Source organism: Rhodococcus sp. ARC_M5 (assembly GCF_022810405.1).
GTDB classification, from domain to species: Bacteria; Actinomycetota; Actinomycetes; order Mycobacteriales; family Mycobacteriaceae; genus Rhodococcoides; species Rhodococcoides navarretei.
This window is the reverse complement of record NZ_JALGQE010000002.1, coordinates 113,491-226,387: the sequence shown is the minus strand read 5'-3', so window position 1 is coordinate 226,387 and position 112,897 is coordinate 113,491. Positions and strand designations below refer to the sequence as shown.

The window sequence follows — 112,897 nt, the reverse complement described above, 5'->3', positions numbered from 1 at the left end:
GGCTGCCGTGCAGCATCCGGTTCGGCGGGCGGATGGGCTCGCGCTCGCGGCGATGATGGGTCGCGTGACCGGGCAGCCGGCGGTGATGTGGGGTCCGACGATGGTGGGGTTCGGGACCTACCGGTACACCACGGGCAGTGGTCGGCGGGGCGAGTATTTCGTCGTCGGGTTCTCGCCGCGCAAGGCGAGTCTGTCGGTGTACGGGGCCACGTCCGCCCCGGAGTCGGAGTCCTTGCTCGAACAACTGGGAAAGCACAAGCGAGGAGCAGGTTGCCTGTACGTGAACACACTCGCCGATGTGGACATAGCGATTCTCGAACAATTGGTGGCTCACAACTACCGGTACATACTGGGTAACCTCGCGTCATGACCTTGATCGCGGTGGACCTCGTCACCGAGCAGAAGGACAAGGTGTGGGGCTTGTTCCCGACCACGACGTGGCCTGCTCGCGACACCTCGCACGAGAAGGCCCTGCGAGATGCCGTGCGCGGCGCGCTGGTCGACGGTAGGACGCCGTCGCCGCATTCGGCTGCGTTGATCTCGCTGATCTCGGCGGTGGACCTGACGCACAAGGTGATCGTGGACGCGGACAAGAAGTTGCTGAAACAGAGGGCGAAGCAGATCGCCGAGGGCGAGTGGGCAGGCGCGGCTGTGCGCAAGGCCGTCTCGGATGTGAACGCTGCGGTGATGGCCGCGGTGATGGTGCCCGTCATCGTGTCGACCACGAGTAGCTGAAGGCCGGAATATGAAAAGAAGCGTTGCAATTCTCTTGTTCGACGACGTCGAGGTGCTCGACGCGTGCGGTCCGTTCGAGGTGTTCTCGGTTGCCAATCGAGTGGCCGAACGTGCGGGGAGCGCAACACCTTTCGAGGTGACACTCGTCGGGATCGATGATCGAGCTGTCGCCGCGAGGGGCGGGATGAGGATCGGCGTCGACACCACGATCGACGATCCGAGGGGATACGACGTCGTCGTGGTTCCTGGCGGAGTGGTCGACGCGGTGTCGACGGACGACCGGGTGCTGCAGTGGTTGCAGCGACTTCGGCCCGGTGCCGAGTTGGTGGCGTCGGTATGCACCGGTGCGTTCGTGCTGGCGGCTGCGGGACTGCTCGACGAGCGGCCGGTCACCACACACTGGGAAGATCTGGAACTGCTGCGGAAGAACTGGCCTGCGCTGGTGGTGCACGAGGGTGTTCGGTACACCGACCACGGCGATCTGGCGACGTCCGCCGGGATCAGCGCCGGTCTGGATCTTGCCCTGCATCTGGTCGCACGGTGGACGGGCGCGGACCACGCTCTCGCCACCGCGGGCCAGATGGACTACGACTGGTCAGGCGCTGAGCACCCGTAGCACCAGCGCGACGACGGCGAAGACGGCCAGCCCTGCGGCCGGAGCGAAGTCCTTGTCCTTGATCCGCACGTGGGCGACGACTGCTCCGACGAAGTAGAGAACGACACCGACGGCGGCTGCGACGCCGATGGGCCAGAGGTAGAGACCCACCAGGAGACCGACGGCACCGAGTAGTTCCGCATATGCGAGCCAGGGAATCCTGTTTGCCGGCACGCCGACCTGCTCGAGCATGGGGACGACGGAGGGATTCTTCGTCAGTTTCCCGATGGCGGAGAACGTGAGTGCGACGGCGAGCACGACCGAGACGACGGCGGTTGCGATGAACATGAGCCCTGCTTTCATTTCTGAGGCCACTAGCAATTCAGAAGCAGCAAGGCGGACTGTAGCACCCTCGGTAAGGTGGAGCCATGGCAGTCAACGGAGAGCCTCACCCACCGCGTGCCTGCGACGGAGCGCTGGCCAAAGCCTTCGGCTTTCTCGGCAAGAGGTGGAACGGAATTCTTCTTGCGACGCTGATGAACGGACCGATGGGGTTCTCCGACCTGCGCCGTGCCGTCGGTGGCATCAGTGACTCGGTGCTGTCGGAACGTCTGGGAGAACTCGGGAAAGCAGGCCTGGTGGCGCGCACCGTCGGCGACGGGCCGCCGATCTCGGTGGAGTACAGCCTGACGCCGGCCGGTGAGGCGCTGCTGCCGTCACTGCGCGCGCTCACGGAATGGGCTTCGAACAACCTCTGACCCCCGCGAGAGATTCGCGAGGGCCAGAAGTGGTCGAGTCGGATCAGCTGGAGTGGTTGTTCTGGTTGTGTCCTTCGGCGGAGTCCGCGAACTCCTGAGTGTCGAAGACCTCGCCGCCCAAGGGATCGACCGGAGCATTGTCGCCGGAGTACTCCACTGCGCCCGTCTCCGGATGAATCTCGAGTTGCTCGGTGGGCACCTCGTGCACCGCGAGTACGACACTTCCGTCGGTGAGCGGGGGTGTAAGCCCCGACTTGGACGGTGTCAGACCGGAGAACGTCGACGAAATCCCGGCGGTTGCTCGCTTGCGCTCAGCCTGGGGCGTCGGTGCCTCGGGCTGGTCCTCCGTGACGTCCGGCGTCGCGGTCACTCGTAGATAACGCGGGGTCGTAGCGACGTCGTAGCGGAACGCCTTGAGCATCGACACACACGCCAGCACCAGCACGATCGAGAACGGCACCGCTGTCGCGATCGACATCGTCTGCAACGCAGTCAGAGAACTGGTTCCACCGACCAGGAGCAAGACGGCTGCCGCCACGCCCTGAAGAACGGCCCAGTAGACGCGCGTGATCTTCGGGGTTTCCAGCTCGCCGCCGGTTGCGAGGATGTCGATCACCAGCGATCCTGAGTCCGAGGACGTCACGAAGAAGAACACGATCACCGCGATGGCGATGACGCTGGTGAGGACGGCGATGGGCAGGCCATCGAGTACCTGGAACAGGCTGGTGTTGTTGTTCACCGCTCCTTCGGCGTCGAGCAGATCGCCGTCGTTGCGCTGACGCAGGATGCCGGTGTCGCCGAAGATGGTGAACCACAGCGATCCCACGATGGTCGGTGCCAGCAGCACGCCGAAGACGAATTCACGGATGGTGCGTCCACGCGAGATGCGTGCGATGAACATGCCGACGAACGGTGCCCAGCTCATCCACCAACCCCAGTAGAAGATGGTCCACCCGCCGGCCCATCCGTCGTCGGAGAAGGGGGAGGTGCGCAGGGACAGCTCGGGCAGGGCTTGAACGTAGCCGCCGAGGTTCTGAACCCAGGACTGCATCAGGAACAGCGTCGGACCGAGGAGCAGCACGAACAGCGCGAGCGAGGCCGCCAGTCCCATGTTGATGTTCGAGAGCCACTTGAGTCCCTTGGACACGCCACTGACCACGGAGAAGGTGGCGATGCCGGTGATCACTGCGATGAGCACGATCACGAACAGGTTGGTGGTCTCGACCCAGCCCAGGAACTCGAGACCCGCGGAGATCTGTTGGACGCCGAATCCGAGTGAGGTCGCAACACCGAACAGGGTGCCCACGATCGCGACGGTGTCGATGGTGTGACCGATCGGGCCCTCGATGCGCTTGCGGCCGAGCAACGGTTCGAGCAGCCAGCGGACGGTCAGCGGGCGCCCCTTGCGGTACGTCATGTACGCCATGCCGAGGCCGACTACGACGTAGATCGCCCAGGCGTGCAGGCCCCAATGGAACAGCGTGAGCTCCATGGCCTGACGCGCAGCCGGGTCGGTGCTGCCGGGGAGGCCACCGGCCTCGGGGGGCGTCACGTAGTGCGAGAGCGGCTCGGCAACACCGTAGAACACCAGGCCGATGCCCATGCCCGCGGAGAACAGCATGGCGAACCACGAGAGGACGCCGAACTCGGGCTTCTCGTCGTCGCGGCCGAGGCGGATGTTGCCGACTCGGCTCAATCCGCAGTACAGGGCGAACAGCACGAAACCGGTCGCGGCGAGGATGTACCACCAGCCGACGCCTGCCGTGATGGCCTTGTTGAGCTTGTCGAACGAATCTGCCGCCGTGCTCGCGTAGATTACGGAGAAGGCGATCATGACGAAGATGATGATCGATGCTGGGATGAAGACCGGCTTGAGCAGGCCTCCCCAGGCTTCCTTTATTGCTTTCACTTACTTGACTTCCTTACAACTCGAGTCACCGCAATCGGCTGACCACTATCGGTTTGCCGTTCTTCTTCTCTTGTTTCGGTCAAGTACCGGCTATCACCATAAACGACATCGGCGCTGGTGGCGAAACTCGTGAGGGCTGCCGAACTGGGAAACAGGCATGCGTGCGGTTTCCGTCGAGTCGCCCCGAGCAGCCGAACGGACTACAGTTCTGCCGATGCTGCGGACGTGTCCGGTTGTATCACCCCTTGCATTTCGCGGCGTGAACAATGCTGTGCAGCAGGTCATTCGGTGACCAGTCGATTGCAGTCGGGTTCGGAGTTCGCGGGTTTTCGGATTCAGCGACGTCTCGGGGTCGGCGGTATGAGCGAGGTGTACCTGGTTCTCGGGCGCGGCCACGATCGGCTAGAGGCTCTCAAGATTCTGGACCGGCACGCGTCGCGATCCCCGAGGCTGCGCAACAAGTTTCGGATGGAAGCGGCCGTCGCCGCACGGCTGGTGCACCCGAACATCGTGTCGGTGCACGAACATGGTGAGTTCGAGCACCGGCTGTGGATGTCCATGCACTACGTGGACGGCTACAGCGCCGCGCGGCTCGTTGCCCGCGGACAGATCGCACTCGACGTCTCCCGGGTGGCGCGCATCGTCGCCGAGGTGGCCAAGGGACTCGACTACGCCCACTCGCAGGGCGTCGTGCATCGGGACGTCAAGCCGGCGAACACTCTCATCTCCACCGAGCGATTCGACGGCTACGAGCAGGTGTTGTTGTCCGACTGGGGAATTGCACGCCTGCTGGGTGATTCGACTCCGCTCGCTGCGGGTGGGACGGTGATGGCATCCATCCCGTATGCGGCACCGGAGCTGCTCCGTGGGGGAGTGCCGAGTGCGCAGACCGACGTCTACGGACTGGGGGCGACGCTGGTCGAACTGGCGACCGGCCGGACGCCGTATCCACTGGCCACGCCGTTTGCCATCACTGCTGCACATCTCACTTCCGAGCCGCCGTCGGTGACGCGTCGTCGACGCTCGTTGCCGCGGGGGCTCGACGCGGTGGTCGCGAGGGCGTTGGCGAAGGATCCGTCGGATCGCTTCCGAACCTGCGCCGAGCTCAGCGACGCGGTGGCGGCGGCAGTGACAGCCGGAGTTCCGGAACCGCCGCCGCGACGGTCGCCGTTCACTCGCTCTCGTTGGCTGAAATCCACGTGACAGGGCCCGTGCCTGCGAGCCCCGCCACGCGAGATCGCTACTCCTCCGGTTCGGTCGGGCGATTGGCCACAACCGGGTATTGGCCGGTGTACCCGAGTCGTTCCTCGGCGACGGTGAGCACCTTGGTGCGCACCAGGAACCAGCCACCGATCAGTGCCGGGACGATGACGACCAGGGTGGCGATGGTCCACGAGCCGATCGGGGCGTCGAAGGCCATCAGCACCAGCACGCCGAACAGGAACACCAGCGTCGCGTAGCTGGTGTACGGCGCCCCGAAGAGGCGGAACTTGGGCCGCTCCACGATGCCCTTCTTCGACCAACGGAACAACTGGATCTGGCACAGCACGATGGTGGCCCAGCTGGCGATGATGCCCAGTGCGGACATGTTCAACACGATCTCGAACGCCTCGCCAGGGGCGATGGCGTTGAGCGCCACACCGAACAGTGTGATGAAACAGGTGAGCAGGATGCCGCCGAACGGAACTCCGCCCTTGGTCATCTTCTTGGTGAACTCCGGCGCACTGCCGTTCATCGCCATCGACCGCAGGATGCGGCCCGTCGAGTACAGCCCGGCATTGAGGCTGGACAGGGCCGCCGTGAGCACGACGATGTTCATGATGGTGCCCGCGCCGCCGAGGCCGATGCTCGAGAAGAACGTGACGAACGGCGAGGTGCCGGACTGGTACGCGGTGTACGGCATCAGTAGGGCCAGCAGCACCAGCGAACCGACGTAGAACAGTGCGATACGGGCGATGACCGAGTTGATCGCCCGCGGCATGATCTTCTCCGGGTTCTCGGTCTCGCCGGCGGCCGTACCGACCAATTCGACTGCAGCATAGGCGAACACGACGCCAGAGATGACGATGACCAGCGGCCACGCACCCGACGGGAACAGGCCGCCGTTGTCGGTGATGAGACTGATGCCCGGCATCTGGGTACCGACGGGGATGCGACCCGCGAGGAACACCACGCCCACGATCAGGAACGTCACCAACGCGATGACCTTGATGATTGCTGCCCAGAATTCCATCTCACCGAACCACTTGACCGAGACGAGGTTCAGACTCATGACGATGACCAGTGCGATCAAGGCGATGACCCACTGTGGAATCACCTCGAAGCTGCCCCAGTAATGCATGTACGTCGCGATGGCGGTGACGTCCACGATGGCCGTCATCGCCCAGTTCAGGAAGTACATCCAGCCCGCGACGAACGCTGCCTTCTCGCCGAAGAACTCGCGCGCGTACGAGACGAAGCTGCCCGAGGACGGGCGATGCAGCACCAGCTCGCCGAGTGCGCGCAGGATGAAGAAGACGAAGATGCCGCAGAGGGCATAGGCGAGGAAGAGGCCGGGCCCGGCGCTGGCGAGGCGTCCACCCGCGCCGAGGAACAGGCCGGTGCCGATCGCACCGCCGATCGCGATCATCTGCAACTGCCGAGGTTTGAGGCCCTTGTGATAACCCTCTTCCTCGTGGTCCATCGCCGAGTTGTCGTACGAGGTGTCGACCGTATCGGACATGTTTCGATCCTTGCTGTCGGATTTGTGGGGTTTCGTCCGAATTTTCTGACGTCGAAGCTGTTGTTGCTCAACGGTATTGGTGTCGAGGGTTCGATGCACTGCATTCGGATGTTAACAATGCGTACGGGTGTGAACAGTGCGTCACGAACGACGGCTCGACCGAGCATCCGCTCGCGACTTTCGCCGCGCGGTGGCGTCGGGCATGGGGGTGCGGCGGTTCGCCGATGGCGGACGACCTTGCACTCGCCATGGGCGAGTGCTAGAAATGCAGTTGGCACTCTCGACACGTGAGTGCCAGGTCGGGACACGGTGAGGCCGGGGAATCAACGACACCCCTGGTCGTCCGTCGCGGGCACCGAGCTCGGCCAGCAATGTGTCACCCCCAATCCGGAGGATCACTTCGCAATGGCCAAGATCATCGCGTTCGACGAAGAGGCACGCCGTGGCCTCGAGCGAGGCCTCAATGCCCTCGCCGACGCAGTAAAGGTGACGTTGGGCCCCAAGGGTCGCAACGTCGTACTCGAGAAGAAGTGGGGAGCTCCCACGATCACCAACGATGGTGTTTCCATCGCCAAGGAGATCGAGCTCGAAGATCCCTACGAGAAGATCGGTGCCGAGCTCGTCAAGGAGGTCGCCAAGAAGACCGACGACGTCGCAGGCGACGGCACCACCACCGCCACCGTTCTCGCTCAGGCACTCGTCCGTGAAGGCCTGCGCAACGTCGCAGCCGGCGCGAACCCGCTCGGCCTCAAGCGCGGCATCGAGAAGGCTGTTGCAGCCGTCACCGAGTCGCTGCTCGCGTCCGCCAAGGAGATCGACACCAAGGAGCAGATCGCTGCTACCGCTGGCATCTCCGCAGGCGACCCGTCCATCGGCGAGCTCATCGCCGAGGCAATGGACAAGGTCGGCAAGGAAGGCGTCATCACGGTCGAGGAGTCCAACACCTTCGGCCTGCAGCTCGAGCTCACCGAGGGCATGCGCTTCGACAAGGGCTACATCTCGGCGTACTTCGCCACCGATGCAGAGCGCCAGGAAGCCGTCCTCGAAGACGCGTACATCCTGCTCGTCAGCTCCAAGATCAGCACTGTCAAGGACCTGCTGCCGCTGCTGGAGAAGGTCATCCAGTCCGGTAAGCCGCTCGTCATCATCGCCGAGGACGTCGAGGGCGAAGCTCTCTCCACCCTCGTGGTGAACAAGATCCGTGGCACCTTCAAGTCCGTCGCCGTCAAGGCTCCCGGATTCGGTGACCGTCGCAAGGCGCAGCTCGCCGACATCGCCATCCTCACCGGTGGCGAGGTCATCAGCGAAGAGGTCGGCCTCTCCCTGGAGACCGCCGGACTCGAGCTGCTCGGTCAGGCACGCAAGGTCGTCATCACCAAGGACGAGACCACCATCGTCGAGGGCTCGGGAGATTCCGACGCCATCGCCGGTCGCGTCAACCAGATCCGCGCCGAGATCGAGAACTCCGATTCCGACTACGACCGCGAGAAGCTGCAGGAGCGCCTGGCCAAGCTGGCCGGCGGCGTTGCAGTCATCAAGGCCGGAGCCGCAACCGAGGTCGAGCTCAAGGAGCGCAAGCACCGCATCGAAGATGCCGTGCGTAACGCCAAGGCAGCCGTCGAAGAAGGCATCGTCGCCGGTGGCGGCGTGGCACTGCTCCAGGCAGCGCCCGCACTCGACAACCTCAAGCTCGACGGTGACGAGGCAACCGGCGTGAACATCGTTCGCGTCGCACTGTCCGCCCCGCTCAAGCAGATCGCATTCAACGCTGGCCTCGAGCCCGGCGTCGTTGCGGACAAGGTTGCCAACCTGCCCGCCGGTCACGGCCTCAACGCCGCGACCAACGAGTACGAGGACCTGCTCGCTGCAGGCATCAACGACCCGGTCAAGGTCACCCGCTCGGCACTGCAGAACGCAGCGTCCATCGCGGCTCTGTTCCTCACCACCGAGGCCGTCGTCGCCGACAAGCCCGAAAAGGCCGGAGCGCCCGCCGGCGATCCGACCGGTGGCATGGGCGGCATGGACTTCTGAGTCCAGCCCCACGCTGAAAAAGCCCGACTCCCTTTCGAGGGGTTCGGGCTTTTTCGTGTTCGAATCCGGTGCAGTGGGCCGCGCTGGGCGCGGTCAGCTGCACCCGATTCCGAAGCAGTCAGTCCCGGTGATTCGCGATGTTGATGACGTTGCCGTCGGGAGCGCGAACGAAGAAGCGGCGCACGCCCCACGGCTCGGTGGTCAACGGATACACGATCTCGTAGCCGAGCTTCTGCGCTTCGGCGTACGCGCCCTCGACATCGTCGGTGTGCACCGACATCACAGAATCCTCCGGTGCGCTCTCGTCGCGGGTGACCAGCTGAACGCTGACCGGGCGATCGGGCGACGTCAGCCGCGCAACCCACCCCATATCGAACTCCTCCGAACGCAGACCGAGAAACTCGGAGTAGTACGACTTGGCCGCGTCCACGTTCGGCACGCGCAGATTGGTGATGATGCTCGTCGTTCTCATCGAACTCCCTCCGAAACGTGGCCGGTCGACACGAACCGGACGGTTCGACGGTAGCTGCGGCGTCTGTGCTCCGCAGCTGTTTCCTATTGAGTGAGGCGTCGCGCAGTGGTTAGGGTCGGTCATGACTCGTATTCGCTCGTTGGCCGCCGCACTTGCCGTGACCGCGGCCCTAGCGGGATGTTCCACCTCTGGAAGCGCCACGCCCGCGTCCGCACCGACGACTACCGATGTCACAGTCACCGCTCAGCGCGCCGAGCCGACGAGTGCAACTCCGCCCATCAGCTCCGAATCCGCGGAGCCGTACGTCGTCGGCAGCACTCGGATCACCGGATCGACGGAGAATGCCACCTACGACGTCGCGATTCCGCAGCTCAGTGGCGGGGATCCCGCCGTGACGGCGGAGTTCAACGAGTCGATGCGCGCTGCGTTGCAAGATCAGATCGACGGCGACTACGGATACGACTTCGCTCTCAGCGACGGCTACTCGACGGGTGCGACCTACGTCGGCCGGCGCGTGATCAGTGCCGAACAGATCACGGATTGGATCGCAGTGCCGCCCGGAGCGCACGGTAATTCACTGCTTGCGACCGTCACGATCGACGCCGACACCGCGCAACCGATCTCTCTGGGCGATGCCTTCACCGACTTGGATTCCGGTCTGTCCAGGCTGTCCGAACGAGCAGCGGAGATTCTGCCGACCACCCGGGCAGGCGAGAGCTTCGAGCGCTCGGGCATCGAGCCGACGGTGGCCAACTTCGGCAACTGGACGGCATCACCGGAGGGGATGAACATTCACTTCGGTGACTACCAGGTTGGGGCCTATGGCCTCGGCCTCATCACGATCACAGTCCCATGGACCGACCTGTCCGATGTCCTCGCTCCCGGCATGCAGGACGTGCTGAGCAGCTGACCGTCGGCGCGGTCCGGCATCACAATGCGAGCATTGACTCATGATGATTCGCGCAGGGGTGCTGGATGTGGTGTTCGACCGCTTCGGTGATCCGTCCGGCCGCTCGGTGGTGCTGCTGCACGGGTTTCCTTACGACACCAGGTCCTACGATGACGTCGCCAGGCTGCTCGCCGAATCCGGTTACGACGTGGTGGTGCCGTACCTGCGCGGCTTCGGACCGACCCGCTTCGTCGACGCCGACACGATGCGCTCCGGTGAGCAGGCCGCGATCGGCCACGACCTCCGCGAGCTGATCATCGCGCTGGACCTGAACGAGCCCATCATCGCCGGCTACGACTGGGGTGGGCGAGCAGCGTGCGTCGTCGCCGCGCTGTGGCCGGAGCTGGTGTCGGGCCTGGTGAGCGTGTCCGGATATCTGGTCCAGGACATCGCTGCCGCTGTGTCCACGCCGGTGCCGCCGCACCTCGAGAAGCGGTACTGGTACCAGTACTACCTGCACTCCGAGCGAGGCCGGGCCGGGCTGGCGGCTTATCGCGCAGAGATCGCGCAGACGCTGTGGACGGACTGGTCGCCCACCTGGCGGTTCGGTGACTCCGAGTTCGCGGCCACCGCACCCTCGTTCGACAACCCCGACTTCGTGGACGTGTCCGTGCATTCCTACCGGCACCGATACGGTCTCGAGACCGGGGATCCGGCCTATGCAGCAACGCAGGAGTTGCTGACACAGCAGCCGAGGATCACGGTGCCCACGGTCGTGATCGATCCGACCGAGGACACCGTCGCCTCGCTGTACGGCCGCCCGGACCACGCGGCGCACTTCACCGCTCTGATCGACGTTCGTCAGGTCGATTGCGGCCACAACCCGCCTCAGGAGTTGCCGGGGCAATTCGCCGACGCGATCGTGACGCTGGGCCAGGTGGTCCGGGATCGCGAAAGGGACTAGTCGACCGCGAGCTCACCCAGTTCGTTCCAGTCGGTGCCGTCGACTTCCTGGCTGATGATCTTCGGCGTCTCCACCAGGTACGGCGGGAGATCCTTCTGGGCCTGCTTGAAGTGATCCGAATTCACATGTGCGGCACCGGCATCGGGATCCTCGAACGCCTCCACCAGGACGTATTCGGTGGGGTCGTCCAGGGTGCGCGACCAGAAGTACCAGAGGCATCCTTCTTCGGCCTGGCATGCTTCGGTGAAATCGCGCGAGATCTCGGGCCAGTTGTCGGCGTGCTCGGGCTTCACCTTGAACTTTGCGGTGATGAAGATCAACGTTGCTCCTCGTAGTTGGAATGGTGCTGGTGGGTACTACCCGATTTCACGGTACGAGAATCGCGCGGCCGCGCACCCGTCCGTTGTCGAGGTCGTCGATAGCGCTCTGAAAGTCGTCCAGTGCGTAGGTCTGCGTATGCAGGTTCACGGCACCGCGGGCAGCGAGCGACATCAGATCGCACAGGTCGTTGTAGGACCCGACGAGATTGCCGACGATGTTCTTCTCCGCCGACACCAGGTCGATGGTCGGCACGTCGACATTCTCGCCGTATCCGATGACGTGATAATCGCCGGCCCGTCGGGTCATCGCCAATCCTTCTGCGGTGGAACCGTTCTCGCCGACGAAGTCGAGTACCACCTCGGCACCGAATCCGCCGGTGAGTTCCATGACCTGATCGACCTGACTGCCGTCGGCGACCACCGCGTGATCGGCGCCCAGGGTGAGGGCAAGCTTCACGGCGTCGGCGTTGCGGTCGATGACGATGAGCTCCGCGGGCGACAGTGCCTCGAGCACCTGGATACCGATGTGGCCGAGGCCGCCTGCTCCGATGACGACGCACTTGTCTCTCGGCGTCAGGCGTCGGGCCGCTTTGGCTGCAGCGTGATACGCCGTCAAACCGGCGTCGGCCAGTGCGGCCACCGCGGATGGTTCGAGTGAGTCGTCGATCTTCACGACTGTCCTCGCGTTGGTCCGCAGATAGTCTGCGTATCCGCCGTTCGTGTCGATGCCGGGGAAATCGCTCGTCTCGCAGTGCACGTCGTCACCGGACCGGCAGGCTCGGCACAATCCACACGTCACGAGTGGATGCAGGATCACTTTATCGCCCTCGCGCACGTTGGTGACGGCCGATCCGACGGCGTGCACCCAGCCCGCGTTCTCGTGTCCGATGGTGTAAGGCAATGTGACGCCTGACTTTTCGGCCCACTGGCCTTCGAGGATGTGCAAATCGGTACGGCACACGCCTGCGCCGCCGATCTTGACGATGACGTCGAGTGGGCCCTGTACCTCCGGAATGGGAACCTCGGTCATCTCCAGCTTCTTGTGATAACCGACGACCTGGACGGCGCGCATCGAACTCATGAAACATGCTCCTGTGTAGTAAATGTGGCGAGGGGAATGAACGCACCTTCCTCGCGGGGGACTTGCTGCTCCTCCGAGCCCGGGTAGCGGGTCTGCAGCAATCCGCGGCAGAAGTGGGCGTTGCCGTCGATCGAGACGCGGGTGGCGCGGGCTCGCCGCATCACCATCGTCAGATCTCCGGTGTGCGGGCGGCCGGTGTGATCGACCAGAGCCGGAGCGGCCGGGTCGACCCTCAGCCCGAGTGCCTCACGGCGGCGAAGCAGGGCGTCGGACGTGCGGTCGTCGGGCAGATCTCCGAGAACCACTGCGGCCAAGTCGTTCTCCTTCGAGTCGGGATTGGCGCGCAACCATGCCATGAGCGACCGTTCCATCGCCGCCACATACGCCTTGCGGCGGAACGTCGCGCGTAATTCCTCGAGGTCCTCCTCGGCCTCGTGCCCGAAAGTGCCCCGGTATCCCGCGTCGGCGGCGAGGCCGGCATTGATTTTGTCCGAGTCGTGGTGATCGTCGAGTTCGACCAGTACCCGCTCGGTCCACGGCAACGCCGTCAGCACGTCCTTGGAGTCCCCTGCCATCAGATACGCGAAGTTCGGCGAGCAGAACGACGTGGGCAACCGCAGATGAACGTGCACTGTGCCGTCGTCGACCTCGAGGGATCGTACGAAGCCGAGATCGGTGATGGGCTCGTCCAATTCGGGATCCAGGACGACGCCGAGGGCGGCGTACGCCTCGTCCTTCCTGATAGTGGTAGCGGTCGTCATCTCAGACCGCCGCGAGGTCGGCGCGTTCGGGCTGACGCGGTCCGGTCTCGGTCTCGTCGGCGTCGGGCAGCTGCAGTTCTGTCGGCACCGGGATGTCGTACAGCTTGGCGGCGTTGAGTCCGAGCACCTTCTTCTTCTGCTCGAGCGTGATGGGTGCGTATTCGTCGAGGGACTCGTGGATCTGGAAGTCGACGAACCCTTCGACCAGCCACTTGGGTGTCCACAGCGCGTAGTCGGAAGAGAAGAAGATGCGGTCCTCGCCGAGCCAGTACAGCAGTTCACCCATGATCTGACCGAAGTACTTCGGGCGCGTGTGCATGAACGGAATGGCAACGGCGAGGCCGGCATACACGTTGGGCTCCTGGGTGGCGATCCAGCAGAAGTCCTCGAGTCGAGGCAAGCCGCAGTGTTCGACGACGAAGTTCAGATCGGTGAAGTCGGTGGCCACATGGTCGACGTCCGCAACGTCGAACGCATCGCGATCGAGCGGACGGATGGTGGGCCCCTTGTGCACGTGGATGTTCTTGATGCCGACTTCGCGGCACACCTCGAGGTAGCGCCGCGTCCAGTCGTCGTCGAGCTTGTAGCCGCGGGAATCGCCGTGCCACTCGGCGGTGTACAGCTTGACGCCCTTCAGCCCGAAGCGCTCCGCGTCCGCGCGCAGTTGGTCGAGGCCGCGTTCGCCGTTGCGCGGGTCGAAGTGGTGGTTGTAGGTCAGCTTGTCCGGGTGAGCTGCCGCGAGTGCAGAGGCCTCCTCGGTCTGGCCGAAGCCGGTCTTGTAGAACTCGCCGAGGTGGGCGGGCTGGAAAATGGCGTGATCGACGTATCCGATCTCGAACAGGTCGTGCATCAACCGCTCGCCGCCCTGGTAGAGGTACTCGTCGTACGTCCACAGCTCGCTCTCGGGCGAAAGGTTGCGGTGGTAGTCGTAGAAGCAGTCGATGAACTGCTTGCCGTGGATGTTGCGCTGGTTCTGCTCCCGCGCATCCCACAGAGCGACGTGGGCGTCGACGATGAAGAAATTCTCGCCGTTCTTGGTGTACATGCGGTGTGCCTCCCGAGTGGTGCCATACGTGACGTGCGTCACGTCGTTGTGGGAACGACGGTAGGTCCGCACGGAGCCGCCGTGTCGGCTTCGGCGTCTCAATTCGAGACGCTGCACCGGCAATGATGGCGACTCGCGAATGTAACCTGGATCACATGGCAGATACCGGGGGTCTCTCGCGGGCCCGACTCCATTCGGAGCCCCTCGCTGCCGTCTCGCATCGACTCCTCGCGTCGTGGCACCGTAGCCAGCGGTACGGGGTGTCGCTCGACGAGGTTGCTCCGGTGTTCTCGGGAACCCACGACGACGAGTCCCTGTTCTACCGATGCGGCCGCGAGGTACTGAACGGGTTGCGTGACACGTTGGCGAACGAACCGGTGTCGATGATGCTCACCGATGCCGATGGTCTCGTGTTGGACCGCGTCAGCGCCGATCGCGAACTGCTGGCTGCGCTCGACCGCGTGCATCTGGCACCCGGCTTCTCGTATGCGGAGGACCAGGCCGGTACCAACGGCCTCGCGCTGGCGCTGGCGGATCAGGTGCCCGCGGTGGTGAGGGCGGACGAACACTATTCGCTCTCGCTCGCCGGGTACACGTGCGCGGCGGCCCCGGTCCTCGATCCCCTCACCGGCCGAGTGGAGGGCTGCGTCAATCTGACCACCTGGTCGGAGTCGTCGTCGGATCTGCTTCTGGCCCTTGCACAGTCGGCTGCGGGGAACACCTCGGCGATGATGCTTGCGCGATCGCAGGGTCAGCATCCGCGGCCGGCCCCGCGCGGTGAGGTGTTCCGGGTCGAGACCGCGCACAGTGGGCCGGGATCGGGCATCCTCGACGATCTTTCCCCAGGTTGGCGTAGCGCACTCGGGTCTGCGGAAGCTGCTCTGGCCGAACATGGTTCGGTTCTCATGGTCGGTGAGCCAGGATCGGGCCGGGCCACCGTGCTCGCTCGCGCACTGCGCGCAGCACGCCCGCGCGGCCGCATCCTCAGTGCCGGAGCACCGGCCGCCTGGGACGTCGAGGCGTGGCTCGACCTCTGGACACCCGAGCTGCCGAAACCCGATACGGCAGTGATCATCCGGGATGTCGACAGGCTTCCCGCCCGTGCGGCCGATGCCCTCGCCGAACTGATCCGTCGCGCCGGCCACGGGGTACCCGTCACCGTCACGGCGTCGAACTACGACGACGTTCCGCCGGCACTCGCGGGACTGCTGCGCACCGTGGTCGAGGTACCACCGCTACGAAACAGGCCCGACGACATCGCCCCGCTCGCCCTGCATCTGGCCGGGCGGGTGCGCGGCCGACAGGTCACGCTCACCGCTGCTGCCGAGCGAGCGCTGCGGGAACATCCGTGGCCGGGCAACGTCGGCGAGTTGGCCACGGTGATGCACAAGGCGGCCGTCCGCGCCGACGTCATCGGAGTCCACCATCTGCCGCCCGAGGTGCTCTCGCGCACCAGTCATCGGCTCACCCGCATCGAGACCTTCGAGCGAGACGAGATGATCCGCGTGCTCTCCCGCCCCGGCATCACCATGAACGAGGCGGCCGAGGAACTCGGCATGAGCCGAGCGACGATCTACCGCAAGAGAGATCGATACGGCATCACGCTTCGTTCCTGAACAGCGACGTTCTTGATCGCATACCCTCGATCTCATGGCCAGTAGCTCACCATCGATCGAGATACCGGTGGGCGAGCGCAGCGTCCGCATCTCCAACCCCGACCGGGTCTACTTCCCCGAAAGCGGAGCCACCAAGCTGGATCTGGTGAACTACTACCTGAGCGTCGGCGACGGAATCGTGCGCGCACTGCGGGAACGTCCGTGCATGATGCACCGCTTTCCGAAGGGCCTCGCCGGTGACAAGGTGCACCAGAAGCGCGTGCCCAACGGCGCGCCGCCGTGGCTCGAGACCGTGCAGGTGACGTTTCCCCGCTACAACCGCACCGCGGACGAGCTGTGCGTGACGGAACTGGCGCACGTGGCCTGGGCGGTGCAGATGTCGACCGTCGAGTTTCATCCGTGGAACAGCCGCCGCGCCGACGTCGAGATGCCCGACGAGTGGCGCATCGACCTCGACCCGATGCCCGACTGCCCCTTCGACCGAGTACGACGCGTCGCCGGGGTGGTGCAGGAAGTCCTGGGAGATCTCGGTGCCGTCGGCTGGCCCAAGACATCGGGCGGTCATGGTCTGCACATCTACGTTCGGATCGACCCGGCCCACGGATTCAAGGACTTGCGAAGGGCTGCACTGGCTTTCGCGCGCGAAGTGGAGCGTCGCGCACCGGAGGACGTGACCACCACGTGGTGGCGCAAGGACCGCGATCCGTCGAAACTGTTCGTGGACTACAACCAGAATGCCCGTGATCACACGATCGCCAGCGCGTATTCGGTGCGGGGAAATCAGCAGGCGACGGTGTCGACGCCGATCTCGTGGGACGAGGTGGCGACCGTGGATCCGCGCGAGTTCACGATGTTCACGGTGCCGGCCAGATTCGCCGAGTTGGGCGATCTCCACGCCGGCATCGACGATGCAGTGTTCGCGATCGACGAGCTACTCGAGTGGGCGGAGCGCGACGAGCATGAGGGTTTGACGGAACCCGAGGAGTAGCCGAACTCGAAGTTGTGGACGGAAATCGGCGGAAATCCGTCCATAACTTCGAGTTCGGCTCAAAACGATCAGTCGGTGCCGGACTCGATGGCGGCGTGGTCGAGTGCCGAGGAATCCACCGAACTGCCGGGGCTGCTCGCGGCGATGGCGTCGGCTCCGCCTGCGGGCAGTTCGCCGATCAGGTCGCCCCAGGCCGTGAGCTGATTCTGGGCGGCGTACTGCTCGAGTTTGCTGCGTGAATCGGCGATGTCGAGATTGCGCATCGTCAACTGTCCGATGCGGTCGCCGGGGAAGAACGCCTGGCCCTGGCTGCGTTCCATCGACAGCTTCTCGGGGTGGTAGCTGAAGTTGCTGCCCTGGGTGTCGACGATCGTGAAGTCCTGGCCGCGGCGCAGACGCAGTGTCACGCTGCCGCTGACGACGTTGCCGACCCAGCGCTGCAGGCCCTCGCGCAGCATCAGTGCCTGCGGGTCGAACCAGCGTCCCTCGTACAGCAGGCGTCCGAGTCGACGGCCTTCGTTGTGGTACGACGCGACAGTGTCCTCGTTGTGGACGGCGTTGACGAGCCGCTCGTAGGTGATGTGCAGCAGCGCCATGCCCGGGGCCTCGTAGATGCCGCGGCTCTTGGCTTCGATGATGCGGTTCTCGATCTGGTCGCTCATGCCGAGGCCGTGGCGTCCGCCGATGGAGTTGGCCTCCATGACGAGGTCGACGGCGCTGTCGAAGGTCTTGCCGTTGATGCGGACCGGGCGGCCGCGCTCGAACTCGACGGTGACTTCCTCGGCGGCGATCTCCACCTCGGGGTCCCAGAAGCGGACGCCCATGATGGGGTTGACGATCTCGAGGGACGTGTCGAGGTATTCGAGGCTCTTGGCCTCGTGCGTGGCACCCCAGATGTTGGCGTCGGTGGAGTACGCCTTCTCGGCCGAGTCACGGTAGGGGAGGGTGCGTTGGGTGAGCCACTGCGACATCTCGTGGCGGCCGCCGAGCTCGGCGACGAACGCCTCGTCCAACCACGGCTTGTAGATCCGCAGCTCCGGATTGGCGAGCAGACCGTAGCGGTAGAACCGCTCGATGTCGTTGCCCTTGTAGGTCGAACCGTCGCCCCAGATCGAGACGCCGTCTTCCTGCATGGCGCGCACCAGCATCGTGCCGGTCACCGCACGACCGAGCGGAGTGGTGTTGAAGTACGTCTGCAGCGACGAGCGGATGTGGAACGCACCGCAGGTCAGTGCAGCCAAGCCCTCCTCGACGAGAGGTTCGCGGCAGTCGATGAGCCGCGCCTGCTCGGCTCCGTAGGCCAGGCCGCGCTCGGGCACATCGGACAGATCCGGCTCGTCGTACTGGCCGATGTCTGCGGTGTAGGCGTACGGAATCGCGCCGTGCTCGCGCATCCATGCCACGGCCACCGAGGTGTCGAGACCGCCGGAGAATGCAATGCCGATTCGTTCACCGACCGGGAGGGAGTTCAATACCTTCGTCACGGGGAGCAGCCTATCGGGGGTCGCTCCGCAGGCTCCACTCCCAGCCTAGTAGGGGTCGTTCCGCAGGCTCCACTCCCGGCCTAGTAGGGGTCGTTCCGCAGGCTCCACTCCCGGCCTAGTAGGGGTCGTTCCGCAGGCTCCACTCCCGGCCTAGTAGTACTACTGATCCGGCCGATCGGCGAGCGACTCCACGGCATAGCGGACGGCATCGAGGTGCGCGGTCATGGCGCGCGCTGCCGCGTCGTACTCGCCGGATCGGATGCCGTCGACGATCGCGTCGTGCTCGACGTTGGATTGCTCCTGCCGGTGCGCGACGAGGTTGAGGGTCTCCGATTGCCGCGTCAACGCGTCGCGGATGTCGACGATGATCGACTCGAACACGCGGTTCTTGCTCGCGCGCGCGATGGCGGTGTGGAACTGCGCGTCCAGCAGTACCCAGGCCTCGTGGTCGTCCTCCGAGCGCATCTCGTCGGCCAGGCCGGCGAGCACCGTCAGCTCCTCTTCGGTCCGGCGCTCCGCAGCCCAACCGGCCGCGGGGATCTCCACGTGCGGGCGGGCCTCCATCAATTCACGGGCGGCGTAGTTGCCGATGTCGAGGTCGCTCCCGACCCGATCGCGGACGACAAAAGTACCCAGCCCCGTTTTGGTTTCGGTCAGTCCGAGGGCGTGGCAGGAGCGCAGCGCCTCGCGGATGACCGACCGGCTGACGCTGTGCCGGGTGGCCAGCGCGGCCTCGGACGGCAACTTCTGCCCGACGGGGAGATCGCCCGACGCGATAGCCGCGCGAAGGTCCGCGAACACGGCCTCGGCTGCGCTCATCCGGGCATTCGTGGGCGCACTGACTGCCCAGCTGTCCGACAGGTTCATAGGGTGATCCTAGCGTGGGGTTGACCGACGAGGTGTTCTGCGCCACACTCTACCTGTCAGACAGCCGGACAGCTGGACACCCCCACCTAGGAGCGCACCGTGGTCGATACCCGCATCGAGAAGGATCTTCTCGGGGAACGTGACATCCCGTCGAGTGTGTATTGGGGGATCCACACCCTGCGCGCTCTCGAGAACTTCCCCATCACCGGGCGTCCGATCTCCACCAACGCGCACCTCGTTCGCGGACTCGCGGCCGTCAAGTGGGCAGCTGCGTCGGCCAATCAGGATCTCGGAATCCTCGACGCCACCCGCGGGGAAGCGATCCGCACGGCGTGCCAGGAAATTCTCGACGGCCAGTGGCACGAGGAGTTCGTCGTCGACGTCATTCAGGGCGGCGCTGGCACCTCGACCAACATGAACGCCAACGAGGTCATCGCGAACCGTGCTCTGGAAATCCTCGGGCACCCGCGCGGCGACTACAGCATGCTGCATCCCAACGAGCACGTGAACGCGTCGCAGTCCACCAACGACGTGTATCCGACGTCGGTGAACATCGCGACCATCTTCGCGGTCCACGAGCTCATCGCCTCGATGAAGGTGTTGCGAGATTCGTTCGGTCGCAAAGCAAGTGAGTTCGCCACAGTCGTCAAGATGGGTCGCACGCAGCTACAGGACGCGGTGCCGATGACCCTGGGCCAGGAGTTCGGCACCTACGCCATCATGATCGACGAGGACTGCTCGCGTCTCGAGGAAGCGGCGCTGCTGGTGCACGAGATCAACCTCGGAGCCACCGCGATCGGGACCGGTCTGAACGCACCCGCCGGATACACCGAATCGGCCGTCGCGCACCTGCGCACCATCACCGGTCTGCCGCTGGTGACCGCAACGGATCTGATCGAGGCAACCCAGGATGTGGGACAGTTCGTGCACCTGTCCGGTGTACTCAAGCGCGTCGCGGTGAAACTGTCGAAGATCTGCAACGACCTCCGGCTGCTGTCGTCCGGTCCGCGGGCAGGCTTCAACGAGATCAATCTGCCGCCGATGCAAGCGGGTTCGTCGATCATGCCCGGCAAGGTCAACCCCGTCATTCCCGAGGTACTCAATCAGGTTGCGTACGAGGTGATCGGCCACGACGTCACGATCACGATGGCGGCCGAGGCGGGGCAGTTGCAGCTCAACGCATTCGAGCCGATCATCGTCAAATCCCTGTCCGACGGCATGGCGCATCTGAGTGCCGCGTGCCGTACCGTCGCGCATCGTTGCGTGGACGGCATCACCGCCAATGTGGACCTATTGCGTGAGCGCGTCGAGAACTCCATCGGCCTGATCACCGCGCTGAGTCCGTATCTCGGATACGTGGAATCGACGGCCATTGCGCAGGAAGCGTTGGTCAGTGGCCGAAATGTGGTCGACCTCGTCCTCGAGAAGGGGCTGCTGGCCCGGGACGAGTTGGATCGACTCCTGAGTCCCGAGCACCTCGCGAACCTGCGTGTGGCCCCCGTCGAGCATGCAGATGCTCCCGAGACGTCGACGAGGTAATGCGATGAGCACCGAGAATCGGAGTGTCGATACCCGTAAGGCCTTCACCGAAGAGGACCCCGGCTATCGAAAAGAGCTGGCTCCTCGCCAGATTCAGATGATCGCCATCGGCGGTGCCATCGGCACCGGGCTGTTCATGGGTGCGGGCGGGCGACTGCGCGACGCCGGCCCGGCGCTGGTACTGGTGTACGCGCTGTGTGGATTCTTCGCCTTCCTGATCCTGCGCGCACTGGGCGAACTGGTGATGCACCGGCCGACCTCGGGATCGTTCGTCTCGTACTCACGCGAATTCTTCGGGGAGAAAGTCGCTTTCGCGGCCGGTTGGCTGTATTGGATGAACTGGGCGATGACGGCTGTCGTGGACGTCACGGCTGTGGCTCTGTACATGAACTTTTTCAAGAAGTACTGGGCCCCGCTGGGCAACGTCGACCAGTGGGTGTTCGCGCTAGCGGGCTTGGTGCTCGTTCTCGGGTTGAACCTGGTGTCGGTCAAGGTGTTCGGCGAGCTCGAGTTCTGGTTCGCGCTCATCAAAGTTGTTGCGCTGGTGACCTTTCTGGTGATCGGTACCTACTTCGTCATCTTCGGAACGCCTATCGACGGGCAGGAGCCGGGGCTGAGCGTGCTGACCGACAACGGGGGACTGATCCCCAACGGGCTGTTGCCTGCGATCGTGGTGATCCAGGGTGTGGTGTTCGCGTACGCCTCGATCGAGCTGGTCGGCACCGCTGCCGGGGAGACGCAGAACCCCGAGAAGGTGATCCCCAAGGCGATCAACACCGTCATCGTTCGCATCGTCGTGTTCTACGTCGGATCGGTGCTGCTGCTCTCGTTGCTGTTGCCGTACACCAGTTATCAGGCAGGCGAGAGTCCGTTCGTAACGTTCTTCGGTGCCATCGACGTCGAGGGGGCCGACGCGATCATGAACCTCGTCGTCCTCACGGCAGCGCTGTCCTCGCTCAACGCCGGGCTGTACTCCACCGGGCGCATTCTGCACTCGATGGCGGTCGCCGGCTCGGCACCGAAATTCGCGGCCCGGATGAACAAGTCGGGGGTGCCGTACGGCGGCATCGCGCTGACGTCGGTGGTGACGTTGCTCGGCGTCGTGCTCAACGCAGTGGTCCCGAGTCAGGCCTTCGAGATCGTGCTCAACCTCGCCGCGCTCGGCATCATCAGCGCGTGGGCCGTGATAGTCGCGTGTCAGCTCAAGTTCTGGTCGCTGTCCAAGACCGGCGCGGTCACCCGACCTGCGTTCAAGCTGTTCGGCGCCCCGTACACCGGGTACGCAACGCTAGGCTTCTTGGCGTGTGTACTCGTTTTGATGGCCTTCGACAAACCGGTGGGTACCTGGACGGTGGCGTCGATCCTGCTCATCGCACCGATGCTGATCGGCGGTTGGTACTTGTGTCGCAACAGAATTCGGGAGGTGGCGGCCGCCGATGAGTGACCATGTCGCGTTGTTGACCACCGGCGGCACGATTGCCAGTAGGCGCGACGAGCACGGTGTCTCTCGGCCGGTGGCCGGTCTCGGGATCGACGTCGACGGTGTCGAGGTGCGCGAGGTGATGTCGAAGGACAGCTCGGCGTTGGACTTCGCGGATCTCGACACCATCCGTACGGCGGTGGTCGACGCACTGGCCAACGACGGCTGCATCGGAGTGGTCGTGCTGCACGGGACGGACACCATGGAGGAGTCGGCGCTCTACGTCGATCTGTTCCACGGTGACGAGCGTCCGGTGGTGTTCACCGGGGCGCAGCGCACCGCCGACCATCCCGATCCGGACGGCCCGAGCAATATCGCCGCGGCAGTGGCGGCAGCGCGGTCCGAGCGCGGTGTGCTGATCGCCTTCGGCGGGCGGTTGCTGCCGGCTCGGGGGGCGATCAAGAAGCACACCACCGAGCTCGACGCGTTCCGATCCGCCGCGATGCCGCGACCGAAACCGTTGCGGTGGAAGCCCATTGCCGGGGTCCGCGTGGACATCGTCGCGCTGTATCCCGGTGCCGACGGCGTCCAGATAGATGCCTGCGTCGACGCCGGGGCGTCGGGCATCGTGCTCGAGGCGACGGGCTCGGGCAACACCAACGCCCGTGTCGTCCGCGCGGTGAGAGAGGCAGTGGCTGCTGGGGTGCACGCGGTCGTCACGACGCGGGTGCCGTTCGGTGAGACCTCGCCGAGCTACGGCGGCGGCGGAGGTGGGCACGATCTGGTCGATGCGGGCGCGGTGTTCTCCCGCGAACTGCGGGCGGGGCAGGCGCGAATCCAGTTGGCGGCGCTGATTGCATCGGAAACGACCGCGATGGTTGTCCACAATTTCTTCTCGTAAGCGGAAAACCGTCTGCGGAGGCAAATAGTGGACACTCAGCGCACTACAACTCCGACTCGCCCCAACTCTCGACGCGTAGTTCGTCGCCGACGGTCACCGTGCCGTTCTGCAGCACCGAGAATTTCGATCCGAATGCGACGCCCTTCTGCCGACCGCGGCGGTAGTCGCCGAGAGTGCGCAGCGGTTCGGGGCCGGTGCGGACGCCGGTGGTCTGGTCCACGGTGGTGACCGCGCAGCGGATGGCGAGTTTGGTGTACACCAATCGCATCCCGCCGATGGTCACGTCCCGCAGCTCGTCCTCGCGATGTGGCTCGTCCCAACCGTCGACGACGATGTTGGGCCGGAAGCGATCCATCGGCAAGGCAACGTCGAGTCTGGAATTGAGGCCGGCCAACGTGGCGGTCGAGAGGATGTGTACGGCGGCGCTGTCGGCGAATTGTGCTGACCCGGGCGAGATTCCATCGGTGATTCGGCCGTGGTCGCGTGGTGCGGCGACCAGCCTCGACGGTTCTCCGATCACCTCGGTGAGCAAGGTGGCGACCTCGTCGCCCTGATCGATTCCGCGCATCGGCGCGCGGAACATGGTGATGTCGCGCGCCGCGGAGTCGCGGTCGACGGGCACGGTCACCGAACCGGTCGACTCGTGGGTGAGAGTCAACGACCCGTCCGCCACCGAGCACCGGACGACCGCGAGCACGGGGTCGCTACGTTGACTGCGGAATGCGCCGTCGGAGTCGACGATCATGAATGCCCGATCGTGCTCGAGGCCGGTAGCGCTCACGTGAGCCGAATGCAGCGTCGAGCCGGCACATCCCTTGACGGGGTAGGTCACCAGAGACGACACGCGCACCCGTCGAGGATACTGGGATCCATGACTCGTGCTCTGTTGGTAGTGGATGTGCAGAACGATTTCACCGAGGGCGGCGCGCTGGCGGTGACCGGCGGCGCAGACGTCGCGCGCAGGATCAGTGCGTACCTCGCGCGCCACGGCGACGAGTACGACCTGGTGGTGTCCTCGCGGGATTGGCACGACGCCGAGGGCGACAACGGCGGGCACTTCGCCACCGACGAAGCCCCGGATTTCGTCACCACGTGGCCGGTGCATTGCGTCGCGGGCACGGTCGGTGCCGAGTATCACCCCGATTACGCGACCGGCTCCGTGGACGTGCACGTCTACAAGGGGCAGGGCAAGCCGTCGTACTCGGCGTTCGAGGGCGTCACCGAGGACGGGACACCCCTCGCCGCGATACTCACCGCCAACGAGGTCACCGACATCGACGTCGTCGGACTTGCGACCGACTATTGCGTGCTGGCTTCGGCGAAAGACGCGGTGGCCGAGAAGCTCGACGTCCGAGTACTCACCGACCTGGTCGCGGGAGTTGCGCCCGAGACCTCCGCCGCGGCCCTCGACGAGCTGCGGGCATCCGGCGCTTCGGTGGTCTAGGCCGACGCGACCACCGTCGTCAGCAGAACAGCCGCGTCGGTGGTGGCCCGCAGCGAGTGCGGTGCATCGGGAACCACCAGCAGATCGCCGGTCATCCCGCTCCACACATCGGTGCCTGCGACCAGCTCGACCCGGCCGGACAGGACGTGCACGGTGGCCTCGCCTGGATTGCTGTGCTCGGACAGTTCGGCACCGGCAGCGAGCGCGATGAGGGTCTGCCGCAGAGCATGCTCGTGGCCTCCGTACACCGCCGACGCCGCCCGACGCGACGACGCCGAGGTGGCCTTGGCCATCTGCTCGCGCGCGAGGGCGTCGAGCGAGATCTTCTTCACCCGGTCACCGTGACGGGAGACCATAGGTCCGGACCGAACACCTCGTAGGAGATGCGTTCCGAAGGCACGCCACGCTGGAGGGCCGCGAGGCGGACGGCGCGCAGGAACGGCAACGGTCCGCAGCTGAGCACGTGGGTGTCCGCGGTGAAGGCGAGCCGATCGAAATCCATCAATCCGGTGAACGACGTCGAATCGTCCGCGTCGACGGTCTCGTACCAGGCGTGATCGACGACGTAGTCGAGTGCTTCGGCCGCAGTGGCGATCGCCTCTCGCAATGCGTGGTCGGCGCGGCTACGGTCCGCGTGGGCCAGTATCAGCTTTCGGGCGGGCTGAGTTCGGGCGAGATGCTCGACGAGCGGCAGCACGGTGGTGATTCCGGCACCGGCCGTGGCGATCAGCAGCGGTCCGTCGCCGATGGGCACTCCGAAATCACCTGCAGGACTGCTCACTTCGAGAATGTCACCAACGGCGACAGCCTCCTGAAGGTGTGTCGAGACCTGCCCGGGCGGACCGTTGCGTACCTGCGCCACCGTGATCTGGAGGCGGGTGTCGGATGCGATGGACGAGACGCTGTACTGACGCGGCTGCCGAGTGCCGTCGGCGAGGTCGACGAACACCGTGACGTACTGGCCGGCCTCGAGCGAGGGAAGGGGAGCGCCGTCCGCGGGTTCGAGGACGAGCGAGACCGTGCCGGGGCTTTCCTGCGTGCGCCGCACGACGCGGTACGGGCGCAGCGGATTGTGCGGGTCGATGTCTGCCGCTGCGTAGAGTCGCGCTTCGGTGGCGATGAGCTGCGTGGCGAACAGCCAATAGACCTCGTCCCACGCGGCGGCGACGGCGGGAGTGACGGCAGCGCCGAGGATGTCGGCCACGGCACCGAGCAGGTGTCGGCCGACGAGGGTGTACTGCTCCGGGGTGATGCCGAGCGTGATGTGCTTGCCCGCGATGCGGCGCAACACCGGCTCGAACGACGGTGCGTCCGGGTCGATCAGTTGCACGGCGTAGCCGACCACCGATGCGGCCAAGGCCCGACTCTGCTCGCCGGTTTCCTGATTCGCGCGATTGAACAGACGCCACAGCTCGGGGCGTTCGCCGAGCATCGACTCGTAGAAGCGGGCACTGATCGTTTCGGAGTGTTCCGCCACCACGCCGGCAGTGGCGCGGACGACGGCCTCGGCGGCGGCAGACAGAGCGGGGTGGACGGCGGACGAGGGGCGGGGTGGTGCAGTCAGGGTCACGCCACCACCCTCGCCGCTGTGGTGCCGGGCCAGCAGCCCTTTACGTCCCCACCTCGGGGGACCTTCGTCCTTCGGTCAGCTGTCGATCGTCGTGGTGATGGACGTGACCGACGGTGCCGCCGGGGTGCTGCCGAAGCCGAACGTCACCGGGGGAGTGACCGGCGTGAGCGAGCCGAGGTCCTCGCCCTGCCAGGATGCCGAGACATCGGTGACGCGATGTTGGTGCCTGGCACCGTAGTACTCGCGTCGGTCGTTGCCCGCACTGCCGCGGGTGCGGACTCCGCGCAGCACGACTCGGGCGATGGGGTCGCTGATCGAGCAGAACCACGGAGCCGTCGACACCGCGTCGGGGACGAGACTCAACAGGCGGCCCAGCAGGGTGGGTCCGGCAACACGAATTCTCACCGTCAGATCACCGGCCTGCACCGAACGCCATCCGGCAGGAGTGGAGCCTGCGGAACGACCCAGGTTGTCCGGCTGCGCGGCGAAGGTCACCGGGACCAGCTCGGTGGAGTCGAACGTGTATGTGGCGGTGACGAATTCGCGTACGTCCTCGTTGGGGGCGATCAGTAGACGCCGCCCGTCGGCGAACTGGATCATGACATCGGTGAATTCTCCCAGTGGCGACCGCGTCCAATGTCCGACGACGATCCGCACTCCGGACGTTGTGCCTACCCCGTAGATCTCACCGTGAAACCGTGATCTGTTCATCATGCACCCTCACCTCGTCGGCACTGTGCGCTCCCAAACTGGGCGGTGCATAGTGGAGGTCATGGCGTCCTCGCAACCCACTGTATTCGTCCTGTTCGGCGCAACCGGAGACCTCGCCAAGCGAATGGTCCTGCCGTCGTTCTACCAACTTCACCTCGAAGGCCTGCTCCCCGAAAAATGGGTCCTGATCGGCAACGGTCGTAAGGACACTTCCGACGACGAGTTCCGAGACCACGTCCGCAGCGTGCTCGACGAGTTCGCCGAGAACGTGGCCGAGGCCGATTGGTCGACGTTTTCGGAGCGAATCCGCTTTGCGGGCAACGGCTTCACCGTCGACGATCCAGGCAAGCTGCCCGAGGTAGTCGCCGAGGTGAAGAAGGACATCGGCGACGACGCCCAGCTGGTGCACTACATCGCGCTTCCGCCGAGCACCTTCGTCGACTACACGAAGGCCCTGGGCGCACACGATCTTGCCGAGGGTTCCCGCGTGGTCTACGAGAAGCCCTTCGGCACCTCGCAGAGCAACTTCGAGGAACTCGACAAAGCCGTGCACGAGGTGGTCGACGAAGAGCAGGTCTATCGCATCGATCATTTCCTGGGCAAGGAGGCGACGCAGAACCTGCACGTGCTGCGCTTCGCGAACGGCATGATCAGCGGGATCTGGAATTCCGAGCACGTGGCCCAGGTGCAGATCGACGTGCCCGAGACGCTCGACATCGACGACCGTGCCGAGTTCTACGACGAGACCGGTGCCGTGCTGGACATGCTCGTCACCCACCTGTTCCAGGTGGCGGCCGAGGTTGCGATGGAGCCGCCCGCATCGCTGAAGGCCGAGGATCTGCAATCGGCGCGCGAGACGGTGATCGGACAGTTCCGGCCGCTGGACACCGACGAGGTGGTGCTCGGTCAGTACGACGGGTACCGCGATGTCGAGGGTGTCGACGAGAACTCGACGGTCGACACGTTCGTCGCAGCGAAGTTGTGGGTCGATACCGACCGCTGGCGTGGGGTTCCGTTCCTGTTGCGCACCGGAAAGATGCTGGGCGTCGGCCAGCAGCGCGTCTCGCTGGTGTTCCGCAAGCCCGCCGACAGTCCACTGTCGACGCTGCCCGAAGACGGTGCGGTGCTCTCGTTCGACCTGTCCGGTGACGGCAGCATCGACATCGCCATGACGGTCAAGGAGCCGGGTCCGGATTTCGACCTCTCCGTCGGACACCTGGCGCTACCGCTGCAGTCGGTGCCCGATTCCGAGCCGCTCAGCCCGTACGCGCGCTTGATTCTCGACGTGCTCAGCGGAGACCGTTCGCTGTTCACCCGGCCCGACGGCCTGGCCCACGTGTGGGACGTGGCCGCACCGCTCTTGAACGACCCGCCCGCGGTGAAGAACTATGCACCCGGTTCGATGGGCCCGGCCGAGGCCGACGAGCTCGCGGCACCGTGCGGGTGGTTGATCACCGGGAAGACACAGGGCTGATCGGGTGTCACGTTTCGGGGGATCAAACAGTCGTTGAGTTCTTTTTGTCCGAAATCGTGGACCGGATCGCGCCGAGACCGTTATCTTTCTGACACCTGAGATTTCACCCTAGTCAGGCCCCCTCGACGTTTGCCCGAAAGGCTTCTCCTATGTTTCTCGACCTGATCACCGGACTCCTTCCCATCCTCGGCGGCGGCGAGGACGGTGGTGTCACCGACATCATCACCGACGGCCTGCTCGACGGGTTGCTCGAAGGACTCCTCGGCGGCAGCACCGGCAGCTTCGGCTCCAGCTAGATTCGTACCGCGGAAGGCCTCGCTCCTCGTTCATCGAGGGTGCGAGGCCTTTTGTGTGCGGTGGGAGTCCGCGATCACGACGGAAGCGGCATCAACATCAACGCCGCGAGGTAGATCAGCACCACGGTGCCGCCGGTCAGGACCGTGCCGGCAACGGTCGCGAGTCGGACGATGTTGACGTCCCATCCGAAATACTCGGCAACGCCGCCGCATACACCTCCTATCATCTTCTGCGAACTCGACCGGGTGAATTCTCTGGGGGAACCGCTCTCGAATGTCATGCTGAAAAGTCTGCATCAGCAACGTCTTTGGGCGCATCGGGGATTTCACCCATATCGACCCCGACAAACGGACAGCCCGAAATCTGCGCTGGAACAAGATCGTCGACTTTTCCGAACGGACGCCTGGACCTACCGCTGCGGGGACCGATAACGTCGGACGTGTTCGGCGAGTGGCGCACAGCTCCCGAACATTCGAGCGACGTGCCCGGTCCGTCCCCCTTGCGGACCGGGCACCCTCGTCGTGCAGCCGGCGGCATCGGGTGTTCACCGAATCGCCACGGATCGGTCACCGATGAGCACTAACTTTCGGCAGATGACCGACAACGATCTCCGCAACGGCACGGCTGCGCGCACCGACCTGAGCAACTTGCTCGACATCACGACAGCCGTGAATCTTGCCGACACGTCGGGTTTCACCGTCGACGACTCCGATGGCGACGATCCGGTACTGCTGACTGTCCCCGACGGCCACGTCGTCGACACCTGGCGCGAGAACTACCCGTACGACGAGCGGATGACGCGTGCGGAGTACGACCTGGAGAAGCGTCTGCTGCAGATCGAACTCCTGAAGCTGCAGATGTGGACCAAGGAGACCGGTCGACGTCACGTCATCGTCTTCGAGGGCCGTGATGCTGCCGGTAAGGGCGGCACGATCAAGCGCTTCATGGAGCACTTGAACCCCCGCGGTGCCAGCGTCGTCGCCCTCGAGAAGCCGTCGGCGCGTGAGTCGACGGAATGGTATTTCCAGCGCTACATCGCCCATCTGCCTGCAGCCGGCGAGATAGTCATGTTCGACAGGTCCTGGTACAACCGGGCAGGTGTGGAGCGCGTCATGGGCTTCTGCACCGACGAGCAGCACGCCCAGTTCGTCCGGCAAGCACCGCTGTTCGAGCAGATGCTCGTGGACGAGGGCATCAGCTTGACCAAGTTCTGGTTCTCGGTGTCGCAGCACGAGCAGCGCACCCGCTTCGCCATCCGGCAGGTGGACCCGGTGCGGCAGTGGAAGCTCTCGCCGATGGACCTGGCGTCGCTGGACAAGTGGGACGCCTACACCGCGGCGAAGGAAGAGAACTTCCGCGCGACCGACACCGATGTCGCGCCGTGGACGGTCGTCAAGAGCAACGACAAGAAGCGGGCCCGAATCAACGCGATGCGCTTCGTGCTGAACAAGTTCGACTACGCGAACAAGGATCCCGAAATCGTCGGCGAAACCGACCCGTTGCTCGTAGGGCGCGCGAAAGACGTGATCGGCGAGTAGTTTTCGCCGTGAGTTCGGTGCAACCTCTTGCGAACGGTTGCGAGGGTACATCTTCGAGGTTTCGAGTTGGTACCTGGTGCTGCGCCGAAGACGCGCGTGCGGTAGGAACGAGGAAGGTCGTATTACCTACGGCCGTAAATTCACCCGAGCATCAGGAGATCCCATGGGTTCAGCAGCGCAGTTCATTTCCGACATTGCCAGCGGCGTCTACGACGGCATCGTCGACGCGATCGTCGATCAGATCGTCGGCGTGCTGACGTCGGGTAGCGCCGCTTAAGCAGTGGTGTTGTGTCGCGGTCGCCGTCGGGGGGCGGCCGCGACACCGACGACGTCGTGACTGTTTTGTGACAGCTCACCAAGATTTTCGACTTTTAGTCTCGATTGCGTGTACAGAACGTTGTCCGACCGGGTAGAAATCTCCTTGCAGAGGTAATCGAGTGACGACCGTCACTTTCGATCTGCGCACAATTCCCCTCGAACAAGGAGCATTTCGTATGTCTGCTGAACTCGGTGACCTCCTGACCATCCTCCTCCAGCTCTTCGCAGGCGGAAGTTCCGACGCTCCCGTGAGCTGAGCCGCTCCTCCTCTTTTGTAGATCGGCCGGTGCCCACCCTGTCACTCCCGATCCTCGGTGAGTACGGGTGTCGGCGAATACCCCTCTCGTCAAGGAGTTTTCATGGAATTGCTTGCCATCTTGTTGCAGTTGCTCGCTCTCGGTAGCTCGGAAGGCAGCGGCTCGGGCACCATCGAGATCCCCGGTTCGCCGGTCTGACCCACGACCTGAAGCCGGGCCCGACGCACCGTCGGGCCCGGCTTTCGTCGTTCGAAGTGTCATTCGTTCGACCTGAAAGTCCTCTACCGATGGATGATCCGCCTGCGATCGGGTAGACCTGAGCCTCATCGCCGATGCGCCCGGCATCGACGGGATCGCATGGAGGCAGCATGCTCGAGTCCGTAGTCGCGTTCATCAACGGTCAACTGCTCTGGTTCAGTTTCTCGACCGGCAGCTTCCACCCGATCATCCTGTGAGGTAGAGCCCTGGAAAAGGCACGGTCGCACCCGTCATAGGGTTGCCCGATGCAGACCGTTCCCATCCAGATGCCCGACGGTTCGACGGTGCCGGTGACACTGTTCCCCGGTGAGGGCCGCGACGACGCACCCGTCATCGTCGTTCTTCCCGGCCTCGGCATTCCCGGTGGCTACTACCGACTGTTCGCCGAGGCGCTCGTCGCGCGCGGTTTCCAGGCTGCGATCGGCGACCTCCGCGGCCAGGGCGACAGCGTGCCGAAGCCGAGTTCTGCCAGTCGGTACGGGTATCAGGAACTGGTGTCGGTCGACTTTCCGGCGATCTTCGAGGTGGTTCGAGAACAGTTCCCGGCGGCGACGCCGTATCTGCTCGGACACAGCATGGGCGGCCAACTCGGCTCGATGTACGCCGCTCGCATCAGGGGCAGGCTCGGCGGGTTGATCCTGGTGGCGTCGGGGTCTCCGTATCACCGCGGATTCGGCACCACGCGTGGCGTACCGCTCTATGTGGGCGCAGCGGCGATGGCGATCACCAGCAGCATCGCGGGATTCTGGCCGGGGGATCGAATCGGCATCGGCGGCTTCGGTAGGCAGTCGAGGGTTCTGATCGACGATTGGTCGCGGTTCGCGCGGACCGGTTCGATCGAGCCGGCGGGGGCCGACATGGATTACGAGGAACGGATGGGCCGTCTGACACTTCCGGTGCTGGCGGTGACCATCGAGGGCGACGACCTGGCACCCCGTGGCTCGATGGACAACCTCGTGCGCAAGCTTGCCCGTGCCGATGTCACCTCGGTGCACATCGACGAGCCGCTCGGACACAACGGGTGGATCCGAAACCCCACGGCGGTCGCCGACCTCGTCGCCGAGTGGGTGCACAAGTAGTTCGCGCGAATTAACTTTTGGTCGTTTCACTCGCTATCTGTCATTTCTACCTACTTTCGGTTCGTTTTGGTGTAGAAAGTCTTTGAACCAGCAATTGTTCTACGACGATAGTGAGCACGACTATGGACGGCCTGGGGGGCGCAGTGGGTCGACGCGGGGGTGGTATGGGGTCATTCCGGTCCGCTGCGGTACGGAGGTTGGCTGTCGTGTCGGTGGTCGCTGTGATGGCGGCGGTAGTTCACCCGATCGCGTCCGCGGCCCCGGCGGAGTCGGTGTCCGGTCCGACGGAGTCGTACGTGGTGCGCACCGAGGTGGCCGACGACACCGCGATGACAGCATTCGTCCACTCTGCCGCGATGGACCGAACAGTTCCGCTGAAGATTCTGCGTTCACCTGATCGGACGGCTCCGAGCCCCACGCTGTACCTGCTCAACGGCGCGGGCGGAGGAATCGACGGCATGGACTGGTACACCCAGACCGACGTCGTGTCGTTCTTCGCCGACAAGAACGTCAATGTGGTGACACCCGTGGGCGGGGCGTACTCGTATTACACGGACTGGCAGCACGACGATCCGGTGCTCGGGCGCAACAAGTGGGAGACGTTCCTCGCGACCGAACTGCCACCGCTCGTCGACGATCTGTTGGACACCAACGGTCGCAACGCGATTGCAGGTATCTCGATGGCCGCGACCTCGGTCCTGAACCTGGCCGCTCACCATCAGGGGCTGTACCGAGCCGTCGGTTCCTACAGCGGATGCGCCTCGACCACCGACGAGTTGGGACGGGCGTACGTCAAGACGGTCGTGTCCATGGCCCTCGGCGCGAACGTGACGAACATGTGGGGGCCCGACGACCATCCCGACTGGATGCGCAACGACGCAGTGGTCAACGCCGAAAAGTTGCGCGGCACAGCGTTGTACATCTCCAACGGCAGTGGACTGGCCGGGGCGTCTGACACCCTCGACGGCACCAATCCCAACGGACCGGGTTTCGTGTTGCTCAACCAGATGGTCGTGGGCGGCGCGATCGAGGTGGCCACCGGCGACTGCACCCGCCGATTGAAGACCACCCTGGAGCGGCTCGACATTCCGGCCCATTTCGAGTTGCGTGAGCGCGGCACCCACTCGTGGGGCTACTGGCAGGACGACCTGCACGAGTCCTGGCCGATGTTCGAGGACGCCCTCGCCGGCTGACCGTCAGCTGCGAGCGAGGTGCCGCCACAGGAATTCGTAGGTCAACGCCGTCTTGAACGCCAACTGCGCATTGTCCGACGCCCCGCCGTGCCCGCCTTCGATGTTCTCGTAGTAGCTCACGTCGTGACCGAGTTCGGCCAATCGAGCGGCCATCTTTCGTGCATGTCCGGGGTGGACGCGATCGTCGCGGGTGGAGGTGGCGATCAGAATCGGCGGATACCGACGCTCGGATGCGGCGACCACATTCTGGTACGGGGAGTACTGCGCGATGAACTCCCATTCGTCCGGGTCGTCGGGGTTGCCGTACTCGGCCACCCAGGACGCGCCTGCGAGCAGCAGGTGGTATCGCTTCATGTCCAGTAGCGGGACCTGACATACCAACGCGCCGAACAGTTCCGGGTACTTCGTCACCATGATGCCCATCAACAGGCCGCCGTTGCTTCCGCCCTGCGCGGCCAACTGTTCGGTGGTGGTGACACCTCGGGTGACGAGGTCGCGCGCGACAGCGGCGAAATCCTCGTGCACCAGATGGCGTCCGGCGCGCAGTACCTGGGTGTGCCAGGACGGCCCGTACTCACCGCCGCCCCGGATGTTCGCGACGACGTACGTGCCCCCTCGTTCGAGCCACGCCCGTCCGGTCGCACCGCTGTAGCCGGGCGTCATCGAGATCTCGAAGCCGCCGTAGCCGTAGAGCAGGGTCGGTCCGGGGCCGGAATCGGTGCGTCGGACCACGAAGTAAGGGATGTCGGTACCGTCGTCGGACCGTGCGAAGAACTGCTCCACCGTCAGGCCGTCGGCGTCGAAGAATGCCGGAGCCTGCTTGAGGACCTCCAACTCGCCGCCCACCGTGCCCACCAGCAGTGTCGCCGGCGTGAGATAGCCGGAGGACGAGAGGAAGAATTCGTCACCGTTCTCCTCGGCGTCGGTGCCGATGATCTCGGTGGACGCCAGGTCCGACAATCCGTCGATGGTGGTCGTGTCCCACTCCTTCGCACGAGGGGTGAGGACGTGCAACTGTGTCCGCACGTCCTGCAGCGTCACCAGCAGAAGATGATTCTCGGTCCAGGCGTACTGATGCAGTGACGTGTGCGCATCCGGGGCGAACAGCACGGTGAGAGCGATTGTGCCGGAGATGAACTCGTCGAAATCTGCGGCGAGCAGTGCGCCTGCCGGATAGGTTTGCTCGCCGACCGTCCACGGCGTCATCGTGCGCACCAGCAACCAGTTCTCGTGCACCGAGGTCGACGCATCGGTCGGCGTTCGAATCAGCGTCAGATCGGATCCATCGAGCAGGTAGGTCTCGGAGTTGTAGAAGTCGGTGGCACGCTGAACGAAATCGCGCTCGAAGCCCGGGGTGCGATCGTGAAAGGCGGAGATCGAGATGTCCTGTGATTCACCCTCGAAGACGGTCTCGGCCTCGACGAGGGGAGTGCCGCGCCGCCACCGCTTGGTGATCCGCGGGTAGCCCGACTCGGTCAGAGACCCGTCCCCGAAATCGGTTCCGACGAAGAGGGTGTCGGCATCGATCCAACCGATGTCGGTCTTGGCCTCGGGCAATGCGAAGCCGCCGTCTTCCGGGGCGCGGAACGCGCGAGAGTCGATGTCGAACTCACGGACCACCGTCGCGTCGGCCCCGCCGCGAGAGAGGGTGATCAGCGCCAGTCGCTGATCGGGGCGCAGTACCTGGGCACCGCCCCACACCCAGTTCTCGTCCTCGGCCGCGCCCAGCGCATCGAGATCGAGCAGCACGTCCCACGCCGGATTCTCGGTCCGGTATTCGTCCATCGTCGTTCGACGCCACACGCCTCGGACGTGCTCGGCGTCGCGCCAGAAGTTGTACAGAAACTGCCCGCGGCGACGGGCGTACGGAATGCGGGCGTCGGTGTCGAGAATCTCTCGGATGCTCGCCTCGGTGGCATCGAAGGCCGCGCCACCGAGCGCCTCGACCGTCACCTCGTTTCTCTCGCGCACCCACGCGAGCGCAGCGTCGCCGGTGACGTCTTCGAGCCAGAGATACGGGTCGTCCGAGATTGCCATTCCACAGTTCTAGCAGCACACGGGCCGTCGGGGTGGTCGGCGCTCGCGTGGCTACCGGCTGGTAACGATGACCAGGTCGAGACAGCGTCGGACAGCACGACTACGCTGGGGACTCGTGACCTCACACTATGACGTCGTTGTCCTCGGAGCCGGTCCCGGTGGGTACGTCGCTGCTATCCGCGCGGCACAACTCGGACTCAGCACTGCCATCATCGAGAAGAAGTATTGGGGCGGTGTGTGCCTCAACGTCGGCTGCATCCCCTCCAAGGCCCTTCTCCGTAACGCCGAGCTGGCGCACCTCTTCACCAAAGAGGCGAAGCTGTTCGGTATTTCGGGTGAAGCGTCCTTCGACTTCGGCGCAGCGTTCGATCGCAGCCGCAAGGTCGCCGACGGTCGCGTCAAGGGCATCCACTTCTTGATGAAGAAGAACAAGATCCCCGAGTACGACGGCAAGGGCACGTTCACCGACGCCAACACCATCGAGGTCGAGCTGACCAAGGGTGGCACCGAGACGATCACGTTCGACAACGCGATCATCTCGACCGGCAGCACCACCAAGCTGCTGCCCGGTACCGAGCTGAGCAAGAACGTCGTCACCTACGAAGAGCAGATCATGACGAAGGAGCTCCCGGGCTCGATCCTCATCGTCGGCGCGGGTGCCATCGGTATGGAGTTCGGTTACGTCCTGAAGAACTACGGCGTCGACGTCACCATCGTCGAGTACCTCGATCGTGCGCTCCCCAACGAGGACAAGGACGTCTCGAAGGAGATCGAGAAGCAGTACAAGAAGCTCGGCGTCAAGGTCATCACCGGCGCAGGTGTGCAGAGCATCGACGACGACGGCTCCAAGGTCACCGTCGAGATCAAGCACAACAAGTCCGGTGAGAGCGAGACCTTCACCGTCGACAAGGTGATGCAGTCCGTCGGTTTCGCGCCCCGCGTCGAGGGCTTCGGTCTCGAGAGGACCGGTGTCGAGCTCACCGATCGCGGTGCCATCGGCATCACGAACACGATGCAGACCAACGTCCCGCACATCTACGCCATCGGCGACGTCACGGCCAAGCTGCAGCTCGCCCACGTGGCCGAGGCTCAGGCCGTGGTTGCAGCCGAAACCATCGGCGGCGCAGAGACATTGCCGATCGACGATTACCGCATGATGCCGCGTGCCACGTTCTGCCAGCCGCAGGTCGCGAGCTTCGGCCTCACCGAGGACCAGGCGCGCGAAGAGGCGCAGGCCCGTGGCTCCGACATCAAGGTCGCGAACTTCCCGTTCGCCGCCAACGGCAAGGCACACGGACTGGGCGACGCCACCGGCTTCGTCAAGCTCATCGCCGACACCGAGCACGGCGAGCTGCTCGGCGGCCACCTCATCGGACCGGACGTCTCGGAGCTGCTGCCCGAGCTGACACTGGCCCAGAAGTGGGACCTGACCGTCAACGAGTTGGCCCGCAACGTCCACACGCACCCGACGCTCTCGGAGGCACTGCAGGAAGCGATCCACGGCCTCGCAGGCCACATGATCAACTTCTGATCCCTGCCTACAACGAGAAACGGCGGCGACCACTTCGGTGGTCGCCGCCGTTTCTCGTCGGTGCGTCGGCTGGGACTTCAGCTCGGCTAGGACTTCCGCCAGTGATCGAATCTGCCCTTGATGTCCGACGCCACGTCGCCGATTCCGTTGCCGACGGCGTCGACGGCTCCGGTGAAGCCGCTTCCGATGTCTCGCACCGTCTTGATCAGCGGGTCCTCCGAGGTGTCGAAGTTGTTCTTGTACGTGCGTGCTGCGTTACGGAACTCCTCCGAGACCTTGGCCTCGTGGTCGGTGGACCGGCGCGGATAGTCGCCACGAAGGACCGCCGCGTACGCGCCGGTGTCGACCCATTTCTTCAACTCGGCGGCCCGTAGCACCGAGAACGGGTGCGAGAGGAGTTCGAGGTTGAGCAGCTTGAGTACGCCGTCGCGCAGATCCCCACTGGCCTCGTACTCGGCGGCCTGAGCGAGGAACGCGTCGACGTCGATTTCGCTGATGCGGGCACCGCCCGCCAACTTGAGTTGCACGCTGATCGCAGTGTGCACATCTTGCCCGCACAGCAAACCCGCTCTGTCGCCGGACAATTCGGATTTGCGCTGCCATTCCATCAGTCCGGCGATGACCGCGCGCAGGGCCCAGCCGCCCACCGGCACCCAGCCGACGGTGCCGGCCAGACGCATCAGATGCATGAGCACTGTGCGGTACACCGCGTGACCGGACAACGCGTGACCGAGTTCGTGACCGACCACGAACCGCTGCTCCTCGTAGGTCATGATGTCGAGCATTCCGGTGGTCAGGACGATGAACGGGCGGTCCATTCCGATGGTGAACGCGTTGACCATCGGCGACTGAACCACGAAGAGTTCGGGTGTTTCCTCGGCACCGAGAATCTGCACGCAGTCGCTACGTAGGTCGTTCAGATCCTTGAACTGCCGCTCGTCGACGCGTACCGCAGTCGCGAGGTACATCAGCCGATGCTGCCGTTCGCGCAGCAGCCCGGACAGCGTGCGCAGAACGGTGTCGAAGCCCTTGAGGGTGCGGAGGGTGACCAGCGCGGCTCGATCCGACGGGTGTTCCCATGTGCGCGAACTGATGTCGGGGAATTCGATGCGGGTGCGATCCGGGGCGGATGTCAATCTGTTCTCCCAGCGTCGATGAAAATCCAAAGTATCAGTAAAAGCGGGGCATGCGGTCCGAACTCGAAGCCGATCACCGTGCCGAGCCCTGATCGACTCACCGGAAGTCTGTGATCAGTCATAGCCCACCAAGTGATGAAAACGTCACTTGGTCGTTTGTCGGCTGGTAGTTTTCGTTTTCTGCGCGAGGGGAGTCGCGCCGAACACGAGCTGGGGGGTGGGGAATTGTCGTCGCCGATGTCGACGCTCGCACGCGTCAGCGGCGGGGTTTCCGGTGGATTCAGGACGTTCGGTCGAACTCTGGAGCTGGGCGTGCTGGCCTTCGTTCACCTCGCGCGAGATATCGTCACGCTGCGTCATCCGTGGCGTGACACCATCGACCAGGCCTGGTTCGTCGTCACCGTCACGGTGGTTCCAGCAGTACTGGTATCGATTCCGTTCGGCGTCATCGTGTCCGTCCAGGTCGGCAGTCTCGCCGATCAGATCGGCGCGACGTCCATCGCAGGAGCAGCAGGTGGCCTCGGGGTGATCCGCCAAGGCGCCCCGATCGTTGCGGCGCTGTTGCTGGGCGGTGCCGCAGGCGCGGCGGTCGCTGCCGATCTGGGGGCACGCACCATCCGTGACGAGATCGACGCGTTGTCGACGATGGGAATCGACCCGGTTCGCAGGCTTGTCGCGCCGCGGCTGGCAGCGATCCTTCTGGTGGCACCGTTCCTGTGCATCCTCATCATCTTCATGGGCTTGGCCGCGGGCTATGCGATCAACGTCGGCTTTCAGAGTGGGACACCCGGAAGCTACATCAGCTCGTTCGCATCCTTCGCCTCGGTGGCGGACCTCGTCGTAGCCCTGGTGAAGACCGAGATATTCGGCGTCATTGTCATCGTCGTCGCCTGCCATCGCGGGTTGTCCGCCGCCCACGGACCCCGCGGGGTCGCGAACGCGGTCAACGCCTCCGTGGTGCTCGGTGTCGTGTCCGCGTTCACCGTCAACGTCGTGATCACGCAGGTGGTCGCGATGTTCATGCCACAGAAGTTGGGCTGAGATGGCGACCCCTTCTCGCTACACCGTGCACGGCACCGCTCACCTCATCCGCAGTGCCAGGTATCTCGGACGCAAACCGTTCGATGTACTCGAAATGTTGGGTCATCAACTGACGTTCTGCGTCAAGGTGCTTGCCGCGATACCACATACCGTCCGCTCCTACCGGCGGCAGATGCTGCTCATCCTCAGTGACATCACCTGGGGCAGTGGGAAATTGATCGTCGGTGGCGGGACGGTGTCGGTCCTCGTCGTGCTGGGTGTCGCGGTGGGGGCGTCCGTCGGAATCGAAGGATTCAATTCCCTCGGCATGGTGGGGATGGAGCCGTTGACCGGTTTCATCTCGGCATACGCCAGCACTCGCGAACTGGCCCCGATGATCGCGGCCATCGGATTCGCGACGCAGGCAGGATGCCGGATGACGGCCGAGATCGGCGCGATGCGTATCTCCGAAGAGATCGATGCACTCGAAGCTCAAGGGATACAGTCGATGCCGTTCGTCGTGACCACCCGGGTCATCGCGGGAATCGTCACGATCGTGCCGCTCTATCTGCTGACGCTCATTCTGAGCTACCTGTCGTGCGCCGTGGTGGTTCGCGTGGTCGGCGGACAGTCGTCCGGCACATACGACCACTATTTCAGTGCATTCCTGCAGCCGCTCGACGTTCTCTTCTCGCTGCTCAAAGCCGCGGTGTTCGTCGTGACGATCATCCTGATCCACGGCTATCAGGGTTACTACGCCTCGGGCGGTCCGGAAGGTGTCGGCCGTGCGTCGGGACGCGCCATCAGAGCCAGCCTCGTCGCGGTGGTGGTACTGGACATGATCATGACGTTGGTCCTGTGGGGATTCGACTCGGGCATAAGGATTTCGGGGTAGAGATGGCAGTGTTCGACGATCTGACGGGTCGATCGGCCGGTCCCGCCGCGCTCCGTGTGCGCGGACTGGCGGTTGCCGTGGTCGTGGCCGTATTCGCCGGCGGCCTCACCGCGTATGCGCGCGGGGCCTTCGAGTCGCCCTTCGAGTTGACGCTCGATGCAGCGTCGGTCGGGGACGGGCTGACCCCCGGGTCGGAGGTGAAATTCCGTGGTCTGTCGATCGGCACCGTGGACCACATCGAGACGATCGGCTTCGGCCATCAGAGGCTGGAACTCGAGATCGATCCGAGTCAGGCGGGCGAGCTCACCGACACGATGCAGGCCCAGTTCTCGTCCTCGAACGTATTCGGTTCCACGGCAATCGAATTGCTGTCGGATGGAACGGGCAATCGACTCGCCGACAATTCGACTCTCGAAGTGTCGGCAGACCTGCGGGGCGCAACGGTGACCGGAGTGTTCCGGCGAGTCGCCGACCTCACCGAGGTTCTCGACACTCAGCAGGTGCAGGACCTGCTGGATCTCTTGGCGAACACGTCGGTCGAGGTGAGCCGAAATCTGAAGCCGTTCTTCGACACTGCACAGATGATGGCGAACAACCAGATCGATCCGTTGGACTGGAAGCTGCATCGTGGTGCAGAGCTGGGTGAGGGAATCGGCAATCTGATCCCGCCGCTGCTCGATCTGGTGGTGGGAGTGGTGGACAAGAGCGTGTACGTCGAGGCACCCGCCGACAGGGCGAGGACCATCGCGGCCAACGACGGCCTCAGTGATCAGTTGCTCGTTCCGGTGGGCGACCTGCTGAAGAAGAACAATCCGGACCTGGCTCCGCTGCTGTCGACCGTACTGGATCTGCTGGTGCCCATCACAGCGTCGATCGGCACGTTCGCGCCCAGCTACAACCGGGTTCCGCAGGTGCTCGACGGCATCTCCGACGCTTTCCCCGTCGTCGACGGGAAGCCGCAGTTGCAACTCGACCTGATCGTCGAGACCATGCCCAATCTGGCCGGAGCCGTTGCCGCACACGAGGAGGCGAACCGGTGAAGAAAGTAGCGGGCCCGGCCGTCAAACTGCTCGCCTTCTTCACGGTGACTGCGGTGTGTGCGGTGATCATCGTCGCCGCTCTTCGAACCCCGGTCAGTGGTCCGCTCTCGTCCTACGGCGCGGAGTTCGGCGATGTGTCGGGGTTGTACGTCGGTGACGACGTGCGTATGTCCGGGGTGCAGATCGGCAAGGTCTCGTCGGTCGAACTGGACGGAGCCGTTGCCCGAGTCGGATTCGAGATCGAAGGCCGGCGACCGATCTTCGTCGACACACAGGCTGCCGTCCGCTATCAGAATCTCCTGGGGCAGCGATATGTCGAGCTGATCCAGAAGGACGCGGCCTCCGGTGCCCCGCTTGCGGCCGACGAGACGATACCGCTCGATCGGACGATCCCATCGTTCGACATCTCCACTCTGTTCAACGGTTTCGAGCCGATCTTCGACACTCTCGACACCGCACAGCTCAATCAGTTCACGGAGAACATTCTCCGCATGGTGCAGGGTGACGGTTCCGGACTCGCTCCCGTGCTCCGCGATGTGGACCGAATCACCCAGTTCGCCGTTCAGCGAGAGTCGATCATCGGACTCCTGATCGACAATCTCGGCCAGATCTCGGACTCGATCGGCGGGCAGTCGGCGGCGGTGGCCGATCTCCTCGAACAGCTGCATGGTCTGGTGTCGCGACTGAGCACCCAGATGGATGGCGTGCTGGCCTCGCTGGATCAGGCGAACTACGGACTCGGGCCACTGGTCGGCTTGCTGGAGGGCCTGCAAGATGCGTACGACAACAGCTACGCGCCGGTCGACGGAGCGCTGCGACGGTTGCTACCGCAGACCGATCAGGTGACCGAGTTGCTCGCGCTCACCCCGTCACTGTTGACGGGGCTCAACGCGAGCATTCCCGAGCCGGGTGCCCAGACCTACTCCTGCAGTCAAGGCCGACAGGACATCCCGGGTATCGGACAGATAGTGCTCGGCGGACAAAATTTGGTGGTGTGCAAATGACACGCGTGGTTCGCAAGGGCGTTCGCGACGAGCAGTCGGAGAACAAGACGCATTTCTTCTGGGGTGCGGTCGGTGTCGCGTTCGCCGTGGTGCTCGTTCTCGTTGCCGCTGCCCTGTACACGATCCCGCTCGGCGAGCGGACGTACACCGCAGAGTTCGGCTCGGCGGCCGGGGTGAAGGCCGGCGACGACGTCAGGATCGCCGGTATCTCGGTCGGTTCGGTACGCTCGGTTCGGCTGGCAGGTGCACATGTCGACGTCCAATTCAGTGTCGACTCCGAGGTTTTCGTGGGCGACGCCTCGACCCTGACGGTGAAGTTGCTGACCCCCATCGGGGGCCACTACGTGATGCTCACCTCGCACGGTGACGACGAACTCGGGTCGGCACCGATCCCACCGGAACGGGTCGAACTGCCCTACGAATTGTCCGACGCGATTCAACAGGCAACACCGTTGGTCCGCGACATCGACGGGCCGACGTTGCGACAGACGGTGGCCGAGTTGGACCGGGCCGTCAGTACACAGCCACAGTCGACGCGGGCCATCGTGGACAATCTGTCCTCGCTCACCGACGTGATCGCCACCCGCACCGACCAACTCGAACGCGGGCTCGTGGTGTCGGACGAGTACGTCGGTGCGTTGGCCGCCGACCGTGTCATGCTCACCGAACTCGTACGCGAGCTCGGCACCTTGACCAAAGGATTCGGCGACAAGCGCGCAGAGGTCGTCAGTGCCTTCGACCTCCTCGGCAGACTCTTCGAGCTCTTCCACCGCCCAGTGGTCGCCTTCGAGAAGGGGCTGGAGCCGTCGATCGTCCAGCTCGAAGAGATCACGCAGAAGCTCTTCGCGCAGCTGGGTGATGTCGACGGGGCGATCACGACCATGAAAGAAAGCGCGGACGGCCTGTCCGCTCTGATCGGCGGTGGTGAAGGCCCTGTCGTCGATCGGTCACAGGACACGGTCGTCGGTGTCGGCGTGTGTATTCCGTTGCCGGGGAGGGTGTGCTGATGAACCGCCGATCGCTACGGATCGCCGTGGCGGCGGCCGTCGTCGTGACGCTCGTCGGCTCGGTCGCGTCCGCGACCGCTGTCATCGACACCGGCACGAGCACTTCCTCGATGTGTGCCGAGTTCACCGACACGGTCGGTCTGTACGAGGGTAATTCGGTCATGATGCTCGGCGTGGTCGTCGGAACGGTGACGCACATCGAAATCACCGACACCGCGGTGCTGGTCACGATGGATGTCGACGGTGGCCTCCGGCTGCCCGCCGGGGTGGGGGCAGTGACACTGTCGAATTCGATCGTCACCGACCGCCACGTGGAATTCACGCAGCCGTACACCGACGGCCTGGAGTTCGATCGGTCGAGCTGTATTCCGTTGGAACGCACCAGAACACCGCTGGGGATCAGCGACACGCTCGACGCCGTGTCCGGGCTGGCGTCGGACCTGCTCGGTCCGGCGGACGCCGAGGGCAATCACGAGCAGATCCTGGGCGACACACTGCGTTCGGTCGACGGTTCGCTGCGTGGCTCCGGAAACCAGCTCAACGACAGTCTTCGACAATTGGCTCAGCTGGTCGGCGATCCGGCCGACCGGGATACCACCGTGCGTCGACTGATCGACAATCTCGACGGTCTGATCGACACGTTCGTGGTGAGCTGGCCCGAGGTGGCGAAGCTGCTCGACAATCTGAAGCGGGGAATGATCACACTGTCGGAATTCACCCAAGCCTTCGGGACCACAGTCGCTTTGACCACCGAGTTCATTCCGCCACTGGCGCGCAACGTCGCGAAGTACGACGACAAGGTCTACGCATTTCTCGACCAGGTGGTGCCGGTGGTCGATGTACTCCTCGGGCGGGTGGGCGACATCAAGGACATCCTCGAACAGGTGCCGACCATAGGCGAGAACTTGATGACGATGTACGACAACGATTCCAAGAGCGGGCGCGTGATCTATCACCCGCCGCAATTCGAGATCGATACCAACTCTCCCAACGAGGTCTGCGCTCTGCTCAACCAGTACAGACCGACGTGCTCGACGGACCAGCAACGAGGCGACGTCATCGATGTCGGATTGGTGCAGCTGATCCTCGGTTCGGCGGGATGGCGATGAGGCGCGCGCTCACCGGCCTGTGCTGTGTTGCGTTGCTGTCGGCGTGCAGCATCGATCCCGCCGACCTTCCGATACCCGGTAGCTATGTCGCGGGCGACAAGTACTCTCTGCGAATCGAATTCGCGAGCGTGCTCAATCTTCCGGAGAAGGCGAAGGTCATCGTCGAGGGCGTCGACGCGGGCGTTCTCGACGCCGTCGAGTTGGTGGGTTCGACTGCTGTCGCGACGGTGGACCTGTCCGCCGATGTTCAGCTACACACCGATACCGTCGCCGAGCTTCGACAGTCGTCGATTCTGGGCGAGATCTACATTTCGCTGCAGCCACCGGCCGATTCGTCCGGCTCGGGATCGAGCTCCGGCGGGCCCTACCTTCGCGACGGTGACGTGATTCCCGTGGAACGAACCGTGCCGGCCGACAATGTCGAGGACGTGCTGCGCGGACTGTCGAACATCGTGACCGGCGGCCATTACGTCCAACTGCAGGAAGCGGTGAACAACGTCAACGCCGCGATTCCTCCCGATCAGGCCGAGGTCGACAAGATCAACCTCGCAGCGAGGGCCGCGCTCACCGATATCGGCGACAACACCGGGGACATCGATCGGATACTCGGTGCTGCGGAAAGTGTCTCGAATACTGTTGTGAAACAACGTGATGGAGTCGAGCGCGTCCTCGAGCTCGGCCCGAGACGTTCGGGAGGGTTGTCCGAGGTTCTGTTCAGCGTCGTCCACATGATCTTCAGCCTGGGGTACATGTCACAGCACGTCGGGGACGTACTGTCGGGCCCGTATCCGGAGCTGAAGGATGCTGTGGACATCATCGCGCCTGCGTTGATCACCATCGCGAATGCCGACTCGTCGGTGCCGATGAACGTGGACAAGGCCAATACCCTGCTCAGAGAGCGATTGATCCCGTACTTCCAGTCGACGCCGAACATCGCAGTGCGATCGGTGTCTGCAGACGGAGGGCCGAGTGCGCGCGCGGACGACATGATCGGGATCCTGCGCGGGATAGGAATTGTCCGATGAAGCCGGGCGCACTGGTCTCGCTCGTCGCACTCGTGGTGATGACGGTCGCCAGTGTCGGATACCTGACCGTCGGTGTCCTCGACATCGATCCGACTCGAACGACGAACCGTGTCGTGGTTCGGATGGAGTCCTCCGGCGGACTGATGGACACCTCGCAGGTCACCTCACGCGGGATCCAGGTCGGTCGGGTCGAGTCGATCGCCGTGGTGCCGGGCGGGTTGGACGTCACTCTCGGTCTCGATGCAGACCATCGCATCCCTGCAGATTCCGAGGTGGTCGTGGCGAACCTCTCTGCCGCCGGCGAGCAGTATCTCGATCTTCGCCCTCGCAGCACCGGAGGCCCGTATCTCACGGACGGAGACGCGCTCGGTAGCGAGCAGGTTCGTGCATCGGTCACCGTCAGTGAGGCGCTCGGCCTCGGCGATGCCCTTGCCTCGCAACTCGATACGAACGCGCTGAAAGGCCTGACGGAGACCGCATCGGCCGCTGTCGACGGTCGTGAAGGCGACGTCGACCGTCTGGTCGATGCATTCCGATTCCTGGCAGCGACGTTGCGCGACAAGAGCGGTGAGATTCGACGACTGTACGACAACGCTCAGCAGGCGGGTCGCAACGCATACGGATACGGGCCGGTCATGACCGACGCGGCGCCGTGGGTCGGCGCGACGGGTGAGGGGGTGGCCAACTTGCTCGAGGGCTTCAACGAATACTCGTACGTCGGCGCGGATGTCTGGGACGATCCACTCGGGCAGATCACCCCGAAGATCGATCAGTACCTGACGCCTCTGTCCCCTGATCTTGCGCTGATTGCAACGCTTCTCGAGCCGTACACCGCACCCATCAAACCGATGCGGGTCGACGCCGGGTCCATCGTCGACGTACTGCAGACCGTCTTTCCTCCCGGCGGGCCGGCAAAGCTTTCCGTAGAAATTCCGAACTGATTGGAGCTACCCCCTCATGGTCGAGACAGACGCAGCCGAGGCGAAAACAGCAGTGCCCGAGGACAAGGCAGCAACAGTGCCCGAGGGCTCCAGACGTCGCCGGATTCGGTGGCCGGTGGTCATCGCAGCAGTACCGGGTGTGGTGCTTGCGGTGGTCTTCGGCGTGCTGTGGCATTCTGCAGCAGGCGATCTGGCTGCCGAGCGTGAACAAGAACAGGACCGGCAGATGGCGGTGAACACGGCGACCGAGTACACCGCGCGGTCGTTGACCTACGACTACCGCAGCCTCGACGCCTTCTTCGAGGGTGTCGACCAGGGGGCGTCGCAGTCCCTGCAGGACAGGTACGACGGGGTTCGCGAGGCGCTGACGGCGATCATGAACGAGTCGCAGGTGGTGGCGACCGGCGAGGTCCTCTCGGCAGCAATCGATTCCGAGTCCGGTGGCGAGTACAAGGTGGCGGTGTTCGCTCGACAGACGACGCAGAACGTGCAGCAGCCCGACCCGGGGAAGGTGCCCAACCTTCTGCTGGTGACGGTCACCGATCAGGACGGGCAGTGGATCGTCAGCGACTACGGACCCAAGACCTGAGACTTCGTCAGTGGGCCTTGGTGGCGCTGACGAACTGGGCCAATCCCCGGACGTCTTGCTGAATCTCGGTCAGTCCCGATGCCTCGAACACGTCGACGAACAGGTTCTTCGGAAACATCCGCACGCCCGCCAGTCCGGTTCCGAAGCCGACGACGGTGCCCAGCGGGGCCGGACCAGGCTCGCAGCTGGTCATGATCGCGATGCGTCCACCCGGGCGGACGACGCGAATCAACTCGTCCAGCACTGTCATGGGCTTCGGAACGAGGTACAGTGCGGCATAACAACATACGGCATCGAATGCGTCATCGGAGTACGGCAGATGGGCAGCGTCTCCGCGTACGTACGCCGCACGTGGTCCTCGATTGTCCGCCACGGCGCGGGCGATCATCGCCTCGGAGATGTCGAACCCGACGGCGAGGCCGTCGTCGGTGAGAGCGTCGGAGAGAAACCTGGTGAAGTTGCCGGGGCCGCAGGCGACGTCGAGCACGCGCTGGGGGCCGTGCAATCGCAGGTCGGCAACGGCTTTGTCCCGTTCGGCCGCCATCGACATGCCCGCGATTCCCATCATGGACACCCCGAACGGACGCCACAGTTTCTCGTAGATGGCTGCCACCACGCGGTTGTTCATCGCGATGCTGGCCGGCGACGGGTTCGGTGCGGGCACGTCCGGCAGCAGTTCGACGTAGCCGCCGTCGGTGCGCGCCAGCTCGCGCAGCGTCGCCGGCTCGATCATGGCGAGCGCGCGGTGCAGCGCGGTCTCGGCTGACTCGCTCACGGGCGCGGTGGCCGGTCGCCGTAATCCCGCTCGACCCGTAGGGTCGCGAGAGTGGTTGCCAGGCCGTCGTACTGGGTGACCAACAGGACGAATTCGATCAGTCGCCGTTCATCGAACTGGGTGGCGAGTTCGGCCCAGGTCGCGTCGGAGAGAATCTTGGTGGCGACGAGTTCGTCGACCGCTGTCAGGATGGTCCGATACCGCGTCGACAGCCCCGGTGCATCGGGTCCGGTCTTGATCAGCTCGAGCAGATCCCGGTCGATGCCCGCCCGCTTACCCAACCGGATGTGATGGTCCATCTCGTACGCGGAATCGCGGAGGTGCGCCACGCGGAGGATCACCATTTCGGATTCCTTGCGCGAGATGCGACCGCCGGGCATCAGATGGCCGCTGTAGAACAGCCACGCTCGGTAGAGACCGCCGGTGCGCCCGAGGGTGGTGAACAGGTGCGGATTGGGCACCCCGGCACCTTTGGCGATCACCTTGCAGATGACCCAGTTGACGGGCCCCAGAGTTTTGGCGGTACCGGACGGAATGCGTGGTGTGGTCACAGCCACACCGTACCGACTGCGCGGCCGGGCGTCACCGGGATGTAGAAGGGTAGGCTACCCTCTTTATGATTACGCACAATTCCCCCTCGGAGGACCCTTGACGAAGTCCCATGCCCGCATCACGGCCCTCACCCTCACCATCGCCGCCCTCGGTGTGGCTGCGACGGCGTGTTCGTCCACCGACGCCACCTCCGACGGTGCCGGCGCGACGCGATCGATCGAGACCGTCCGGGGAACGGTCGACGTTCCCGAGACCCCGCTGCGCATCGTCACCCTCGAGCCGGTCGAGCTCGACACCACCGTCGCCCTCGGCGTCGTGCCCGTCGGTACCGCAGTGCTCAGCGAGGCAAGCGGCGTGCCGTCGTACCTCGGTACCGAAGCGGCGAACATCGCGACCGTCGGTACGGTTGCCGAACCGACGATCGAGGACATCGCGGCCCTGCAACCGGATCTCATCCTGGGCACGGAGACTCGCCACGCCGAGTACCACGACCAACTCGCCGCCATTGCTCCGACGGTGTTCATGGCATCGCAGTCGGACCCGTGGCGCGACAACGTCCGGTTCGTCGGACGCACTCTCGGCAAGGAGGAGAAGGCGGAGGAACTGCTCACCGCCTACGAAGATCGGTGTGCCGAGATCGCCGAGAAGCACGACACCGCGGGGAAGACCGCACAGTTGATTCGCCCCCGCGCAGGCGAACTGACCCTGTACGGGCCGACGTCGTTCGCCGGGAGCACCCTCGAGTGCGCAGGCTTCATGACTCCGCCGAGACCGGAATGGGCCGAGGAGATCTCGGTCGACCTCTCGCCCGAGCTGGCGGCCGAGGCGGCTGCGAATCTGATCGTCGTCACCGCCTCCGACCCGTCGGACCCCGCAGCGATTCCGGCGTCGATCACCGCCAACGCTGCGGTACTGCCGAATCCGCACGCGGTGGACCTGTCCTACTGGATCACCGGCGTCGGGCCGATGGGCGGGCAGACCGTGCTCGATGACATCGATCGGATTCTCTCGGAGTAAACCGACTCACATCCGGACCGCACCCGCCAACGCAGCAGCTTGCTCGGCCCGCTCGACAACTCGGTCGCGTGAGGAATCGATATGTGCCAGTAGCAGTTCCAGTGCCGAGTCCAGTGTCCCCGCCAAGACGCGTTCGACGATATCGATGTGTTGATCGATGGCCGAGACGACGGCTGCGGCGTCGAGTCCGCCGAGTATCCGGACCGGACGCACCTTCGCGTTGACGGTGCACAGCGCCTCGGTCAGAGCCGGGTTACCCGAGGCAGCCAGCAGTGTGACGTGGAAGTTCTCGTCCAGGGACACCAGATCGTCGGTGGTGTCGGGTGGGTCGGCCCGCAAACCGACCCAGGTGTCCAACAGATTCGACAGCGACGACCGATCGACCGGGTGCGACATCGATCGAGTGATGCCGCGGGCTTCGAGGGTGGAGCGTAGCTCGTACAGATCGGGCAGGTCGCCGATTCGGGGGCGATAGGCGTGCAGACCGGCGTCGTCGCGGGTGACGAGGCCGTCGGCCTGCAATCGCGCCAGCGCCTCACGCACCGGAGTGCGCGAGACCCCGTACAGCTCGGCGAGACGCTCCTCGCCGAGCCGTTCCATGGAGCCGATGGCACCGGAGATCAGATCCCGGCGCAGTGACGAATAGACCTTCTCGCGAAGGTCCTTGCGCGGCACGACGTATCCGGTCAGATCGCCATGGCCGCGCGGACGTCCGCCTCGGACTCGGTACCGCCGACACCGGTGGACGTGATTCGGCCGGCCTCGAGGATGTAGTAGTTCTGTGCCGACTCGAGGGCGAAGCCGATGTGCTGCTCCACCAACAACACTCCGAGACCACCGCGACGGGTGAGCTCGAGAATGGTGCGTTCGATCTCGGCGACGACCGACGGCTGGATACCCTCGGTCGGCTCGTCGAGTATCAGCATTCGCGGCTCGGTGATCAGTGCCCGGGCGATCGCGAGCTGCTGGCGTTGACCACCCGAGAGCAATCCCGCTCTGCGACCGAGCAATTCCTTCAACGCCGGAAAGAGATCGAGTGCCTCGTCGACGAGAGCTTTACCGCGCTTGCGACCGTCGGCGACGACCTGCAGATTCTCGGCCGTGGTCAACTGGCCGAACGACTGCTGGCCCTGCGGCACGTACGCGAGTCCGCGGGCAACCCGGGCGCTCGGACGCAACGCACTCACGTCCTCACCGTCGAACATGACCTTGCCGGAATTGACCTTCAGCAATCCGACCGCTGCCCGCAGCAGAGTGGTCTTGCCCGCACCGTTGTGTCCCATCACGGCGGCGACACCGTCGGCCGGAACCGTCAGCGATGCACCGTGAATCACTTCGCTGCGGCCGTAACCGGTACGCACATCCACCAGTTCAAGCATGACCGGCTCCCTCTTCTGCTATCTGATCGAGTTCCTCGCCCGCAGCCGCGGTGCCGAGATAGACCTCTTGGACCTTCGGATCTGCCTGCACCTCGGCCACCGTGCCCTCGGCCAGGACCCGTCCGGCGGCCAACACCGTCACCGAGGTGGCGAACATGCGCATGAAGTCCATGTCGTGCTCGACCACCACCACGGTCCGCTCACCGCCGATGCGCTGCAGCAGCTGGCCGGTTTCCTCGCGTTCCTCGTGACTCATGCCGGCGACCGGCTCGTCGAGCAGAAGTACGTCGGCGTTCTGTACCAACAACATTCCGATCTCGAGCCACTGCTTCTGACCGTGCGCGAGAATTCCCGCGGGCTTGTCTCGCTCGGCCGTCAGGCCGATGGTCTCGAGGGCCTCCTCGATCTGGGGGAGCACCGATCCTCGACGACGCAACATCGTCAGCACGGACCGTCCGGACCCGGCGGCGATATCGAGGTTCTGCAACACCGTCAGATTCTCGAAGATGCTGGCGGTCTGGAAGGTTCGACCGATGCCGAGGCGCGCGATCTGATGCACCTTCTTGCCGAGCAGTTCCACGCCGGACTTGGTGACCGAGCCGGTGGCCGGGACGAGGCCGGTGATGGCGTCGATCAGCGTGGTCTTACCGGCACCGTTGGGCCCGATGAGGAAACGCAGATCGCCCTGCATGAGCGTCAGATCGACGTTGGTGTTGGCCTTGAAGCCGTCGAAACTGACTGTCAGATCGCGTACTTCGAGGTACTGACTCGACATGCCGGCGTTGCCGCCGAACGTGGGGTGCGGGCCTTCGACATGAATCATCGCGTCAGTTCCTTCTCTGGCTCTTCACTCGGTTCGGGGACCGGTTCGAGTTCCTTCTTTCGTTTGCGCAGTGCGAACAGTCCGGCGATACCGGCGGGGAAGAACCCGACGACCACCACGAACAGCAGACCCTGCGCGTACGTCCAGCCCGACGGGAACTGCTCGGACAGTGTGGTCTGCGCCCAGGCGACGCCCAGTGCACCGAGGACCGGACCGAGCAGCGTGGTGCGACCGCCGATGGCGACACCGATGAGGAATGCGATGGACGGGACGATGCCGACGTCGTTGGGGGAGATGATGCCGACGATCGGAACGAACAGTGCCCCGGCGAGACCCGCGAAGAACGCCGCGGCCACGTAGGCCACGATCTTGACGTTGGCGGGGTCGTATCCGAGGAACCGCACCCGCTCCTCCTGATCGCGCACCGCCACCAGCAGTTCGCCGTAGCGCGAGTACATCAGTTGGCGGGTGATGGCCACGACGGCGAGCAGTACACCTGCGGCGATGAAGAACAGCATCTGCTTGTTGGCGGGGTCGTTGAGGTTGAACCCGAAGAACGTGCGAAACCTGTTGAGCCCGTTGGAGCCGCCCGTGGTCTGCTGGCCGATGAGCAGAATGGCGAACGCGGCGGCGAGTGCCTGGCTGAGGATCGCGAAGTACGCGCCCTTGACCCGACGCTTGAACACGCCGAGACCGAGCACCAGTGCCACCAGGGCCGGTACGAACAGGATGCCCAGGATCGTGGTGATCGGTGAGGTGAACGGCACCCAGTACGAGGGCAGTTCGCGAATTCCGGCGATCGACATGAAGTCCGGTACGTCGTCACCACGCAGATCGGCGTCGGAGATCTTCAGGTGCATGGCCATGATGTAGGCACCGATGCCGAAGAAGACGCCCTGACCGAGGGTGAGCATTCCGCCTCGACCCCAGGCCAATCCGATTCCGACCGCCACGATCGCGTAGCAGATGAACTTGCCGAGTAGGTTCAGCCGGAAGTCGCTGAGGACGGCAGGAGCGACGGCGAACAACAGGATCGCGGCGATCGCGAATCCCAGTAGGGCACCGCGCTTGGCGATGAACTCGCTCATACCAGGCTCCTTGTCTTGACGGCGAACAAGCCTTGCGGGCGGGCCTGCAGGAAGATCACGATGAGCACGAACACGATGACCTTGGCGATCGACGCCGTGGTGCTGTACTCGATGAACGAGTTGAGAATTCCGAGAGCGAAGGCCGCGATGACGGCACCCTTGATCTGGCCGAGGCCACCGACGACGACCACCAGGAAGGCGTCGATCAGATAGCTCTGTCCCACAGTGGAACTGGTGGAGCCGATGAGGGTGAGCGCCACGCCCGCAACACCGGCGAGACCGGAGCCGAGGAAGAACGTCGAGATGTCCGTCCTACGGCTCGAGATGCCCGAGGTCTCCGCGAGATCGCGGTTCTGGACCACCGCGCGGATGCGTCGACCCATGGCGGTCTTCTTCAGTGCTATCGACAGCGCGAGAACGGCGACGATCGCGAGGACGAGAATGAAAATTCGGGTCTTGGGAACCACGGCACCGAGGATGTCGACCCCGCCGCTCAGCCATTCCGGCGACACGACGTTGACCGCGGGTGCGCCGAAGATGTCGCGAGCGAGCTGTTGCAGGATGAGCCCGACGCCGAACGTGACGAGCAGGGTGTCGAGTGGTCGGTGGTACATGCGTTGAATCAGCGTGACCTCCAACAACACTCCCATCGCACCGCCGACGAGAAAGCCGACGATCAGCGAGATGAACAGTGATGCGCCGCCGGTGGAGACGATCTGCTGAACGACGTAGGCCGTGTACGAGCCGGCCATGATGAACTCGCCGTGCGCCATGTTGATGACGCCCATCTGACCGAACGTCAGTGATAGCCCGAGGGCGGCGAGGAGAAGAATGGATCCGATCGACAAGCCGGTGAACAACTGTCCGATCACGACGTCCATGGGGGAGCTCCTTCGATGGTGCCTACGGCAGTGGTGCGGTTAGGTGCCCCATAGGGCGCTCAACCGCACCACTGCCGGAGGCACTCTGGGTCAGTTGAGGTCGGAGGCCCAGTCGTAGGTCTCGAGGAACGGGTCGGGTGCAATCGCTTCGGGGGACTCCCACACCGTGTAGATCAGTCCGTCGGCGCGAATCTCACCGATGCGGGCAGTCTTGGAGATGTGGTGGTTGTCGCCGTCGATGACGACCTCGCCCTCGGGAGCGGCGAAGCTGACTCCGTCGGCCGCGGCCTGAATGTCCGATACCGCAAAGGAATCGGCTTTCTCGACGGTGTTCTTCCACAGGTAGACCGAGGTGTAGGCCGCTTCCATGGGGTCCGAGGTGGGCTTGTTGGCGCCGTACTTGGCCTTGTAGTCGGCGACGAACTTACTGTTCTCCGGAGTGTCGACGGTCTGGTAGTAGTTCCAGGCGGTCAGCTGGCCCTCGATGTTGGCGGCTCCGATTCCCGCCACTTCCTCCTCGGCGATGGAGACCGAGATGACCGGCATGTCAGCAGCTTTGAGGCCGGCGTTGGTGTACTCGCGGAAGAATGCGACGTTCGAGTCTCCGTTGAGCGTGTTGAACACCGCGTCGGCGTCGGCCGAGCGAACCTTGTTGACGATGGTGGAGAAGTCGGTCGAGCCGAGCGGGGTGTAGTCCTCGCCCTTGATCTCGATACCGTTCGCGGCGGCGTATGCCTTGATCTCGCGGTTGGCGGTCTGTGGGAACACGTAGTCGCTGCCCACCAGGTAGAGAGATGTGACTCCCTGTTCCTTCAAGTAGTCCAGGGCCGGAATGATCTGCTGGTTGGTGGTGGCACCGGTGTAGAAGATGTTGTCCGACGCCTCGAGTCCCTCGTACTGCACGGGGTAGTAGAGAAGCGCGTCGTTGTCCTCGAACACGGGCAGCATCGCCTTGCGTGACGACGAGGTCCAGCCGCCGAAAACCGCTGCGACACAGTCGCTGCTGATCAACTTCTCGGCTTTCTCGGCGAACACCGTCGGCTCGGACGCGCCGTCCTCGGCGACGACCTCGATCTGCTTGCCGTTGACTCCGCCCGCTGCGTTGATCTGCTCGACGGCCAGTGCGATCGAATCACGCACTGTCACTTCGCTGATCGCCATCGTGCCGGACAGGGAGTTGAGCGAGCCGACCTTGATGGTGTCGCCGGAGGTGTCGACACACGAGGTCGCCGAACCGCCCCCTCCTTCGGCGGAGGTGGTGTCGCTCGCCTTGCTCCCGCAGGCGGTGGCGACCAGGCTCAATGCAGCCAGTGCTGCGGGAACGACCATGACGCGCTTGACGGACATGCGCTTCGAGACAGCAGGCATCTACGGCCCTTTCGGAGGTTTGTATACGGAGATGTATTCGCGATTGCGAACAGTAAAGGGCCGTTATTGCGTAGGTGTGTTCTGCGGTGACGAGTCTGTTTCCCGCGTTACGTGGACGTAAATGCACACCGATGACAAGTGTGCTTGACATTTTATGACAAGCAGAGTTGACTTTTGCTATGCCCGGAACCAATAACGTTCGCGAGCATCGCAAACAGGCGCGCATCACACAGGCCGAACTCGGCACCATCTGCGGGGTGAGTCGTCAGAGCATCGTCTCCGTCGAAGGCGGCGACTACGCGCCGAGCGTCTACCTGGCACTGCGATTGGCCCGCGCACTCAATACGACGGTGGAAACACTGTTCGGAGACGAAGGAGAGTCAACATCATGAGCGCATTCGTCAGAGCCGCTCGATTCGTCGGAGATCTCGACGACGACTTCTACGCCGACGAGCTGCAACGCGACATCTGGAACGAGGCCTCGGCCGTCGGATTCCAGTCGTTGCTGTGGATCGGACTGATCTCAGGCGCGATATTGCCCTACGCGGCGGGCGTCACCGGGGCGTGGATTGCGATCGGGATCATCGTCGCGTTGATCGTCGTGGCCTACGTGGTGATCGGATTCGCCCGAGCTCGGGGCATCGACATGTACACGGTGCAGAAGCTTTGGCGGCCGCGGACGGCGATCGCCGGCGTTCTGTATCTCTTGGGCTTCGGCGGTGCCCTGGTGCGATTGCTCGTTCAGGGCAGCGACATCGGTGTGTCGACCTGGATCGGGGTGGCCGCCGGAGCAACTCTGGGAGCCACGGCCGCGGCGGTCGGTGTCGAAGGACACCGGCGTCGGCGGAGAAACGCCGAGCTCGCCGCCGAGAAGGTCGAACTACAGGGCTTCGATGAAACGGACCGACCTCGGTAATCGGAAGGCATGCGAACGGTCTTACACGGCGAAAGGATACGTAAAGGTCTCGGTTCGAACGGTCCGTTCGCAGATCCACGGCGCGGGGGGTATGTTCTGACCGATGACATCGCGATTCCCTGGTGTCTGCGGCTGTTGGTGGGCTGGTCGGAGGCGGGTTCGTAACGCGGACGGTTACGCCCCCGATGTAAAGAGAGGCTCGGGTCGAGGCCGATGACGACGTGCGAAACCAATCCGTTATCCATCGCGCCACGAAGCACCAACGAGACCACGTCGGACGTTCACCTTCGGGTGAAGCACGCTAACAGGGAAGTCGAGGCCGTGCGCAAAGACAAGAGCTACCTCAGACTCGTCGGGTCGAGCACGCCGCAGCCCACCATCGAGGCTCTCGGCGGGCCGAAGACCATCACGGTCCACGTAGACAACGTTCTACCAGGGCAGATGTGCGAGGTCCTGCACAACGGCATGCTGTCGCTGAGTCACCGCGTCGTCGTGGAAGACAGCGCCACCAGTGTCACCATCACCACGTTCAACCTCAAGCAGGGTGAATACAACGTCTCGCTGCGACTGGACGGACGCCTGGACTGCGTGACCGAAGCGCAGACCGTCGTCGTCGGTGAGCAGTTCGAGGTTCGACGCAGCTCGTAATACCTCTGCCCGATACGGAGTGAATGCCGCCGCCACGCCCGACGGTTGATGCGCCGTCACCGTGTCGTGGCCCGTCTGGCACTTTCATCTTGACCTTGACGCAACGTCAATCGTGATGATCGAGTCATGAACCGCATCCGTCTTGCTGTCCCGCTGTACATCGGTGGCGCGTCGTTGTCACTGTTCGGCAACTCGGCCATCACGATCGTCCTGCCCTGGTTGGTGCTGGCCACGACCGGAAGTCTGTCGTCGGCAGGCCTGATCGCAGCCGCAGCCGGCATCGCTGCGGTGCCGGCAACGTTCGCAGGTGGTCGGCTGATCGACCGATTCGGGGCACGCAACGTGGCCGTCGCCTCCGATCTCGGCAGCGCGGCCGCAGTGCTCGGCCTGATCGTGGTGAGTGCGACGGTGGGATTGTCGGTGCCATGGTTCGTGGTGCTGGCAGTCGCAGGCGCTGTCTTCGATGTTCCGGGGATGACAGCTCGCCAGGCGATGCTCGCCGACGTCGCGTCGATCTCGGGAACGTCGGTCACGACAGTGGCAGGGTTCTTTCAGACCGGCTTCTCGTTGGCGTTCCTGGCCGGACCGGCGCTGGCGGGTCTCCTGCTCAGCGTGCTGGATCCGATCGACGTCGTTGCCGTCACCGCCGCCTCGTCTGCGGCCGCTGCGGTGCTGACTGCGCTGGTTCCGGTCATGGGCCAGGCATTCGCGACTGCTGCCACGGGGGCAGGCAGTGCCCTGCGCCTGATCCGTGCCACGCCTGCATTGCGGGCGATGCTGATCTTCGCGTTCCTCTCGAGCCTGGTGACCCCGCCGATGATCAGCCTGCTGTTGCCCGGCCACTTCAACGAGATCGGCGAACCCGGGCAGCTGGGCCTGGCCATGTCTGCGTTCGCCATCGGTGCCCTGGCAGGGTCGGCCCTGTTCGCTTTCCTGGCCGCTCGATCGCGACGGGCCACCTTCGTGACGGGAATGGCCGCGATGACGGCCGGCATCTGGTTGTTCGCACAGCTGCACGGTTTCTGGATCGTGGCGGCCGGGATGCTCGTGATGGGTCTCGGGTCCGGACTGTTCGGCCCGATCTGGAATGTCTACGTGGCCGAACGCGTCCCCGCAGACGTCCGGGGGCGCGTTCTCGGCTGGCTGAACATGGGCGGGCTCGTCGCCGGGCCGATGGGGTTGGGGCTGATGTCGGTTATGCTCGTCGGCGGTGATCTCGCTCTCGGGGCAGTCGTGATGGGAATCGGCTGGACCGCTGTCGCTGCCTATGCGGTGCTCAGTCCCGGTGCGCGTGAGCTGACCGAACCGGTGCCGGACTCCGCCGGGGTGGACCGTTGATCGGCAAGAATGGTCGCCATGCTGCGTATCGGTGAGCTGGCATCCTATGTGGGAGTGACGACCCGAACCGTGCGGTTCTACCACCAGCAGGGGCTGTTGGACGAGCCGAAGCGCGACACCTCCGGTTACCGTCTGTACGACGGGGAAGCCGTGCTGAGGCTCTCCCGCGTCGTTGCTCTCGCCTCGGCCGGTGTGCCACTGGCGCGTGTCCACGATCTGCTCGACGCCTCGCAGGAATCACTCGACCTCGCCTTGGTCGACATCGACGCCGAGCTGAGCACCAGGATCGAACGGCTGGAGAAGGACCGCGACAGACTCAGGCTGCTGCGTGCAGGCGACGCGCTGGTCCTTCCCGATGTGATCGTCGGCCTGATCACGCATCTTCGCGAAGCGGGCATAGACTCCGCCGTCGTCGATCATTATCGCGATGCCTGGGTGCTGACGTATGCCGTCTACCGGCCCCGGCTCGATCCCTGGCTGGAGGAGTTCGGTGCCGTCATGCTCAGGGACCCGGGCTATCTGGCACTGATGGTGCGCTCGTTTCGAGCTGCCGAGCTCGAACCCGATAACCCACGGATCCAGCAACTCGCGGACGACACGGTCGAATGGATGGTGAACGCCTGGGCCGGTGATGCCCTCGAGTGGTCGTTCGAGCGCGGTCTCGACGACCCCGCGGCCAACTCGCTGCTCGCGGAGCAGTGGGCCGACCGGCCGGCCTGGGTGCGCGTCACCGAGCTGATCATGCACGGTCTGCAGGAGCGCGGCATCGAACACTCCCGACCCTGACGACGGCCGTCGCCGATCGTCAGTCTTCGACGATCAGGGACGGAGTATCGCGGCGGAGAATGTTGCCCTTGAAGAATTCCGGCTTGCGCAGTGCCACCACCGCCATGACCACCATGCCGAGAACGATGATGCCGACGCCGATGAGGAACACCATGCCGATACCGAACAGTGATGAGCCGCTGCCGAATTCGGGGTCCCAGGCGTCGACCGAGGTCTGCACGAACACCACGGCCATGCCGACGCCACCGAGGAGCGGGGCGAGGAATTTGAAGAAGAAGTTGCGGGTGCTGGTGAACAACTCTTCACGGAAATACCAGACACAGGCGAACGCCGTGATGCCGTAGTAGAAGCAGATCATCAGTCCGAGCGCGGCGATGGTGTCGGTGAGAACGTTGTCGCTCACCACTCGCATCACGGCGTAGAAGCCGGCCGACGCGCCGCCTGCCACCAGCGTCGCGAAGCCCGGAGTGCTGAATCTCGGTGTGATGGAGGCGAACCGCTTCGGTAGGGCCTGGTAGTGGCCCATCGCGAGCAACGTGCGGGCCGGCGAGATGAACGTGGCCTGCAGTGAACTGGCGGAGCTGCTCAACACGGCCAGGGACAGCAGGATCGCGAACGGACCCATCACCGGCCCGGCGAGGGCGGCGAACACGTTGTCGGTGGTGTCGGGGTTCTGCAGTCCGTTTCCGGTGTCGCCGGTGCCGGCGAAGAGCAGGGTGGCCACGGCGGTGAGCAAGTACAGAACGATGATGAAGAATACCGTGACCAGCGCGGCGCGGCCGGGAATCTTTGCGCTGCCGGAGGTTTCCTCGTTGACCGTCAGACAGACGTCCCAACCCCAGTACATGAAGATCGACAGGGACAGGCCCGCCGTGAACGCGGAGAAGCTCGGGATGCCGAACGGGTCGAACCAGTCCAGGCCGAACGAGATGTCCTGGGCCCCCTCGCCCGAGCCCACCTTGACGAACGCGGCCACGATGAACCACGCCATCACCAGCAGTTGGAAGCCGAGCATCGTGTACTGGACGCGCTTGGTCTCCTGCATCCCGCGGTAGCAGAGCCACGCCGCCAACGCCATGAACACCAGACACGTGACGATGTTGACGAGCTTGTTGCCGGTCAGGTCGGCCAAGGAGTCGTTGCTGGTGACCTGGGCGAGAAAGAGATAGAAGAAGTCGACGGCCACTCCGGCCAGGTTCGAGAGCACGATGATGGTCGCCGCGATCAGGCCCCACCCGCCCATCCAACCGACGTACGGGCCGAAGGCCTTCGACGCCCACGTGAACGACGTGCCGCTGTCGGGCTCGGCCGCGTTGAGCTCTCGATAGCCCAACGCCACCAACAACATCGGGATGAAGCCGACGATGAAGATCGCGGGCAGATGTACCCCGACCTCGGTGACCGTCGGCCCGAGCGACGCGGTGAGCGCGTACGCGGGTGCGATGGTCGAGATGCCCAGGACCACACTCGCCAGCAACCCGAGCTGGCCGGCGGACAGTCCCTTGGACTCGACGTCCACTACCTTGTGCTCATTCATCGCCGGCCTCTCTCGGAACAACGATCATCGGAACGGGAACGACCCGAAGCATCTTGGCGGCAACCGATCCCAGGAACAGGCGATGCGGCTGGGCGAGCCGAGACGAGCCCACCATCAACACGTCGCCGTCGTGCCAGTCGAGCGATGACACGGCCTTCTCGATGCCGGAGCCCTCCGCCACCCTCAACTGCACGTCCGATCCCTCGGGTAGTCCCGCTTGTACGGTGCTCAGCACCTCCTCGGCCTCGGCGAGACCTCCCGGTCCCCGTGCCGATTGCGGGTCTGCGGACACGAGGGAGAGTAGGCGAAGCGGCAACTCGGCGGTGACGGACAGGTCGGTGGCCGCGTCGACGAGTTCTGCTGCCCCCGGCCTGTTTCCGATGGCGCACGTGATCTCGCGAATGCGCTGCGGCGGCGAATGCCGATACCCCCGCGGAGCCAGCGCGAGGGGCACGTGCGCAACGTGCAGCAGATCGCTGGTGACGGTGCCGATCGAGTGGCGTCCGAGCAGACCGTCACCGGCCGCACCGACCACGATCATGTAGGCCTCGCATTCGTCGACACAGTCCAGCAGTCCCTGTGCGAACGACTCGTCGAACAGCAGGTGCGTACGCGCCTCCACGTCCTCGGGCACCATCTTCAGTGCCTCGGCCAGCCACTCGGTGGCCTGGTCGATCAAGATGTCGTCGTACCCCGCCTCGACGGGCGCTTTGGACGGCACCGGACGCTCCTGCGGCAGCACCAGTGCGATGTCCAGCGATGCTTGTAGAGAGCGGGCAAGGGTTGCGCCCAAGGCGATTCCGTCCGCGCCACTCGGTGTTGCCTGGTACCCCACGATCAGACGCATTTTCGGACCTTCCCTGAAGTCGGTCGAGCTAATGACAGGTGCTACCGGGATCGGTGTGGCAATGCTTCGACGCGGAGGGGGCAACGTCCAGTGACGGGTTGCGATCGAAGAAGCCGAACGGCTTCAGCCAGAACGAGACCGTGTCCGCCGGCATCACCGGCCAATCCTCCGGCCGGGTGATGTGATGGATTCCGAACGTGTACCAGACGACGACATCGGTGTTCTCGATGCTTCGATCCGCCTCGGTCCACTCCGGCAGCCCGTGGTCGACGCCACTCTGGTTGACGAATTCGCCGCTGGGCCAACGTTCGTCGGGTGAGTTGGGGGTGACCCAGACGGTGTGGCCGATCACCTGGGAACGCTGGAAGATCGGCGACGCGGGATCGAACATCGATGGGATCGCCGCTCCCGGAACCAGCTTGTACGCGGGCCGGGTGCCGAGGCCGTTGGTGACGTTGTCGTTGACGACCTTCCACGCCTTCTGCGTGTTCCAGTCGTAATCCTGCTTGCCTTGGGACTCGGTGGTCAGGGGAGTGTTGACCTGAGTGAGGGCGAGGCCGTAAGGATTGTCCGGGCCCATCGGAACCCGTTGTGTCTCACTGGCATACACGGTGTTCTCGGTGCCGTCGATGTCCAGATCGAGGCGGGCGACCAGGAAGTGCTGGTGGTACGGCGCGTAGGTTCGGTTGTCGACCAGCGTTCCGGATGGGTGAGATTGCCCGGGAGCGAAGTGGGTGACGACCATGATCCCCGTCGCGCGCACCTCGCACTCGATGTTGCCGTCCTGGTAGAACCGCCAGTAGACGAGGTACTCGTAGTTGGCGACGGTGGCGTGGAAGCTGACGGTGAGGCGGCGCATCCGACGCACCTCGGCCCCGGCGTCGTGATCGACGTGCTTCCACAGCACGGCATTGTCTTCCTCGTGGATGCAGATGGCGTTGGTGATCGTGTACGGCTCACCCTTGCTGTTGTGCAGCACCGCGTCGAGGTAGCGGATCTCGCCCAGGCAGTCGCAGCCGAGCTCGAGCGAGGTGGTCATGAAACCGAGACCCCACTCGCCGATATCGAACGCGGTGCGCCGGTAGTGGTCCTCGGTGTGATCGCGATACGGAACGATCATCTCCGCGAACGACATTCGATTGGCGACCGACCGCACGTTCCCGTTGTCGTTGTAGCTGACGGCATGCAGCGTCATGCCCTCGCGGTAGTTGAACCCCACGCGGAGCGACCAGTTCTGCCATGTGAGCTTGTTGCCGTCCAACTCGAACGACGGGCCGTCCGGCTGGGTGATCTCGAGCGGCTTCAGCGGCGGCCGGCTACTGGCGTTGCGGATGCGTTCCGGAATGTGTCGGGGCACGTACTCGCCCATGATCTCCGGCCGCTCGACGCGGTACGTGTCCTCGATCTCGAGCAGTTCCATCGTGTTCACGTCGATCACGCAGTGGAAACCGCCGACCGGCCCGGCATAGGGATTGGCACCCTCCGCGGCCTTGACCCAGGTATCCGACCAGCCGAGGCGTCGACCCTTGTACTTCTCGGGCGTCACCGCCTCGCCGTACGTCCAGGTGTCCATGAACACCAGATCCAGATCGGTGATGCCGCGATCGGCAAGGGCAGCAATGACATCGGGGTGGGCGCGCAGGGCCGCGTCGGCCTCCTCCCACTCGTCGACGGTGAAGTTGGGCTGCACATCGGGGATGTGCGTCCACGATTCGGTGCTTCTGCTGTCCAGCGACACCACGGCTTTGAACGTGGTGTTCTCGGCGCGATTCAACACCACCGACACTGCTCGACGCGCAGGCACCGTACCATCCGCGTCGAATGCGGCTACCTCGGACTTGGGCGGTTCGATCATCTCGATCGACGCGAATCGCCACCCGTCGCCGACGCCGTGTTCACGGCCCAGAACCTCGGCGACGGTGGAGAATTCGTCGCTCGACAGCGGGTCGAGGGGATGAGAGGTCACGAGATGGACTCCGTCGAGCTCATCACATGCTTGATGCGGGTGTAGTCCTCGACGCCGTACGCCGAGAGGTCCTTGCCATAACCGGAGTATTTGAATCCACCGTGCGGCATCTCCGCGACCAACGGGATGTGGCAGTTGACCCAGACGGCACCGAAGTCCAGGGCTGCCGAAATGCGAAGTGTGCGTGCGTGATCGGAGGTCCAGACGCTCGACGCGAGACCGAAGTCGACGTCGTTGGCCAGGGTGATCGCCTCGGCTTCGTCGGTGAACTTCTGCACCGTGAGCACCGGGCCGAACGTCTCCTCCTGCACGATGGGATCGGACTGCTGCACGCCGGTGATGATGGTGGGCTCGAAGAAGAAGCCCTTGTCTCCGATGCGCTTACCGCCGGTCACGATGGTGGCATGCGCGCCGATACCGTCGACCTTGGAGCTCACCTGGCCGAAGTGGTTGATGTTGTTCAGTGGCCCGAGGAAGGTATCGGGGTCGTCGGGTAGGCCGACCTTCAGTGTCTTCGCCTTGGCCACAAGAGCATCGACGAGGGTGTCGTGTACCGACTCGTGTACCAGGACGCGGGTGACGGCGGTGCAGTCCTGGCCGGCGTTGAAGAATGCGGCCTCGGCGATGCCGTCGGCGGCCTTGCTGATGTCGACGTCGTCGAACACGATTGCCGGTGCCTTGCCGCCGAGTTCGAGATGCGCCCGCTTGAGCTGCTTGGCGGCGGCCACGGCCACGGCAATGCCGGCGCGGACGGATCCGGTGATCGACACCAGGCCTGGAGTCTTGTGCTCGACGATCGCGGCACCGGTGCCGCCGTTGCCGAGGACGACGTTGAGCACGCCGTCCGGAACGATGCCCTTCGACAGCTTCGCCAGCACCAGCGTGCTCTCGGGAGTGGTGTCACTGGGCTTGAGCACGACGGTGTTTCCGGCGGCCAGCGCGGGACCGATCTTCCAGATCGCCATCATGAACGGGTAGTTCCACGGGGTCACCTGGCCGACGACACCGATCGGTTCGCGTCGAACATAGGACGTGAAGCCGTCCATGTATTCGCCGGCCGACTTGCCCTCGAGCATCCGCGCCGCGCCTGCGAAGAATCGGATCTGATCCGCACCGACCGTCACTTCCTCGGCGGCGATGGTGGCCTTGGGCTGACCGGTGTTGCGGCTCTGCGCCTCGACGATCTCGTCGCTGTGCGCCTCGATGGCGTCGGCCAGTTTCAGGAGAACCTTCTGTCGCTCACCCGGTGTCGTCTTGCCCCAGGTCTCGAATGCGCTGGCAGCGGCCGACATTGCGGCCTCGACGTCGGCGGCGTCGGAGATGGGGGAGTGGGCGACAATCGACTCGTCCACCGGATTCACCACATCGAGCATCTCGGTGCCCGAGGGCGTCACGAACGCCCCGTCGATGTAGTTCTGCAGGACAGGCACCGTCATCTCTGAACCCCTAGCGTCGACAGTTTCGGTTCTGCAAAGCCTGCACCTACGGACGAGACTTCGCCACCCGACAAGTCGTCCAATGCCTGGGTCTCGATCAGGACGAAATGTCGGTGCTGGTGGCGAGAGCTCTGACGCCTGCGATGAAGGTATCGAGACCGAGCTTCTCGAACGCTGCCCGAGCAGTGGGGTCACCCAGATGCGGGGCTGCAGCGAGAATGTTCGGGAACTCCTCGGGATCGAGAGAGTCCATCGTCGACGCCACCTCGTGCTCGACATGTGCCCGGCGCTCCGGTTCGACATCGAGACCGGTGAACAACGGCTCCGTGATCAGCGAAATGGCGACCCGGACACCCTGCCGAGCGAGCTGAGTGGCGTCGGGGAGGGAGAAACCGGCCTCACGCAGGAGCTTCAGGGCCAGTTCCATCGCAGTTCTACTGTTGGGAGAGAACAGCATTCGTGGAACCACGATAGTCGCGGCCCCCGGGTGTGCGCGCAGGGCGCGCATGAAGTCCTCGTGCACGGTGCGGAGTTGCTCCCACCACGCAGCGGTGGGGTCGACGGTGATCTCGAGGTCCTGGCAAACCCGGTCGCCCATGGCGTCGAGAAGTTCGTCCTTGTTCTTCACATGCCAGTAGATCGCCATGGGGGAGACGTTCAGTTCGGTGGCGATCTTGCGGATGGTGAGTGAGTCCAGTCCGCGCCGGTATGCGACGTCCAGCGCGGCTTCGACGACGGCTGTCCTGGTCAGGCGAGGCATCGGCAGAACTATACAGGTGTACGAGTCGGTGCTAGCGTGACTTGTACTTAGTACGAGAAAGGGGCGGAAGATGGACGACGTCATCCTCGTCGGCGGCGGAATCATGAGCGCGACATTGGGAACACTGTTGCAAAGACTGGAACCGACCTGGTCGATCCGAGTACTCGAGCGATTGCCTCGCGTGGCAGCGGAAGCATCCGACGGCTGGAACAACGCCGGAACCGGCCATGCCGGCCTGTGTGAGACCAACTACACGACAGTGCGTTCCGACGGATCCGTCGACATCGATCGAGCAGTGCGGATTGCCGAGCAGTTCGCGATGACCCGGCGCTTCTGGTCGACACTTCCTCGGGCCGACTTCGTCCGGCCTGTACCGCACATGACGTTGGTGCGGGGTGCCGACAACGTCGAGTTCCTGCGTGCGCGGCACCGAGCGTTGCGTACACACCCACTGTTCGAGGCGATGGAGTACACCGAAGATCCTGCGGTACTACGGCACTGGGCACCTCTCGTGGCCGAGGGTAGGACGGGGGAGTGGGCGGCGACTCGAGATGCGACCGGCACCGACGTGGACTTCGGAGCAGCGACGCGGCAGCTGTTCGACGCCATGTCGGTCGCAGGCGCGAGTGTCGAAACCGGACGTGAAGTGCGTGGATTGCATCAGGATCGAGATGGGTCCTGGCGACTCGGCGTGCGGGGCGGTCGCCCGGTGGAGCGTGCTCGCTTCGTCTTCGTCGGGGCAGGTGGCTGGGCTCTGAAGATGTTGCGCCGAGCCGGGATTCCCGAAGCGCGGGGCTACGGCCTGTTGCCGATCAGTGGGCAGTTCATCCGGTGCGACAGACCGGAGGTGGTCGATCGGCACGATGCCAAGGTGTACGGCACTCCGCCCATCGGGGCTCCGCCGATGTCGGTGCCCCACCTGGACACGCGCATCGTCGACGGTCGGCGATCTGTGCTCTTCGGGCCGTATGCAGGGGCGAACCCGAGGTTCCTGAAACATGGATCTCTACTCGACCTTCCGCGATCGGTCGACAGGAACAACATCGGCTCGCTGCTGTCGATGGTCCGCCGCAATACGCCATTGATCGGATTGCTGCTCTCGGAGTTGACCGCGACGCGGAGCAGGAAGATCGCTGCGCTCCGTGAGTTTCTGCCTCGTGCAGAGTCAGCGGACTGGTCCCTCGCCAGCGCAGGCCAACGCGCCCAGATCGTGAAGAACGGTGAACTGCGGTTCGGTACCGAAGTGCTTGCCTCACAGGACGGCACGATTGCCACGGTGCTCGGCGCATCTCCCGGTGCATCCACGGCCGTGCCCATCATGATCGAGCTGTTGAATCGGTGCTTCCCGGAACGGCGGTGGGACTCTCACGTGCGGGAGCTGCTCACCGGCTAGCCTGTGGCGGTGGCAGACACAGAGGTGGGATACCGACAGATCGCCGACGACACCTGGGCTTTCATGCGGCCGCCCGGCAGCTGGGGACAGACCAACACCGGATTGATCGTGGGGCCCGGTTCCGCGTCGATGCTGATCGACACCGTGTGGGATGTGAACTGGGCGCAGCGGGTCGCCGTCGACACCGCCGAATTGGTTGCCGACGCGCCGATCACCGAGGTGCTCAACACTCACTCGGACGGCGACCACTGGTGGGGAAACGACACCGTCCCCGCCACTGCTCGTATCACCACCAGTGCTGCGTCACTGCACGCCATGAAAGAGGAGACACCACCGAAAGGGGTGAACGCGTTCGCCTCTCTCGGCGCGAAGATCGGCTGGGTGCCGGGACCGGTGGGAGCAATGGGCTCCTACATGAACCGAGTCCGCGGCAACGCCACCTTCCCCACGACGCTGCCGCGATTGCCGGATCACACCTTCGAGACCACCGACACCATCGACGTAGCAGGGCGATCCGTGCACCTGCGCTACCTGGGCCCGGCGCACACCGAGGGCGATCTCATCGCCCACCTCCCCGATGTCGGAGTGGTGTTCGCCGGCGACCTGCTGTTCATCGACGCCACCCCGGTGCTCTGGCACGGCCCGTTGCAGAACTGGATCGACGCCCTCGACCACCTTCTCGAACTCGACGCCTCCGTCTACGTCCCGGGCCACGGACCCCTGTGCGGCACCGACGAGATCCGCGCAGTCCGCAATTACTGGACCTGGGTGTCCGAGGCCGGACGCACGTGCTTCGACGCCGGACTCGACTCCACCGAGGCCGCCCTCAATCTGCTGAAGTCACCCGAATTCGGTCGGTATGCACACTGGGACTCACCGGAACGACTGATCCTGAGCATGAGCACGCTCTACCGCCTGTGGCGAGGGGAGCCCGCTGCGCCACCCACGCTGACGCGTCGAGCACGGGCGTTCGCGGACGCGGGGCGGTTCTTGCGAGAGTGCTAGAACCGCTCCGTCGCCGCCGCCGCCTGTGCGAACAGAGTGGACAGATCGAATCGGTCTGCGGCGGGTTCGAGCACGACGGTGGTAGCGCCGGCATCGATCCAGCGTTGCAGGTTGCCGGGGTCGGCATCGGAATCGGACGCTACGGCCACGTAGACGACGATCTCGTGTCCCGGCCCACCGTCGATCTGTTCGATTGCCGTTCGCACCTGATCCGGTGATGTCTCGCTCGTGAGAATGGTGCCCGCACTTGTGCGGCCGCTGAGGGCCAGAGTTTTCGGTCCGGTCGCGCCGACCAGCAGCGGAAAGGCCTGCGTTGGAGGCCAATTCAGCTGCACATTGTCGAGTGAAACATACCGGCCCTGCACGGTGACGCTCTCGCCTGCCAACAGCGCGGTGAGCGCCGCCATCTGTTCGTCGAGCAATGTCAGAGGCGATTGCACTCGCGCGCCGATCTGGCCCATCCACGACTGGACCCCGTGTCCGAGTCCGACGCGTAGCCGTCCCGGATGAACTCGGGCCGCTGCTGCGATCTCCATGGCTGTGGCTGCCACGTTCCGCATCGGAGTGGGCAATACCCCGACGCCGACGTTCACGCGATCGGTGCTCGCGAGAACCAGTGCAGCAGTGGCCATTCCGCCGGAGAAGAAGCAGTCTTCCCACAACCACACCTCGTCGACGCCAGCGCGGTCGGCCGCACGTGCTGCTTCGACTATTGCCTCCGGCGGAACCTCGGGTCGAAGTACGACGCCGATTCGCGTCATTGCAGATCTCCTTCTTCTCAGCGAACGAGGTACGGGGACACCGAACTTCGGTGCTCGTCTATGTCGAGGTCCTTCCCCAGTGGCGGAAAGGCACGTTGCGGGCAGTTCGAGCGTTCGCAGACCCGGCAACCGGCGCCGATCGGCGTCGCAGCGGCCGAGCCCTGTACGTCCAGTCCGTCGGCATACACCAGACGTCCGGCGTGGCGGAGTTCGCAACCGAGGCCGATGGCGAAGGTCTTGCCGGGCTGTCCGTAACGCGCGGCCCGACGCTCCACTGTGCGTGCGATCCACAGGTAGTTGCGGCCGTCGGGCATCTCGGCGATCTGCGTCATGATCTTGCCGGGATAGGCGAAAGTCTCGTACACATTCCACAGAGGGCAGGTACCGCCGCTCGACGAGAAGTGAAAGCCGGTGGCGGACTGCCTTTTCGACATATTTCCTGCGCGGTCGACTCGGACGAACGAGAACGGGACGCCCCTCAGCTCGGGTCTCTGCAGGGTGGAGAGCCGATGGCAGACCGTCTCGTAACTGACAGAGAAGAAGGCCGAGAGTCGCTCTATGTCGTAGCGAAAATCCTCGGCAACATCGTGGAAATGGTGATACGGCAACACCGTCGCGGCAGCGAAGTAGTTCGCGAATCCGAGCACCGCCAATTTCTTCGACGACTCGCTCGTGAAGTTTCCCTCGTCGGCCATCTTGTTCAGCAGATCTCCGCATTCCAGGTAGGCCAGTTCGGCCGCGTACCGGAATACCTTCTGCCCACCGGACAGATGTGGTGAAATTTCCAACACTCGCGACTGCGGGTCGAAACGGTGCAACACGTTCTCGCCGAGGTCGATCCGGTTGACGATCTGGACATCGTGCACCGTCCGCAGCCGCTTGGCGATCTCGCCGCCCAGGTCGGCGCGATGGAATCGGATTCTCGAGGTCAACGCCTCCGCCGCGGTATCCAGATCGTGCAGATAATTCTGTCGCTGATAGAAGTAGTCGCGCACTTCTTCGTGTGGCTTGCTGATCGAACCACTGCCACTGCCGTCGGAGAAGCGGTCCTCGGTTGCGGCCAGAAGCTGAGCTGTCGTATTGCGGTATCGACGGTGCATGTTGACCATCGCTCGCGCCAACTGCGGGTGCGAACTGACCATCTGCGCAATTTCGTGCGCATCGGCGTCGATACCCATGTCCTGATCGAGGGCGACCTCGCGCATCTCGGCGACCAGCCTGGTGTCGTCCTCCGAGGAGAAGAACGAGGTGTCTACGCCGAAAACCTCCGAGATGCGCAGCAGCACCGGAACTGTCAACGGGCGCACGTCGTGCTCGATCTGGTTGAGATAGCTGGCCGAGATGCCCAGCTTCTGCGCCAGCGACACCTGACTCATGCTGCGTTCGCTGCGCAACTGCCGAAGCCGCACGCCGACGAAAGTCTTGGACACAGTGTCAGGCTACGCCTGCGAAGAATTGGCTTAACAGCATTGGCAGCTAGCTGCTGGATCACAATGCGGTGCTGTTCGGGAACATTAGCCGAGGTAAAGGCGTATACCGGTATACGAGCTATTCACCACGCACCACGAGGAGCGGTCATGTCCAACCGTCAGCGCACATCCGAAATCGTCAGGGACGTCGTCGTGTTCGTCACGGGAGCCGTGCTCGTCGCTTCCACCGTCTGGCTTCCCGTCCAGGGGGACCAGGAGGTCACCGGAGCCATCCTGGTGCTCGGCATCCTCGCTGCGTCGTCTGCGCTCTGGGCCATCGGATCCGCGTCCAGGCAGAGCCACTGGACCCACGTGGGTCTCGGTCTGTTGCTCGCGGTCTCGCCCGCACTGATGGTGTTCCCGTCCGGCCTACTGGCCGCGGACCTGTTCGCCATCATCGGCGGACTCGTGATCGCCGCCATGGGCGCGCTCGGGGTGCTGGCCTCGCGCCGGGCACCGGTCACCTCTCGGGTGGTTGCGGCCAGTGACGAGCGCAGCGGCGTTCGTATCTGAGATTTCCTGCAACTGGTGCTCCACTCCCGTGGGCGCGTGCGATGAACCTCGTACGCGGGCACGGGAGTGGAGCATTGTGTGCAGTCATCGCCGAGTCGGCTACTGCGACCGGCCTGGTGCAACAGGTGCTCCACTCGACGCGGCAGAACCGCTATATCCCGCTTCCGGCACGGGAGTGGAGCACCGTGTGCAGTCATCGCCTCGATTCCCGACGTCGTCGGATCACCGACGCAATCTCTCCGGCGATGACGTCCGGTGCGGCCAGTACGTCGAATGCCGAGTAGCGCAGCACCAGCCAGCGATCGAGCACCAGCGCGTTCTGCCTGCGCCGATCCTTGCTGAATACCCCGGCTGCACTGTGGAATTCGCGTCCGTCCACTTCGATGATCGTTCGGCTGCGACGGTCGACGAGGTCGCAGATGTACGGACCGACTGCCGCATTCATCTCCAGGTACAGCCCGATCCGGTGCAGCGCGCGTCCCAGTGACCGCTCCCGTTCCGAAGCGAACCTGGTCACTGCCAGCCGAACTTGGCGAGCCAACTCTGCGTTGCCGCGTCGACCCGGGAATCGTTCGAGCAGGCGGAGCAACGACGCGGGGTCGAGTCCGAACTTCAGGCGTTCGTCGATCAGCAACTCGGCCTCGGCGCGGGGGAGTACCGCCAGGCAATCGAGAATCGTCTGTGCGGGCGTGGTGCACGGCAGGGTCTCGACCTCGTCGACGAGCCTGGAATCGAGTGTCCGACGGTGTAGCCGAAGCCATGGCGGTGGCCGCAATCTCGCCGAGCTGGGGACCGTGGCGTCGAGGGTTGTCGGTTCGGTCGTCCAGCCCCGTAAGTAGGCGGCCGACCGGTGACTGAGCACGGCGTCCGGTCGCCACAGCGAAACGGCCCGACACCGATCCATCGTCGACGGTTCCCCGCGCATGTGGACCGTCGGCAGAACACGGGTGAAGTGACGCGAGACGGTGCTGGGGTGGAGTCCGGAGGCCAGGAGCTGCTGGAGGGTGGCGGGGCCGGGAGTGGAGCCTGCGGAATGACCTGTGGATCTGGGAGTGGAGCCTGCGGAATGACCTGTGGGTCTGGGAGTGGAGCCTGCGGAATGACCTGTGGGTCTGGGAGTGGAGCCTGCTTCGGGTGTCATGGGTGCAGTGTCGGGGAGCGCTGGGGTGGCGTCGGTGGGCCGACCTGGGGGAATGGAATGCCCTGTGGATAGCTGCGTGTCTGTGGATGAGTGCACGTTGCGCTCCATTCCGAGGCGTCGAGCCGGGGATCCCCGCGGAAGTGGCGTCTAGTGGCGCAACCCGTGAGTGTTCACATTCTGGGATGGAGGTAGTGTGATGTCCATCACGTCGAATCCGAGTTCTGACTCGATTCAGACGTGCCGTTCAAACCGTACAAGCGTCCTGTATGAGTTTTTGTTCATTGCGTTCATCAACTGGGGATTCATCGCTACTGACGAGTAACCGCGCCGTCCGATCGGAGAGGTTTGTCGCGGCCGAAAATTTGCAAAGTTAGCAAGCGTGTAGGGAAAGCTAGCCAAGATTGGCACTAACAACTGGTAGACGCCTGTTTTCCGTTGTGCCATTGTTTTGGAGTACACCAGAAGGGCCTGGCAACGATGTGAAGATTCGTCTCGAGGCAGGCCGAGAAGCAGAAGAGACTGGAGCTGAAGATGTCGACCACCGGCACCCCGAAGACCACCGCCGAGATTCAGCAGGATTGGGACACCAACCCGCGCTGGAAGGGCGTCACCCGTAACTTCACCGCGCAGCAGGTCTCCGACCTCCAGGGCACCGTCGTCGAAGAAGCGACACTCGCTCGCCGCGGCAGCGAGGTCCTGTGGGACCTCGTGAACAACGAGGACTACATCAACTCGCTCGGTGCCCTCACCGGCAACCAGGCCGTGCAGCAGATTCGCGCCGGCCTCCAGGCGATCTACCTCTCCGGCTGGCAGGTCGCAGGCGACGCGAACCTCTCGGGCCACACGTACCCGGACCAGAGCCTCTACCCGGCCAACTCGGTGCCGTCGGTCGTCCGTCGCATCAACAACGCACTCCTGCGCGCCGACGAGATCGCCAAGATCGAGGGCGACACGTCCGTCAAGAACTGGGTTGCACCGATCGTCGCCGACGCCGAAGCCGGCTTCGGTGGCGCACTGAACGCCTACGAGCTGCAGAAGGCCATGATCGTGGCCGGCGCCGCAGGCGTGCACTGGGAGGATCAGCTCGCATCGGAGAAGAAGTGCGGCCACCTCGGCGGCAAGGTTCTCATCCCGACCCAGCAGCACATCCGCACCCTGACCTCGGCGCGGCTCGCGTCCGACGTCGCCGACGTCCCGTCGGTCATCATCGCTCGCACCGACGCCGAGGCAGCCACGCTGATCACCTCCGACGTCGACGAGCGCGACCGTGAGTTCCTGGACGGAACCCGCACCGCAGAAGGCTTCTTCGGCGTCAAGAACGGCATCGAGCCCTGCATCGCTCGCGCCAAGGCCTACGCCCCGTACGCCGACCTCATCTGGATGGAGACCGGCGTGCCGGATCTCGAGGTCGCCAAGAAGTTCTCCGAGTCGGTTCGCAGCGAGTTCCCGGACCAGCTGCTCGCCTACAACTGCTCGCCTTCGTTCAACTGGAAGGCGCACCTGGACGACGCGACCATCGCCAAGTTCCAGAAGGAACTCGGAGCCATGGGCTTCAAGTTCCAGTTCATCACCCTCGCAGGCTTCCACTCGCTCAACTACGGCATGTTCGACCTGGCACACGGCTACGCCCGCGAAGGCATGACCGCGTTCGTCGACCTGCAGGAGCGCGAGTTCAAGGCTGCCGAAGAGCGCGGCTTCACCGCCATCAAGCACCAGCGTGAGGTTGGCGCGGGCTACTTCGACCGCATCGCCACCACCGTCGACCCCAACACCTCGACGGCTGCACTGAAGGGCTCCACCGAAGAAGGCCAGTTCCACTGAGCTAGCCCGCCTCCCGGATCTTCAGCGCACTAGTCAGGCGGTCCGCAACTTTCGTTGCGGGCCGCCTGTTCTGTACGACGAAGGTTTTGGGCGTACCCGATCAGAGTTACCCTCATCTCACTAAAAGCTGTTGTGCTGCAACATTATTGGCTAGGAGTTTTCTGTGACGGTCGAGAGGGTGGGGATCGTCGGAGCGGGACAGATGGGGGCGGGAATCGCGGAGGTCTGCGCCCGCGCACACGTCGATGTGTTGGTCTACGAGCAGACCCGCGAACTGACCGCGGCCGGCCGCAATCGCATCCTCCGATCACTGGACCGCGGCGTCAGCAGCGGCAAGATCACCGAACGCGAACGAGAGAACGCGGCGTGCAGGCTCCGCTTCACCTTCGATCTGGCCGACTTCGCCGATCGCCAACTCGTCGTCGAAGCAGTGCTCGAGGACGAGAAGATCAAGACGGATATCTTCACCGAGCTCGACGCGGTCGTGACCGACCCCGGCGCCGTACTCGCCTCGAACACCTCCTCCATTCCCATCACGACGCTCGGATCCGCTACGACGTCTCCGAACCGAATCGTCGGACTGCATTTCTTCAACCCGGTACCGGTGCTGCCACTCGTCGAGCTCGTCACCACCGATGCGACCTCCGAGACGGTCGCCGACCGCGCCGAGCGATTCGCAGGCGACGTTCTCGGCAAGCAGGTGGTGCGGTCGGCCGACCGCTCGGGATTTGTCGTCAACGCGCTGCTCGTGCCGTATCTGCTCTCCGCGATTCGCATGGTCGAATCCGGATTCGCCACCAAGGAAGATGTCGACAAAGCGACCGTGTTGGGACTGGCGCACCCGATGGGCCCGCTCGCGCTCGCCGATCTGATCGGTCTGGACACCGTGAAAGCCATTGCAGATTCCATGTACTCGGAATTCGCGGAACCGTTGTTCGCGCCGCCGCCGCTGCTGCTGCAGATGGTCGGGGCCGGGCAAGTGGGTAAGAAGACCGGAATCGGGTTCTATCGCTACGAGAACGGCCGGGTCGCAAAGTAACCACCGTCTCGTAGCGCTATTGTCGTTTTGCCAGTTCAACCACTTCGATCGCAGGGAGCGTGTCAGTGAGCAAGTCCAAGAAGTCGAACGGTCTGGTACCCAAGGCATTCGGAATCGGGTTGGCCGCCACCGGCGCCGCCCACTTCGTGGTACCCGAGGCCTTCGAAGGAATCACCAAGCTCCCGTTCCCTACGGACACTCGAACGTGGATCAGCCGCAACGGAGCCACTGAACTGGCCGTCGGCGCGGCCATCGCGTACCCCAAGACTCGCAAAATCGGACTGATCGGTCTGGCGGCGTATGTTGGATGGCTCGGCGTGAATATCGCCAAGAACGGCTGAAGTTAGTGTTGCGAACGACTCGTTTGAAATAGGAATAGCCTGGTCGGGGCGGTAGCTGTGTTGCGCTTACACAGATGCGTAGGTAGCAATGTAGTCATGACTTCAGCTACCGCTTACCAGGCCACTGCTCCGGACGCCCCGCTCGAGAAGGCGACGATCGAGCGGCGCGCCGTCGGACCGAACGACATCCTCATCGACGTGAAGTTCGCGGGCATCTGCCACTCCGACATCCACACCGCCCGCAACGAATGGGGCGGCACCTCGTACCCCGTGGTTCCCGGACACGAGATCGCCGGCATCGTTGCCGAGGTCGGCTCCGAGGTGACCAGCCGCAAGGTCGGCGACCGCGTCGGCGTCGGCTGCTTCGTCGACTCCTGTGGCGAGTGTGAGGCATGCAAGGACGGCGACGAGCAGTACTGCACCAAGGGCGTCGTCCAGACCTACAACTCGAAGACCTACGAGGGTGAGTTCACCAACGGTGGATACTCCACCCAGATCGTCGTCACGGAGAAGTTCGTGCTCGGCATCCCCGAGGGCATCGAGCTCGATGTCGCGGCACCGCTGCTGTGCGCAGGCATCACGCTGTACTCGCCGCTCAAGCACTGGGGAGCGGGCCCCGACAAGAAGGTCGCCATCATCGGAATGGGCGGACTCGGACACATCGGCGTCAAGATCGCTCACGCCATGGGTGCGCATGTCACCGTGCTGAGCCAGACCGATGCCAAGGAGGCAGACGGCAAGGCCTACGGTGCCGACGAGTACTACGCCACCAAGGACACCACCGCGCTCAAGGATCTCCAGGGCAAGTTCGACCTGATCCTCAACACCGTCTCGGCCAACCTGCCCATGGGCAAGTACCTGGGACTGTTGGCCCGTAACGGCACCCTCGTCGAGCTCGGTGTTCCCGAGAAGCCCCTCGAGGTGCCTGCATTCAATCTGCTGGCCAACCGCCGCTCGTTCGCGGGCTCGATGGTCGGCGGCATCGCCGAGACCCAGGAAATGCTGGACTTCTGCGCCGAGCACCACATCGGTGCCGAGATCGAGGTCATCCCGGCCGAGAAGATCAACGAGGCATACGACCGCGTCGTCAAGTCCGACGTGCGCTACCGCTTCGTGATCGACGCAGCCACGCTGTAACTGTCTCGTTGTACGCGTGAATGGTCCATTGACCTGCCCAGACGGGGGTCAATGGACCATTCACGCCTTCGAAGGGGGTTCAGCTCTCGGCCAGCCGCTTCTTCTCGTGTTCGACGTCGAAATCTGCTGCAGGCCAGTCGAGATCGAGCTTCTCGAGGGCGTCGATGAGAATTTCCGTGACAGCAAGTCTGCTGTACCACTTACGGTCGGACGGAACGACGTACCACGGTGCGTGGTCGGTATCCGTACGATCCAGGACTCGCTGATACGCCTCCCGGTACTGCGGTAGGAAGCCACGCTCGGTCACATCGCCCGGGTTGTACTTCCAGTGCTTGTCCGGTCGATCGAGCCGCTCCTGCAACCGCTTCTTCTGCTCGTCCGCCGAGACGAACAAGGCCACCTTGACGACGACCGTGTCCTCGTCGACCAATTCCTTCTCGAAGGCGTTGATCTCGTCGAATCGCTTCTCCCACACCTGCCGCGGCACGAGATCGTGGACCGCGACGACGAGCACGTCCTCGTAGTGGGACCGATCGAACACCCCGATTCGGCCGGCCCGCGGAAGTGCGTTGCGGATGCGCCACAGATAGTGGTGCTGCTTCTCTTTCTGGGTCGGCACCCCGAACGAGGCGAGGTCGACACCCTGCGGATCGACCATCCCGATGACGTGTTTGACCATGCCGCCCTTGCCCGCGGTGTCCATGCCCTGCAACACCAGCAGGACCGACTTGGTGCCGCCTGCGCGCCCGTGGGCATAGAGCTTTTCCTGGAGCGCCGCAAGAACTGCACCGCGCTGCTCGAGGACGTCGTTGCCGTGTGCTTTCGCGCCGTCGAATCCCGGAGTTGCCGTGAAATCGATGTCCTCCACACGGGGAGATGCGCCGGCGCGCAGCACATCGACGGGCGAGAGCGTCCACAGTTTCGACTTGTCGGCCATAGGCGAGAAGACTACTTCTCTACCATGGGATTCATGGCCCCTACCATCGCAAAAGCAGAAACCGTGTCGCGTGAGGAATTGCTCGAATTCGTCTCCCCGCGGCACCATCACACCCTGATCACCCGCAAGCGCGACGACGGCCTGCAGGTCTCTCCGGTCTCGGCCGGGGTGGACTCGGAAGGCCGCATCGTCATCGCCACCTACCCCGAGCGCGCGAAGGTACACAACATCCGCCGCAATTCCGCCGTCACGGTGCTGGTGCACAGTGACGACTGGAACGGTGACTACGTGCAGGTCGACGGGACGGCCGAGATCATCGATCTGCCCGACGCCGTCGAGCCGCTGGTGGAGTACTTCCGCAGCATCGCAGGCGAGCACTCGGACTGGGACGAGTACCGCGCGGCGATGGTGAAGCAGGGAAAGTCGTTGATACGCATCGTGATCGACACCTGGGGACCGATCGCCGCGGGTGGATTTCCCCCGGGAAGAGTGTGACAAGCCCGCCCGGGAGAGTGTGACAAGCCCGCCCGGAAGAGTGTGATCTAGCCCTTCAGCGGTGCTGCGAAGAGCGGTACTGCGTTTTCCAGTGCGTATCGGGTACCGGCCACCGAGGCGGCCGAGAATGCGTTGGACAGGTCGAGGTCACCGAGAACTACGAGGCGTCCGTCGCGTGCCGACGGCAGGCCCTGGATCGACGGGTTCTCGGTGATCACCTCGGGTCCGGTGCCGATGGGGAACATGACGGTGAGGTCGGCGTCGAGGGCAGCGACGTTCTCTTCGGAGAGTTCGATGCTGAACGCTCCCGGCTCGGCGAGGTTCTGGATGGCCGGGGTGTTCGTCATGCCGAGTGATTCGAGGTAGTCGACGCGGGTGTCGCCGCGCACGTAGGCACCGATCTGTCCGCTGTAGAGCGTGCCGACGGCGACGGTCTTGTCGGCGAACTCCGGGTTGGCCGCGATCGTGTCGTCGATCAGTGCCTGGGTGTCGTCGACGAGCTTCTTGCCCTCGTCGACCTTTCCGAGCGCCTCGGCGACGATCTCGGTCTGGCCGTCCCACGTGGTGCCGTAGGCGACGTCGGTTCCCGGTGGTGCCGCGACGGTGGGTGCGATGTCGGACAGCTGGTCGTAGACCGCCTTGTCGTTGGTGCTACGCGTCCAGAGAATCAAGTCCGGGGTCAGAGCGGCAACCGATTCCAAGTCGACGTCGAAGGTGCCGACGATCGTGGGGTCGGTGTCGTAGGACTCGTCGACCCACGGTCCCAAGCCGTTTCCACCGACGCCGAGCCAGTCGCTGGCCCCGACCGGTTCCACCCCGAGGGCCAGCGCGGTCTCTGCGTCCGACCAACCGAGCGCCACTACGCGTTGGGGGTCTGCTGGAACTTCGACGTCACCGAACATGTCGGTGACCACGACACCACCGGCCTCGGAGGGGTCGGTGGTGTCGCCGTCAGAGGCGTCGGAACTGCATGCGGTGAGGGCGAGGGCAAGGGTGAGGACTGCCGCAGGCACAGCCACTGAACGAGAGATGCGCATAGGGCACGCTAACCTATCAAGCGCGGAAATGCTCCACGATCTTCGCGCAGAAGGCCGGCAGGTCGTCCGGGTTGCGGCTCGAGACCAGGTTCCCGTCGACGACCACTTCCTCGTCGACGACCGTGCCACCCGCATTGCGGATGTCGGTGCGGATGCTCGGGTAGGACGTCAACGTCCGGCCCTTCACGACGTCGGCCTCGACGAGGGTCCAGGCTCCGTGGCAGATGACGCCGACGGGCTTGCGGGCCTGCACGAATGCGCGGACGAACTCGACCGCGTCCGCGTCGACACGAAGTTGGTCGGGGTTGGTGGTTCCGCCGGGCAGGATCAGGGCGTCGAAGTCGTCCGCAGACACGTCGGCGACGACGCGGTCGACGGTGAAGGTGTCGGCGGCATTGACGTCGCTCTCCATGGCTTGGATGTCGCCATGGTCGAGTGCGACCAATGTGACTGTGGCTCCGGCTTTTTCGACGGCTTCGCGGGGCTGAACCAGCTCGACTTGCTCGACGCCGTCAGTGGCGAGAATGGCGATGCGGCGTCCGGTCAGGGTTTCGTTGGTCATACCTGTTCGGATGTCCGACCGGGCCGGATCTCAAACTGACGAGCGATGGTACGAATGGAGACATGAGCGAATCACCCATCGAAACTCCCGCCGAGGATCGCGCGCAGCAGGACCTGCCGATCGTGGACGAGCCGGCCGAGCCGAACGTGGACGATCTGCCCGTCGAGGCCGACGCTCGAGACGTTCTGGACCAGCGAGCCGAGGTGCCACTGGACGACGAGGGGTACGACGAGCGTTAGGACGTTCCGGACTCGTCGACCAGAGGGTGGGGCTGCGACTTGAACTTCGCCGGTGAGCCGTCGGCCATGGCGACCCCGTGGATTCCGCCCCACATCATCATGCAGAGGTAGTCGATCAGGTCGTCCGCCGACATCGACTTGTTGGAGATCCACCAGTGGGTGGCCAGCTGGACCGCACCGACGATGGCGAACGCCCACGGCACCGAGCCGCCCGAGTCCATCTCGCGTTGGCGAAGGCGCTCGCCCAGCACGGTCGAGAGCAACTCGGCGATCATTCGCTCCGACTCGGCGACGACGTCGCGGTTGTTGCCGGCGTTGTTCGCCATGACGTACAGGTACACCTCGGGATCGGTGGCCACCGTCTCGACGTACGCGGTCACCACGACGCGAGTGAGCTCGTACTCGTCCAGCTCGTGCGAGATCGCGGCGTAGATGCGCGGGGCGAGCGTCGTTTCGACGTACCGTGACATGGTTGCGCTCGTCAGATCGTTCTTGTCGGTGAAGTACCGGTAGAGCACGGTCTTGGAGATACCGATCTCCGACGCGATCTCGTCCATTCCGATCTCGCGACCGCGCAGCCGGATGGCGGCCAACGTGCCGTCGACGAGTTCCTCGCGTCGCGCGATCTTGTGCTCGCGCCACCGACGTTTGCGGCCGTCCGGCTTCTCGGCCTTGGGCTTGTCCTCGCTCGGCTCGGACTCGTCCAGCTTTGCCTCCGTCGTATTTCTCGCCACAATGCCACCCTATGCGCCTGCTCCGACACCATTGCAGGCTGTGTCCGGTTGATCCGTCACATTTCTGGGCACAATGTCGGTTGTGCAGCTCATGAACTTCGACGACGAGACCAAACGCCGCGACCTCCGCAAGATGAAAACGGTCGCGACCGGCTTCCTCGTTTTCGCCTCGATCGTCTATCTGTTCTGCCGGTGGCAGGAGTCGACGGGGGCAGGTGCCTGGGTGGGCTACGTCCGGGCAGCGTCGGAGGCGGGCATGGTGGGCGCGCTCGCGGACTGGTTCGCGGTGACGGCACTGTTCAAGCACCCGCTGGGCATCCCCATTCCGCACACGGCGCTGATCAAGAAGAAGAAGGATCAGCTGGGCGCGAGTCTGAGTTCGTTCGTCGGTAGCAACTTCCTGGCACCCGAGGTGGTGTCGGAGAAGGTCGCGTCGGCTCAGGTTCCGTTGCGCTTGGGCACCTGGCTCGCCCAGCCCGACAATGCCGAACGTGTCGCGGCCGAGGCGGCGACCGTGCTGCACGGTGTCGTCGATGTTCTCAACGACGAGGACATCACGGCCGTCATCGACAGCACCATCGTCCGCCGACTCGCCGATCCGCAGTGGGGACCGCCGATCGGCCGCATTCTCGACGAATTGCTTCGCGAGAACCGTCAGCTGCCGCTCATCGACATGCTCGCCGAGCGCGCTCATCAGTGGGCGCTGGGCAGCCAGGAGATGATCGATCGCGTCGTCGCGCGGGATTCCCCGAACTGGTCGCCGAAGTTCGTCGACACCCTGTTGGGAGAGAAGGTCTACAAGGAACTCGTCGAGTTCACCTGGAAGATCCGCTCCAACCCCGAGCACGATGTGCGCCTGGCCGCCAACAAGTTCCTCGTCGATTACGCCAACGACCTGCAGCACGACCCGGTGACGATCGAGAAGGCCGAGAAGCTCAAGGCTCAGATCATGGGGCGCGAGGAGATCACCGGCCTCGCGGCGGCAACGTGGAAGGTGGCCAAGCGGCTGATCACCGAGTCGGTGGACGATCCGACGAGCACGCTGCGTACCAAGATCAAGGAGAACACCGCCAACCTCGGCGTGCGGCTGCGCGACGACGAGGAACTGCGCGGCAAGGTGGACGGTTGGCTCCTCGGTGGGGCGAGTTACATCGCCGCGAACTACGCGGACGAGATCACCACGATCATCGGCGACACCGTCGCTCGCTGGGACGCCGAGGAAGCGAGCAAGAAGATCGAACTCCAGGTCGGACGCGATCTCCAATTCATTCGCATCAACGGAACCGTCGTCGGTTCCATCGCTGGTCTGGCCATCTACACGATCTCGGATCTGATCTTCGGGCACTAGTGCTAGCAGAGTGCTTGCAATAGTTAGCACCCTTCGGTACCGTCCAGTAGGACACCGAAACAGGAGGCCGAGATGGCCGAGGACGAGGGAGATCTGGTCGCCAAGGCGACCGAAGCGACGCAGGTGGTTGCCGAGGCCGGGGATCTTGTCGCCGCAGTCGTGACGACTGCAGCCCAGGACATCGGCAGCTACATCCGATCCCAACGCGAAGCCGCACAGGTATCGATGCGGCAACTGGCAAGCCGGGCCGGAGTGAGCAACCCCTACCTGAGTCAGATCGAACGCGGACTACGAAACCCGTCCGCAGAAGTGCTAGCGCAGATAGCCAAGGGTCTGCGCGTCTCCTCGGAGGTGCTGTACGTCCGGGCCGGGATCTTGGAAGCGCGTCCCCACGGTCCGGTGCGCGAAGCTCTGCTCGGCGATGAGCACATCACCGAGCGGCAGAAGCAAGTGCTGATCGAGATCTACGACTCGTTCTGTCGTGAGAACGAGTCGACGCAGGAGCCCGAACCCGACGAACAGGAGACACCCGATGTCTGATTCCAAGAACTTCGAGAACGTCAAGACCCCCATCTTCGCAGCCGTCGGTGCAGGCGACGCCGTCGTCCAGGCAGTAGCGGACGTCGTCGCACAGGTGCGTTCGCGCGCCGAGAGCCGCACCAGCGAGGTCAACGCCCGCATCGCAGACCTTTCCGAAGACGTCACCGAGGGCGTCGAGAGCCTGCGCGAGCGTCTGGCGAACCTGCCCGCCGAGCTTCCCGACGAGATCGCCGAGCTCCGCGAGCGGTTCACCCCCGAGGAGCTGCGCAAGGTTGCCGAGGCCTACCTGAAGGTCGCCTCCGATCTGTACACCTCGCTCGCCGAGCGTGGCGAGGAGACCGTCGAGCGCATTCGCCGCACCCCGGCAGTCGAAGAGAGCCTCGAGCGCGCCAACTCCGCTGCCAACGACGTCGTCGACCTCACCGAGCAGGCCCTCGGAACCGTCGCCTCGCAGACTCGCGCAGTCGGCGAGCGCGCCGCTGCCATGGCCGGCCTCGCGTCGGACAAGGTTCGTGAAGGTGCCGAGGAGATCTCCGACGCGGCCGACGAGCTCGCCGAGAACATCGACGAGGCGGGCGACGAGGCCAAGGAGAAGGCCATCGACGCTTCCGACAAGGTGAGCGGCGTGGCGGGCACGGTCGAGGCCAAGACCCGCAGCAACGCGAACTCGCCGATCAAGAAGACGCCTGCTCCGGCAAAGAAGACGGCACCGGCACCGGCCGCGAAGAAGGCCACCCCGGCTCCGGCCAAGAAGGCTCCGGCGAAGAAGACCACTCGCTAAAGCATTCGTAAAGAAAACGACCCCTGCGCCGCGCGGTGCGGGGGTCGTTTCTCGTACACTGGCGGGCGTGATTGCGAGCAGCTTCTCCCAGACGATCTTCCTGATCCTGCAAATCATTTCGATTGCCGGAGCCGCGTTCGCCATTTTTCATGCGCTGCGCCAACGGCCGGATGCGTTTCCCGCGGCCGGAAAGCTGACCAAGAACGCCTGGTTGGGCATTCTGGCGGTGGGACTGTTGCTCACGCTGATCGGCCCGATGGTCATCATGTTCTGGATCATCGGCATCGTCGGAATCGCGGTGTACCTCGTCGACGTCCGACCCAAGATCGACAGTATCCAGCGCGGACCCCGCTGGTAGGTGGTCACATCGACGCCCGCTTCGTTGTGGGCGTACCGTCTACCGCACCCGCCAGGGGGTTCGAGGTAGAGGGGATTTTCAGTGGTTTCACGCAAAGCAGTCGAGTTCGCGCTGTTCGGAATCGGCAGCGCCGCTGCGGCGGCCGGTCTCGGTGCACTCGTCGTTCGGCGACGTCGCCTGCATTCGTTCACCAAGACGACCGACGTCCAGCCCGACGAACTACTGCAATACCCCACCTACGAACCGCACCTCACCGAGGTGGTCACCGATGACGGGGCGCACCTGCACGTTCGGAGCTACGGTGACGCCGATGCCGAACCGATCGTCTTCAGTCACGGCTGGACCTGCTCGGCCGACTACTGGTACCCGCAGATCAATGCGCTCGCCGGCCGCTATCGCGTCATCACCTACGACCAGCGCGGGCACGGCCGCAGTGATGTCGGTACGCGTCCGCTGAGTCCGGACATCCTCGCCGACGACCTCGCCGCAGTTCTCGCCGCGACGGTCGCCGAGGACAACAAGGCCGTCCTGGTCGGGCACAGCATGGGCGGCATGTCGATCATGGCGTGGGCCGGCAACTATCCCGAGCAGGTCGATCGGCTCGTCAGCGCTGTGCTCCTCGCCAGCACTGCCACCGACTCTCTCATCCGCGAAACCACCGTCATCCCGCTGCCGCAGCGTTTCCCCCGAGTGCCCACCCCGGTCGGACGCGCTGTGCTCGGTTCGGCACTTCCGCTGCGGCCGTCGCCGGTGGTGCGTCAGGCCATCAAGTACATCTCGATGGCACCCGGAGCGACACCGGCCGAGGTGGCGTTCTGCGAGAAGATCGTGCTGGATTGCGCGCCTCGGACCCGTGGGGTCTGGGGAGCCGCCCTGACCGACCTCGACATTCGGGAGGCACTGGGGAACATGTCCGTGCCCACCAGCGTGCTCGTCGGCTCGGCCGACCGATTGACCCCGCCGGTGCACGCTCGCAAACTCGCCCGCGCCCTCGACGACCACGACCACTTGAGCCGCCTGATCGTCATCCCGGGCATCGGACACATGAGCTCGGTGGAAGCAATCGACGAATTCAACGCCGAGGTGGTTCGGCTCCGTAACTTGTGATCTAGCTGAACACCACGGTCTTGCGGCCGTGCACCAGCACGCGGTCCTCCAGGTGCCATCGCAGACCACGGGAGAGCACCAACTTCTCGATATCGCGGCCCTGGCGCACCATGTCGGTGACTTCGTCGGAGTGGTCGACGCGGATGACGTCCTGCTCGATGATCGGACCCGCGTCGAGCTCGGCGGTGACGTAGTGGCACGTCGCGCCGATCAGTTTGACGCCCCGGGCGAACGCCTGGTGGTACGGACGCGCGCCGACGAACGACGGCAGGAAGCTGTGGTGGATGTTGATCGCTCGGCCGGCCCAGTGCGCGCACAGCGATTCCGGCAGAACCTGCATGAAGCGCGCCAGCACCACCGCGTGCGGGTCGTAGGAATCGACGAGCGACCGCACCTCCTCGAAGGCGGGCCCCCGCTCGGCCGGATCCTTCGCGAACTCGACATGATGGAACGGAGTGCCGTGCGCGGCAGCAATCGGCTCGAGTGACTTGTGGTTGCCGATCACCGCGGAGATCTGGGCGGGCAGTTCGCCGCCCGCGGCGCGTCCGAGCAGGTCGTGCAAGCAATGCGCTTCCTTGCTGACGAGCAGCACCACGCGCTTGGGTTCGCCCGAATCGTGAAGCGCCCATTCGGTTTCCGGCCCCAGCTCGGCGGCCACCTCGGCGAACCGTGCACGCAGATCCTCGACGCTCATGCTGACCGACGACGCTCGTACGGCCTGCCGGGTGAAGAACCAACCGGTATCGGGATCGGCGTGATACGCAGCTTCGACGATCCATCCACCGACCTCGGCGAGGAAGGTCGAGATGCGGGCGACGATGCCCGTCTTGTCGGGGCAACCGAGCGACAGAACGTAGCGGCGATCCTCGGATACGGAAGAACTCATGCCGTCGATTCTCTCAGGGCGTGCGGACCCCGGTTGCCACCAGTGTCCCGAGATCGATCGAATCGATGCCGCACTCGGCCAGCAGCGTCGTGAACTCGGCACGGATCTGCGCCCGAGTCGCATCGTCGAACGGTGTCAGCGCGCCGCGCATCGCGCTGCCCAGCACCAGATCCCACACGAACGACTCCGTGGCGGGAACGTGGTTGGACAGCTCGACGACCCGGACGTCGGTAGCGCCCACGTCGGTGAGCCACCCACGCAGAAGATCCACGGTTTCCATCCGGCGGATCGGGTGCTTGTCGTACCCGTCCTGCGCGAGGGACCCGGCATGCTCGCTCGGCGGAGAATGCGCACCGATGACCTCGAAGAACGTGCCCGCGAACGCCTCGATCGCACCCTTGCGCCACACCGTCACTCCGACGCGACCGCCCGGACGAACGAGCGACACCAGACGAGCGAAGTCCTGCGCGGGATGGGGCAGGAAGAAGATGCCGTACGAACAGGCCAGTGCGTCGTACCCGGCGTCGGGCACCGTCGACGGCGGCTCCCACACGGTGGCGTCGGCGACGACGAAGTCGATGTTGCGCAAGGCGCGATCGGTAGCTTTCACACGGCCCACCTCCAACAGGTCGTCGGCGAGGTCGATGGCGTGCACGAGACCCTCGGGGCCGACGGCCGCCGCCGCAGGAATCGCTGACGCCCCGGTGCCGGAACACACGTCGAGAACCGCGTCGCCGGTGGCCAACTCGAGCGCGAAGGCGAGCGATTGCCCGGCCGGCCCCCAGACCTGCGGCGTCACCGCGTCGAACTCCCTGCTGGTGGCATTGAAGGTGGCGGCGAGCGAGGCTGCGGTCATGAAGAAAAATCGTAGACCGACAGGGCTCCCGACGGCAGAGCTGTGAAAAGCTGGAGGGCATGACACTCACCCGCGCTGCCCTCGCCGGAATGGTCGACCACACGCTGCTCAAGCCCGAAGCGACGACGGCCGACGTGGCCGCACTCATCGAGGAAGGCCGGGAGCTCGGAGTGCTCGCCGTCTGCGTCTCACCGTCGATGCTGCCGATTCGCGCCGAAGGAATGCTGACCGCCGTCGTCGCCGGATTCCCGTCGGGCAAGCATCATTCGTTGATCAAGGGGTCCGAGGCACGGCTCGCGGTGCAGCAGGGTGCCGAAGAGGTCGACATGGTGATCGACGTCGGAGCGGCCATCGCGGGGGACTACAACGCGGTACTGGCAGACATCGTCACCGTCCGCGAGGGCATCTCCGGAAGCACTGTCCTGAAGGTCATCATCGAATCGGCGGCGCTGTCCGACGACGCGATCGTCGAGGTCTGTCGCGCCGCCGAGAAGGCCGGAGCCGACTTCGTCAAGACGTCCACCGGGTTCCACCCGGCCGGCGGCGCGAGCGTCGAGGCGGTGCGCTTGATGGCACAGACCGTCGGCGGGCGACTGGGTGTCAAGGCCAGCGGCGGCATCCGTACCACGGAGGCCGCCCTGGCCATGATCGACGCGGGCGCAACACGATTGGGGCTGTCGGGAACCCGCGCGGTGCTCGACGGACTGAACTAGAGCGACTGCGTCGCACGTGAACGGAACTTCGTAGCAGACTACGAAGTTCCGTTCACATGGGTTACGCGACGAGCGAGCAACCCTCGGGAGTCGGCTGATTCTGATCCTGCTGAGTCACCGGAATCGTGTACTGCCCGCCCTCGAGGGTGAGCTCGATGCCGCTGTCGGTGACGGTCAACGACGTCGGCGTCATGTCCAACGGGTACGCCTGCAGGCTGTCGGTCAGCACGCCGACGACGGAGTCGACCAGATCGGTCGGGATACCGAGACCCAGAATCGATGCATCCACGGTCTGGAAGTCGACCCTGCCGTCCACAACCTGCGGCTCGACGGTGAGGTTCGCCAGAGCGCCGACCGCGAATTCGAGGGTGCCTGCCGACGCGTCCGAGGTGACGCCGGAGACGATCGCGCCGATGCCCTGACTCTGCAGGGTGCGCGTGATGCCGTCGGTGGACCACGCGATGTCGGCACTCGAACTGCCGATGGTGCCGCCGGAGTCGGCGGTCTGCGTCAGGTTCAGATCCCGTGCCTCGGCCTGCACGACCATGCCCTCGGCGGGGCCGAAGCGCGCGTCGTCGCTGTCGACGGTGACCGAGGAGACCTTCTTGTCCACCAACGACAGCAGCACCGGCTTGAGGCCGAGACCGACCTCCACCTGGCTGCCGAGCTCGGATTCGAGCTGGCCGGCGAGGCAGGATTTGATCTGCTGACGCACGAACAACTCGCCGCCGATGACGGCGACGAGGAGGACTACGACGACGGAGACTGCGATCAACGGCACGCTGCTGCGCTTGGCTGTGGATGACATTCCCGGCAGTCTTCCCGATGATTCTGAGCAAGCTCTGTGAAACTCGCCGAACCTGCGGCATCGGATCGAAACTTTGTGACCTGTAACACATTGTGCCGTAGGCTTGCGTCATGAGTACGACAGGACCGAGCGTGCACGAACTGCACTCGTTGGCCACTCGTCAGGACGGCTACTTCACGGCCGAGCAGGCCGGGGAGCTCGGCTTCGATCCGGCGATGGTGCGCGTCAACCTTGCCACGAACACGTGGACTCGCGTCGAGCGCAACCTGTTCCGTCTCGGCCAATGGCCACACAGCGAGCTCGAAGTGTTCGCGATGTGGTGTGCCTGGTTCGGCGGCGAGGCGGTGATTTCGCACCAGAGTGCGGCCGAGCTACACGGTTTCGGGCATCTGCACCCTCAATTCGTGCATGTCTGCGCCTTCGGCGACCTTCGATTGACCGACACCAGGCTCGCGGTGCATCGCCTCCGGCTCGAGCCGCGTGACGTCGAATCGGCAGGCACGTTCAATCTCACCACCCCGGTGCGTACGGTGCTCGACCTCGCCGCGGGTGGCATCTCCCAGATCACCCTCGATGAGGTGGTGTGCGACGCCGTCGCGATCGGTCGGGTGGACCCGCAGGCGCTGTACTTCGAGGCAGGCAGCAGCACCGATCGAGTGGCCGAACGCGTCGAACTGGCACTGTCGGCCTGCACGTAGCCGCGAAATCGGGTGCAGCCGACCGCGCTCACCGCGGCCGGCTGCACCCGATTCACGTTCTCGGTGCGACTACCGACCAGGGCACCGTCAACACGTTGTCGCGCATGCGCCGGCGGGGGAGAGTGACCGGAAGACCCTGCTCGGCAAGCACTTTCAGGGCTGCGCGCCAGCGCAGTCGAGGCCCGAACGGGGCCAGCGGTGCCGACACCGACCACGCTCTGTCCGCCCGCTGAAGCAGATCGTGCACCAGCTCGCCCTCGACGTTGCGGTGGATCAGTACCTTCGGGAGCCGCTCTGCGATGTCCGACGGCATCGCGACGTCGAACGGGTCCCACGCCAGTGTCAGTGATCGCGGGCCGTCGGCGTCGAGCAACACCCAGGCGCAGCGTCGACCGAGTTCGTCGCAGGTGCCGTCCACCAGCAGGCCGCCGGGTGCCAGGCCCGACAGAATGCGTTGCCACGCAGCCGGTACCGCGTCCTCGGGGTACTGCCGCAGTACGTTGAACGCCCGCACCAGGTTGGGGCGCAAACCGGCCAACTCGAAACCGCCGCGGGCGAACTCCACGCCGTCACTCCCCGGAACGACGCGTGCGGGATCGATCTCGAGGCCCGTCACGCGAACATCGGGCCGGACGGTACGCAGTCGACCGGCGAGTTCGAGCGTGGTGTTGGGCATCGCGCCGTAGCCCAGATCGACGACGAGGGGATCGGGTGAGTCGAGCAGAACGCGTCGAACATCGGGGTTGTGCGTCAGCCATCGGTCGCTGCGACGCAACCGATTGATGCCGGTGGTGCCGCGGGTGATGACGCCTTCGGGGGCAGGAGTGGAGCCTGCGGAACGACCCAGATGGGGAGTGGAGCCTGCGGAACGACCCCTGTTCGGACTGTTCAGGGCTAGGCGTTCTTTTCGAGCCAGTCGGCGGTCACTTCGCCCTCGCCGCGCCACAGGTCGATCAGGTTGACCAGCATGAGCTGCTCGAGCTTGCCTCCGATGAACGGCAGGAAGACCTTGGCCTCGGAGGAGGTGCGCAGGGTCGAGCCGCCGTTGGTCGGGAACAGCGAGGTGGTGCCCTTGAGTGAGCCCGGTCCGGCCGGAATCGACGCGTCGTAGTGGCCCGCGGTGACTTCCTCGTAGGCGTCGAAGTGCACGTTGCGGGTGATCACCATGTCCTTCTTCATCACCGTCTGCGCGATGTCGGGCAGTTCGGTGCGCGGGATGACGTGGTGCATCACGATGTCGATTCCGGCGTCGGACACCTCGAAGCTCTTCAGCTCGTTCTCCGAGTACTTACGCATCTCCTCGATGCGCGCATCCCAGTGATCGCGACTGGAGAGCGCTGCATAGACCTGCTGCGTCGAGTGGGTGAACCGGGCGGAGTAGTTCATTCGGCGAGCCATAGTGCGCCAGGTTACCCAGGAGTGGAGCCTGCGGAACGACCAGGTTGGGTCCGCAGGAGCGGAGCCTGCGGAGCGACCCGGTTGCTCAGTTCGTGTTCGCGGCGATCCAGTTACCGGTGAAGTCCTGTTCGTTGTCGATGAGGGAGAGCACCTGCTCGCTGATCATCGCTTCGATCTTGCCGCCGAAGATCGGGACCTTGACCTCGGTGGTGCCTGCCAGTGCGACGATCGTCGTCTCGCCCACACCGTCGAGCGTGGTGGTGCCGGTGATACGCGCCGGTGCACCCTCGACGGTCGCTCCGAACATGCCGTCGGCGTGGGTGCCGTCGAACGGCCCCCAGCTCTCGGTGCGTTCGATGATGAGGTTCCCCTTCTTGAAGGCGGTCACCGCGGACGGCAACTCCTCTTCGGGGACCGACTGGGTCATGACGACGTCGATGGTGCCGTCGCCGACGGTGACGCTCTTCAAGCTGGCACCGGGGCCGCCGATCTGCTCGATGCGGTCCTTCCAGTACTGCTCTGACGTCAGTGCGGCATGGACCTTGTCGGCGGAGGCGGGCACAGTCGAGCTGTGCTCAATGGGGCGAGGCATCCCCGCAGGTTACCGGGTGACTGAAGACGTTCGTGCGCGACCGGTAGCGTGAGAGTCCGTGCCTACTGCAATTTCGGAGCTCACCACCATTCGAGTGGGCGGCCCGGCCCGTGAATTCTGTGTCGCGACGACGGGTGACGAGTTGGTTTCGCTGGTGCGCGACGCGGATCGGGCCGGAACGGACGTGCTGGTCGTCGGCGGTGGATCCAATCTGGTCGTCGGCGACGACGGGTTCGACGGCCGGGTGATTCAGGTGACCGGCTCGCGGCTGGACATCGAGGGCGAGATCGTCACGGTCGATGCCGGTGTCGAGTGGGATGTCGTCGTACAAGCGACGATCGATGCCGGGCTGTCCGGTATGGAAGCGCTGTCGGGGATTCCCGGAACGACGGGCGCGACGCCCATTCAGAACGTCGGCGCGTACGGCGCGTCGACGTCGGAGCTGTTGCACGGTCTCACCGTCTACGACCGTGAGACCGAGGAGACAGCGGTGTGGACGCCGGAGCAGTGCGGTTTCGGTACGCACCGTTCGTCGGTGTTCAAGCGGTCCTCCCGCTACGTGATTCTGGACGTGACGTTCGCACTGAAGAAGACGACCGAGTCGCTCCCGGTGCGCTACGCGGCGTTGTCGGAGCGTCTCGACGTGCAGATCGGCGACGTCGTACCGGTGCCGGACGTCCGCGCAGCCGTACTGGCTCTGCGGGGCGAGCGCGGCATGGTGATCGACGCGGCCGATCACGACACGTGGAGCGTGGGGTCCTTCTTCCTCAACCCGGTGTTGCCGGAGGTGCCGGAGCAGGCGACCCACGCGCCGAGCTTTCCCGACCCTGCCGGTACCAAGATCCCGGCTGCCTGGCTGATTCAGAACGCGGGATTCCCGCGCGGTTACGGCACCGAATTCGGCCGCGGGACCGCAGCTCTGTCCTCCAAACACGTACTGGCCATCACGAACCGGGGCGGGGCGACCGCGTCGGACATCATGGCACTTGCCGCGCACGTGCGAGACGGGGTGCAGGAGAAGTTCGGCGTCACGCTCACGCCCGAATGTGACCTCGTCAACTGCGCGCTGGGTTAGAGCTACTCGAAACGGCGCATACGATGGAGCTTTGCGCGTCCAGCTCGTAGGAGGTAAATCAGTGCAGGTCACCAGCGTGGGACATGCGGGATTCCATATTCGGACCGAAGCCGGGAGCATCCTGTGCGATCCGTGGGTGAACCCGTCTTTCTACGCGTCGTGGTTCCCGTTCCCCGACAACTCGGCCCTGGACTGGGACGCTCTGGGTGATTGCGACTACCTCTACGTCTCGCACCTGCACAAGGACCACTTCGATCCGAAGAACCTGGCCGAGCACGTCAACAAGGACGCCACGGTGCTGCTGCCGGACTACCCGGTGCTCGATCTCAAGCACGAGCTGGAGAAGCTCGGCTTTCACAAGTTCTACGAGACGACGGACTCGGTCAAGCACACGATCTCCGGTCCCAAGGGCGATCTCGACATCATGATCATCGCGCTGCGAGCACCCGCAGACGGTCCCATCGGCGACTCGGGTCTGGTCGTCTCGGACGGCAAGACCGTCGCGTTCAACATGAACGACGCGAGGCCGGTGGACCTGGACGTCATGACCGAGAATTTCGGTCCCGTGGACGTGCACATGCTGCAGTACTCGGGTGCGATCTGGTACCCGATGGTCTACGACATGGTCTCGCGCGCCAAGAAGAACTTCGGTATCCAGAAGCGTCAGCGTCAGATGGATCGGGCGCGTCAGTACATCGAGCAGGTCGGCTCGACGTGGGTCATCCCGTCGGCAGGCCCGCCGTGTTTCCTCGACGACGAGCTGCGCTCGCTCAACGACGTCTACGGCGATCCGGCCAACGTGTTCCCGGATCAGATGGTCTTTCTCGAGCAGATGCGACTGCACGGGCACGACAAGGGCCTGCTGATGATGCCGGGCACCGCCGCAACGTTCGACGGTTCCGAGCTGCTCTCGCACGAGCATCCCATTCCCACCGCCGAGGCCGAGGCCATCTTCACCACCGGCAAGGCCGACTACATCGAGGCGTACGCCCAGCGTCAGGCGTCGGTCATCGCGGCCGAGAAAGCCGGCTGGGCTCCGGCCGAGGGCGAGCCACTGCTCGAGCCGATGCGGGGCCTGTTCGAGCCGATCATGGCGCAGACGGATCTGATCTGCGACGGCATCGGCTACCCCGTCGGAATCACGATGGGCGACGAAACCGTCGTGCTCGACTTCCCGAAAAGAATTGTGCGCGAACCGATCTCGAACGAGAAGTTCCGCTACAGCTTCACCATCCCGCCGGAACTCGTCCGCACCGCCATACGTGATCAGGAGCCGGACTGGGTCAACTCGATCTTCCTGTCCACCCGCTTCCGTGCTCGACGCGTCGGCGGCTACAACGAATTCCTCTACACGTTCTTCAAGTGCCTCACCGATGAGCGCATCGCCTACGCCGACGGCTGGTTCTCCGAGGCGCACGACGACACCGCCACGATCACGATGGGCGGCTACGAGATTCAACGTCGCTGCCCACACCTGAAGGCGGACCTGACGAAGTTCGGCATCGTCGAGGGAAACAAGCTCACCTGCAATTTGCACGGGTGGGACTGGAGCCTCGATTCCGGCCGCTGCCTCACCTCCAAAGGCCACGAATTGCGCACGCGCAAACTCTGAGTCATTCCGCAGGCTCCACTCCTGCAGCTGTGAGACTGCCCCCAAAAATCGGGGTAGTTCGCAGACGCAGGTACGTTGGACAACGTGCATGAGCAGGTAGAACAGACAAAACGGACGCGTGCGGTGTGGTTGATCGCCGTGCTCGTTGCCTTGGTGGCACTCGTGGCAGGCTGCACCGTCGGATCGGGGGAGGGCGGCTCGGGTGCCGCAGCCCCCACCACCGAGGCAGCGCCCGTCGCGCAGGTCACCGAGAACCCGGTCGCAGGTGCCGTCGACGTCAGTCCCGTCGCGCCGATCTCGGTCTCGGTGGCCGACGGAACGCTCACCGAGGTCGCGTTGACCAACCCCGACGGCAAGGTAGTCCAGGGCGCGCTCTCGCCGGACAAGACCTCGTACGCCATCACCGAACCCCTTGGCTACGGCGTCGAGTACACCTGGTCCGGCTCGGCCCTTGGCAGCGACGACAAGATCGTCGACATCGCCGGTGCCTTCACCACCGTCGAACCCGACAGCCGTACCTCGGTGAGCACCAACATCGGCGACGGCCAAGAGGTCGGCATCGCCGCGCCGATCATTCTGCAGTTCGACTCGGCCATCGCCGACAAGGCCGCCGTCGAGAAGGCATTGACGGTGACCACGAACCCGCCGACGCCCGGCGCGTGGGCCTGGTTCCCCGACGACAACGGCTCGCGCATCCACTGGCGTCCCACCGACTACTGGGCACCCGGCACGACGGTGTCGGTGGACGCCAAGCTGTACGGCGTGAACTACGGCGACGGCGCGTACGGGGCCGACGACGTCACCCTCAACTTCAGCATCGGACGCAGTCAGATCGTCGTCGCCGACGCCACCAGCCACCGCATGCAGGTGGTCCGCGACGGCCAGACGATCATGGACATTCCCGTCAGCTACGGCGAGGGCAACGAGGACCGCAACGTCACCCGCAGCGGCATCCACGTCGTCACCGAGAAGCACGAGGACTTCCTGATGTCCAACCCGCCGTTCTACGAGAACGTCCGCGAACGCTGGGCGGTGCGCATCTCCAACAACGGTGAATTCATCCACGCCAACCCGCTGACCACCGGTGTGCAGGGCGCATCGAACGTCACCAACGGCTGCATCAACCTCTCCGACGCCGACGCCCAGGGGTACTTCCAGACGGCGATGTACGGCGACCCCGTCGAGGTCACCGGAACTCGCATCGACCTCTCGGCAGCCGACGGCGACCTGTACGACTGGGCCATCGACTGGCCGACGTGGGAGTCGATGAGTGCGGTGTGAGCGCTACGCGCATGTGCACGGAAATTCGTAGTCCACTACGAATTTCCGTGCACATGCGGCGAAGCCGCTACTTCCGGGAGAAGCGCCCCGGACCGGCCTGATCACGTGGCTTGATGATGATCTGGTCGAGGTTGACGTGCGACGGGCGCGACGCGACGAACCCGATGACCTCGGCGATATCGCTCGCCGTCAACGGATCGATGCCCTGGTACACGGCGTCGGCCTTGTCCTTGTCGCCGTCGAACCGGACGAGCGAGAACTCGGTTTCGACGGCACCCGGCGCCACCTCGGTCAACCGCACCGGCTTGCCGAGCAGTTCGCCGCGTAGCGTCCGATGCAGCACTGCCTGAGCGTGTTTGGCGGAGGTGTAGCCCGATCCGTTGTCGTAGGCCTCGAACGCCGCGACGGAGGTGATGGTGACGATCAGGCCGTCACCGGAGTCGATCAGCTTGGGCAGCAACGACTTCGTCACCCGCAATGTACCGAGCACGTTGGTCTCCCACATCCAGCGCCAGTCGTCGAGGTCGGCGTCGATCACCGGGGCCAAGCCCTTCGCGCCACCGGCGTTGTTGATCAACACATCGACGCGGGGAATGACGGCGGTGAATGCGGCCACCGAATCCTCGTCCGTCACATCGAGTTCCAGCGCGGTGCCACCGATCTCCGACGCCAACTCCTCCAGCCGGTCGAGTCGGCGGGCGCCGATCACGACGTGGAATCCGTCGGCGGCGAGTTGGCGGGCGGTGGCCGCGCCGATGCCGGAACTCGCTCCGGTGACGACGGCGATTCGGGCATCGGGGGAAATCTGTTCGGACGAGGTCATGGCGAAATTCTATGTCGGGCGCATCGCATGCTCGCCGGGGCCCGATTGGACATCGGATGCGCGGATGCTAATTTTGGTTCCATGTCCGCCGGCGATACCACCGCGATGCGGGTCACCTATGTGACCGCATCACTCGGTTCTCGCTTGCCGCTTCCTCGGGAACTGTGTTGTCCCGGCCAAGGAATCTGTCTCTAGCCTCTTCGAGCTTCAGGCAGTCGATTCGCGTGCCGTGGCCCCTTCGTGGCCGCCGCACCCACCCTTGACCTGCACCACTTCTCCCTTTCTTCGCTGTTCGTCCGCGGTGAAAGGCCTGCACCTGCTGAGGATCTTCGACGGATGTCTGTCACCACGCTGCACCACACCCGCTCTGCCGCGCTGCGATCGCGTCTCCAACTCGTCCCACCCGATCTTCGGATCGCCGACGGCCCCGCCGCGTCGGTGCTTCGGGTGGCCTGCGTCGAAGGCCCGATCTCACGCGAGCGTGCCGCTCGCGCAACAGGATCGAGTATCGCAACGGTCAACCGTCAGGTGTCTGCCCTGCTCGGTGTCGGACTGCTCCGTGAGCGCGCAGACCTGGTGGCACCGGGGGCAATCGGACGACCGCGAGTACCGTTCGAGATCAACCACGAGCCCTTCTCGACCATCGGCATCCACATCGGAGCCATCGTCACGGGCATCGTCGTCAGCGATCTGCGTGGACGGATCCTCGGTGCCGTCGAGATCCCCACACCCGCTGGATCTTCGGAGGTAGCGCTGGCCTCCGTCACCCGCAGCGCCGGTGCCTTCGCCGGACGTTGGCATCGCCGCACCCCACTGTGGGTCGGGGTAGCGATCGGCGGACGCGTCGACACCGCGAGCGGCACGGTGGACCATCCGCGGCTGGGGTGGGAGAACGGACGCGTCGGCGGCATCATCGGCGGCGGACTGGGGCTACCGATCTCGGTCTCCGGTCACGTCGACGCGATGGCGGCCGCCGAGTTGCTCCTCGCGCCGCGCCTGTCGGACAGTGTTGCTGCGCAGAGCAACAGCGGAACCTCGCTGTACTTCTACACACGCGAGACGGCGGGCATGGCGCTGACCATCGACGGCCGCGTGCATACCCCCGCGAGCGGTCCTGGCTCCATCGCGCACCTACCCACCGGATCGTCGGCGCTGTGCAGCTGCGGCGCTCGAGGATGCCTCGAGGCCTCCGTCAGCGATCGAGCGGTGGTCGCTGCTGCCGTGGCGCGTAACATCGTTGCCCCGCAGCCCCGCCCGAGCGTCGCCGCGGTGTACCGGGCGGCACAGGGTGGTTCGGGGGCGGCGCGGGAACTACTCGTCGAGCGGGCGCAGATTCTGGGTCGGACAGTGGCGCTGCTGCGCGACATGTTCAATCCGGACCGCGTCGTACTCGGAGGCCAGGCGTTCACCGCTTACCCGGCCGGAATTCCGCATGTGGGTCAGGCCTTCGCGGCTCATTCGACATTGCCGCGCACAGATATTCGGGTCACCGGCTTCGGCGACCGAGTGCAAGAACACGCCGCGACAGTGGTCTCGCTCAGCGCTCTGTACGCGGATCCGCTCGCCTCGATGCGCAGGGCCGCGGCGTAGGTTGATCCGACATGAGCAGCCTCGATACGACAACCCCCGCAGCAGGACCGGTTCGCCAGGCCACCGGGGTCGACGGAGCCAACATCGTCTACCGCGTCACCGGTGACCCTGCGGCGCGGCCCCTGATCCTGCTGCACGGGTGGGCGCAGAGCTCGGCGTGCTGGGGCGAGGGACTGCTGGCCGAGCTGGCGGAGCGCTACCGCGTTCTCGCGGTCGATCTCCGCGGACACGGCTACTCCGACGCCCCGGCGGCCGGTTACGACGATCCGAAGATCTGGGCGGGCGATGTCGACGCAGTGCTCGCCGCCGAGGGCATCACCGCCGACGCGGTGCTGCTGGGGTGGTCGTACGGCGGACTGGTGATCTGCGACTACCTCGCCGAACACGGCACGGGTGCGGTGGCGGGCATCGTGCTCGTCGGCGCGATCACCAGCATCGGCAGGGGAGAGGCAGGCGGCCGCGTCGGGACGGCCATGCGTGCGGCGATCCCCGGTGCGATGGCCGAGGAGCCCCGCGTCGCGATCAAGGCACTCGGAAGTTTCGGGCACGCGCTGACCGGGCCGACGGAAGGGAAGGGCACGGAGGCACAGGCGTTGTTCGGGTTGACGCTGGCCACGCGGCCACGGGTTCGTGCCGCCCTGTTCGATCGCGCAATCGGGCACGACGACCTGCTGCGCAGCCTGGACATCCCGGCGTTCGTGCTGCACGGAACCGAGGACACCGTCGTCGACGTCTCTGCCGGACGGCACGCCGCGGAGCTCATTCCCACGGCCGTCGCGTCGTACTGGGAAGGCGTCGATCACGGCCCGTTCGTCGCCGACCCGCAGCGATTCTTCACCGAGGTGTCCGAATTCGTCGACGGCCTCGATGGGTGACGAGCCGGGCCGTGAGATGGGGTAGTTATCGAGACGTAATGTGGAGGCGTGCACACTGATGAAGTGACTGGACGCCAGCTGAACAGGGTCGCTGTGTTGTCCTTGCATACCTCCCCGCTGGCGCAGCCGGGAACGGGCGATGCGGGCGGTATGAACGTCTACGTGCTGCAGAGCGCGAAAGAGCTGGCCAAGCGGGGCGTGGAGGTCGAGATCTTCACGCGCGCGACGGCGTCCACCGACGCTCCCGTCGTCGAGGCAGCTCCCGGCGTGCTGGTGCGCAACATCGTCGCTGGCCCGTTCGAGGGGTTGGACAAGCACGACCTCCCCACCCAGTTGTGCGCCTTCGCAGCCGGGGTGCTGCGTGAGGAAGCTCGGCACGAACCCGGCTACTACGATCTGGTGCACTCGCACTACTGGCTCTCGGGTCAGGTCGGCTGGCTGGCGCGCGATCGCTGGGGGGTGCCGCTGGTGCACACCGCGCACACGCTCGCTGCGGTCAAGAACGCGTCTCTGGCGCAGGGCGACTCGCCCGAGCCCGCCGCGCGTCAGATCGGTGAGCAGCAAGTGGTCGCCGAGGCGGACCGGCTGATCGCCAACACCACCGAGGAAGCGAAGTCTCTCGTCGAGATCTACGGGGCGCAGCAGAGTTCGATCGACGTGGTGGCGCCGGGAGCCGATCTTGCGCAATACAATCCGGGAGACAAGCTCGCGGCGCGCGCCGAACTGGGGTTGAATCCCGACGAGTCGATCGTGGCCTTCGTCGGACGTATCCAACCGCTCAAAGCCCCCGATGTGTTGATCGCTGCGGCGGCCGAAGTGCTGCAGCGCAATCCGACGACGCCACTGCGCGTCCTCATCGTCGGCGGCCCGTCCGGCAGCGGATTGGACCGACCCGACAGCCTCATCGATCTGGCCGAGAGCCTGGGAATCACCCCGCACGTGACGTTCATGCCGCCGCAACCGTCGGCGCGCCTCGCACAGGTCTACCGCGCCGCGGACATCGTCGCCGTGCCGAGCTACAACGAATCGTTCGGCCTGGTCGCGATCGAGGCCCAGGCCTGCGGAACTCCGGTCCTGGCCGCCGACGTCGGCGGGCTCGGCGTGGCGGTGCGATCGGGCGAGACCGGACGGCTGGTGCAGGGCCACCGCACCGAGGATTGGGCGGATGCTCTCGCGGGCATGTTCTCGGATCGAGCTGCATTGGCCGACATGGCGACCGCGGCACCGCGGCATGCCCGCAACTTCTCGTGGGAGCACACCGCCGACGGGCTCATCGAGAGCTACCGGCAGGCGAAGTTCCACTTCGATCGAGGCGAGGGGCCGAGCGAGTTCTCTCCGCGACGCGTCCGAGGATTGTCGAAACTACGCAGATCAGGAGCTGTGACTGCATGAGCGAGACCGCCGAACTGATCGACCGGGCGCTGAAGGAACGCGAGCTGGACTACACCCGGCGCGGCGACGTGTTCACCGTCGAACTGCCCGGGGAACGCAAGCTCAAGACGACGACGATGCTGACCGTCGGGCATCACGGAGTCCGCATCGAGGCGTTCGTCTGCCGCAAGCCCGACGAGAACTTCGAGGGCGTCTACAAGTACCTGCTGCGACGCAACCGTCGCCTCTACGGGGTTCACTACACGATCGACAAGGTCGGCGACATCTACCTCGTGGGCCGAATGTCGTTGCACGCCGTCAACGGTGACGAACTCGATCGCGTCCTGGGGCAGACACTGGAGGCCGCCGACGGCGACTTCAACGTGCTGCTCGAATTGGGATTCGCCGAGTCCATCAAACGCGAATGGGCGTGGCGCGTCTCGCGCGGCGAATCGTTGGCGAACCTGAAGGCATTCGAGCACCTGGTGGACAAGCGGGAAGCGTAACTCGCTCGAAATGGGTCGGAGCGGCTGTCGGTAACGTCCGGTTCCTAGCCTGAAGCAATGACCAGGCCAGAGGACGCTCGCCCACCGGTGTTGCAGATGTTCGGCTACGGCCTGCAACACATTCTCTCTATGTTCGGTGGCGTCATCGCCGTTCCCATCATCGTCGGGGGAGCGGCCGGACTCTCCGGGGCCGATCAGGCTCTGTTGATCTCGTGCGCGCTGTTCGTCAGCGGCGTGGCAACTGTGTTGCAAACGATCGGCATCCCGTTCTTCGGCTCGCAACTGCCGTTGGTGCAGGGCATTTCGTTTGCGTCGGTGTCGACGGTTCTCACGATCATCGGCAGTGCCGAGGACGGACGGACCGGACTGCGCACCGTGCTCGGTGCCGTTCTGGTGGCCGCGCTGATCGGTTTGGCGATCGCCCCGTTCTTCTCGAAGATCGTCCGGTTCTTCCCGCCGTTGGTGACCGGATGCATCATCACCGTCATCGGGCTGTCGTTGATGCCGGTGGCGGCACGCTGGATCACCGGCCAGGAGATGGTGGGCGGTGCGCCGAACCCGAACTATCTGGACCCCGGCAACATCGGGCTGGCGATGTTCACCCTCCTCGCCGTGCTGGTGATGACCAAGATCCCCGGGCTGTCGCGGTTGTCGATCCTGCTCGGACTGGTCGTCGGCACCATCGCGGCACTGATCGTCGGCAAGACCGACTTCGGCGGCGTCGCCGACGCGTCCGTGGTGGCCGTCCCGACACCCTTCGCCTTCGGGTCACCGATATTCGCCGTCGGCGCGATCGTGTCGATGACCATCGTCATCCTGGTGATCATGGTCGAGACCACCGCCGACATCCTCGCCGTCGGCGAAGTGGTCGGAACCGACGTCGACTCCAAGCGTGTCGGTGACGGCCTGCGTGCCGACATGGTGTCCTCCGCGGTCGCCCCGATCTTCAACACCTTCCCGGCCACGGCCTTCGCCCAGAACGTCGGCCTGGTCGCGATGACCGGCATCAAGAGCCGCTTCGTCGTCGCGGTGGGCGGCGGCGTGCTTGCGCTACTGGGCCTTTCACCGATCCTCGCGGCCGTCGTCGGGGTCGTCCCGCTTCCGGTTCTCGGCGGTGCGGGAATCGCACTGTTCGGAACCGTCGCCGCCAGCGGTATCCGCACCCTCGGCAAGGTGGACTACGACAACAACACCAACGTCGTCATCGTGGCGGTGACCTTGGCGTTCGGCCTCATACCTGTTGTCGCGAGCGACTTCTGGGACGAATTCCCGGACTGGTTCGTGACGATCTTCCACTCCGGAATCAGTGCCGCCAGCATCGTCGCGGTGGTGCTCAACGTATTCTTCAACGTAGTCAAGCCCGGTACGCCATCGAACCCATCGGTGGTGGCAGCGGGCCCCGCAGTGATGGTGCGTGAGGACGAAGCGAAGGTGCTCGGCGAAGGCGGAACCTTGCCCCACAAGGCTGTGCCCGAAGAGGCTGTGCCCGACAAGGCTGTGCCCGACAAGGATGCCTGAGTGAAATCCTGCGCGCCCCCGCGCGCACGAGTACCGTCCCGGACCAGAAGAAACACATCTAAATTGGAGGACATCTTGTCATTCGTCACCCGCACGAGCACGCGGAAGGCAGCACTCGGCGGCGTCGCGTCGCTCGGTGCCATCGCCCTGATCGCAGGCTGTGGATCTGCTCCCGAAGACGAAGGATCGGGCGGAGGCGGATCGAGTGACTTCCTGCCCTGCATGGTCTCCGACAGTGGCGGATTCGACGACAAGTCGTTCAACCAGCTCGGATTCGAGGGATTGACCGAGGCCTCCGAAGAGCTCGGCGTCGAGCCACGCACCGTGGAGTCCGCATCGCCGACCGACTACGGCCCCAACATCAACAACCTCGTCGATCAGGGCTGCAACCTCATCGTCACCGTCGGATTCGATCTGGCCGACGCCACCAAGGTGGCCGCCGAGGCCAACTCCGACATCGACTTCGCGATCATCGACGACTCCTCGATCGACCTGCCGAACGTCAAACCGCTGACCTACGACGCGTCGCAGTCCGCATTCCTCGCCGGCTACGCGGCCGCGAGCTACAGCACCACCGGTGTGGTCGGCACGTTCGGTGGATCGCAGCTGCCGACCGTCACCATCTTCATGGACGGCTTCGCCGACGGCGTGAACTACTTCAACGAGCAGAAGGGCGAGGAAGTCCGCGTCATCGGTTGGGACGTGCCCTCGCAGAACGGCTCGTTCACCGGTGGATTCACCGCCAACGAGGTCGCGAAGAACACCGCCCAGGGTCTGATCGACCAGAACGCGGACGTCATCTTCCCGGTCGGCGGTCCCATCTATCAGAGTGCGGCACAGGCCATTCGCGACTCCTCGCGTCCCGTCGCGCTCATCGGTGCCGACGCCGACGTCTTCGAATCCGACCCCTCGGTCGGTGACCTGCTGCTCACCTCGGTGACCAAGGGCCTCAAGACCAGCGTCGACGAGGTCGTCGCCAACTCCGGTGCCGATGCGTTCGACAACACTCCCTACGTGGGCACGCTCGAGAACGACGGAGTCGGTATCGCACCGTTCCACGATTTCGAGTCCGAGGTCGACCCCGCACTGCAGGGCGAGCTGGACACGATCAAGGCCGGCATCATCGACGGGTCCATCACCGTCGAGTCGCCGTCTGCACCCAAGTAGTTCATGAAGCTCGAACTTCGCGGAATCACCAAACGATTCGGTTCGTTGATCGCCAACGACCATATCGATCTGAGCGTCGAATCCGGCGAGATCCACTGCCTCCTCGGCGAGAACGGTGCAGGCAAGTCCACGTTGATGAACGTGCTCAGTGGCCTGTATCGCGCCGAGGAGGGCCAGATCCTGCTCGACGACGTCGAGCAGAACTTCGCCGGACCGGGCGAGGCCATGACCGCCGGAATCGGCATGGTGCATCAGCACTTCATGCTGATTCCGGTGTTCACCGTGGCCGAGAACATCGTGCTCGGTAACGAAACCACCTCGCTCGGTGGACGACTCGACCTCGTGGCAGCGCGAAAGCTGGTGCGCGAGATATCCGCGAGGTTCGGCTTCGATCTCGATCCCGATGCCCTCGTCGACGATCTTCCCGTCGGCGTGCAGCAGCGGGTCGAGATCGTCAAAGCACTCTCTCGTGAGGCGAAGGTGCTCGTGTTCGACGAGCCCACCGCCGTCCTGACGCCGCAGGAAACCGACGATCTGATGCGGATCATGCGGGAACTCGCGGCGTCGGGCACCACGATCGTGTTCATCACCCACAAGCTGCGCGAAGTGCGCGAAGTAGCCGACAAGATCACCGTCATCCGGCTCGGCAAGGTCGTCGGCGAAGCGAAGCCGACCGCCAGCAACACCGAGCTCGCTGCGTTGATGGTGGGACGAGATGTGCAGCTGACCGTTTCGAAGGACCCGGCCACGCCCGGTACTGCGGCGTTGGTGGTCGAGAACCTGTCGGTGTTCGACGCCCAGGGCAACAAGACCGTCGACGACGTCAGCCTCGAGGTGGCGGCGGGAGAGATCCTTGCCATCGCCGGGGTGCAGGGAAACGGTCAGACCGAATTGGTCGAAGCCCTACTCGGGTTGCAGGGCAACGTAACCGGCACGATCAGCCTCGACGGCAATTCGCTCGTCGGGGCGACAGTGCAGGACGTGCTCGACGCAGGCGTCGGTTTTGTGCCCGAGGATCGCACCGTCGACGGCCTGGTGGGCGAATTCTCCATCGCCGAGAACCTCATGCTCGATCGCTCCAACAGCATGCCGTTCGTGCGGCGCGGCGCCGTGCAACGTGAGTATCTCAGCCAGTTCGCGGCGGAGAAGCTCAGCGAATTCGACGTTCGCGCACCAGGGATCGGCACCGCGGTCGGACGGTTGTCCGGCGGCAACCAGCAGAAGGTGGTGCTCGCGCGAGAACTGAGCCGTGATCTGCGGCTGTTCGTCGCTGCGCAGCCGACTCGCGGAATCGACGTCGGGTCCATCGAATTCGTGCACAAGCGCATCGTCGCCACCCGGGATTCGGGGATCCCGGTCATCGTGGTGTCGAGCGAACTGGATGAGGTGGCCGCACTGGCCGACCGCATCGCCGTCATGTATCGAGGAGCAATCGTGGGAATCGTCCCCGGGGATACGTCCCGCGAAACACTCGGATTGATGATGGGCGGTGAGCGCGGTGAGTGAGGCCCAGCAGCCCTCGAAATCTCATGTCGTGTTGCGGCAGATCTTCACCGGAAGCGCCATCATCTCGGTTCTCGCGGTACTGCTCGCGCTGATCGTCGGTGCGGTGCTCATCGCAGCCACCAACTCGGGCGTGCAGGAATCGGCCGGGTACTTCTTCTCCCGTCCCTCGGACATGTTGACGGCGATCTGGGATTCCGTTGCCGGGGCGTACTCCTCGTTGTTCCAGGGTTCGGTGTACAACTTCCGTCGCCCCGGATTCGAGAACGGCATCAGGCCGTTGATGGAGACGCTGACGTTCGCGACCCCGCTGATCGTCGCGGGACTCGGTGTGGCACTGGCCTTTCGCGTCGGTATGTTCAACATCGGTGGTCGCGGTCAGATGCTGATCGCCGCAGCATGCGCAGGCTGGGTCGGTTTCGGAGTTAACCTGCCGGCCGGCATTCACCTGCTGGTCGCCGTTCTCGCCGGTGTCCTCGGCGGCGCGGTGTGGGGTGGCATCGCCGGATTCCTCAAGGCGCGCACCGGCGCTCACGAGGTGATCGTCACCATCATGCTCAACTACATCGCGTTCTATCTCGTCGCGTATCTGCTGCGTACCCCCGGCGCGCTGCAGGCACCGGGATCGAACAATCCCAAGACCGCGCCCATCGCGTCGACGGCGGTGTTTCCCAAGCTCTTCGGTGACCGCTACAGCCTGCACCTCGGATTCGTGCTGGTGATCTTCGTGACGATCGCGGTGTGGTGGCTGCTCGAGCGATCGAGTCTCGGATTCCGCTTCCGCGCCGTCGGCGAGAATCCGCACGCGTCTCGCGTCGCAGGCATGAACGTCAACCGGATCTACCTGTACGCGATGATCCTGTCGGGTGCCCTGGTCGGCTTGGCCGGAGTGGCGCAGGTGCTGGGCACCGTCACCACAGGCTTCAGTGCCGATATCGATGCCGGCATCGGATTCGACGCCATCACCGTCGCGTTGCTCGGCCGATCGAAACCGTGGGGCGTGTTCTTCGCGGGAATCCTGTTCGGCGCGTTCAAGGCCGGCGGGTTCGCAATGCAGGCAGCCGAAGGCGTACCCATCGACATCGTGCTCGTCGTGCAGTCGGTGATCGTGCTGTTCATCGCTGCGCCGCCCCTGGTCCGAGCCGTGTTCCGATTGCCCAGACCCGGTGAAGAGAAACTCGCGAAGGCCGAGACCGCGAAGGTGGGTGCACTGTGACCACCTCCGTCGACGCCCCCGCCGGGGCGGTACTCGGTCGCAGCTGGAAGGCCCCGTCGATTCTCGGGGTCGCGACACTGCTCGCTCTGGTGCTGTTCGTCGTCAACAAGGGCTCGGGGACAAGCACATTCGCGCTGGCGTCGGAGGACGACTTCTTCGCGCTGCCTGCTGTGGGTGTGCCGTCGTACGGCACCGGTCTCGTCGTGGTCGTACTGCTGGCCGTGGTCACCGCCTACTCGTCGCTGCTGGCCTCGCAGTACCGCTCGACGCCCCTGTGGCTGTCGGCAGTGTTCGCCGTGCTGTTCGTGTTCGGATTCCTGGCCTGGGCCGCGGACGGCGAAACCATCCCCGTGCCCGGGTTGCTCATCGGGGCTGTCGCGCTGAGCACCCCGTTGATCTTCGGAGCCATGGGCGGCGTGATCTCCGAACGCGTCGGCGTCATCAACATCGCCATCGAAGGTCAGTTGCTCGCAGGTGCTTTCGTCAGCGCCGTCGTCGCGTCGATCACCGGCTCCGCCTATGTCGCGCTTCTCGCCGCCCTGGTCGCGGGCGCGTTGACGGCGTCCCTGTTGGCGGTGTTCTCGATCCGCTACTTCGTCAATCAGGTCATCGTCGGTGTGGTGCTCAACGTGCTGGTCGTCGGACTGACGAGCTTCCTGTATTCGGTGGTGCTCACCAAGAACGCCGAGACACTGAACTCACCACCGCGCTTCGCGCGCATCGACATTCCGGTGCTCTCGCAGATTCCGATTCTCGGTCCGGTGCTGTTCCGGCAGACGCTGATCGTGTACCTGATGTACATCGCCGTCGCGCTCGTGTTCTTCGGACTGTTCCACACCAAGTGGGGTCTGCGACTGCGTGCCGTGGGCGAGCATCCGCAAGCTGCCGACACCGTCGGAATCAACGTCGCCCGCACACGATTCTGGAACGTCTGCCTCGCCGGTGCCATCGCCGGTCTCGGTGGCGCGTACTTCACGCTCGGCTCGGTCGGAGCGTTCGGCAAGGAGATGACGGCCGGTGCCGGCTACATCGCTCTCGCCGCCGTGATCTTCGGTCGCTGGGATCCGGTACGCGCGACGCTGGCCGCGCTGCTCTTCGGATTCGCGTCGAATCTGCAGAACGTGCTGGGCATCATCGGGTCTCCGGTCCCCAGTGAGTTCATGCTGATGTTGCCGTACGTGGTGACCATTTTCGCCGTCGCGGGCCTGGTGGGCCACGTCCGAGGGCCGGCCGCGGCGGGCAAACCGTATGCGTCCCGAAGTTAGCGCCCGCGCTACCTGACTCACCGGTAGGGTCGCTGTCCGTTGTGACCGCTTTCACTGTAGGGTTCGGTCATTGTTGCCGCAGTTTTTCGAAGGAGAGCCATGAGCTTCCGCAGTCCCTTTCCCGATGTCGAGATTCCCGAACTCAGCGTCTACGACTTCCTGTTCGGCTCCATCGCCGAGTCCGACCTCGACAAGCCTGCACTGATCGACGGCACCTCGGGTGACGTCACCACCTACAAGACGCTGATCGGTCAGATCGACGCGATCGCAGGTGCGCTGGCTGCGCGTGGACTCGAGGTCGGTGACGTCGTCGGACTCCACTCGCCGAACGTGCCCGCGTTCGCGTCCGTGCTGCACGGGATCCTGCGCGCAGGCGGAACCGCCACGACGATCAACGCGCTGTACACCGCCGAGGACATCGCCAAGCAGCTCACCGGCTCGGGCGCGAAGTTCCTGTTCACCGTCTCGCCGCTGTACCCGCAGGCCAAGGCAGCCGCGGAGAAGGTCGGCATCGACGCCGATCACGTGATCGTGCTCGATGGTGCCGAGGGCCACCCCAACCTGCGCGATCTGCTCACCCAGGGTGCGCCTGCCCCCGAGGTCTCGTTCGATCCGGCCACGCACGTCGCAGTGCTGCCGTACTCGTCCGGCACGACGGGTGTGCCGAAGGGCGTCATCCTCACCCACCGCAACCTCGTCGCGAACGTGGCACAGATGGAACCGCGCGTGGGTATCGACAGCGACGACGCCATTCTGGCGCTGCTGCCGTTCTTCCACATCTACGGCCTGACCGTGCTGCTCAACATCGCTCTGAAGCTGCGTGCGCACCTGGTGACGATGCCGAAGTTCGATCTCGTCGAATTCCTGCGGATCATTCAGGATCAGAAGCTGACCTACCTGTTCATCGCACCGCCGGTGGCCGTCGCGCTCGCCAAGCATCCGATGATCGACGAATACGACCTGTCCAGCGTGCACACCGTCTTCTCGGGTGCCGCACCGTTGGACGAGGAACTGGGCAAGGCCGTCGCCAAGCGTCTGAACACACGGGTGCGTCAGGGCTACGGCATGAGCGAGCTCAGCCCCGTCAGCCACGCCATCCCGTTCGATCGCGACGACATGCGGCTCAGCTCGGTCGGCCAGCCGCTGGCGAACACCGAGAACAAGCTCGTCGACCCGGGTACCGGCAACGAGATCGACCTGCCCACAGAGGGATTGAGCGAGCCGGGCGAGCTGTGGGTCAAGGGACCGAACGTGATGGTCGGGTACCTGAACAACCCCACCGCCACCGCGGAAACCCTGGACTCCGACGGTTACCTGCACACCGGCGACATCGCCGTCGTCGATCCCGAGGGTGTCGTCTACATCGTCGACCGCCTCAAGGAACTGATCAAGTACAAGGGGTACCAGGTGCCCCCGGCCGAGCTCGAAGCCCTGCTGCTCACGCACGAAGAGGTCGCCGACGCCGCCGTCATCGGTGTGCTCGACGACGAGGGCGAGGAAATCCCCAAGGCATTCGTCGTCCGCCAGCAGGGTGCCACCATCGACGAGGAAGGCATCATCGCCTTCGTCGCCGAGCGCGTGTCGCCGCACAAGAAGGTACGACGCGTCGAGTTCATCGACATCGTCCCGAAGTCTGCAGCGGGCAAGATTCTGCGTAAGGACCTGAGGGCCGCGGAGACCGGAAAGTAGCTCGTCGATTCGACGGTCGCGCCCCTCACCATGTTCGACGGTGGGGGGCGCGACCGTGTCAGACGGGCTGGCTCATCGCGTGGTGTCGAACGGCGCTGGCGTACTTCTCCAGGGTGATCAACGGTGGCCGGTCGACGAGCGAGAGCGGTGCGACGGTCGTGGAGAGTTGATTTCCGGCTGTTGCGAACGTGGTGAATCCAGCACCCGAGTCGTGCAGGCCCAACCGCGAGAACATCGTGGCGATGATCTGGCGGCTCATGACAGCAAGTTCGGAGGTCGGCCGGTTTCGGTGCCGACGGGTCCCGAGGCCGATCTGTCCGATCGCGGCCCCGCCGAGGCGGTGGTAGGTGTCCAGCAGCAGACCGATTTCGACACCGTAGCCGGGGGCGAACCGGAGGGATTCCAACAGTTGCCTGGTAGCGGCGTATTCGCCGCCCAGCGGTTGGAACACTCCCGCGAGTTCCGGAACCAGCGCGGTCAACAGGGGCCGTACCGTCAGCTGAGTGACTCGGCCGCCGCCGTCCTCGTCGGTGCTGTCGCCGATCGTCAGTGGACGGCGGTAGAACCCCTTCACCAGCTCGATGTCCTCTGTCATCAGCAACGGGCCGACCAACGCGGGAACGAAGTGCGAACCCGGCTCCACCAGATCGGAATCCACGAACACCACGATGTCGCCCGAGGTGGCCGCCACTCCTCGCCACAGGACTTCACCCTTGCCGCGAACGACGGGTACGCCCGGGAGCGCCTCCTCCCTGGACACCACGGTGGCACCGGCGCTGCGCGCTCGTTGCGCTGTGCGATCGGACGATCCCGAATCCAGTACGACCAACTCGTCGATCAGGCTGTCCAGGTGCGGACTCATCGACGAGATGACGCCGGCGACGGTGTCCTCCTCGTCGAGCGCCGGGAGCACAACGGACACCGTCCGACCCCGCTTGGCCCGAACGAGGTCTGCGACCGGCCACGGAGGTCGGACCCAGGTGGCGGCAAGAGCGGGTGTGCCGACAGCGTCGAATCGGTTCATCGAGTTTCCTTCGTTGTCGCGCGATACGTCACGGATTCAGCGGGTGCCCGTCGGCAGGTCCATGGATGGCGCGATCACCGACCACGCGTCGTGCAGATCCTGTTCCCAGTAGGCCCATGAGTGGGTTCCGGTGGGTCGAAAGTTGTAGGTGGCCGCGATGTTCAGCTCCTGTAGCCGTTGCTGCATCTGTCGGGAACAGTTGTCCGTGGTCGCTTCGATGACCGCGCCGACGGCCAACTGCTGCGCGAGCTTGCCGTAGTCGCTCCCGATGCCGGGGCCACCGGGCACGTCGAATGCACCCGGAGCTCCCGTCCCGCTCGATATGTAGACGGCGATGCCGCGCAGACCCTCTGCATGGACGTAGGGGTCGTTGGCCGCCCAGCCGTCACTGCCGGGAGGACCCCACATGTTCGTGGTCGATCCACCGCCGCGGGCTTCGACAACGGATCTGACATACATCGCACCGACCGGGTCGCTGGTGCGCGCGCAACCGCTGAACGAGGAGACCGAGCGATACACCGAAGGATGAGCGATCGCGAGCTGAAGTACCGACGTTCCGGCCATCGAGATACCGGCGACCGAATTGACACCGTTGGTGTCGAGCAGCGTGTTCATCAGCGGTGGAAGTTCGAGACCGAGGAACGTGGACCACTTGTTTCGGCCCAGCACCGGGTCGTCTCGCAACCAGTCGGTGTAGTAGCTGGCCGCACCACCCCGCGGCACCACGACGTTGACGTTCTTGGCTCCGAAGAATCCGGCGATGTCGGTCTGATCGAACCAACTGCTTCCGCCGTCTCCGCCGGCGGCACCGTTGAGCAGGTAGAGGGTGGGCGCACCGGACGCGTCTGCCCGGAACACGTCGATGGTGATCTCGCGGTCCATCGCAGCGGAGTGAACCTGCACGACGTCGCGGCGTACACCGACGCTGTCGACGGCGACGATCGACGACTCCGGGCCTGCCGTGGCCACAGCGGCTGAGCCCGACATGAGCACGACGACGGTCACGAGCACGCCGAGAGCCGACACCGTCGCCTGGCGAAGGCGAAATCGACTGCGCATCAACCGTTCCTGACATCGAGGGAGCAGCGCCCAGCACGGGATACGGCGGGCGCGATGTGTCACCGACGGTAGAGCGAATCACTGCGATCGACAACAATGCTGACGATCCTTCATTTCTGACACAGATATCCCGCGAATTGTTGTCGATTTTCCAGAATGCCCGTCGACGGGGTTTCTTCGATTCGGCTCGAATGATGCACTGACTCCTCCGACGCACTTCACCGTGTCGGATCGCTCTGTCTCCTTCGAAAGGTTGTGTCGTGGTCGCATTCGGACTCATCGACGAGTGGAAGCCGGCTCCAGGACCGCTCACCACGTGGTCGCCCACCGTCGCCTCACGAGCTGCCGCCGCGGCTGCGCCCGCCCACCCGGCACCCCCCTCTCACATCCAGCAGGCGTACCTGGAAGCTGCGTACCGCAACCGAGGGTCGTCGTTCCGCTTCTCCCGGTTGTGCCTGGTGACGTTCCGAATCGAAGGCGCACTGGACCGCTCGGCGATGGGCCAGGCGTTCAATACGTTCGTCACCCGACACGATTCCTTCTGCAGCTGGTTCTCCACGACGGCCGAGGGTTCGACGCGCCACCTCGTCGATGCCGCCGACATCGCGCTCGAGCCAACCGATTTCGGAGTGCCCTCGGACTCCGAGGCCATTCGGCGTCATGTGCAGGACAGCACGCCCGGCCCCGACAGCTGGGATTGCTTCTCCTTCGGGACGATCGAGCACGACGACCACTTCGTGGTGTACGCCGCCGTCGACCATCTCGACACCGACGGCATCTCGCAGGCGCTGACGTACTACGAACTGCGCCAGCTCTACCGCAATGCGGTGACGGGGGAGTCCGACGGACTGTTCACCCCCGGCAGCTATCTCGAGTACTGCCGGCGCGAACGGCTGGAGAGCGACGCCACGACCCTCGACAGTCCTGCGGTCCAGACCTGGATCGACCTGGTCACCGACAACGGTGGAGATCTTCCGACGTTCCCACTTCCGTTGGGGCGCAGCAGTGTCGACTACACACGAACGTCCCACAGTTCGTTCCCGCTGTTCGACGGCGCGAGGGCGCGGGCCGTGGACGAGGCGTGTGCAGCCGTGGGAGTCAAGTTCATCGGCGGCATCTTCGCCGCAGCGGCCCTGGCGGAGTACGAGCTGGCCGGCCGGAGCAGCTACCTGGGCTTGACGCCCAAGAGCACGCGGTCGACGCCAGGTGAATTCGCGTCCATCGGGTGGTACTCGAGCCTGATTCCCGTGCGTTTCGATCTCGGCGCGCAGCCGACGTTCCTGACCCTCGCAGTCCTCGCGCAACAGGCGTTCGACTCCGGCAAGCTGCTGGCGAATACCTCGTACCACCGGGTACTCGAACTGGCGCAGCCGGAGCACGGGATCACGACGCAGCCCGGTTGGACTGCACCGATGATCTCCTACGTGGACGTTCGTAAGCTTCCCGGGGAAGCCGAACTGGATGCGGCCGGGGCCGGTCTGTACGGAAACCGCGGCAGCTCCGAGGAAGTCTTCATGTGGATCAACCGATTCGAGGACCACACGGGTGTCGAGTTCCTCTACCCCGGCACCGACGAGGCCGACCGATCGATCGACCTGTACTTCTCGAAGATCGCCGAGATCTTCACGGCCGTCGTCGAATCGGGCGACTACACGCCGCAGATCGCGAGCGTGTTCACGCACGAGCTCCCGGACGTCAGCAGGGTATGACGCACCCGCGCCGCGGTTCGTGGCTCACGCTCGGCGCATGTCTGCTGGCGGTCACGATGCAGATGATCGACGTCACCGCCGTCACCGTGGCGTTGCCGTCGATCGGTCGGGATCTGGATGCGTCGGGAGCACAGCAGGTCTGGATTCCGACGGCGTACCTGCTCGCGTTCGCATGCGCGCTGCTGACGATGGCCCGGGTGGGGGAGGTGTTCGGGCGCAGAACCGTGTTCGTCACCGGGACTGCACTGTTCGCGGTGACATCGATGCTCTGCGCGTACGCGCCCACCGTCGAGTTGCTCGTCCTCGGTCGCGTGCTGCAAGGACTTGCCGGAGCGGCGATGTCGGCTCAGACGGTGGCGATCGTGACCGCCGCGTACTCCGGCACCAGGCGCACCATCGCTTTCGCGCTGTACGGCGGCACCGCGGGACTGGCCGGACTCGCCGGACCGTCCATCTGCGCACTGCTGCTGCACCTCGACATTCTCGGAACGGGCTGGCGCGCACTATTTCTGATCAACGCTCCGATCGCTCTGGCCGCTGTTGCGATCGGCCGACGGTTCGTCTCCCCGGGTTCCGAGCATGTTCGAGTCGGTAGCGGTGGGCGGTTCGACCCCGTCGGTGCTGCCCTGTGGTCGATCGGCGCACTGCTGATCGTTTATCCCGTCATGGCGAGTTCGAGCTTCGTTGCTGCTCTACCCGCCGTGGCGCTCGGTCTCGCAACACTGACGGGATTCACGGTATGGGAACGGCGACGACGGGCAGCCGGAGCACACGTCATGGTGAACATCGGCTTATTCGGTGAGCGCGGATTCTCGTTGGGCTGCGCCGTCTCGGCTCTCGTGTACGGCACGTTCACCGGGTTCATCCTGACGATGTCGGTGACCCTGCAGACCGGCCTGGGGAACAGCGCGTCGACGGTGGGAGCGATCACCGTTCCCTTCGCACTCGGAGCCGTCGTCGCGTCCGTGGCTGCGCCGGTATCGTTCCGGCGCTGGGATTCTCGGGTCGTGGCGGCGGGAGCGGCGGCGATGGGGATATCGCTGTTCGTCCTCGGCGTCACCACCGACCACCTCGATCGAGCCGGCTTTTCCTGGTGGATGGCGATCCCTCTGATTCTGGTCGGTGCGGGCTTGGGTTCGGTGATCGCACCGCTGCAGAGCACCATCGTCGCTGGGGTCGAGCCGCACTCCCTCGGCTCGGCCTCGGGAATTCTGCCGACCGTCCAACAAGTGGGATCGGCGGTGGGAACTGCAACGACCGGTGCCGTGTACTTCGCTCTGCTTCCCTCGGAGCCGGTCGCTGCCGACTACCTGGCGTCGCAGCGGACGGTGCTGTTCGGTCTGGCCGCGACCATGGTGGTGGCCACGATGATCGCGGCCGCTTTACCGCGAGGCGATCGCAGGCCTGCCGACCGCGACCCATCGATGGTCTCCACCGGTGCACCGTGATGCCTCCGAAAACAATTGAGCAACAACGCAATCACCCACTGTTTCACCCGAATCAGGTGTTCGGGCCGATCGAAATCGAGAAGAGTTACACCATGCTTCGCACCTTCGTGACCTCTACGCTCGTCGTCGGGCTGATGTCGATGTTGCTCGTCTGTGCACCTCAGGCGTCGGCTGCGCCCACCGGTCCGACACCGGTGCCCGGCACCCTGTACGCGTCGGTACCGGATCTGTCCGGAACCAGCAACGGTGACGTCCTCGATACCAGGCGATTTTCGAGTCCGCTGTATCCCGGAGCCGACATCTGGCAGATCCAGTATCGCTCGTCCGACTCCAGGGGCGACGCGATCGCTGCGGTGACGACCGTCCTCGCAGCTGCGAACCGCGTACCCGGTGGCCCTCTGCTGTCCTATCAGCCGTTCGTCAACGCGCTCGGGTTGCAGTGCGCACCGTCGGAATCACTGTTCGGTGCCGATCCGACGACCGGTGTTCAGGAGCGCGAGTTTCTCAATCTGGCACTGATGCGAGGTTGGTCGGTCGCGGTGCCGGACCACCTCGGACCCGACAGTGCTTACGGCGCAGCAAAACTGGGTGGTCAGATCACGCTGGACGGTATCCGCGCCGCGCAGCGAGTTCCCGAGCTCGGGCTGTCGGCCGGTCCGGTAGGAATGGCCGGGTACTCCGGTGGTGGCATGGCGACGGCCTGGGCTGCAGCGCTCGCTCCGAGCTATGCGCCCGAGCTGAACATCGTCGGTGCCGCAGCCGGTGGTGTT

The 112,897-nt window shown here is 64.6% G+C and carries 113 protein-coding genes (2 of these 113 running past the window's edge); 67 read left to right on the top strand and 46 right to left on the bottom strand.

The genetic code is table 11. The features are described from left to right. The 3 genes in view from MTX34_RS04450 to MTX34_RS04440 are tightly spaced (at most 10 nt apart) and all read left to right on the top strand, a layout consistent with a single transcriptional unit that may run on beyond the window. Positions 1-370 carry the 3' portion of a DUF1801 domain-containing protein gene (locus MTX34_RS04450; protein WP_243594489.1) on the top strand. It extends 50 nt beyond the left edge of the window, so 370 of the gene's 420 nt are visible here — the last part of the coding sequence; the start codon falls outside the window, past its left edge; the stop codon is at positions 368-370. After that, on the top strand, positions 367-735 hold the full coding sequence (locus MTX34_RS04445) for a GPP34 family phosphoprotein (protein WP_243594488.1): 369 nt from the start codon (positions 367-369) through the stop codon (positions 733-735). Before MTX34_RS04450 ends, MTX34_RS04445 begins: the two co-directional genes overlap by 4 nt. Before the next feature lie 10 nt (positions 736-745). Further along, complete coding sequence (locus MTX34_RS04440; RefSeq protein ID WP_243594487.1) at positions 746-1,351, top strand: DJ-1/PfpI family protein; 606 nt, start codon at positions 746-748, stop codon at positions 1,349-1,351. Here MTX34_RS04440 and MTX34_RS04435 read toward each other — a convergent pair. Next, a complete protein-coding gene (locus MTX34_RS04435; protein WP_243594486.1) occupies positions 1,331-1,678 on the bottom strand; it encodes a DoxX family protein in 348 nt (115 codons plus the stop codon). The two genes, MTX34_RS04440 and MTX34_RS04435, sit on opposite strands and share 21 nt — an antisense overlap. Positions 1,679-1,758: 80 nt before the next feature. Between MTX34_RS04435 and MTX34_RS04430 the strand changes: the two genes are divergently transcribed. Beyond that, on the top strand, positions 1,759-2,088 hold the full coding sequence (locus tag MTX34_RS04430) for a helix-turn-helix domain-containing protein (protein ID WP_243594485.1): 330 nt from the start codon (positions 1,759-1,761) through the stop codon (positions 2,086-2,088). Positions 2,089-2,131: 43 nt separating this feature from the next. Here the strand turns inward: MTX34_RS04430 and MTX34_RS04425 are convergent, their stop codons facing one another. Further along, a complete protein-coding gene (locus tag MTX34_RS04425) occupies positions 2,132-3,997 on the bottom strand; it encodes a BCCT family transporter (RefSeq protein ID WP_243594484.1) in 1,866 nt (621 codons plus the stop codon). A 288-nt stretch (positions 3,998-4,285) separates the two neighbouring features. On the opposite strand from MTX34_RS04425, the gene MTX34_RS04420 reads away from it, so the two are divergent. Then, a complete protein-coding gene (locus tag MTX34_RS04420) occupies positions 4,286-5,200 on the top strand; it encodes a serine/threonine-protein kinase (protein ID WP_243608590.1) in 915 nt (304 codons plus the stop codon). Positions 5,201-5,237: 37 nt separating this feature from the next. Here MTX34_RS04420 and MTX34_RS04415 read toward each other — a convergent pair whose 3' ends face one another. Then, entirely contained in the window at positions 5,238-6,719 is a 1,482-nt protein-coding gene (locus MTX34_RS04415) for an amino acid permease (protein ID WP_243608589.1), read from the bottom strand. A 405-nt stretch (positions 6,720-7,124) separates the two neighbouring features. Between MTX34_RS04415 and groL the strand changes: the two genes are divergently transcribed. Further along, on the top strand, positions 7,125-8,750 hold the full coding sequence (gene groL / locus MTX34_RS04410) for a chaperonin GroEL (RefSeq protein ID WP_243594481.1): 1,626 nt from the start codon (positions 7,125-7,127) through the stop codon (positions 8,748-8,750). A 118-nt stretch (positions 8,751-8,868) separates the two neighbouring features. Here the strand turns inward: groL and MTX34_RS04405 are convergent, their stop codons facing one another. Then, positions 8,869-9,222, bottom strand: a complete 354-nt coding sequence (locus MTX34_RS04405) for a VOC family protein (protein WP_243608588.1) — start codon at positions 9,220-9,222, stop codon at positions 8,869-8,871. A gap of 121 nt (positions 9,223-9,343) precedes the next feature. On the opposite strand from MTX34_RS04405, the gene MTX34_RS04400 reads away from it, so the two are divergent. Together MTX34_RS04400 and MTX34_RS04395 are read left to right on the top strand one after the other, a co-directional pair. After that, on the top strand, positions 9,344-10,132 hold the full coding sequence (locus tag MTX34_RS04400) for an RsiV family protein (RefSeq protein ID WP_243608587.1): 789 nt from the start codon (positions 9,344-9,346) through the stop codon (positions 10,130-10,132). A gap of 40 nt (positions 10,133-10,172) precedes the next feature. After that, complete coding sequence (locus MTX34_RS04395) at positions 10,173-11,075, top strand: alpha/beta fold hydrolase (RefSeq protein ID WP_243608586.1); 903 nt, start codon at positions 10,173-10,175, stop codon at positions 11,073-11,075. On the opposite strand, the gene MTX34_RS04390 is transcribed toward MTX34_RS04395, so the two are convergent. Genes MTX34_RS04390 through MTX34_RS04375 form a run of 4 tightly spaced genes read right to left on the bottom strand, consistent with a single transcriptional unit; the run spans position 11,072 to position 14,282 of the window. Further along, the gene (locus MTX34_RS04390) at positions 11,072-11,395 is read right to left on the bottom strand and encodes a putative quinol monooxygenase (RefSeq protein ID WP_243608585.1); all 324 of its coding nucleotides are present in this window, start codon (positions 11,393-11,395) and stop codon (positions 11,072-11,074) included. The two genes, MTX34_RS04395 and MTX34_RS04390, sit on opposite strands and share 4 nt — an antisense overlap. 46 nt (positions 11,396-11,441) lie before the next feature. After that, positions 11,442-12,467, bottom strand: a complete 1,026-nt coding sequence (locus MTX34_RS04385; protein ID WP_243608719.1) for an NAD(P)-dependent alcohol dehydrogenase — start codon at positions 12,465-12,467, stop codon at positions 11,442-11,444. 5 nt (positions 12,468-12,472) lie between these two features. Further along, a complete protein-coding gene (locus tag MTX34_RS04380; protein ID WP_243608584.1) occupies positions 12,473-13,237 on the bottom strand; it encodes an iron-sulfur cluster assembly protein in 765 nt (254 codons plus the stop codon). A gap of 1 nt (position 13,238) precedes the next feature. Beyond that, on the bottom strand, positions 13,239-14,282 hold the full coding sequence (locus MTX34_RS04375) for an amidohydrolase family protein (protein ID WP_243608583.1): 1,044 nt from the start codon (positions 14,280-14,282) through the stop codon (positions 13,239-13,241). Positions 14,283-14,437: 155 nt separating this feature from the next. Here MTX34_RS04375 and MTX34_RS04370 point away from each other — a divergent pair, with 155 nt between their 5' ends. Both MTX34_RS04370 and ligD read left to right on the top strand, forming a co-directional pair. Continuing rightward, positions 14,438-15,898 carry a helix-turn-helix domain-containing protein gene (locus MTX34_RS04370; RefSeq protein WP_243608582.1) on the top strand — a complete coding sequence of 487 codons (1,461 nt, stop codon included), beginning with the start codon at positions 14,438-14,440 and terminating at the stop codon, positions 15,896-15,898. 34 nt (positions 15,899-15,932) lie between these two features. Then, complete coding sequence (gene ligD / locus MTX34_RS04365) at positions 15,933-16,886, top strand: non-homologous end-joining DNA ligase (protein ID WP_243608581.1); 954 nt, start codon at positions 15,933-15,935, stop codon at positions 16,884-16,886. Between the two features lie 68 nt (positions 16,887-16,954). Here ligD and argG read toward each other — a convergent pair whose 3' ends face one another. Then, the gene (argG, locus tag MTX34_RS04360; protein ID WP_243608580.1) at positions 16,955-18,370 is read right to left on the bottom strand and encodes an argininosuccinate synthase; all 1,416 of its coding nucleotides are present in this window, start codon (positions 18,368-18,370) and stop codon (positions 16,955-16,957) included. Positions 18,371-18,529: 159 nt separating this feature from the next. Then, complete coding sequence (locus MTX34_RS04355) at positions 18,530-19,237, bottom strand: FadR/GntR family transcriptional regulator (protein WP_243594471.1); 708 nt, start codon at positions 19,235-19,237, stop codon at positions 18,530-18,532. Between the two features lie 99 nt (positions 19,238-19,336). Between MTX34_RS04355 and aspA the strand changes: the two genes are divergently transcribed. The 3 genes from aspA to MTX34_RS04340 are packed head-to-tail and all read left to right on the top strand — an operon-like array spanning position 19,337 to position 23,097. Beyond that, entirely contained in the window at positions 19,337-20,776 is a 1,440-nt protein-coding gene (gene aspA, locus MTX34_RS04350; RefSeq protein ID WP_243594470.1) for an aspartate ammonia-lyase, read from the top strand. Between the two features lie 4 nt (positions 20,777-20,780). Then, positions 20,781-22,220, top strand: coding sequence for an amino acid permease (locus MTX34_RS04345; RefSeq protein ID WP_243594469.1), 1,440 nt, complete (start codon positions 20,781-20,783; stop codon positions 22,218-22,220). Next, positions 22,213-23,097 (top strand): asparaginase, encoded by an 885-nt coding sequence (locus MTX34_RS04340; RefSeq protein ID WP_243594468.1) that lies wholly within the window; start codon positions 22,213-22,215, stop codon positions 23,095-23,097. The genes MTX34_RS04345 and MTX34_RS04340 overlap by 8 nt, the downstream gene beginning before the upstream one ends. A gap of 43 nt (positions 23,098-23,140) precedes the next feature. On the opposite strand, the gene MTX34_RS04335 is transcribed toward MTX34_RS04340, so the two are convergent. Beyond that, the gene (locus MTX34_RS04335; RefSeq protein WP_243594467.1) at positions 23,141-23,947 is read right to left on the bottom strand and encodes an MOSC N-terminal beta barrel domain-containing protein; all 807 of its coding nucleotides are present in this window, start codon (positions 23,945-23,947) and stop codon (positions 23,141-23,143) included. Between the two features lie 21 nt (positions 23,948-23,968). On the opposite strand from MTX34_RS04335, the gene MTX34_RS04330 reads away from it, so the two are divergent. Beyond that, on the top strand, positions 23,969-24,541 hold the full coding sequence (locus MTX34_RS04330) for an isochorismatase family protein (RefSeq protein ID WP_243594466.1): 573 nt from the start codon (positions 23,969-23,971) through the stop codon (positions 24,539-24,541). Here the strand turns inward: MTX34_RS04330 and MTX34_RS04325 are convergent. The 3 genes from MTX34_RS04325 to MTX34_RS04315 all read right to left on the bottom strand — a co-directional run bounded on the left by MTX34_RS04325 (position 24,538) and on the right by MTX34_RS04315 (position 26,822). After that, positions 24,538-24,873, bottom strand: coding sequence for a cupin domain-containing protein (locus MTX34_RS04325; RefSeq protein ID WP_243594465.1), 336 nt, complete (start codon positions 24,871-24,873; stop codon positions 24,538-24,540). The genes MTX34_RS04330 and MTX34_RS04325 overlap by 4 nt on opposite strands. Further along, positions 24,870-26,111 carry a globin domain-containing protein gene (locus tag MTX34_RS04320; protein ID WP_243594464.1) on the bottom strand — a complete coding sequence of 414 codons (1,242 nt, stop codon included), beginning with the start codon at positions 26,109-26,111 and terminating at the stop codon, positions 24,870-24,872. Before MTX34_RS04320 ends, MTX34_RS04325 begins: the two co-directional genes overlap by 4 nt. Before the next feature lie 75 nt (positions 26,112-26,186). Then, positions 26,187-26,822: a hypothetical protein gene (locus MTX34_RS04315; protein ID WP_374638884.1), complete on the bottom strand. Its 636-nt coding sequence runs from the start codon at positions 26,820-26,822 to the stop codon at positions 26,187-26,189. Positions 26,823-26,883: 61 nt separating this feature from the next. On the opposite strand from MTX34_RS04315, the gene MTX34_RS04310 reads away from it, so the two are divergent. Next, positions 26,884-28,296, top strand: coding sequence for a glucose-6-phosphate dehydrogenase (NADP(+)) (locus tag MTX34_RS04310; RefSeq protein ID WP_243608578.1), 1,413 nt, complete (start codon positions 26,884-26,886; stop codon positions 28,294-28,296). 149 nt (positions 28,297-28,445) lie between these two features. After that, a complete protein-coding gene (locus MTX34_RS04305) occupies positions 28,446-28,592 on the top strand; it encodes a hypothetical protein (RefSeq protein WP_243594461.1) in 147 nt (48 codons plus the stop codon). A gap of 74 nt (positions 28,593-28,666) precedes the next feature. Here MTX34_RS04305 and MTX34_RS04300 read toward each other — a convergent pair whose 3' ends face one another. Continuing rightward, entirely contained in the window at positions 28,667-28,873 is a 207-nt protein-coding gene (locus tag MTX34_RS04300; protein WP_243608577.1) for a PspC domain-containing protein, read from the bottom strand. Between the two features lie 313 nt (positions 28,874-29,186). Here MTX34_RS04300 and ppk2 point away from each other — a divergent pair, with 313 nt between their 5' ends. The 3 genes from ppk2 to MTX34_RS04285 all read left to right on the top strand — a co-directional run bounded on the left by ppk2 (position 29,187) and on the right by MTX34_RS04285 (position 33,236). Next, entirely contained in the window at positions 29,187-30,131 is a 945-nt protein-coding gene (gene ppk2, locus MTX34_RS04295; RefSeq protein ID WP_243608576.1) for a polyphosphate kinase 2, read from the top strand. A 1,078-nt stretch (positions 30,132-31,209) separates the two neighbouring features. Next, positions 31,210-32,043, top strand: coding sequence for an alpha/beta fold hydrolase (locus tag MTX34_RS04290; RefSeq protein WP_243594458.1), 834 nt, complete (start codon positions 31,210-31,212; stop codon positions 32,041-32,043). Positions 32,044-32,207: 164 nt separating this feature from the next. Further along, positions 32,208-33,236, top strand: a complete 1,029-nt coding sequence (locus tag MTX34_RS04285; RefSeq protein WP_374230257.1) for an alpha/beta hydrolase — start codon at positions 32,208-32,210, stop codon at positions 33,234-33,236. Between the two features lie 3 nt (positions 33,237-33,239). On the opposite strand, the gene MTX34_RS04280 is transcribed toward MTX34_RS04285, so the two are convergent. Then, positions 33,240-35,273 carry a prolyl oligopeptidase family protein gene (locus MTX34_RS04280; RefSeq protein ID WP_243608575.1) on the bottom strand — a complete coding sequence of 678 codons (2,034 nt, stop codon included), beginning with the start codon at positions 35,271-35,273 and terminating at the stop codon, positions 33,240-33,242. A gap of 115 nt (positions 35,274-35,388) precedes the next feature. Between MTX34_RS04280 and lpdA the strand changes: the two genes are divergently transcribed. Further along, positions 35,389-36,804: a dihydrolipoyl dehydrogenase gene (gene lpdA, locus MTX34_RS04275; RefSeq protein ID WP_243608574.1), complete on the top strand. Its 1,416-nt coding sequence runs from the start codon at positions 35,389-35,391 to the stop codon at positions 36,802-36,804. A gap of 86 nt (positions 36,805-36,890) precedes the next feature. Here the strand turns inward: lpdA and MTX34_RS04270 are convergent, their stop codons facing one another. Further along, on the bottom strand, positions 36,891-37,940 hold the full coding sequence (locus tag MTX34_RS04270) for a M48 family metallopeptidase (RefSeq protein WP_243608573.1): 1,050 nt from the start codon (positions 37,938-37,940) through the stop codon (positions 36,891-36,893). 237 nt (positions 37,941-38,177) lie between these two features. Between MTX34_RS04270 and MTX34_RS04265 the strand changes: the two genes are divergently transcribed. The 9 genes from MTX34_RS04265 (at position 38,178) to MTX34_RS04225 (ending at position 46,570) form a co-directional block, all read left to right on the top strand. Next, positions 38,178-38,981, top strand: coding sequence for an ABC transporter permease (locus tag MTX34_RS04265; RefSeq protein ID WP_243608572.1), 804 nt, complete (start codon positions 38,178-38,180; stop codon positions 38,979-38,981). A gap of 94 nt (positions 38,982-39,075) precedes the next feature. Further along, positions 39,076-39,855, top strand: a complete 780-nt coding sequence (locus tag MTX34_RS04260; protein ID WP_243608718.1) for an ABC transporter permease — start codon at positions 39,076-39,078, stop codon at positions 39,853-39,855. 2 nt (positions 39,856-39,857) lie between these two features. Next, positions 39,858-40,895, top strand: coding sequence for an MlaD family protein (locus MTX34_RS04255; protein ID WP_243608571.1), 1,038 nt, complete (start codon positions 39,858-39,860; stop codon positions 40,893-40,895). Next, positions 40,892-41,899, top strand: coding sequence for an MlaD family protein (locus tag MTX34_RS04250; protein WP_243608570.1), 1,008 nt, complete (start codon positions 40,892-40,894; stop codon positions 41,897-41,899). Before MTX34_RS04255 ends, MTX34_RS04250 begins: the two co-directional genes overlap by 4 nt. Beyond that, a complete protein-coding gene (locus MTX34_RS04245; RefSeq protein ID WP_243608569.1) occupies positions 41,896-42,906 on the top strand; it encodes an MlaD family protein in 1,011 nt (336 codons plus the stop codon). Before MTX34_RS04250 ends, MTX34_RS04245 begins: the two co-directional genes overlap by 4 nt. After that, positions 42,906-44,015, top strand: coding sequence for an MCE family protein (locus tag MTX34_RS04240; RefSeq protein WP_243608568.1), 1,110 nt, complete (start codon positions 42,906-42,908; stop codon positions 44,013-44,015). Before MTX34_RS04245 ends, MTX34_RS04240 begins: the two co-directional genes overlap by 1 nt. Beyond that, entirely contained in the window at positions 44,006-45,040 is a 1,035-nt protein-coding gene (locus tag MTX34_RS04235) for an MlaD family protein (RefSeq protein WP_243608567.1), read from the top strand. Before MTX34_RS04240 ends, MTX34_RS04235 begins: the two co-directional genes overlap by 10 nt. Then, entirely contained in the window at positions 45,037-45,981 is a 945-nt protein-coding gene (locus MTX34_RS04230) for an MlaD family protein (RefSeq protein ID WP_243608566.1), read from the top strand. The genes MTX34_RS04235 and MTX34_RS04230 overlap by 4 nt, the downstream gene beginning before the upstream one ends. A gap of 16 nt (positions 45,982-45,997) precedes the next feature. Next, complete coding sequence (locus MTX34_RS04225; RefSeq protein WP_243608565.1) at positions 45,998-46,570, top strand: hypothetical protein; 573 nt, start codon at positions 45,998-46,000, stop codon at positions 46,568-46,570. A gap of 7 nt (positions 46,571-46,577) precedes the next feature. On the opposite strand, the gene MTX34_RS04220 is transcribed toward MTX34_RS04225, so the two are convergent. Both MTX34_RS04220 and MTX34_RS04215 read right to left on the bottom strand, forming a co-directional pair. Continuing rightward, a complete protein-coding gene (locus tag MTX34_RS04220) occupies positions 46,578-47,345 on the bottom strand; it encodes a class I SAM-dependent methyltransferase (protein ID WP_243608564.1) in 768 nt (255 codons plus the stop codon). Further along, positions 47,342-47,902: a carboxymuconolactone decarboxylase family protein gene (locus tag MTX34_RS04215; RefSeq protein WP_243596510.1), complete on the bottom strand. Its 561-nt coding sequence runs from the start codon at positions 47,900-47,902 to the stop codon at positions 47,342-47,344. Before MTX34_RS04215 ends, MTX34_RS04220 begins: the two co-directional genes overlap by 4 nt. A gap of 91 nt (positions 47,903-47,993) precedes the next feature. Between MTX34_RS04215 and MTX34_RS04210 the strand changes: the two genes are divergently transcribed. After that, positions 47,994-48,914 (top strand): iron-siderophore ABC transporter substrate-binding protein, encoded by a 921-nt coding sequence (locus MTX34_RS04210; RefSeq protein ID WP_243608563.1) that lies wholly within the window; start codon positions 47,994-47,996, stop codon positions 48,912-48,914. 6 nt (positions 48,915-48,920) lie between these two features. Here MTX34_RS04210 and MTX34_RS04205 read toward each other — a convergent pair whose 3' ends face one another. The 6 genes from MTX34_RS04205 to urtA form a co-directional block, all read right to left on the bottom strand. Further along, entirely contained in the window at positions 48,921-49,589 is a 669-nt protein-coding gene (locus tag MTX34_RS04205; RefSeq protein ID WP_308198473.1) for a GntR family transcriptional regulator, read from the bottom strand. An 11-nt stretch (positions 49,590-49,600) separates the two neighbouring features. Beyond that, positions 49,601-50,293 carry an urea ABC transporter ATP-binding subunit UrtE gene (gene urtE, locus MTX34_RS04200; protein ID WP_243596508.1) on the bottom strand — a complete coding sequence of 231 codons (693 nt, stop codon included), beginning with the start codon at positions 50,291-50,293 and terminating at the stop codon, positions 49,601-49,603. Beyond that, positions 50,286-51,116, bottom strand: coding sequence for an urea ABC transporter ATP-binding protein UrtD (gene urtD / locus MTX34_RS04195; RefSeq protein ID WP_243608562.1), 831 nt, complete (start codon positions 51,114-51,116; stop codon positions 50,286-50,288). Before urtD ends, urtE begins: the two co-directional genes overlap by 8 nt. Further along, a complete protein-coding gene (gene urtC / locus MTX34_RS04190) occupies positions 51,113-52,204 on the bottom strand; it encodes an urea ABC transporter permease subunit UrtC (RefSeq protein WP_243608561.1) in 1,092 nt (363 codons plus the stop codon). Before urtC ends, urtD begins: the two co-directional genes overlap by 4 nt. Beyond that, on the bottom strand, positions 52,201-53,085 hold the full coding sequence (gene urtB / locus MTX34_RS04185) for an urea ABC transporter permease subunit UrtB (protein ID WP_243608560.1): 885 nt from the start codon (positions 53,083-53,085) through the stop codon (positions 52,201-52,203). The genes urtC and urtB overlap by 4 nt, the downstream gene beginning before the upstream one ends. Positions 53,086-53,175: 90 nt before the next feature. Further along, a complete protein-coding gene (gene urtA / locus MTX34_RS04180) occupies positions 53,176-54,453 on the bottom strand; it encodes an urea ABC transporter substrate-binding protein (protein ID WP_243608559.1) in 1,278 nt (425 codons plus the stop codon). Positions 54,454-54,632: 179 nt separating this feature from the next. Here urtA and MTX34_RS04175 point away from each other — a divergent pair, with 179 nt between their 5' ends. The 5 genes from MTX34_RS04175 to MTX34_RS04155 all read left to right on the top strand — a co-directional run bounded on the left by MTX34_RS04175 (position 54,633) and on the right by MTX34_RS04155 (position 58,141). Continuing rightward, complete coding sequence (locus MTX34_RS04175) at positions 54,633-54,845, top strand: helix-turn-helix transcriptional regulator (RefSeq protein ID WP_243608558.1); 213 nt, start codon at positions 54,633-54,635, stop codon at positions 54,843-54,845. After that, on the top strand, positions 54,842-55,369 hold the full coding sequence (locus MTX34_RS04170) for a hypothetical protein (protein ID WP_243608557.1): 528 nt from the start codon (positions 54,842-54,844) through the stop codon (positions 55,367-55,369). The genes MTX34_RS04175 and MTX34_RS04170 overlap by 4 nt, the downstream gene beginning before the upstream one ends. 321 nt (positions 55,370-55,690) lie before the next feature. Then, positions 55,691-56,017, top strand: coding sequence for a hypothetical protein (locus tag MTX34_RS04165; RefSeq protein ID WP_243608556.1), 327 nt, complete (start codon positions 55,691-55,693; stop codon positions 56,015-56,017). Positions 56,018-56,143: 126 nt separating this feature from the next. Next, positions 56,144-57,355: an MFS transporter gene (locus MTX34_RS04160; RefSeq protein ID WP_243608555.1), complete on the top strand. Its 1,212-nt coding sequence runs from the start codon at positions 56,144-56,146 to the stop codon at positions 57,353-57,355. An 18-nt stretch (positions 57,356-57,373) separates the two neighbouring features. Continuing rightward, positions 57,374-58,141 (top strand): MerR family transcriptional regulator, encoded by a 768-nt coding sequence (locus tag MTX34_RS04155; RefSeq protein ID WP_243608554.1) that lies wholly within the window; start codon positions 57,374-57,376, stop codon positions 58,139-58,141. Positions 58,142-58,160: 19 nt separating this feature from the next. Here MTX34_RS04155 and MTX34_RS04150 read toward each other — a convergent pair whose 3' ends face one another. The 5 genes from MTX34_RS04150 to MTX34_RS04130 form a co-directional block, all read right to left on the bottom strand. Continuing rightward, on the bottom strand, positions 58,161-59,678 hold the full coding sequence (locus MTX34_RS04150; RefSeq protein WP_243596498.1) for an APC family permease: 1,518 nt from the start codon (positions 59,676-59,678) through the stop codon (positions 58,161-58,163). Next, a complete protein-coding gene (locus tag MTX34_RS04145) occupies positions 59,671-60,525 on the bottom strand; it encodes a universal stress protein (RefSeq protein WP_243608553.1) in 855 nt (284 codons plus the stop codon). Before MTX34_RS04145 ends, MTX34_RS04150 begins: the two co-directional genes overlap by 8 nt. Before the next feature lie 28 nt (positions 60,526-60,553). Then, positions 60,554-62,491, bottom strand: a complete 1,938-nt coding sequence (locus MTX34_RS04140; protein ID WP_243608552.1) for a primary-amine oxidase — start codon at positions 62,489-62,491, stop codon at positions 60,554-60,556. Continuing rightward, the gene (locus tag MTX34_RS04135; RefSeq protein WP_243608551.1) at positions 62,488-63,927 is read right to left on the bottom strand and encodes a gamma-aminobutyraldehyde dehydrogenase; all 1,440 of its coding nucleotides are present in this window, start codon (positions 63,925-63,927) and stop codon (positions 62,488-62,490) included. Before MTX34_RS04135 ends, MTX34_RS04140 begins: the two co-directional genes overlap by 4 nt. A 97-nt stretch (positions 63,928-64,024) precedes the next feature. Beyond that, entirely contained in the window at positions 64,025-64,687 is a 663-nt protein-coding gene (locus MTX34_RS04130; RefSeq protein WP_243608550.1) for a TetR family transcriptional regulator, read from the bottom strand. A 70-nt stretch (positions 64,688-64,757) separates the two neighbouring features. Here MTX34_RS04130 and mqo point away from each other — a divergent pair, with 70 nt between their 5' ends. After that, on the top strand, positions 64,758-66,080 hold the full coding sequence (gene mqo / locus MTX34_RS04125; protein ID WP_243608549.1) for a malate dehydrogenase (quinone): 1,323 nt from the start codon (positions 64,758-64,760) through the stop codon (positions 66,078-66,080). Positions 66,081-66,089: 9 nt separating this feature from the next. Next, positions 66,090-67,085, top strand: coding sequence for an MBL fold metallo-hydrolase (locus MTX34_RS04120; protein WP_243608548.1), 996 nt, complete (start codon positions 66,090-66,092; stop codon positions 67,083-67,085). Here MTX34_RS04120 and MTX34_RS04115 read toward each other — a convergent pair. Next, a complete protein-coding gene (locus tag MTX34_RS04115; RefSeq protein WP_243608547.1) occupies positions 67,082-67,846 on the bottom strand; it encodes an LLM class flavin-dependent oxidoreductase in 765 nt (254 codons plus the stop codon). The genes MTX34_RS04120 and MTX34_RS04115 overlap by 4 nt on opposite strands. A gap of 17 nt (positions 67,847-67,863) precedes the next feature. Continuing rightward, a complete protein-coding gene (gene ramB / locus MTX34_RS04110; RefSeq protein ID WP_243608546.1) occupies positions 67,864-69,276 on the bottom strand; it encodes an acetate metabolism transcriptional regulator RamB in 1,413 nt (470 codons plus the stop codon). Positions 69,277-69,423: 147 nt separating this feature from the next. Here ramB and MTX34_RS04105 point away from each other — a divergent pair, with 147 nt between their 5' ends. Further along, positions 69,424-69,828, top strand: a complete 405-nt coding sequence (locus tag MTX34_RS04105; RefSeq protein ID WP_243596491.1) for a hypothetical protein — start codon at positions 69,424-69,426, stop codon at positions 69,826-69,828. 193 nt (positions 69,829-70,021) lie between these two features. Here MTX34_RS04105 and MTX34_RS04100 read toward each other — a convergent pair whose 3' ends face one another. After that, a complete protein-coding gene (locus MTX34_RS04100) occupies positions 70,022-70,969 on the bottom strand; it encodes a DUF559 domain-containing protein (protein ID WP_243608545.1) in 948 nt (315 codons plus the stop codon). Between the two features lie 531 nt (positions 70,970-71,500). Between MTX34_RS04100 and aceA the strand changes: the two genes are divergently transcribed. The 4 genes from aceA to MTX34_RS04080 all read left to right on the top strand — a co-directional run bounded on the left by aceA (position 71,501) and on the right by MTX34_RS04080 (position 75,307). Beyond that, entirely contained in the window at positions 71,501-72,790 is a 1,290-nt protein-coding gene (gene aceA, locus MTX34_RS04095; RefSeq protein WP_008713563.1) for an isocitrate lyase, read from the top strand. Between the two features lie 163 nt (positions 72,791-72,953). Further along, positions 72,954-73,829: a 3-hydroxybutyryl-CoA dehydrogenase gene (locus MTX34_RS04090; RefSeq protein ID WP_308198471.1), complete on the top strand. Its 876-nt coding sequence runs from the start codon at positions 72,954-72,956 to the stop codon at positions 73,827-73,829. A 65-nt stretch (positions 73,830-73,894) separates the two neighbouring features. Beyond that, positions 73,895-74,170: a hypothetical protein gene (locus MTX34_RS04085; RefSeq protein WP_243596489.1), complete on the top strand. Its 276-nt coding sequence runs from the start codon at positions 73,895-73,897 to the stop codon at positions 74,168-74,170. Between the two features lie 96 nt (positions 74,171-74,266). Then, positions 74,267-75,307 carry an NAD(P)-dependent alcohol dehydrogenase gene (locus MTX34_RS04080; RefSeq protein WP_243596488.1) on the top strand — a complete coding sequence of 347 codons (1,041 nt, stop codon included), beginning with the start codon at positions 74,267-74,269 and terminating at the stop codon, positions 75,305-75,307. A gap of 79 nt (positions 75,308-75,386) precedes the next feature. On the opposite strand, the gene MTX34_RS04075 is transcribed toward MTX34_RS04080, so the two are convergent. Next, positions 75,387-76,244: a PPK2 family polyphosphate kinase gene (locus MTX34_RS04075; protein WP_243596487.1), complete on the bottom strand. Its 858-nt coding sequence runs from the start codon at positions 76,242-76,244 to the stop codon at positions 75,387-75,389. A 33-nt stretch (positions 76,245-76,277) separates the two neighbouring features. Between MTX34_RS04075 and MTX34_RS04070 the strand changes: the two genes are divergently transcribed. After that, the gene (locus MTX34_RS04070; protein ID WP_032394153.1) at positions 76,278-76,739 is read left to right on the top strand and encodes a PPOX class F420-dependent oxidoreductase; all 462 of its coding nucleotides are present in this window, start codon (positions 76,278-76,280) and stop codon (positions 76,737-76,739) included. Between the two features lie 47 nt (positions 76,740-76,786). Here the strand turns inward: MTX34_RS04070 and MTX34_RS04065 are convergent, their stop codons facing one another. After that, positions 76,787-77,758, bottom strand: a complete 972-nt coding sequence (locus tag MTX34_RS04065; RefSeq protein ID WP_243608544.1) for an iron-siderophore ABC transporter substrate-binding protein — start codon at positions 77,756-77,758, stop codon at positions 76,787-76,789. Positions 77,759-77,792: 34 nt separating this feature from the next. Next, positions 77,793-78,338 carry a type 1 glutamine amidotransferase domain-containing protein gene (locus MTX34_RS04060; RefSeq protein ID WP_243608543.1) on the bottom strand — a complete coding sequence of 182 codons (546 nt, stop codon included), beginning with the start codon at positions 78,336-78,338 and terminating at the stop codon, positions 77,793-77,795. A 62-nt stretch (positions 78,339-78,400) separates the two neighbouring features. On the opposite strand from MTX34_RS04060, the gene MTX34_RS04055 reads away from it, so the two are divergent. Continuing rightward, positions 78,401-78,577, top strand: a complete 177-nt coding sequence (locus MTX34_RS04055) for a hypothetical protein (RefSeq protein WP_243596484.1) — start codon at positions 78,401-78,403, stop codon at positions 78,575-78,577. Here the strand turns inward: MTX34_RS04055 and MTX34_RS04050 are convergent. After that, positions 78,574-79,311 (bottom strand): TetR/AcrR family transcriptional regulator, encoded by a 738-nt coding sequence (locus MTX34_RS04050; RefSeq protein ID WP_243596483.1) that lies wholly within the window; start codon positions 79,309-79,311, stop codon positions 78,574-78,576. The two genes, MTX34_RS04055 and MTX34_RS04050, sit on opposite strands and share 4 nt — an antisense overlap. A 73-nt stretch (positions 79,312-79,384) precedes the next feature. Between MTX34_RS04050 and MTX34_RS04045 the strand changes: the two genes are divergently transcribed. From MTX34_RS04045 to MTX34_RS04025, 5 genes are all read left to right on the top strand, one after another. Beyond that, a complete protein-coding gene (locus MTX34_RS04045) occupies positions 79,385-80,659 on the top strand; it encodes a DUF445 domain-containing protein (RefSeq protein ID WP_243596482.1) in 1,275 nt (424 codons plus the stop codon). A 72-nt stretch (positions 80,660-80,731) separates the two neighbouring features. Then, positions 80,732-81,199, top strand: a complete 468-nt coding sequence (locus MTX34_RS04040) for a helix-turn-helix domain-containing protein (protein WP_243596481.1) — start codon at positions 80,732-80,734, stop codon at positions 81,197-81,199. Beyond that, positions 81,192-81,980 (top strand): heparin-binding hemagglutinin, encoded by a 789-nt coding sequence (locus tag MTX34_RS04035; RefSeq protein ID WP_243596480.1) that lies wholly within the window; start codon positions 81,192-81,194, stop codon positions 81,978-81,980. Before MTX34_RS04040 ends, MTX34_RS04035 begins: the two co-directional genes overlap by 8 nt. 67 nt (positions 81,981-82,047) lie before the next feature. Next, entirely contained in the window at positions 82,048-82,338 is a 291-nt protein-coding gene (locus MTX34_RS04030) for a DUF2516 family protein (RefSeq protein WP_121873494.1), read from the top strand. Between the two features lie 81 nt (positions 82,339-82,419). Beyond that, complete coding sequence (locus MTX34_RS04025) at positions 82,420-83,445, top strand: alpha/beta fold hydrolase (RefSeq protein WP_243608542.1); 1,026 nt, start codon at positions 82,420-82,422, stop codon at positions 83,443-83,445. Between the two features lies 1 nt (position 83,446). Here the strand turns inward: MTX34_RS04025 and purU are convergent, their stop codons facing one another. Then, the gene (gene purU / locus MTX34_RS04020; protein WP_243608541.1) at positions 83,447-84,331 is read right to left on the bottom strand and encodes a formyltetrahydrofolate deformylase; all 885 of its coding nucleotides are present in this window, start codon (positions 84,329-84,331) and stop codon (positions 83,447-83,449) included. A 13-nt stretch (positions 84,332-84,344) separates the two neighbouring features. Continuing rightward, positions 84,345-85,187 (bottom strand): class I SAM-dependent methyltransferase, encoded by an 843-nt coding sequence (locus MTX34_RS04015; protein WP_243608540.1) that lies wholly within the window; start codon positions 85,185-85,187, stop codon positions 84,345-84,347. A 59-nt stretch (positions 85,188-85,246) separates the two neighbouring features. Between MTX34_RS04015 and deoC the strand changes: the two genes are divergently transcribed. Continuing rightward, positions 85,247-85,900 carry a deoxyribose-phosphate aldolase gene (gene deoC, locus MTX34_RS04010; protein WP_374638807.1) on the top strand — a complete coding sequence of 218 codons (654 nt, stop codon included), beginning with the start codon at positions 85,247-85,249 and terminating at the stop codon, positions 85,898-85,900. Positions 85,901-85,961: 61 nt separating this feature from the next. On the opposite strand, the gene MTX34_RS04005 is transcribed toward deoC, so the two are convergent. Continuing rightward, a complete protein-coding gene (locus MTX34_RS04005; RefSeq protein ID WP_243596476.1) occupies positions 85,962-86,708 on the bottom strand; it encodes a DUF2993 domain-containing protein in 747 nt (248 codons plus the stop codon). 110 nt (positions 86,709-86,818) lie between these two features. Between MTX34_RS04005 and MTX34_RS04000 the strand changes: the two genes are divergently transcribed. Further along, on the top strand, positions 86,819-87,406 hold the full coding sequence (locus MTX34_RS04000; RefSeq protein ID WP_243596475.1) for a hypothetical protein: 588 nt from the start codon (positions 86,819-86,821) through the stop codon (positions 87,404-87,406). Between the two features lie 52 nt (positions 87,407-87,458). On the opposite strand, the gene MTX34_RS03995 is transcribed toward MTX34_RS04000, so the two are convergent. The 3 genes from MTX34_RS03995 to MTX34_RS03985 all read right to left on the bottom strand — a co-directional run bounded on the left by MTX34_RS03995 (position 87,459) and on the right by MTX34_RS03985 (position 89,396). Next, positions 87,459-88,181, bottom strand: a complete 723-nt coding sequence (locus MTX34_RS03995) for a class I SAM-dependent methyltransferase (protein ID WP_279392846.1) — start codon at positions 88,179-88,181, stop codon at positions 87,459-87,461. A gap of 119 nt (positions 88,182-88,300) precedes the next feature. Continuing rightward, positions 88,301-88,804: a DUF2505 domain-containing protein gene (locus tag MTX34_RS03990; protein ID WP_032380350.1), complete on the bottom strand. Its 504-nt coding sequence runs from the start codon at positions 88,802-88,804 to the stop codon at positions 88,301-88,303. 85 nt (positions 88,805-88,889) lie between these two features. After that, positions 88,890-89,396 (bottom strand): DUF2505 domain-containing protein, encoded by a 507-nt coding sequence (locus tag MTX34_RS03985; RefSeq protein ID WP_243608539.1) that lies wholly within the window; start codon positions 89,394-89,396, stop codon positions 88,890-88,892. Positions 89,397-89,454: 58 nt separating this feature from the next. On the opposite strand from MTX34_RS03985, the gene MTX34_RS03980 reads away from it, so the two are divergent. The 3 genes from MTX34_RS03980 to MTX34_RS03970 all read left to right on the top strand — a co-directional run bounded on the left by MTX34_RS03980 (position 89,455) and on the right by MTX34_RS03970 (position 93,364). After that, positions 89,455-90,471 carry a UDP-N-acetylmuramate dehydrogenase gene (locus MTX34_RS03980; protein ID WP_243608538.1) on the top strand — a complete coding sequence of 339 codons (1,017 nt, stop codon included), beginning with the start codon at positions 89,455-89,457 and terminating at the stop codon, positions 90,469-90,471. Positions 90,472-90,532: 61 nt separating this feature from the next. After that, the gene (locus MTX34_RS03975; protein ID WP_243608537.1) at positions 90,533-92,083 is read left to right on the top strand and encodes an MBL fold metallo-hydrolase; all 1,551 of its coding nucleotides are present in this window, start codon (positions 90,533-90,535) and stop codon (positions 92,081-92,083) included. An 84-nt stretch (positions 92,084-92,167) separates the two neighbouring features. Beyond that, the gene (locus MTX34_RS03970) at positions 92,168-93,364 is read left to right on the top strand and encodes an Ig-like domain-containing protein (RefSeq protein ID WP_243608536.1); all 1,197 of its coding nucleotides are present in this window, start codon (positions 92,168-92,170) and stop codon (positions 93,362-93,364) included. 67 nt (positions 93,365-93,431) lie between these two features. On the opposite strand, the gene MTX34_RS03965 is transcribed toward MTX34_RS03970, so the two are convergent. Next, a complete protein-coding gene (locus MTX34_RS03965; protein WP_243608535.1) occupies positions 93,432-94,187 on the bottom strand; it encodes an SDR family NAD(P)-dependent oxidoreductase in 756 nt (251 codons plus the stop codon). Between the two features lie 336 nt (positions 94,188-94,523). Between MTX34_RS03965 and MTX34_RS03960 the strand changes: the two genes are divergently transcribed. From MTX34_RS03960 to MTX34_RS03915, 10 genes are all read left to right on the top strand, one after another. Continuing rightward, positions 94,524-95,777 carry an ROK family protein gene (locus MTX34_RS03960; protein ID WP_243608534.1) on the top strand — a complete coding sequence of 418 codons (1,254 nt, stop codon included), beginning with the start codon at positions 94,524-94,526 and terminating at the stop codon, positions 95,775-95,777. Between the two features lie 11 nt (positions 95,778-95,788). After that, positions 95,789-96,652, top strand: a complete 864-nt coding sequence (locus MTX34_RS03955) for an alpha/beta fold hydrolase (protein WP_243596468.1) — start codon at positions 95,789-95,791, stop codon at positions 96,650-96,652. A 63-nt stretch (positions 96,653-96,715) separates the two neighbouring features. Then, entirely contained in the window at positions 96,716-98,044 is a 1,329-nt protein-coding gene (gene mshA, locus MTX34_RS03950; protein ID WP_243608533.1) for a D-inositol-3-phosphate glycosyltransferase, read from the top strand. Continuing rightward, entirely contained in the window at positions 98,041-98,529 is a 489-nt protein-coding gene (locus tag MTX34_RS03945; RefSeq protein ID WP_243596466.1) for a YbjN domain-containing protein, read from the top strand. The genes mshA and MTX34_RS03945 overlap by 4 nt, the downstream gene beginning before the upstream one ends. Before the next feature lie 57 nt (positions 98,530-98,586). After that, complete coding sequence (locus tag MTX34_RS03940; RefSeq protein WP_243608532.1) at positions 98,587-100,047, top strand: nucleobase:cation symporter-2 family protein; 1,461 nt, start codon at positions 98,587-98,589, stop codon at positions 100,045-100,047. Positions 100,048-100,122: 75 nt separating this feature from the next. Beyond that, complete coding sequence (locus MTX34_RS03935) at positions 100,123-101,214, top strand: BMP family protein (protein WP_243596464.1); 1,092 nt, start codon at positions 100,123-100,125, stop codon at positions 101,212-101,214. Positions 101,215-101,217: 3 nt separating this feature from the next. Beyond that, positions 101,218-102,720, top strand: a complete 1,503-nt coding sequence (locus MTX34_RS03930; RefSeq protein ID WP_243608531.1) for an ABC transporter ATP-binding protein — start codon at positions 101,218-101,220, stop codon at positions 102,718-102,720. Beyond that, positions 102,704-103,933 (top strand): ABC transporter permease, encoded by a 1,230-nt coding sequence (locus MTX34_RS03925; protein WP_243608530.1) that lies wholly within the window; start codon positions 102,704-102,706, stop codon positions 103,931-103,933. Before MTX34_RS03930 ends, MTX34_RS03925 begins: the two co-directional genes overlap by 17 nt. Continuing rightward, positions 103,930-105,198, top strand: a complete 1,269-nt coding sequence (locus MTX34_RS03920; protein WP_243596461.1) for an ABC transporter permease — start codon at positions 103,930-103,932, stop codon at positions 105,196-105,198. Before MTX34_RS03925 ends, MTX34_RS03920 begins: the two co-directional genes overlap by 4 nt. A 99-nt stretch (positions 105,199-105,297) precedes the next feature. Next, positions 105,298-106,887: an AMP-binding protein gene (locus MTX34_RS03915; RefSeq protein ID WP_243596460.1), complete on the top strand. Its 1,590-nt coding sequence runs from the start codon at positions 105,298-105,300 to the stop codon at positions 106,885-106,887. A 58-nt stretch (positions 106,888-106,945) separates the two neighbouring features. Here the strand turns inward: MTX34_RS03915 and MTX34_RS03910 are convergent, their stop codons facing one another. Both MTX34_RS03910 and MTX34_RS03905 read right to left on the bottom strand, forming a co-directional pair. Beyond that, positions 106,946-107,911 (bottom strand): glucosyl-3-phosphoglycerate synthase, encoded by a 966-nt coding sequence (locus MTX34_RS03910; protein ID WP_243608529.1) that lies wholly within the window; start codon positions 107,909-107,911, stop codon positions 106,946-106,948. 36 nt (positions 107,912-107,947) lie between these two features. After that, a complete protein-coding gene (locus MTX34_RS03905; RefSeq protein ID WP_243608528.1) occupies positions 107,948-108,970 on the bottom strand; it encodes an alpha/beta hydrolase family protein in 1,023 nt (340 codons plus the stop codon). A gap of 260 nt (positions 108,971-109,230) precedes the next feature. Between MTX34_RS03905 and MTX34_RS03900 the strand changes: the two genes are divergently transcribed. From MTX34_RS03900 to MTX34_RS03890, 3 genes are all read left to right on the top strand, one after another. Further along, positions 109,231-110,679 (top strand): condensation domain-containing protein, encoded by a 1,449-nt coding sequence (locus tag MTX34_RS03900; protein ID WP_243596457.1) that lies wholly within the window; start codon positions 109,231-109,233, stop codon positions 110,677-110,679. Next, positions 110,676-112,127 carry an MFS transporter gene (locus tag MTX34_RS03895; RefSeq protein WP_243608527.1) on the top strand — a complete coding sequence of 484 codons (1,452 nt, stop codon included), beginning with the start codon at positions 110,676-110,678 and terminating at the stop codon, positions 112,125-112,127. Before MTX34_RS03900 ends, MTX34_RS03895 begins: the two co-directional genes overlap by 4 nt. A gap of 92 nt (positions 112,128-112,219) precedes the next feature. Then, positions 112,220-112,897, top strand: partial view of a lipase family protein gene (locus MTX34_RS03890; protein WP_243608526.1) — the 5' portion only. Its footprint extends 531 nt past the window's final position; only the first 678 of its 1,209 coding nucleotides appear in the window; the start codon lies at positions 112,220-112,222; its stop codon lies beyond the right edge, outside the window.

Bases quoted from the DNA above. Each gene is read 5' to 3' on its own strand.
- MTX34_RS04445 (WP_243594488.1), top strand. From the start codon at position 367: ATGACCTTGATCGCGGTGGACCTCGTCACCGAGCAGAAGGACAAGGTG.
- MTX34_RS04440 (WP_243594487.1), top strand. From the start codon at position 746: ATGAAAAGAAGCGTTGCAATTCTCTTGTTCGACGACGTCGAGGTGCTC.
- MTX34_RS04435 (WP_243594486.1), bottom strand. From the start codon at position 1,678: ATGTTCATCGCAACCGCCGTCGTCTCGGTCGTGCTCGCCGTCGCACTC.
- MTX34_RS04430 (WP_243594485.1), top strand. From the start codon at position 1,759: ATGGCAGTCAACGGAGAGCCTCACCCACCGCGTGCCTGCGACGGAGCG.
- MTX34_RS04415 (WP_243608589.1), bottom strand. From the start codon at position 6,719: ATGTCCGATACGGTCGACACCTCGTACGACAACTCGGCGATGGACCAC.
- groL (WP_243594481.1), top strand. From the start codon at position 7,125: ATGGCCAAGATCATCGCGTTCGACGAAGAGGCACGCCGTGGCCTCGAG.
- MTX34_RS04405 (WP_243608588.1), bottom strand. From the start codon at position 9,222: ATGAGAACGACGAGCATCATCACCAATCTGCGCGTGCCGAACGTGGAC.
- MTX34_RS04400 (WP_243608587.1), top strand. From the start codon at position 9,344: ATGACTCGTATTCGCTCGTTGGCCGCCGCACTTGCCGTGACCGCGGCC.
- MTX34_RS04395 (WP_243608586.1), top strand. From the start codon at position 10,173: ATGATGATTCGCGCAGGGGTGCTGGATGTGGTGTTCGACCGCTTCGGT.
- MTX34_RS04385 (WP_243608719.1), bottom strand. From the start codon at position 12,467: ATGCGCGCCGTCCAGGTCGTCGGTTATCACAAGAAGCTGGAGATGACC.
- MTX34_RS04380 (WP_243608584.1), bottom strand. From the start codon at position 13,237: ATGACGACCGCTACCACTATCAGGAAGGACGAGGCGTACGCCGCCCTC.
- MTX34_RS04375 (WP_243608583.1), bottom strand. From the start codon at position 14,282: ATGTACACCAAGAACGGCGAGAATTTCTTCATCGTCGACGCCCACGTC.
- MTX34_RS04370 (WP_243608582.1), top strand. From the start codon at position 14,438: ATGGCAGATACCGGGGGTCTCTCGCGGGCCCGACTCCATTCGGAGCCC.
- ligD (WP_243608581.1), top strand. From the start codon at position 15,933: ATGGCCAGTAGCTCACCATCGATCGAGATACCGGTGGGCGAGCGCAGC.
- MTX34_RS04355 (WP_243594471.1), bottom strand. From the start codon at position 19,237: ATGAACCTGTCGGACAGCTGGGCAGTCAGTGCGCCCACGAATGCCCGG.
- MTX34_RS04345 (WP_243594469.1), top strand. From the start codon at position 20,781: ATGAGCACCGAGAATCGGAGTGTCGATACCCGTAAGGCCTTCACCGAA.
- MTX34_RS04340 (WP_243594468.1), top strand. From the start codon at position 22,213: ATGAGTGACCATGTCGCGTTGTTGACCACCGGCGGCACGATTGCCAGT.
- MTX34_RS04330 (WP_243594466.1), top strand. From the start codon at position 23,969: ATGACTCGTGCTCTGTTGGTAGTGGATGTGCAGAACGATTTCACCGAG.
- MTX34_RS04315 (WP_374638884.1), bottom strand. From the start codon at position 26,822: ATGAACAGATCACGGTTTCACGGTGAGATCTACGGGGTAGGCACAACG.
- MTX34_RS04310 (WP_243608578.1), top strand. From the start codon at position 26,884: ATGGCGTCCTCGCAACCCACTGTATTCGTCCTGTTCGGCGCAACCGGA.
- MTX34_RS04305 (WP_243594461.1), top strand. From the start codon at position 28,446: ATGTTTCTCGACCTGATCACCGGACTCCTTCCCATCCTCGGCGGCGGC.
- MTX34_RS04300 (WP_243608577.1), bottom strand. From the start codon at position 28,873: ATGACATTCGAGAGCGGTTCCCCCAGAGAATTCACCCGGTCGAGTTCG.
- ppk2 (WP_243608576.1), top strand. From the start codon at position 29,187: ATGACCGACAACGATCTCCGCAACGGCACGGCTGCGCGCACCGACCTG.
- MTX34_RS04290 (WP_243594458.1), top strand. From the start codon at position 31,210: ATGCAGACCGTTCCCATCCAGATGCCCGACGGTTCGACGGTGCCGGTG.
- MTX34_RS04285 (WP_374230257.1), top strand. From the start codon at position 32,208: ATGGGGTCATTCCGGTCCGCTGCGGTACGGAGGTTGGCTGTCGTGTCG.
- MTX34_RS04280 (WP_243608575.1), bottom strand. From the start codon at position 35,273: ATGGCAATCTCGGACGACCCGTATCTCTGGCTCGAAGACGTCACCGGC.
- MTX34_RS04265 (WP_243608572.1), top strand. From the start codon at position 38,178: ATGTCGACGCTCGCACGCGTCAGCGGCGGGGTTTCCGGTGGATTCAGG.
- MTX34_RS04260 (WP_243608718.1), top strand. From the start codon at position 39,076: ATGTTGGGTCATCAACTGACGTTCTGCGTCAAGGTGCTTGCCGCGATA.
- MTX34_RS04255 (WP_243608571.1), top strand. From the start codon at position 39,858: ATGGCAGTGTTCGACGATCTGACGGGTCGATCGGCCGGTCCCGCCGCG.
- MTX34_RS04245 (WP_243608569.1), top strand. From the start codon at position 41,896: ATGACACGCGTGGTTCGCAAGGGCGTTCGCGACGAGCAGTCGGAGAAC.
- MTX34_RS04240 (WP_243608568.1), top strand. From the start codon at position 42,906: ATGAACCGCCGATCGCTACGGATCGCCGTGGCGGCGGCCGTCGTCGTG.
- MTX34_RS04235 (WP_243608567.1), top strand. From the start codon at position 44,006: ATGGCGATGAGGCGCGCGCTCACCGGCCTGTGCTGTGTTGCGTTGCTG.
- MTX34_RS04230 (WP_243608566.1), top strand. From the start codon at position 45,037: ATGAAGCCGGGCGCACTGGTCTCGCTCGTCGCACTCGTGGTGATGACG.
- MTX34_RS04225 (WP_243608565.1), top strand. From the start codon at position 45,998: ATGGTCGAGACAGACGCAGCCGAGGCGAAAACAGCAGTGCCCGAGGAC.
- urtE (WP_243596508.1), bottom strand. From the start codon at position 50,293: ATGCTTGAACTGGTGGATGTGCGTACCGGTTACGGCCGCAGCGAAGTG.
- urtD (WP_243608562.1), bottom strand. From the start codon at position 51,116: ATGATTCATGTCGAAGGCCCGCACCCCACGTTCGGCGGCAACGCCGGC.
- urtC (WP_243608561.1), bottom strand. From the start codon at position 52,204: ATGAGCGAGTTCATCGCCAAGCGCGGTGCCCTACTGGGATTCGCGATC.
- urtB (WP_243608560.1), bottom strand. From the start codon at position 53,085: ATGGACGTCGTGATCGGACAGTTGTTCACCGGCTTGTCGATCGGATCC.
- urtA (WP_243608559.1), bottom strand. From the start codon at position 54,453: ATGCCTGCTGTCTCGAAGCGCATGTCCGTCAAGCGCGTCATGGTCGTT.
- MTX34_RS04175 (WP_243608558.1), top strand. From the start codon at position 54,633: ATGCCCGGAACCAATAACGTTCGCGAGCATCGCAAACAGGCGCGCATC.
- MTX34_RS04170 (WP_243608557.1), top strand. From the start codon at position 54,842: ATGAGCGCATTCGTCAGAGCCGCTCGATTCGTCGGAGATCTCGACGAC.
- MTX34_RS04160 (WP_243608555.1), top strand. From the start codon at position 56,144: ATGAACCGCATCCGTCTTGCTGTCCCGCTGTACATCGGTGGCGCGTCG.
- MTX34_RS04155 (WP_243608554.1), top strand. From the start codon at position 57,374: ATGCTGCGTATCGGTGAGCTGGCATCCTATGTGGGAGTGACGACCCGA.
- MTX34_RS04150 (WP_243596498.1), bottom strand. From the start codon at position 59,678: ATGAATGAGCACAAGGTAGTGGACGTCGAGTCCAAGGGACTGTCCGCC.
- MTX34_RS04145 (WP_243608553.1), bottom strand. From the start codon at position 60,525: ATGCGTCTGATCGTGGGGTACCAGGCAACACCGAGTGGCGCGGACGGA.
- MTX34_RS04135 (WP_243608551.1), bottom strand. From the start codon at position 63,927: ATGACGGTGCCTGTCCTGCAGAACTACATCGACGGGGCGTTCGTGACG.
- MTX34_RS04130 (WP_243608550.1), bottom strand. From the start codon at position 64,687: ATGCCTCGCCTGACCAGGACAGCCGTCGTCGAAGCCGCGCTGGACGTC.
- mqo (WP_243608549.1), top strand. From the start codon at position 64,758: ATGGACGACGTCATCCTCGTCGGCGGCGGAATCATGAGCGCGACATTG.
- MTX34_RS04115 (WP_243608547.1), bottom strand. From the start codon at position 67,846: ATGACGCGAATCGGCGTCGTACTTCGACCCGAGGTTCCGCCGGAGGCA.
- MTX34_RS04105 (WP_243596491.1), top strand. From the start codon at position 69,424: ATGTCCAACCGTCAGCGCACATCCGAAATCGTCAGGGACGTCGTCGTG.
- MTX34_RS04100 (WP_243608545.1), bottom strand. From the start codon at position 70,969: ATGACACCCGAAGCAGGCTCCACTCCCAGACCCACAGGTCATTCCGCA.
- aceA (WP_008713563.1), top strand. From the start codon at position 71,501: ATGTCGACCACCGGCACCCCGAAGACCACCGCCGAGATTCAGCAGGAT.
- MTX34_RS04080 (WP_243596488.1), top strand. From the start codon at position 74,267: ATGACTTCAGCTACCGCTTACCAGGCCACTGCTCCGGACGCCCCGCTC.
- MTX34_RS04075 (WP_243596487.1), bottom strand. From the start codon at position 76,244: ATGGCCGACAAGTCGAAACTGTGGACGCTCTCGCCCGTCGATGTGCTG.
- MTX34_RS04070 (WP_032394153.1), top strand. From the start codon at position 76,278: ATGGCCCCTACCATCGCAAAAGCAGAAACCGTGTCGCGTGAGGAATTG.
- MTX34_RS04060 (WP_243608543.1), bottom strand. From the start codon at position 78,338: ATGACCAACGAAACCCTGACCGGACGCCGCATCGCCATTCTCGCCACT.
- MTX34_RS04055 (WP_243596484.1), top strand. From the start codon at position 78,401: ATGAGCGAATCACCCATCGAAACTCCCGCCGAGGATCGCGCGCAGCAG.
- MTX34_RS04045 (WP_243596482.1), top strand. From the start codon at position 79,385: ATGTCGGTTGTGCAGCTCATGAACTTCGACGACGAGACCAAACGCCGC.
- MTX34_RS04040 (WP_243596481.1), top strand. From the start codon at position 80,732: ATGGCCGAGGACGAGGGAGATCTGGTCGCCAAGGCGACCGAAGCGACG.
- MTX34_RS04035 (WP_243596480.1), top strand. From the start codon at position 81,192: ATGTCTGATTCCAAGAACTTCGAGAACGTCAAGACCCCCATCTTCGCA.
- purU (WP_243608541.1), bottom strand. From the start codon at position 84,331: ATGAGTTCTTCCGTATCCGAGGATCGCCGCTACGTTCTGTCGCTCGGT.
- MTX34_RS04015 (WP_243608540.1), bottom strand. From the start codon at position 85,187: ATGACCGCAGCCTCGCTCGCCGCCACCTTCAATGCCACCAGCAGGGAG.
- deoC (WP_374638807.1), top strand. From the start codon at position 85,247: ATGACACTCACCCGCGCTGCCCTCGCCGGAATGGTCGACCACACGCTG.
- MTX34_RS04005 (WP_243596476.1), bottom strand. From the start codon at position 86,708: ATGTCATCCACAGCCAAGCGCAGCAGCGTGCCGTTGATCGCAGTCTCC.
- MTX34_RS04000 (WP_243596475.1), top strand. From the start codon at position 86,819: ATGAGTACGACAGGACCGAGCGTGCACGAACTGCACTCGTTGGCCACT.
- MTX34_RS03990 (WP_032380350.1), bottom strand. From the start codon at position 88,804: ATGGCTCGCCGAATGAACTACTCCGCCCGGTTCACCCACTCGACGCAG.
- MTX34_RS03985 (WP_243608539.1), bottom strand. From the start codon at position 89,396: ATGCCTCGCCCCATTGAGCACAGCTCGACTGTGCCCGCCTCCGCCGAC.
- MTX34_RS03965 (WP_243608535.1), bottom strand. From the start codon at position 94,187: ATGACCTCGTCCGAACAGATTTCCCCCGATGCCCGAATCGCCGTCGTC.
- MTX34_RS03960 (WP_243608534.1), top strand. From the start codon at position 94,524: ATGTCTGTCACCACGCTGCACCACACCCGCTCTGCCGCGCTGCGATCG.
- MTX34_RS03955 (WP_243596468.1), top strand. From the start codon at position 95,789: ATGAGCAGCCTCGATACGACAACCCCCGCAGCAGGACCGGTTCGCCAG.
- MTX34_RS03945 (WP_243596466.1), top strand. From the start codon at position 98,041: ATGAGCGAGACCGCCGAACTGATCGACCGGGCGCTGAAGGAACGCGAG.
- MTX34_RS03940 (WP_243608532.1), top strand. From the start codon at position 98,587: ATGACCAGGCCAGAGGACGCTCGCCCACCGGTGTTGCAGATGTTCGGC.
- MTX34_RS03930 (WP_243608531.1), top strand. From the start codon at position 101,218: ATGAAGCTCGAACTTCGCGGAATCACCAAACGATTCGGTTCGTTGATC.
- MTX34_RS03915 (WP_243596460.1), top strand. From the start codon at position 105,298: ATGAGCTTCCGCAGTCCCTTTCCCGATGTCGAGATTCCCGAACTCAGC.
- MTX34_RS03910 (WP_243608529.1), bottom strand. From the start codon at position 107,911: ATGAACCGATTCGACGCTGTCGGCACACCCGCTCTTGCCGCCACCTGG.
- MTX34_RS03905 (WP_243608528.1), bottom strand. From the start codon at position 108,970: ATGCGCAGTCGATTTCGCCTTCGCCAGGCGACGGTGTCGGCTCTCGGC.
- MTX34_RS03895 (WP_243608527.1), top strand. From the start codon at position 110,676: ATGACGCACCCGCGCCGCGGTTCGTGGCTCACGCTCGGCGCATGTCTG.